Here is a 115,343-nt window from a genome sequence, read left to right on the forward strand (position 1 = left end):
ATTCAGGCTGATATCCAAGCCAATATGAATGATATCCAGTCAGCTGTTTATTCTGCATCTTTGGCTGAAAAGAACATTCTTGGTAACGATGGCCAGTCAGTCCGTATTGCCGGTTCCTATCGTCGTGAAGGTTCGGCTGTTTATGTCGATATGATCGACGTTGGCGGTGCTGATCTTAACTTTGCAACCAAGGGCGCTGATGGCACATTTGATTTAACCAAAGGCGTCTTGAAAGACGTTTTTGGTAAAGCAGCAACTGCACCGGATTTTGCGGATTTGGACGATAAACTTCAAAAAGCTCAGGCTGATCTTGCAGCAAAAGGTGATACTGCCACTCAAGATGACAAGGACAAAGTAACAAAGGCTCAAAAGGACATTACTGAAGCTGCTGCGACAATGACAGTTCAGGATTTTGTTGATACCGATTTCAGTAAAGTTTCCTCGTCGACAATGGAACAGGTCTTAAAGGCTGTTCAGGGCAAAGTCACGACTGCAACGTCTAATGTTGTTACGGCTGGTGCAACACTTGGTGCTGCGAAAGCTCAGGTTACAGGCCAGATCGACTATGTCAGCAAGTTGATGGATGCCGTTGATAAAGGTGTCGGTTCACTGGTTGATGCCGATATGAATGCAGAATCTGCTCGCCTTGCTTCTTTGCAGGTTCAACAGCAATTGGGCATTCAGGCTTTGTCGATTGCTAACCAGAACAGCCAGAACATCTTGTCGCTGTTCCGTCAATAATAGCAATAGTGCTCTTCCGGTTGCAAATGCAACCGGAGTTGCTTTATCAATTAAAAAGGCCGCGTAAAACGCGGCCTTTTTCTTTATCTCTATTCTTTGCCTATTCGAAATGTTTTTTGTTCCATGTGTGTTTCAAGCATTTATCTTCATAGGCTTATTCAGGCTCCACCAGATTTTCTGGCAGATTATTCCTTGTGCCGGATTTTTCACGCAAATGGTGAAAAGTTGAAGGGATTGCCCGAAAAATCGCGCAACACTTATTGTGCAACCCTGATTTCGGTAATCATCGCATCAACATCTTTGAAGCTGAAAGGCATTGGAACAGTTTTTTCCAAAGGCTTCGGGTAGCGTTCGTTTGTTTTCGGGTCGACGTAGTGGGTCAATTTCATAGCTACGGAACAACGCATAAAATCACCGCTTGGACCAATTGTCCGAGGGTCGGTCAAAGTAATTTTTGCCTTTTGGCCGTCGTAATAGCCATCAACTCCAGCTTGGTAGTTCATCCCGATAACGAGCTTGTCATGAAGAGCATCCAGCACCTCTCGCGAGCTACAGGTTTTTTTCGACCCGCCACAGGCAACAAGCGGCAAACACAAAATAGCTGTGAAAAATAAACGGTACATCGATTATCCTTTTAATTTATCCCAATTGGCACCCCCGCAATAAAACAACATGAAAACATGTTGCGCCGCAGCTCACCCCGATTGTCGAGTGGTTGATTTTCCAACAGAGGCTAGGCGGTTTTGGGTACCACGTCCATTCGAGAGTGACAATAGTTTCCATTGCCTATTAACCATAAGGTGAAGAGCACCAGATGTCGCACCATGCCCAACCGGTTGTTCACCTTCGCGCAAGCTTCGGCAACTATGGTGCAAAGTAAAGTTAGGGATATGTCAGCTTTTAAAGCCTATATTTCTGACAAGAAACAACGGGTTTCTGCCCAATTAATACGGTAAAGATAGATGGATAGAATACTGGCTCTGTTTTCTTCGATTGGCTCGGCACTTGGCAAATTGGGCGCCAAACGCCTGATTGCTCTGGGTCTGGTCGGAGTTGCATTATTCGGAACGATTCTGTTTTCAAGCTTTTATCTCACCCGACCGACTTACGAGACGCTTTATGTCGGCCTTACCCGCGATGATGTCAATCGCATGGGCATGGCACTGGGTGAAGCAGGCATTGCTTTTGACGTTTCTTCCGATGGTACTTCTGTTCAAGTTCCCGTTGGACAGGCTGAAAAAGCACGTATGTTTCTTGCCGAAAAAGGCCTGCCGACATCAAACAATGCCGGCTATGAGCTTTTTGACAATATGGGGTCTCTGGGGCTTACTTCCTTTATGCAGGAAATTACACGTCAGCGCGCTCTGGAAGGTGAAATTGCCCGTACAATTCAGGCTGTGCAGGGGGTTAAAGCTGCACGTGTTCACATTGTTTTGCCGGATAAAGGCTCTTTCCGTCGTGCAAATCAGAAACCGTCTGCTTCCGTTGTCATCCGCACGGACGGCAATTTTGCCACCGAATCGGCACAATCCATTCGCCAGTTGGTAGCAGCCGCCATTCCATCTCTCGAAGCAAGTTCGGTTACAGTGCTTGATACAAGCGGCAAGTTGTTGGCTTCAGGAACAGATGCCATGAATGGCGCACCTGTCATGATGGCATCTCTTGAACGGCAGGTTGCTGCGCAGATTGATGAAAACATCCGCAAACAATTGGCTCCATATCTCGGCATGGATCATTTCCAGACCAGCGTTCAGGTTGCATTGGATACCGACCGCCGCCAGACAAATGAAACCATTTATAATCCGGATTCACAGGTTGCGCGTTCGGTTCGCACGGTCCGTGATCAGGGCGACGCCCAGAATAACCGTAATAACGGCGCTGTCGGTGTTGAACAAAACATTCCGCAAGAAGAAATTGCAGGCGGTGCGGGCGAAAACTCTTCTGATAAAAAGGACCGCCGTGAAGAAACGACTAATTACGAAATCAACTCGAAAACAATTTCCACAGTCAGCGACGGTTTCAATGTCAAGAAACTTGCTGTTGCCGTTGTTATCGACCGGTCACGCTTGAAACCCAGTGATAAGGAAGCACCGGCACCGGCCAACTATGTTGATGATCAGGTCAACCGCATCCGTCAAATGGTCGCAACAGCGTCCGGACTTGATCCCGACCGTGGTGATATTATCAACGTAACGGCTGTCGATTTTGTCTCTAACGACGATGAAAATATGCAGCCTGTCTCGACACCGATCTGGCAGTCTCTGTCAAAATATACGTCAGGTCTTGTAAATGGTGCAGCCCTTGTCATTGCAGTATTGCTCATCATGTTCTTAGGTGTACGTCCGCTGATGCGCGAAATGCATGGTAACCAGCTTGCACTGTCGGGAGCCAATGAAAGTGCCTTGGCAGGACCGGAGAACATGCCGGCTCTACCGAATGAGGCTAGCAAGAATGAAGGGTTTGATGGTAATATGATACCGGATGAGGATGGGCTACAAGATTTGCGTTCTCGTATGCGTGTTCCGCCGCAGAACCGCCTTGATCAGATGATTTCGATGGATGAAGACCGTTTTGCAAATGTCCTGCGCGAGTGGGTACAGGAAGACGACAACAAAGGAACGCCGGCACAAGCGGCTTGACAACAGCCGTAAACCCCGGGGTGAAAGATGATAAGCGCAATGGATAACAGCAACACAGAAATGGAAAACAAGAAAGCCGCTTCGCTTTCCCATTTTTTGAGCGATTTTGCGCCTCGTAAAATCCCCGATACCGAGGTTGAAGTGTTGCCGATGGATGCGGAAATTCCCGTTCACGACGAGGAGCCCGTTGTTGAAGCCGACGAAATGGTCGACTTCAACCATAAAGAAGATAAACCTGAAGACAGCTTTGACGAAGCTTCTCTCGTAATGGAGACGAAAGCCAATGCTGAAGAGCTGAGAAAACAGGCTGTTGATGAAGCTGTTGCTCAAACAAAAGCTGAAATGGAGGCAAAGTTTGCACAAGAAAAGCAAACTCTCATAGCCGAACATGAGAAAGCTTTGAGCGAGTTGAAGACAAAAACCATTGCGGAAGTCGCCGGAAATTTGGATGAAAGTCTGAAAGTAGGCTTTGACAAAATGCTCGAAGACATCAGCACCGATGTTGCAAAAATACTTGGCGCGTTTATTGGCGACAAAATGCACGACGATGCTTTAAACGATTTTGCAAAACGCATTGCCCAAGAAGCAGTTTCTGCCAAGCAACCGTTGGTTGTCGAAGGCAATGAAGAACTGTTGAAAGCTTTGGAACAGCGGCCGGATTTTGACAAAGACAAGTTTGTTTTGCGGCCAACCGATTCAGCCGACATAAGGCTGGAACTCGGCAACGAGGTCATCGCAACGCGACTTGAACCGATTATGAAAGAATTGAAGGGGCTGGTAGAATGAGTTCAGACGAGCCCGAAAAACCTCATGATGAAATAATCATCGTCCGTCGTGGAGGCCAGGATGAAGGTGAACATCACGGCGGCGCATGGGAAGTTGCTTATGCGGATTTTATGACGTCCATGATGGCCTTCTTCCTTGTTATGTGGCTCATCAATGCTGCAAACGAAGAAACCAAAGCCGCTGTTGCAAGCTATTTCAATCCTATCAAATTGGTTGACCGGCGTACCAATCCGAAAGGTATTCAGGAAAATGATGCTGTTGGTGACAACGACAAAAAGTCCGGTAATGAAGCTCATGGTGAACCGGGTTCGAAAGAAGGTGGCGATAAACAAAGTAGTGCCGAACAGCAAAAAATGATGAGCGAGCCTTACGAAGAGCTTGATAAAATTGCCCAAAAATCTGCTGTCGATCAAGAAAGTGAAAGCGGTGCAGGTGGCAATGCCGAAGGCGGTTCACAAAAAGGGGCAAGCGAAGGAACAGCGTATCGGGATCCTTTTTCACCCGATTACTGGACAAAAAATGCTTCCCACGAAATAGCCGAAACAGATGGCGGACCAAGCCAGAATTCCGGCGGGCGTGATGCCAAATTGCCAAGTCAGCCGGGGGTTGCAATTCCCGAACATGCAAGCGAGACGGCAACTCCTGGAAATGAGGGCAAGCCGGTGCAGGCTGCCGAACAGTCCGCTCAACAGCAAAATGCGACGGCTGGCGAAGAGAAAAAGGCTGAAAACGCTTTAAATAACGAAGCAGAGAAAGCAGGCGAGCAGACGCCGCAAAGTGAAAAAGAAAAACAAACAGGCGCGGCAGCCGGAACTTCGGCGCAAACAATCGAGCAACAGATCAGTGTGACCAAAGCAGAAACACCACAAGAAGCAGCAAAAGACAAATCTTTGCCAGCCGTAGTCCGCGAAATCTCGAGCGAGCTCAGCAAACTTATCAAAGATGCGAAAAGTACCCAACAACCGATGGTTCGGGTTGTATCGGTCAAAGATGGTGTGGCGATAGAGCTGATGGACCAGGCTCATTATGGCATGTTTTCTGTCGGTTCGGCCAAGCCGGATAAAAAAGTGGTTGATCTGTTAGCCGGTGTCGCAAAAATTCTGCAAAACAAAAAGGGTGATGTTGTCATTGCCGGTCACACCGATTCACGCCCCTATAAAAGTGCAACTTACGATAACTGGCAATTATCAAGCTCTCGCGCACAAATGGCTTATTACATGCTGGTTCGTGGGGGGCTTGACGAAAAACGGATTCTCCGCGTTGAAGGCTATGCCGATCATCAGTTAAAAAACAAAGCTGATCCTTATGCAGCCGAAAACCGCCGGATCGAAATCTTCATGCGGTTGCCACAGAGTGAAACGGAAGAAAAAAGCAGTAACGGCAATAAAGAAAATGCGGCTGATAAAGCCAAGGCTGGCGGCGAGACAAAAGTGGAGAAGAAACAATGATAAATCGTTTTTTCAAAATGATATGTTTTGCCGGTGTCGCTCTGCCACTTATCGTTTCAACACCGCTTGAAGCACAGATGACTGAATCCGCATTGGGGCCGGTTCAGCTTGTCCGCTCGCTGGAAAGCTTGCAGGATGATATTGCTAGCGGCCAGCCCGGTGCATTGCAGATGCAGCCACGCGTGCTTGCCGATATCGGCCAGAAGTTTTTGACGGAAGATCCATCGACTTGGGAAAATGCGCAAAATCTTTTTGCAGCACTCACTTATCTGTTCAATGGTGGAAATCCCAGTGTTGTTGAGACTATTCTCAAAAACGCACCGGATGGAATTATTCCTAAAAACTACATTGATGGTGCGCTGGCATATAGCCACCACAAAAAGGATAGGTTTTTAAGGGCTTTTGATAATTTGCCCGAAGATGACTCCGAAATTCCCGCAGCATTATTGCTTTCCATCACTTTGAGCACGGTAGCCGATTTGACGGAAGCCAGTCCGGAAAAAGCTTCAGCTCGTTTGAATTGGGTAAGGCTTGCAGCACCGGGCTCGCTTTTCGAGGAAGCGGCTATTCGCCGTCAGGTGAGAGTTGCTACCATGATGGGCGATGTCAAGCTTTTGCGTTTGCTTACAAGAAATTATGTAACACGTTTTTCCAAATCACCCTATGCAAACGAATTCTGGCGGGATTTTGCGACTTCACTGCCAATGATGGATAGCCGTTTCAATGATCAGGAATTAAGCGAATTTGTTGGTTATGCACCAAAACAGATACAGCTCGTCATCTATTTGAAAATCAGTCGGGCAGCATTGATTGAAGCGCGTATGCCGCGCGCCCACTTTGGTGCGGAAAAAGCTCTCGGTCTTACACAGGCTCTCAATGTAGATGACTCGTCGGCGCGTCTTTATTATGCGGCAAGTTCGGTGGGGTCAACGGCAGCGGAAGATGCTGGCGAGATGCTGAAGACAATTTCTGTCGACAATCTGCCAGAAAAAGACCGGCCGTTGCTAATGGCGGCCAAAGCGGTCGCCAAGGGGGTTGTTCTTGATACAAATATTTTGCCGAAACAACAGAATGAAGATGAAGACCCGGACGAGGAACAGCCTGCGTTGAAAGAAGCTGTCGGAGTGCCGCTTGATCAGGTCGGGAAAAAGACGACCGAACCGTTACCAATGCCGACAGAAAATGCTTCGGGCAAGGTTGATGTGAAAAAAACATCTAGTGAAATTGATCAATTCATGCAGCAGACACAAAAGAAAATCAGTGACGTAGACAAACTACTGGAGAAAAAATGATGGTAATTTCGGGGGATTTTACGAACATTATTGCAAGCAATACCCAACCAAAAGCCGAGAATAAAAGAGCGGCACAATCCAATCAATCTTCTGACACAAGTTTTGATGATATCTTGCATAAAGATCAGGGTGATAGATCTGCAACGTTGAAAGAAAGCGACAGGCAATCGGCAAAGGTTGCATCTGATAAATCCTATTCGGACAAAGCATACTCCGACAAAGCATATTCGGATAAATTCTATGCCGATAAAGTTGCAAATGATAAAGCTTCGGCCGACAAGATTGCTAATGATAAAGGTGCAACTGACAAAGCAACCAATGATAAGGTTCGTTTAAACGAAGTTACCAAACAAAACGCTTCACAAACGAAAGACAGCGTATCCGGTCAACCGCAAAAACAACAAGAAAATACGAAAACTTCTGTACACCATGATCAGGATAGCGCGGACGATCAATCGTCTTCGACTATTCACGATATTCTTAAACATCTTGATGAACAAAAAGCCGGTTCATCAATAGAAAAAGACACTGCCGGCTCTAATTCTAAAAGCGATGAAAAGTCCGATCGGTCCGGCTTGAACGGAACTGTTTCCAAAGATAAATTGCATTTGTCCAAGGATAAAAACGGCAAATCGGCCGACGGCGACGGTAGCCAATCCGAAAACACCGGAAATTCTTCAAACTTGGATGTTAACCAATTGGCGACTGTCAACCACCTAACTGTCAATCAAAACAATTATACGAAAGTTGCCCATTCGCTCGGCGGAGATAAATCCAAAGGTGATATGCAACAACCGGAAGCAATCGATGCGGCTGTAGCATCTTCTGACGGCGCTGTAGAACAAGCAGCAAAAAACGCAACAGATGCTCAGCTTGCAGCAGTACAGACAAATAGTAACGAAACCCAAGTTCAAGCTGGAACGGCGCGAATTTCTGGAGCAGAAAAAGACGCCAAAAAAGCATTTGGTAAAATTGCGAACGATGACAAAACAGTAAACGAGCCTGCTTCTAAAGCTGCCGGTGAAGACGATCGTGGACAATCGGGCCTTGCCCTTGAAGATGACACTACTCTTTCAGTTAGAAGCGAAGATGGTGACGCGAAAGTTGCAACTGGTCGAGCAGATCACACAGTATCCGGCCGCAAGCAAAATGGTGATAGACGTACACAAAACAATATCTTTCAGGCATCTAACAATTCTTCACAGCAGGCAAATTTTGATAATGCTGCCGAAAAAGCTCAGGCTGGCTCGACATTGAATATCGGTGACAGAGTAGCAACGTCCGAAACGAGAGGGGGCGATCAGACACAAGCCGGCCGCATTGTCGGCGTCGAGGTAACAGAAAATCGGCAAGTTGGTGATATGCGTCTTTTGCGTATCAAACTCAATCCGGAAAACCTTGGCATGGTCGAGGCGCGGCTGCGCAAAACAAGCGATGGACTGCATATCGAAATTCATGCCGAACGTCAGGAAACGGCCCGTCTCCTTGCTGCTGACCACCATGCCTTACATAAGGCACTGGAAAAGTCCGGTTTCAATGATGATGGACATTTGACGATTATGATTGTCGATAGAAGTTCACAAACAGTCCAACAGGGACAATCGAGCAATTCGGGCCAATCACCGTCCCAGCAAGATAATAGTGGCCAGAATTTTAACGGCCAGCGGCAATTTTCCGGACAACAGGGACAAGGTGGGCACAATGGATCAAGGCAAACGTTTACCGAATTTCCAATCACCGGTACGCCCATGCAGGAAGAAGGTGGACGTGAAGAAACTAGTGTTCGCGATCCTCGCCATCTGGTTGTCTAGTCTTACGTCTGTCACAACTGCTTTCGCAGGCAATGCTTGCGAGGGCGAGATGATCGAAGCATCGAAACGTTATGATATTCCATTGGGAATTCTCTATGCTGTAGGCCTTACTGAAACCGGTAACAAAGACTCACTTCAACCATATGCGCTTAATATTGATGGAAAAGCGTATTTTGCGCAAAACGAGTCGCAAGCATTGCGTATCTTTTATGAGGCGAAACGTCGCGGTGCAAAACTGATTGATGTCGGCTGTATGCAGATCAACCACTATTATCATGGGGAGCGATTTCCGTCGGTAGCAGCAATGTTCCAGCCCCATCTCAACGTCGACTATGCTGCGCGATTCCTTAAGGAATTGAGGCAGAGGGAAGGGAGTTGGACAATGGCAGTCGCCCGCTATCATGCAGGGCCGAATAATAACCCCGCACAAAAACGATATGTCTGTCAGGTCATGGCAAACATGATTGCTTCCGGCTTCGGAAAATGGACGCAAGCTTCGCGCCAGTTTTGTCGTGGAGAACTATAACTGATGTTTTAATAAGCATGGTTAAATTCTATAGTTAACGCGTTTAGGAATAGCTAACTGTTTGAAAATAAACGCATTTTATACGAAAAATAGTTTTTTAAAACGTCAAAATGTTAAAAAAATAGTCTAAATTCGGGAAAGTATGGCAGATTCTTGACGGGAAAAGTTAAAAACGACTTGTAATTTTCGTGGTGAAAGATATCTTAAAGAAAGGTCCTCATTAAGGATAAGTTCTTGAGTTTCAGAATTTGGTGAGGGCGTTTAATAGGAATAGGGACATGATAATAGTTGTAGACGAACGCAAGCTGGTAACGGATGGTTATTCTGCCTTGTTCGCACGGGAAGGCATCTCGGCAACAGGTTTATCATCTGCCGATTTTGATGACTGGGTAGAAACTGCACCAAAATCGGAAATGTCAGCAGTCGAAGCGATTCTTCTTGGTGATTGCAAGGATCGTATCGAATTACCGAAGAAAATTCGCGCTCATTGTGATGCTCCTGTATTGGCTGTCACGGAAAACAATTCACTTGAACAGACATTGGCTTTGTTCCAGGCCGGAATTGATGACGTGCTTCGTAAACCCATTCATGTCCGTGAAATTTTGGCTCGGGTAGCAGCAATCCGCCGCCGTATGGGTGGAGAGATCCGTAAATCCGATGCAGCAGTTGTTTTAGGACCGATCAGTGTATTTAACGATGGACGTGATCCCCAGATCAACGGTGTTGACTTTGTTCTACCTCGTCGTGAACGCCGTATTCTTGAATATCTGGTTGCCAATCATGGCCGGCGTGTTAACAAGACGCAGATTTTCAACGCCATATATGGTGTGTTTGATTCAGATGTGGAAGAAAACGTTGTTGAAAGCCACATCAGCAAACTTCGCAAGAAATTGAAAGCCAAGCTTGGAAGCGATGTTATCGATTCAAAACGTTTTCTTGGCTATAGCTTGAATATTGATTAATTTATCGTAACTCCATACGATTTCTTTAAGCCTGCGGTTCCGCAGGCTTTTTTTTGATCAATTCAAAAGTGAATTTTAAACAACCTTCATAAAGCTTTTTACCTTGAAATTCCGCTCACTCGTATCATTTTCTTGATTGTTCAATCCTTTATTCGGACTGGAGACAAATGAACCATTCTGTTTGTTCGATTTTTACTCTCGAGTTGTAAGGTTAAATTTGAAACCGGCCCGAGGTTTGAAACAGCATTTTGAAAATGAAACGCGGCGCCAATGAACAGTTAATTTTCTTTGAAACCGAAATAACGCCAGCTTCGCACAAGGATGCGCTTCTATGTTGCAACTATGGTTCTCAACTCAAGGAGATAACAATGGGTATTTACGGTATGATGCGTACCGGCGTTGCAGGAATGAACGCACAGGCAAACAGACTTACAGGCGTTGCAGATAACGTCGCTAACGTTAGTACGGCTGGTTATAAGCGGACGGATACCCAGTTTTCCGATCTGGTTATGCCATCAACGCGTAATGCTTATCAATCCGGTGGTGTCACAACAACGGTTCGCCATGATATTTCAATGCAGGGTGCAGGACGAGGAACAGGGAAGCCTGGCGATATCATGCTTGAAGGCAACGGTTTTTTCCGTGTTCAAGATGAATCTGGAACCGAATACCTAACCCGTGCCGGTTCTTTCCAGAGAAACGGCGAAGGCTATTTACAAAATGCTGCAGGATTTTATCTGCTGGATGAAACCGGAAAACGCGTCGTGATTAAAGGCGGCGCCGGTGAGCTGCTCCAAGGCCAAGTGACCACAAATATCAATTTAACAGCAAACCTTCAGTCAGATAAAACCGCTATCAAGAGAACCGGCGAAGATGCTGTCACTTTTGATGCAAAAAACGAGAAAACTTATCATCTTAAGAAATCTGCCACAGTTTATGATGATCAGGGCACCGCAGTGAGTGTCGACTTTTATTATACAAAGACCGACGATAACACTTGGGAAATGCACGCCTGCACGAATACAACAGACGCTGACGGTAATCCCGCAGTAGAAGAATTGTTGGATCCTCCGCAGACGTTAACATTCGGCAAAGACGGCAACATTACCTCCCCATTAACGCCGCTCACGATCAACGTTCCGAACGTCAACAAAACTTCTGGAGCCGTTACTACGTTCCCGGTTACCATCAACATGGCAGCCAAAGATAATAACGGTAAAACCAGTATGACACAGATTGGTGCCAACTTTACATTTGATGCGGAAGCTGACGGTTATGCACCAGGGACCTATAAAGGCTTTAGTTTTGGTACTAACGGCGAAATACAAGTTAGCTATAGTAACAGTCAGGTAAGAACGATCGGTACCGTTGGCCTTTCGACAGTGACTGCGCCGGATTCACTTATTCCGATTACAGGAACAGTGTTTCAGGCAGTACCGGAAGCCGGTGGTCAAACATTCGGACATCCGGGTGAAGGTACATTCGGCGTTCTAAGAAGTGGTATGTTGGAAGAGTCAAACGCCGATATCGGTGATGAATTGACAGACATGATCGAAGCGCAGCGCAATTATACTGCGAACTCGAAAGTGTTCCAGACGGGTTCGGAAGTAATGGACGTTATTGTCAATTTGAAACGTTAGGACTAACCTTACTTGAAACCGGCTAAACGGCCGATTACATGAAATAAAAGAAGGCTAAAATGACACTAGGTACAGCACTTTCTACAGCAAGAAATTCACTCAAAACATCGTCTGGTCAGATGAGTGTTGTATCACAAAATATTGGTGGTGCGCGGGACACAAATTATACCCATCGCACCACCCATGTCCAATCCGGCGCCAACGGAATGGTCAGTTCCAAGGTTATCCGTGATGATAATCCGGAACTTCTTACAAACTATTTGGTCAAATCCAGTCAATCGGCTGCTGCTTCAGCTATAAACAACGGTGCAAATCAACTTTCGAACATTTATAGTACGAACGATTTTGAAAATTCTCCGTCGCGTTTACTTGACGATTTCAAAAAAGCTTTGCAGTTTTATGCAAATAATCCGAGCCAAAGAACAGCAGGGGATGCTGCGATTGACAAGGCAAAAGATCTTGCCAATACGTTAAATGCCGGCTCCAAAGCAATTGAAAAAATACGCACTGACACAGATAGCGAGATCAAGGATTCTGTTGATCATATCAACGATCTGTTAAAACAATTTCAGCAAGTTGAAAAAGAAATCGTTAATGAAAAAGGGTCGGGGCGTGATGGCTATGCCTATATGGATCAACGCGATGCAATTCTTAAAGAATTGTCTCAGGAAATTGGTATAACAACAGTTACTCATCCTGACGGGACAATGTCGATCTACGGGATGGATGACAGTACACTTTATGACAAGGTTCCGCGTCAGGTTTCATTTTCTCCAAGCGGGCCATTGCCAGCTGGAAAAGCGGGTAGCCCTGTCCTTGTTGACGGTGTTCCGCTCTCGCATGATGCTTTCAATTCGCCTAACGGGTCGGGCAAACTCGGCGGTTTATTGAAAGTTCGCGATGAAACTGCTCCGCAATACCAGAAACAACTTGATGAAATAGCCAATGCGCTGACCGATATTTTTAAAGGTCCTCCCGCTCTATTCGAGGGAGGTGACGAAACTAACGTTACCGGTACGGCTGGTAGAATTAGCGTTAATCCGGAATTTGATAGCAATACCGTTGATGGTGGTCCGGAAAAGCTCGGTAAAGATATTCAAAAACTGATCGACAATTTGGATAAGCCCCGTAATTTCGGTAACGATACAGGGCTTGATAACACGCAAAGTATCACGTCTTACAGTAAGCAATCCCTTTCGTGGATAGAGGGTGTGCGCCAGTCTGCCACCTCCGACAATGAGTATAAGAGCACAATGTTCAGTCGTGCCGGAGAAGCTCTTTCCAATGAAACGGGGGTCAATACAGACGATGAAATGGCGCTCATGCTTCAACTGGAGCAAACCTATTCGGCAACTGCACGTATCATAACGACAGTAGGCAAAATGCTGGATGACCTGATGAGTGCGGTAAGGTAGGTGTGAAATGAATATCAACGCAATTTCTACTTATGTCTTGAACAATTCGCAGCGCTCGATTGTGTCGCAAGCTCAATCCGAGATCAATGAAGCAAGTTATGAATCAACAACACAGAGGGTTAGAGATCCGGGCTTGAAACTTGGCCGGCAGACAGGTCGCTTTGTTGATAACGAGAACCAGATTTCGACACTTCAGGGCTTGAAAGATAGCAATAATTTGGCCGCTCAGCGTATGGCTTCGGCGCAAACTGCTTTGCAAAGTCTGGTGGGTGCGAGCACAAAAGATAAACCGGGTGGCAGCCTTGTCCAGTTTAACAAGGCTTTGGTGGGCGACAATGTTTCAGCTACGCCCGAGACAATGCAGTCTGCTGCTCAAACAGCTCTCGACTCTTTCGTTTCGGCAATGAACACCAGCTACAATAACGAGTATGTTTTTGGTGGATCAAATACAAGCGAGCCGCCTTTCGATTACTACAAAGCAGGCAGCAATACTGGCGGTAGCAAAATTGTTCAGGATGCATTCAGAGATTACTTCGGCTTCAATCTTGATGATCCGCAGGTTGCCAATATAACAGATGAACAAATGAAGTCCTTTATTGATGGACCATTTGACAAGTTGTTTGAAGAACCAAGTTGGTCAACAAATTTCTCTCGCGCTAAAGATGGCGCGGTCATGAACCGCATATCTGCAAGCGGCGAAACTGTTGATATTTCAGCAAGTGCCAATGATGCCGGTTTTCGTCATGCGATGAAAAATATGGTTCTCGTTGCCGAATTCGGTAACATCGGGCTCTCTTCAGCTGCCCAGCAAGTTGTAGGCGATCGTGCAAGAGCTTCTTCCGATAATAAGTCGACCGGAAGCGCGATTAACGAGATTATAACGTCGGCGTCCAATTTAGGTAACTCCCAAAATCGGGTTACCAATGCCAATGACCATATCAATGCACAGTTAAGTATATTGAACCAGACACGTAATGATATGATCGGGGCAGATGCTACTGAAGCATCTGCAAAATTGGTGCAGCTCCAAACTGTATTGCAAATTTCTTACAATATGACAGCTCGGATCGCCAAAATGACTTTGGCAAATTATATTTAATTTAATCCTTTTGGCGTAAATTAAATAACACGGATGTAAAATCTGGGGAATTTTTGATGTATCAGATGCGGTACGAAGATATAATGGAAGACGATCAAATGGGCGCTCGCGAGCGCGAAAGTATTCTATTTGATCGCTGTATTAAAATGCTACGTGCTGCCCAGAAGGCAGGTCCAAGCACCCGTGAGGCGTATGAAGCCGTAGCCTTCACGCGCAAATTGTGGATTATTTTGATTGAAGATTTGGGGCTGGCGGAAAATGCACTCCCGACAGACCTGAAAGCCTCTCTGATTTCCATTGGTTTTTTTATTCTGAAGGAAATCCAGAGATTGGAGAATGGGGAAACAGCAGATTTTGATACTTTGGTGGAAATCTCTGAATCCATCAGAGACGGTCTTGCTACAAATCCGGAGAAAAGTAAAAATGACTGATAAAACGATGCATATTACATTGCGGCCTAATGAAAAAATCTATCTGAACGGCGCGGTGCTGCGGCCGGATCGCAAGGTCACATTGGAGCTTCTGAATGATGCAACCTTTCTTCTTGAAGCCCATGTCATGCAGGCAGAGGATACAAATACTCCTTTGAAGCAACTTTATTTCGCTGCACAGGTCATGTTGATAGACCCAGATACTGCCGACAAGACTGTAATGATCTTCGTTGAAATGCTGGGGAAGATGCTGCGCACATTTAACGACCCGATCATTCTGGAAGGTTTACGCAAGTGCATTGATTTGACTGAACAGGATAAGATTTTCGAAGTCTTGAAGGTCATTCGTGGATTGTTCGATCGGGAAGCCACAATTATGGGTAAAAAGCCCGCCCCTGCAAAGGAAAAGAAAACAGCCTAATTTTAGGAGAAAATTCATGACCATAAGTGCTGTCGATAATAACACATCAAGCCTTATGAAATACACTCCGGCAACGAATACCGCTGCCGGAAAGACTTCACCATCTTTATCGAGTTTTGCCTCGCAGGCTGAACCAAAAACAGACGATGATAAGAGTGCAACCACAGGTACGAATTCTGCTCCTGCAACAACAGCTGCACCAACGACCGGAACGCAAACACCTTCAACGTCGAATACAGGTACGACTACCGGTTCTACGACTGCTACATCAAGCACGGACGGAAAAGCCCCAACGGCCGATTATAATACATTTATCAAATTGTTGATTGCGCAAATGAAGAATCAGGATCCTACAAAGCCGATGGATTCAACCGAATTTGTTTCGCAATTGGCAAGCTTCTCGGCAGTCGAACAACAAACCCAGACAAACACCAAACTTGATACAATGGCTAAGTCACTGAACAATATTATGGTTGATGGCCCGATTTCCCGTGCCGAAGGGTATGTGGGAAAATATCTTTCATTTACAGATGAAAAAGGCGTTGTGACTGCAGGAACGGCACAATCTGTTACGATTTACAGCGACGGTTTGATTGCTAAACTGGACAATGGCAAAGACCTTCTTATCGGGCCTGGTGTGACTGTGATGAATAGCAAGCCACAGGCTTGATCTGATCGGGGTTAGAAAAAAATGAATGAAGCCGATGCCGTAGATATGATGACGGCGGCAGTGTGGACCGTTCTGGTTGCAAGCGGTCCTGCTGTTGGTGCTGCTATGGCCATCGGCATTGTTATCGCGCTGTTTCAGGCTTTGACACAAATACAGGAAATGACGCTGACTTTTATACCTAAAATTGTCGTCATTTTCGTTGTTCTTGCACTGACCGCTTCGTTTGTAGGCAGTCAAATTTATTCGTTTACCCAGTTAGTCTATGGCCGCATTGAATCGGGATTTTAATCCCATGATTCTTTATAGTATAAAGAAAATATAAAACACAATTTATCGATATTTGTATTATTCAGCGTTCGTATTTGTAATTGATCTGACGTCTGTTTTTCTGAGATCTATAACACAAATATATACGTCGAGCTACGATCCATGCTCTCTAATATCGTTCGGTTAAAACACTGAATGGGTATTTAAACGACACAAAAAATGGAAACAGCCATTTAATGGCTATTTCCACTTGGAATTGTTAAAATCCACCGTTTCGAAAAGTTAGATATTTTCTTTAGTAGTTTCGGGATTTATTCCGTTCACACTAACTTGTGTATCAATTTTGAAGCTTCCGGGATTAGCAGTTGAAAGATCTGTATCACTATCCGCTTGAACCGTTGAGGTTGGATTCTGGGATCCATCCGCTTTCAAACCGGTAGCCTTTTTATCTGCACTTTTATCATCAAAGGATATATGCGGCAGATGGGTTTTACCTTTCGAGCCAACCTTTCCACCACTTAGCGAAAAATCATCTTTTGCCTGAATGCCGCTAGACCCCTGATCGCTTGTTCCGTCAGCATTGCCATCATTAGCTGATTTAACTTCCGGCGTAACTTTATTATCGCCAGCTTCAGGAACCTTGGCTTTCTGATCATCAACCTTCGCCACAACATCAACATCCAAGCGTGTTGTACTGCCATCCGTTTTCTTGCCATCCAAGCCATTACCGGATTGGCCTTGAACAGCTTCAAAAAGCTTCTCCATTTCGGCGCGAGCTTCATCAAGATTTTTCTGATGTAAAGCTTCTTGAGACGCTGTTTGTTGTTCCTTTATAAGCTCTGTAATGTGAGCCATTATCTCAGCGACACTCGCAGAAATCGGATAATGCGGCCGCGGTTCAACAATAGGAATTTGTTCCACAACCGAGTCGGTCCGAGCCGTCTGCGTTGATGGCACCGCTACTTGCACGGTCGTCAACGAACGGGTGCCTGATGTAGCATCAACCGGTTGCATAATTACTCTCCAAAAACTATCAACAAGCTCCAATCTTCATGATTTTTCTTGTTCTGTTTCAAGCTCCTCATAAGCCTAGTTGGCATAATATTCTTTTTTTTAGAAAAAAGCAAGAATTCTTGATGATTTTCAAATATCAACAGGAAATAAAAGAATCCAACGCCCTTGGTATAACGAGAATCCTATTTTAACTTTGAAATAACTAAGACGTTCATCAAAAGCGTAATCTAATCGGAACAACAATATATCAATTGCCAGGTTGAAGTTCAACTGGACTTTCAATTGTTTATATGCCACCAATGTCAAGGTTTCTTAGCCTTTTGGCTTCTAATAAGCAATAAAGCAGCAACTTTAAGCTGTCGTTCATATAAAATTGGCGTTGTTGAAAACAACTATTTACATGATGTTGTGCTAAATTGATTATCCCATCCGTTCCGAAGCGTAGCTCCCGGGTGTTGCGGGGAAGACAACCGTGCGGTTATCGTTAATAAAAACGCGATGATGGATATGAGCGTGAATGGCGCGTGCTAAAACTTGCGCCTCGACATCCCGCCCCAGTGCAACGTAATCATCTGCGTTTTGTGCATGAGTTACACGCACAACATCCTGTTCAATAATTGGTCCTTCATCAAGATCGGCTGTCACATAATGGGCGGTGGCACCGATAATTTTGACACCGCGTTGAAAAGCTTGCTTATACGGGTTTGCCCCCTTGAAGCTTGGCAGGAATGAATGATGGATATTGATAATTTTTCCCGACATTTCTTTGCAAAGCCGATCGGACAAAATTTGCATATAGCGGGCAAGAACAACGAGCTCCGTTCCGGTTCCGGAAATGATTTCGAATAAACGGTCTTCGGCTTCGCGTTTGCGGTCTTTATTGACCGGAATATGGTAAAAGGGGAGGTCATTATTGACAACGAGTTTTTGATAATCAAGATGATTGGAGATAACACCCGTTATATCAATTGGCAGCGCACCTATTCTCCAGCGATAAATGAGATCGTTCAAACAATGGCCGAATTTTGATACCATGATCACAACTTTCATGCGGTCTTGTGTATCAAAAAAATTGGCGTTCATAGAGAATTCACGAGCAATCGGCTCAAATGCCTTTTCGAGCTCGTGCATATCTTTCCCGCCTTCACTATCAAAACCGACGCGACAAAAGAATTTTTTCGACAGTGCATCATCAAATTGCGAACTGTTGACAATGTTACATGTATTTTTTGCCAAAAATGTCGATATAGCGGCAACGATGCCCCTTCTTGCGGGACAAACGACAGTTAAAACAAAACGTGACATTGTCATTTGTATCATGTGTCCTATTAGCCAATCAATTGTTATTCATATCGGGTGACTTCCGGTTATTATCTGTTTTTAAATAAGAAATATGAATATAATATTATTGTTAGGTTATCGATGGGGCATCGATAATTTTTGCTCGTTACAAAGCTTGCGTTTTTGCCAAATGACATGGCAATTATTTCTCTACAGTTGTAAAGTAATAGGAGTTCTTTCCATTGAAGGAATTCGGGAGACAAGAGTCTCCTTGATATGGACATTTGGTCTATGATGAAAAATGTTGGTTGGTTCGTTGCAATTGTTGGACCGAGTGGGGCGGGAAAAGACACGGTCATTAATGTTGTTCATGAGGTTCTGGCAAATAACGAGGACTTTTTATTTACCCGACGTATAATCACGCGACAATCCGGTATCTCGCGACAAAATCGACAAGATGAAAATTCGAAAAAATTAGGTAACGAAGACAATATAGAAGTATCAGTGGCACAGTTCCTGAAACTTCTGGATCAGGGCGCATTCTCTATGCACTGGTTTGCGCATGGAATTTATTATGGCCTTCCCGCTGATATTGAGAATGACGTAAAACAAGGGAAAATTGTAATTGCCAATATCTCGCGAAATAGTCTTGGAATGGCAAAAAAACTATTCGACCATGTTCTCGTCGTTGAAATCAATGCTCCGGCGCAAATTCTGAAAGAACGACTCATCAATCGTAAAAGAGAAAGTAAATCAGATATTGCCGAAAGGCTAGAACGTGCAAATGTTCCAATCCAATTGCCCGACGGGGCTGAATATTGCTACATAGATAATTCGGGTGATGTGAAAATTGCTGTCGGCAAATTATTGCTAATTCTGGAAAAATTGGCTGCACAAAATTCCCGCATGACTGCAGACAAGCATTAAAACTATAGATCATAAAACCTGTATTTATTTTTTCCCCGATTTACGGCGAAATCTATTTTTCCAACCAAAGTAAATTATTTTCTTTGCTTTTCGAAAAGTCAAAAATTGTTGTTTTATGATCTCTGTGTTCTGGAACATGGAGAAATCGTCAAGCCGATTTTGAGCAAAGAACAGATAATCGATGTTATTGCGAAAAACATCTTGTTACGTCAGTGCAAGAGCACTTCGGCCTATTCATATATTCAATCGCGTTCAGGGCTGATTTAACAACTCGCGCCCAGACAGACGACATTGAGAGAAGAACAAATCGTTAAACGAGGATAAAAGGAGGTTAAAAGCAACCTCCCGTCCAATAACAAAAATATGCTAACTAAATGTGCAATTTAAAACGGAAGCCGGTCATTCCGGCTCATCTTCGTCCGGCTCGCTGGTAAAAAGATTTTCCCCTACGACATCTCTATCCTCGTCACTCAACGGATTTTCTATATCTTCTGCTTTCTTGTTGCGTGGACGGAATTTGCCCTCATCGTCGCCTGTAACGTCATCAAAAATGTCGACAGTATCGACGGGACCATTCTTATCATCGTCCTGTTCGTCGATTTTTTCGACATCGACTATTTTTACATGTTTATTTTTATCGTCATCGGACATTTTTAAAATTCCTGTATTCGTTCTTCTGATTAAATGTGTGTTTCAACCTGATGGTCTGCAAGACTAGATCATTTTTTTATTACTCCTGTAAATGATGTAGTTTTTAACTGCGACAATTCACCCCGTTAAACAAAAATGATGAGGGGGGGTCGATTGAGAAAAACAGATGGCTAATTTCATGTAACTGTGTTTACTGACATTGTCTTGGAGCTATCTCGCCTTTTAGGGAGAAAAAATCGCTAATCAAGCCTTCATTGCAACGTTCATGCAGCGAATACTGAACGTTGAAAGCCCGCTTATAAAGTTTGAAATACTAAATATCGGATTTTTTAAAATCATAATAAAAAGGTTTAGGCGGGATTGAATCGGGACGCTAGTGCACTGGAATGGAAACAGACTATGCTGGATGTCATTCGGTGCAAAACTGTGGCAATGGCTCAGCACTATTCGAATCGCGCAAACTGATCAAAAAAGGCTGGTAAATTAGATAATTGGCCCGAGAAGTGAGTGATCAGCATAAAAGCTTGTCTACCTGCTGCTGAAAAAGTGTCTAACTTTTTCACCACAAAAAAATCAGAAAGTAAATTATGTAATCTTTTCAAGGAGATAAATTGGCTGGGGAACCTGGATTCGAACCAGGACTGACGGAGTCAGAGTCCGCAGTTCTACCGTTAAACTATTCCCCAGCATTTCTGCTTTTTGCGAGAACAGCATGGCTTTTAGCATATCCATTTCAATATACAAGCCTAAACTTGAGAAAATAATCCTGTCATAGTGCGTTCAATCTGTTGGCTGAATTCCCGATAAAAAATTTCGACTGCCGCATCGCATTTCCGGCTTAACGTTCGATAAGATTTCGTTTTAACTTTTAAGCTTTTTTCAAAAAAATGAAGAAGCTTGGTTCCAGCTATTGGTAAAAACCGTCAACGCTGTTACATTAGAAACAACGATAGGTAATGAAGTGTCCATTGTGAGGAAATGTCCCCATGGCGCTTTTAAGGAAAGATGATGATGACTCCGTTGATCGACAATCCGGAAGGGTCGGAGCGGGGGAAGCCGAGCGGAAATGATGCAAAAGGTGTGCATGAACGCTTGGAAAGGCATGAAAATGGCGGCGGAGAACCGCCTTTAACAGGGTCTTTAGCTGTTCCCCCATTCAGGAAAAAGCGCGCCAAAAGGCGTCAGAACGCGAAGTTGCGCGCGTCTGGCGAACAGACTGCAGCTGCTGGACCTGAAAAATCCCGTTGCAAAAAAAAACGTTCGCGTCAAACGCCGGTTTTGGCAATCTCCGACGATAATAGAACGAGGCCAAAAAGTGTTGAAAAGCAAAGCTCCACGGACGAGTTCAAAAGGCATGGACATCCAATTCATAGCTGTTGGAAAAAAGTGCCACTTTATGCAGCACTTGATTTGGGAACAAATAATTGCCGTTTGTTGATAGCCGCGCCGACTAAACCAGGTCATTTTCACGTTGTCGATGCATTTTCGCGCATTGTGCGTCTGGGAGAAGGATTGGGGCGTACGGGGTGTCTGAACGAAAATGCGATGGAGCGGGCAATCGAGGCTCTCAAGGTTTGTCGTCTAAAACTTGATCAAAGAAAGATCAAACGGTGCCGGCTTATTGCAACAGAAGCTTGCCGGTCTGCAGAAAACGGTCAACGTTTTATTGAACGGGCTGCACGCGAAACCGGTATTGATCTTGAAATTATCGATCGCGAGACAGAAGCACGTCTTGCGGTTGCGGGCTGTGGCACACTGGTTGAAGATGATACCGATGCGATAGTTGTCTTCGATATAGGGGGCGGGTCGTCAGAAATCGTATTGATCGACCGGTCGAAAAAACGCTCTCCACGGCTTGCCGAACATATTATTGCATGGACGTCGTTACCCGTTGGTGTCATTACTTTGGCCGAGCGTTTTGGCGGTGAAAATGTGACGGCCGATGTTTTTGAAAAAATGAAGGATTATGTCCGTCGTTTGTTGATGCATTTCGAGGGGCGCAAGAAACTTGGAGCATTGGCAAAAAGTCCGCATTTCCATTTGCTGGGCACTTCGGGGACGGTCACAACGCTCGCCGGCATTCATTTGGAACTTGCCAAATATGACCGTCGTTTGATTGACGGAATTTGGCTTAATAATGATGATGTCGAACGCATGACCAAACGTTTGCTTTCATGGAATCTTGAAGAACGCATTGCCAACCCGTGTATCGGACAGGATAGGGCTGATCTGGTGCTTGCCGGCTGCGCCATTCTTGATGTCATACGAGAAGAGTGGCCGTCCGAACGGTTGAGGGTGGCTGATCGTGGTTTGCGGGAAGGGATATTGACGGAATTGATGTCACGCGATGGTGCATGGAGAAAACGTCGTCATATGAATGCACGTTTCGGTCTGCCAAGAAATCGTGAAAGTGAGCGTTTATGACAACAAAAAAAACAGGAACACATGCTGGTGGAAGAGGCGGTGCAGGCACACATGAACTCCACACAAGGGTAAAAAAGAAAGCCGGAACGATCAAGGCGTCATCACGCAGATGGCTTGAGCGTCATCTCAACGATCCTTATGTGCATCAATCAAAAATAGACGGATATCGTTCCCGTGCAGCTTACAAGCTTATCGAAATCAATGAACGCTATCATCTCTTAAAAAAAGGACAGAAGATTATTGATCTTGGTGCAGCCCCTGGTGGCTGGTGTCAGGTAGCGGCAAAAATTGTTGGCTCTACAAATGACCATCCTTCTGTCGTTGGCATTGATTATCTTCATATGGATCCCTTGCCGGGTGTTACAATGCTGGAAATGGACTTTCTTGATGATGATGCACCCGAAAAGCTGATGGGCGCTCTTGGAGCCAAGCCCGATCTCGTAATTTCCGATATGGCTGCGCCGACAATCGGTCATAAGCAAACCGATCATATCAGAACGATCCATCTTTGCGAAGTGGCTGCCGATTTTGCCGTATCGGTCTTGAAACCGGGCGGGCATTTTCTTGCCAAAACCTTTCAGGGCGGCGCAGAAAATGAATTGCTGACAATATTGAAGCAGAATTTCAAAAAGATTTACCACGTCAAGCCTCCGGCAAGTCGGGCGGAATCGGTCGAGCTTTATTTGTTGGCCTATGATTTCAAGGGTAAAAACACTTGAACAGGGCTAATGGGGGCTGGTGTCGTTACTTCGCCTAACAAAACCGTATGATTGATAATAGTTTTTATAGTTCGGGCCGAAAATCTGAAAATCGAATGTGCTGAAAAACTTGTGACCGATAAAAGCACATGCCATGACAAGAGAACGTCGCAATTTCGGACTGTTCGTTAAATTCGTGTCCAAGACGGAGGCTGGTTGGAAATCTGTTGAGGAGACGATGAATATTTGCTCTTCCGGATATGTTTGAAGTTCAAAAGCGTATCTATCGGCTGGTTGGATGATTTTCGCGAAAAAGTCGAGCTTTCCAACGAGAGTTTGTGTCATTATCAAAGCTGCTTTTTTAAATATCGGGCTAAAAATCAGTAAAACTATTTCGCTTTCCATCTCTATAGCCTTGTCCGGAACTTTGCGCTATGAGAGAGGCAAAGACCAACGAAGAGTATAAAAAATGAAATTTCTCGATCAGGCGAAAGTCTATATCCGTTCCGGAGATGGCGGGGCAGGTGCAGTTTCCTTCCGGCACGAGAAGTTTCTCGAATTCGGCGGGCCCGATGGCGGTGACGGTGGTCGCGGCGGTGATGTCTGGGCTGTTGCGGTCGACAGTTTGAATACGTTGATTGATTACCGCTATCAGCAACATTTCAAAGCCAAAACCGGTACGCATGGTATGGGGCGCAATATGACGGGTGCCAAAGGGGCGGATGTCGTATTGAGAGTACCGGTTGGTACCCAAATTTTTGAAGAAGACAACGAAACGCTTATCTGTGACTTGACAGAGGCGGGGCAAAAATTTTGTCTGGCAAAGGGCGGAAATGGAGGTTTTGGCAATCTGCATTTTACCACGTCGACCAATCGCGCGCCCCGTCGAGCCAATCCCGGACTTGAAGGGATCGAGCGCACAATCTGGTTGCGTTTGAAGTTGATTGCCGATTGTGGACTTGTCGGCCTTCCGAATGCCGGAAAATCCACTTTTCTTGCGTCTGTTACAGCCGCAAAACCTAAAATTGCCGATTATCCGTTTACCACATTGCATCCCCATCTTGGCGTGGTTCGTATTGACGGGCGTGAATTCGTACTTGCCGACATCCCCGGCCTTATAGAAGGTGCCCATGAAGGCGTTGGCATTGGCGACCGGTTTTTAGGTCATGTCGAACGCTGTCAGGTTCTTTTGCATCTTGTTTCTGCCCAGGAAGAAGATGTAGCGAAAGCTTATCAGATCATCCGTGACGAATTGGAAGCCTATGGTCACGGGCTTTCTGAAAAACCGGAAATCATTGCTTTAAGCCAGATTGATATTCTTGACGAAGAAAAAAAGCAGGAAAAGCAAAAACAACTGGAACAAATATCAGGGAAAAAAGTCCATCTTTTGTCAGCAGTTACGCACGCAGGAATAGAGGCGACTTTGCGTTCGATTGCTCGAAATATTGACGAAAGTCGCAAAGAGAAAGCCGCGAAGGAAGCCGGAGAATAGGCATTCATGGTGCAGGAATTAAAAAAACTTGATCAATATAAACGTATTGTTGTCAAAATCGGCTCGGCTCTCCTTGTTGATCGCAAACACGGTCTTAAAGTTGAATGGCTTGAAAGCCTGATTAATGACGTCGCCGCGTTGGAGAAAAAAGGCGTGGAGGTGCTTCTGGTATCATCCGGTGCTATTGCCTTGGGACGCACGCTCTTGAAACTACCGTCGGGTTCTCTCAAACTTGAGCAAAGTCAGGCTTGCGCGGCAATCGGACAGATCGAACTTGCCAAAGCTTATGGAGCCCAATTGTTAAAACATGGCGTAATGACCGGCCAAATTCTGCTGACACTTGTTGATACAGAAGAGCGCCGCCATTATCTCAATGCAAGGGCAACAATCAATACGTTACTTCATTTTGGTGCAGTTCCTGTCGTTAACGAGAACGACACGGTTGCAACCGGCGAAATCCGTTATGGCGATAATGATCGTCTGGCAGCACGCGTTGCAACAATGATGGGAGCAGATCTCCTTATTCTGTTATCCGATATTGATGGCCTTTATTCTGCACCGCCGCATCTTGACGATCATTCGGTATTCATCCCCTATATCCGGTCGATCAATCCCGCTATTGAAAAAATGGCGGGTCTTGCCGCTTCCGAATTATCGCGTGGGGGAATGAAAACAAAGCTTGAGGCAGGCAAAATTGCCAATCAATCCGGAACAGCAATGATTATAACATCGGGTAAACGCCTCCACCCGTTGGCCGCTATTGATCAAGGTGAAAGGGCAAGCTTTTTTGCAGCGAGCGAAAAGCCTGTAAGTGCTTGGAAAACGTGGATATCCGGTCAGCTTGATCCATCAGGTACATTGACGATAGACGAGGGGGCAGTGCGCGCATTGAAAAGAGGAAAATCTCTTCTTGCAGCCGGTGTTGTTGCCCTTGATGGTGATTTTCACCATGGTGATACTGTGGCGATTGTTGACAAGGATAACATCGAAATCGCAAGGGGATTGGTCAGTTATGATCGGGATGAGGCCGATCGTATTATCGGATTGAAAAATTCCGAGATCGAAGCTGTTCTCGGCTATGAACCAAGATCTGCAATGGTCCATCGCAATGACATGGTTTTGCGGAGTTAGCTATCATTTATTATCAATAATTTTTGTTATGCTTGCGTTATAAATATCGTTCCTTAAGCTTAGCGGTCGGTAGAGTTATAATATATATTGAGTTATCGGATGCGATGTGGCTAACTGCCGGCACGTGGTGGTTTAAAAGGAAAATGTTTCATGGCTGGTTTGCACGACAATCTTTTGAAAATGGGAAAAGATGCCCGTTTGGCTGCCCGGACATTGGCGCTTGCCCCCTCGCTTAAGAAGACACAAGCACTTGAAGCGATCGCCAAAAATATTCGCGAGCGTAAAGATGATATATTGTCGGCCAATGCCAAAGATATAGAAAATGCCAAAAAGAATGGTATGAGTGCTGCTCTTGTTGACCGTCTGCTGCTTGATGAAAAACGAATTTCATCGATAGCCGATGCCGTTCATACAATTGCTGGTCTTCCTGACCCCGTAGGCGAAATTATGAGTGAATGGAAACGCCCGAACGGATTACAAATCCAGCGCGTTCGCACGCCGCTTGGCGTTATAGGTGTCATTTATGAAAGCCGGCCCAATGTGACTGCCGATGCAGGCGCCTTATGTCTGAAAGCTGGCAATGCTGTTATTCTTCGCGGTGGCTCCGATAGTTTTCTGTCGTCAAAAGCAATTCATGAAGCAATGGTTGAAGGCTTGAAGTTTGCCGGTTTACCGGAACAGTCTATCCAGTTTGTCGACACAGTCGATCGTGATGCGGTGGGTGAATTGCTCACCGGCCTTGATGGCAATATCGACGTTATTGTTCCAAGAGGCGGCAAAAGTTTAGTCGCGCGTGTGCAAAAGGAAGCGCGTGTTCCCGTTTTCTCCCACCTTGAAGGTTTGTGCCATATCTATGTTGATAAATCCGCTGATCTCGACATGGCAAAAAAGATAATTATCAATGCCAAATTGCGACGCACGGGGATATGCGGTGCGGTGGAAACTATTCTTGTTGACCAAGCAATTACCGATAAGATCATTCCGGTTCTTATTGCACTTCAACAGGCGGGTTGTGAAATTCGTGCCAGTGAAGATCTTGTTGATAAAATTCCGGGTGCCAAGCTTGCCACCGAAGCCGACTGGTCGACCGAATATCTTGACGCCATTGTATCGATAAAGACAGTCAATGGTGTAGAGGGCGCAATCGATCACATCAATCACTATTCTTCCCATCACACAGAATCGATTATTGCCGAAGATAAAAAGGCGGTCGACCTCTTTTTCAGAAGTCTCGATTCAGCAATTCTTATGCACAATGCGTCGACACAATTTGCGGATGGTGGAGAATTCGGTTTCGGAGGTGAAATCGGCATTGCTACGGGCAAAATGCATGCTCGTGGCCCGATCGGTGTCGAACAATTGACGACATTTCAATATCGTGTCAACGGTAACGGGCAGATACGTCCTTGAATGACGTTTTCCGATATGAAAACAAAATGCCGCATTGCGAAAACGGCAATCGGATAGGCCTTTTTGGCGGGTCGTTCAATCCGCCTCATGAAGGGCATCTGCTGGTTGCCAAAATTGCTCTTCGTCGATTAAAACTTGATGAATTATGGTGGATGGTAACCCCGGGCAACCTTCTGAAAGACAGAAGCGGACTTTTGCCGCTTCATGAAAGAATGCGTTTAAGTGCCGAACTCGTTGACGATCCGCGAATAAAAATTACCGGCTTTGAACAAACAATCAAATCCTATACGTCAATTACAACGCTTTCCTATTTACTCGCTCACCATCGAAATATCCGCTTCGTTTGGGTCATGGGGGCCGATAGTCTTGCGACATTTCATCAATGGCAGGAATGGAAAAAAATCGTCAATACCATCCCGATCGCTATTATTGACCGCCCGTCAGCTTCAATGTCGGCACTTTTTTCACCAATGGCGGAAACATTCCGGAAATTTCGTGTTAAAGAATATAATGTTGCTGCATTGCCTTATAAAAAACCTCCTGCTTGGGGATATATCCACGGTCGACGCTCTTACGCGTCTTCCACGGGCTTGAGGCAGAAAAACGCAAAGGAGTGCGTGAACGTGAAAGCAACCGAAAACAGGAAACATGCCGATTTTTCTTGAAAAAAAGCGGTAAGTCTGTAACCATTATAATAAAGAAACGGGTGTTAAAACAAGAATTTATATCGGTTTGAAAGGTGAGTAATCTGAAAAAAACTATAGAAACATCAAAGAAGCATAAAATCGGTGAAGACGCTGCCCTTCAACAAAATTTAGCGGACGATCATGCCGGTTTGATTGTCGAGAATAATTTGCAGCGCGTTCTTTCGAGCCTTGATGATTCAAAGGCGCAGGATGTTATCACGATTGACCTTCGCGGGCGTTCCCCGTTAGCCGACTATATGGTGATTGCTTCGGGCGGTTCGCAGCGCCATGTTTCGGCATTGGCTGACCATCTTCTCTATGCCCTTAAAGATTGTAATAAAGGTCAAACCAGAGTGGAAGGCTTGAGCGAATGTGATTGGGTGCTGATTGATCTCGGCGATATTATTGTTCACTTGTTCCGGCCGGAGACACGGGAATTTTATAATCTCGAAAAGATGTGGGGAACGGCGAACAACAATAACGGTATTGCTCTTAAGGTCGGAGAAAATTGACGTGCAGATTTCGGTATTTGCCGTTGGACGTATGAAAAAAGGCCCCGAGCAGGAACTTGTCAGCCGTTATTTCGACCGATTTTCAAAATTGGCACCTTCCTTGGGGCTGAGCTTTCAAAATGTTCATGAAATTGTCGAAAGTCGGCTACAAAATGCCGACCAGAGGATGGAAGACGAGGGTGAGAAACTTCTCGACACCTTGCAAGAGGGGAGCCGTCTTATTGTTCTCGACGAACGCGGAAAATCGGTAACATCGGTTCATTTCGCGCGGATGTTACAGAAATTTCGCGACGAGAGCAGCAAACATCTGACTATTGCTTTGGGTGGTCCCGACGGACATTGTGAAAAGGTCCGTAAACGGGCTGATTTGTTACTGTCATTCGGTGCAATGACATGGCCTCACCAGATTGCACGAATTTTGCTTAGCGAACAACTTTATCGCGCAGCAACGATTTTGAGTGGTCATCCCTATCATCGCGTGTGACGGCGTTCTGAAAATATTAAAAACGCGTTTGTTAACTCCATCTTAGGGGGAAACTGTTTAAAACTGTGTTTTAAACGTCAAACGGCTTCAACAGGAAAAATGGTAAGTTTTGTCATCAGACATGATGCAAGGTTTATCTCGCATATATTTGCGGGAGCTGTGACGATTTGTGCTTTGATCTATTCGGCTTTTCCCGCTTTCGGCGATGAAAACGGAAATAGACAGGTGGCAGCCAAAGCACTCGAAGATATTCGCCAGACAATGACGATATCACGACAGAAAATGGCTGAATTGGCAGGTCAGGTTGATAATTTGAAAAAAGATCAACGAACATTGACAGCCGAAATTGTTAAAGCCGCAAAGAACGAACGGGAAGCTTCCGAAAAAATTGCTGCAAGCGAGAACAAGTTAAAAGACCTTCTTGATGAAAAGTCGAAAGTAAAGCAGAATCTCGATAGCCGAAAGAACGAATTTGCTGAAGTCCTTGCAGCTCTTGAACGAATGGGACTTAATCCGCCTCCGGCTATTCTTGTCGAGCCGGATGACGCGTTAAAATCTGTCCGCAGTGCAGCACTTTTAGGAACGCTTGTGCCGGAAATGCGCGAGAAAACATTGGCACTTTCGGCAAGCTTGAAAGACCTCACCGCTGTTGAAAATTCAATTAAAACCGAACATGAAGAAATGAAAAATCAGGTTCAGTCGCAGGCCGAACAACAAAAACGATTGAGCCTGTTGCTTGAAGAAAAAGCAAAATTGCAAAAAACTTCCGAAAGCGAACTGACCAAACAAAGAAAAAATATCGCGGAACTATCGGAAAAAGCAAAATCTCTTGAAGATCTGATTGCCGAACTCGAGCGGCAATCGCGCCAGCAAACTGCGAGCACCGGCATTACAAGCCAAAATGCGGGGCTTCTTCAAAATCTTGATTTCGAGGCGAAAAAAGGTAGCCTTGTTTTACCGGCAGCGGGCAAGGTCGTTCAGAAATTCGGGGCCAATAACGGTGCAGCCCTTGGTGATACAGTTGAAACACTACCGGGAGCAATTGTAACAGCTCCCGCTGATGGAGTGGTTGCCTATGCCGGACCATTTCGTTCATATGGCGAGTTGGTAATCCTTGATACAGGACAGAATTATCATATATTGCTTGCCGGAATGGACAAGATCAATGTAACCCAGGGCCAATTTTTGCTTTCAGGTGAGCCGGTTGGTACAATGGGTATTCAACAAGTTGCTAGTGCGGCTTCTTTGGATATAGGCAAAAGCACTCCGATGCTTTACATTGAGTTCAGAAAACAAGGTAAACCTGTAAGTCCGGCACCGTGGTGGGTAGCTGGTAAGTCGGGAAGGAACCAGAATGATTCGTAAATTGACTGTTTTGGCTGCCGGAGCATTATTGGGCGCAAGTTCAATGATCATGATGCAATCTTTTGCAGCAAATAGTGATGGTGACACTTATAAGCAGCTTGCCATTTTTGGTGATGTTTTTGAACGCGTGCGGGCACAATATGTGACAGTGCCTGACGATAAAAAACTGATTGAAAATGCTATCAACGGTATGTTGACTTCGCTTGATCCGCATTCATCCTATATGAATGCCGAAGAGGCAAAGGATATGCGGGTTTCCACCAAAGGCGAGTTTGGCGGATTGGGTATTGAAGTGACAATGGAAAATGACCTTATCAAGGTTGTTTCGCCAATGGAGGATACGCCTGCTTCCAAAGCTGGCGTTCTCGCTGGTGACCTGATATCCAAAATTGATGGCGAACAGGTGCGCGGTCAGACCTTGAATGATGCTGTCAGCAAAATGCGTGGCGAAGTCGGCAAGCCGATCAAACTGACAATTATCCGTAACGGTGTTGATAAACCACTCGAAATCACTGTTATTCGCGATATTATCAAGGTCAAGGCCGTCAAATATCGGGTCGAGGGTGATATCGGTTATTTACGTCTCATCCAGTTTACTGAACAAACTTATGATGACTTGCAGGCAGCTATTAAAGACATCCAGTCGAAGATTCCGGCAGATAAGCTTAAGGGATATGTCCTTGATCTGCGTTTGAATCCGGGTGGATTGCTGGATCAGGCTGTCAGTGTATCGGATGCATTCCTAGATAAGGGTGAAATTGTTTCAACTCGTGGACGTGATCAGGCAGAAGTCATGCGCTTTGACGCAAAACCGGGCGACATATCCAATGGCAAGCCGTTGATTGTTCTCATCAATGGCGGGTCGGCCAGTGCTTCCGAAATCGTCGCTGGCGCCTTGCAGGATCACCGCCGTGCAACGATTCTTGGCACGCAATCTTTTGGCAAAGGCTCGGTACAAACAATTATTCCGCTTGGAGATAACGGTGCTCTTCGTCTGACGACAGCGCTTTATTACACGCCTTCGGGTTCTTCAATTCAGGGCAAGGGGATTACGCCCGATATCAAAGTAGATCAGCCATTACCGGACGAATACAAGGGCTATGACGTCAATTTGGGCGAATCCGAGTTAAAAGGTCATATCAAGGGCAATCAGGAAGATGATAAGGGATCCGGCTCTGCCGCCTTTGTTCCGAAAGACCCGAAAGACGATATCCAGCTTAATGAAGCCTATAAATTGTTGCGTGGTGAAATGGCAAATGCTGCCTTTCCTCCGAATCCGCAAAAAGGCGTCCCGAATTGAACAAAATAAAAAGCGCGTTCAACGCGCTTTTTATTTGTCAAAATCGGACTTTGGAAGCTTGCCTCCGAAGGAGAGATCTGAAACGGAAGGTTCCGATTTTGACAAATATAACTTAAGGGTGGCAGGCCTGATCAAAGCGATATAGAATCTTGATATGATTTCGGATGGCAATACATTTGGTAATAAAAGATGACAAAAAACGATATAGATAAACAAAAAAACAAGACAGATTTGCCTTACCGTAAGTGCGTTGGAATTGCCTTGTTTAATAAAGACAATCAAGTATGGGCCGGACGGCGAATTACAAACCGTTTAAGCGAGCTCAAAGGTGCTTCCAAAATATGGCAAATGCCGCAAGGGGGAATTGACAAGGGTGAACACCCTATCGAAGCGGCAAAACGAGAACTTTATGAAGAAACCGGTGTCCGTTCGATAGAATTGATTGCGCAAACCGGGGGGTGGCTTACATACGATTTGCCTGAGGAACTTGTCGGCATTGCGTTGAAGGGCAAGTACCGCGGGCAAACACAAAAATGGTTTGCATTCCGCTTTACAGGTGATGACAAAGAAATTGCGATCAATCCGCCTCCGGCAAACAATACTGCAGAATTCGATCAGTGGAAGTGGGTGGATCTGGAAGCACTTCCGATGATGGTGGTGCCGTTTAAACAAGCTGTTTACGAAAAGGTTGTTGCCGAGTTCCGGCATATTATTGCGTGATACAGTCAAACGGATGAAATTTTTCTGGTTTCAACGCATCAGTTCCTTTATACGTTGTGTTTGAATTTCAAATATCGGGGAAATACTTCCAGAAAGAATTTTAATATGAAACGTTTGCTCAGTTCTTTTTTTGTGGCTGGATTACTTTGTTCTACTTTATCAGCCGTCGCCGCTAATGATAAGGGCGGCAGACCCAATGCCGCAACGTTGCCGAATGGTGCTTCGTCGCTTACTGAAACCTATGGGCTATGGACTGTCAATTGTGCCATACAGAATGGTGAAAAAGCTTGTGCTCTGCTTCGTCAGGAAGTGAACAACCAGAACCAGCCGGTCATCAGCATGAATGTTTCGACAAATAATAACGGGGATGTTTCCGGTGTTATTGTTGTGCCTTTCGGCATTCTGGTTTCCAAACCGGTAAAGCTTCAGGTTGATGATACCAAGGCGGTTATTGAAACAGGCGTTCGTACCTGTATGCCTGTCGGTTGCATTGTTCCTGTTGCCTTTGACAAAACGTCAACTCAAGCCTTACGCGCTGGTAAACAACTCAATGTCAAAGCAACTTCGGCCGGAAATAATGAACAGCCGCTGGATAATCTCTTTGTGCAACTTGATGGCTTCGGTTCGGCTCTTGATCGCTTGAATGCACTTAAAAAATAATCCGTCGACTGCATAATCGTTTGATTAGTTTGATTTGGAAAAATGGCTCGAAAGAGCCATTTTATTTTTTGAATAATAAAAGCCTTAATGCATTGAGTGTGACGAGAACAGTTGCTCCGGTATCGGCCATAACAGCAAGCCAAAGTCCTGTAATGCCGAAAATTGTTGTCAAAAGAAAAATCAATTTCAAGCCGAGCGCTATGGCGACATTTTCCTTGATATTCAACATTGTTGTTCGGGCAAGCGAAATAAGTGTCGGTATATCGCTCACACGGTTGCGCAATATGGCAGCATCGGCTGTTTCCAAGGCTACATCGGTTCCCGAGCCCATGGCAATGCCGGCATTTGCAGCGGCAAGTGCCGGTGCATCATTGATACCATCCCCCACCATAGCAACAATATGATTTTTGCCAAGTTCATTGATGGCTTCCACTTTCATGCCCGGCATCAATTCGGCTTTGACCGCAATACCCAGTTTTCTTGCAATGGCTTCTCCGGTCTGTTTATTGTCACCGGTCAGCATAACGGCTTCAATGTTTAACCGGCGGAGTTCTTCTAAAGCCTCGGAAGCATCGTCCCTTGGCTCGTCGCGCATTGCAATAACGCCGATTGCCTTACCATCATGATGAACAACGACGACCGTCTTTCCTTCGCTTTCGAATTTTTCAGCACTTTTTTGTAATGTTTGGCCGATAATTCCGTAATCGCTTGAAAATCTTGGGGCTCCGATGAAAACCGGTTTACCTTTCCACTCGGCAATAATACCTTTACCGGCAACGGCTTTGACATCTTTTACCGAAACGGCTTCTATTTTACGTTTTCCGCTTTCAGTGATGATCGCAACAGCAAGCGGGTGGCTAGATTCCCGTTCCAGAGCAACGGCAAGTTGCAATACCTCGTTTTCCGAATATTCGGTTGCAACAACATCTGTGACAACAGGTGTGCCTTTGGTCAAAGTACCGGTTTTATCGAATGTTATACAATCGACCTTCGATAAAGTCTCGACCACGTTCCCGCCCTTGACAAGAAGACCATGACGGGTGCCGGTCGAAAGTCCGGATGCAATTGCAGCCGGAACAGAAATAACAAGCGCACAAGGGCAACCGATCAATAATAGAGCCAAGCCGCGATAGGTCCATTCTCTCCATTGCCCGTCAAAGAGTGGAGGGATAACGGCGATGAGGATAGCTATACCGACGATAATCGGCATATAGACTTTAGAAAAAGCATCGATAAACCGTTCTGTCGGGGCTTTCGCATCCTGTGCTTCTTCGACAAGCGATATGATGCGTGCAATGGTATTATCGGAGGGTTTTGTTTCCACACGAATACGCAATGTTGATTCATTGTTGATGGAGCCGGCGAAAACCTTGCTGTTGATTGTCTTTGTTACCGGGATCGATTCGCCTGTAATCGGCGATTCATCGACACCCGAGGTTCCCTCGATAACAACGCCGTCAGCTGGCAAACGATCGCCCGGTCTTGCAAGGACAATATCTGAAATCCGAAGGCTGTCGGCAGGGACTTCTTCAAGTTTGCCGTCTACTTCTTTCCAAGCGGTTTTAGGAGCAAGCTTGCTTAGTGATTTGATGCCTGCACGTGCATGACCCGTTGCAACCCCCTCAAGCACTTCGCCAACACAAAAGAGAAAAACCACTACGGCTGCTTCCTGAGTTGCGTTAATGAAAATGGCACCGATTGCCGCAATGGTCATCAGCATTTCAATCGTAAAGGGGCTGCCATTTTTCAATGCTGCAAACGCCCGTTTTGCAACCGGAAGAAGTGCAGCGAGAGCGGCAATTGTAAAAAACCAGAATGACAAATGTGGTAAAAAAGTCGACGCAATATATGCAAGAGCAAGGAGAACACCGGACAAGATCGCCGCTTGGCCTTTTTGTGTTTGATACCAGTATTTTTCTTCTTGTTGTTCACGCGGCTGGTCATTGTCGATTTTATGCAGGCGATAGCCAAGCGATGCGACTGTCTTTTCTATCTCTTCCGGGCTCACACGGCTTTTATCCGCTTTTAAAGACAGTCTTTCTCTGGTAAGCGAAACATGGACATTTTCCACGCCCGACATGCGCTCCAAAGCGGTGGTAATCGTTCTTGCACAGGCTGCGCAATCCATGCCTTCAACGCGCCATAAAGAATCGTTTCCCGCTTCTAACCGCGGGTCGTCATCGACGATTTCTTCATCTTCATCATCATCTTCATGGGAATGATCGTGGCAATGACCGCCACAGCAATGATCATGAGTATGTTCATGGTGGTCGTCATGATGATGTCCGGCATGCGAGTGATGTTCATGACGATGTTCTTTTTCATCTTCGGACACCGATTCGACCTTATTGCTACTTTGTGCGGTCTCCATTGGAGAATGGGAAACAATGTCTTGGCTCTGTTCAACAGGTTTTGCGGCATTATCGTTATTTATTTGATGATTATGAGCATGTGGAACGGTTTTCTTTTCGACTTCAGCCATGGCTCGTTTCTCCTCTTCCGGGCTTCCAGTCACGTAACGGAAACTTCAACACCAAAATTGCAGAATTTCGAATTTCATTTTTGAAGATCTGACTCTCGAAATCCGCGAACTGAAATTCCCGAAAATGACATTTCCGACGGTGGAATTCATTGTCGAATAACTATATAATTCCTGTAGTAACTACAGGTTCAAGAGAAAAAATGCAGAAAATCTATTTTTCAATCGGCGAACTCTCAAAGCATACCGGATGTAACATTGAAACAATCCGTTATTATGGGAAAATCGGCCTGCTGGACGAGGCCGAGCGCACAGAAGGAAATCAGCGCCGTTATGTCGAAGCTGATTACAAGCGTCTGTTGTTTATTTTAAGAGCTAGAAATCTCGGCTTTTCTATCGAAGCCATCCGCCAGCTTATAACGCTTTCCAAACATCCGGATGATCCATGCGGGGAAGCAGATACGATTGCACAAAAGCAACTTGCAGAAACGCGCATGAAAATTTCACGCCTGAAAATTCTGGAAAAAGAGCTGGAGAGAATAACAAAGCCATGCAGCGGCCATAAAATACATGAATGCAAGGTTATTGAAAGCCTCGCAGATACAAGCTCTCTTCAAGCATGACAGCTTGAAGAGAGAATTCTGTTGATTTTTACAAGGCTTGAGGCGTGTAGCCCTCTTCCTTCATAATGTCAGCCAAACTTGCCTTGTCGTCCACACCTTTGACTTTGACGAGATGTTTGTCGAGTTCGATATTGACATCGGCAGACGGATATTTTTCTTTGATAGCGTTGGTGATTGTTTTTACACAATGCCCGCATGTCATATCCTCTACCTTGAACAAGCTTGTGTTTTGATCAGACATTTTTATATTCCTTTGCCTATTGACTATTTACTATAATATGAGGGGTTCCTATAGGGTAAGGTCAAGGGCGGGGAGTAGTTTATTTTCATAAAGCCCGCAAAACAGGAAAAAGATGAAGTCTGCACGTAATTTGAATGGTGATGACATACGCACTTTGGGACTTGCCTCTCTGGGGGGAGCACTCGAGTTCTATGACTTCATTATATTTGTGTTCTTTACAGCCGAAATTTCCCATACGGTTCTCCCGTCGGAAATGTCGCCTTGGCTTGCCACAACGTGGACCTATGGCATATTTGCCGCCGGTTATCTGATGCGCCCTATAGGGGGAGTCGTCATGGCGCATCTTGGTGATAAACTCGGACGCAAGCGTATTTTTACTTTTTCGGTCCTTTTGATGTCGCTTGCAACCTTGGGTATGGCTTTTGTACCGACCTATAACCATTTTGGTATTCTTTCTCCGCTTATTCTTTTGGCCTGCCGGATGATGCAGGGGTTAGCCGTCGGCGGCGAAGTTCCCGGTGCGTGGACATTCGTAGCCGAACATGTTCCCGAGCGTCATGTCGGGCTGTCTACAGGCGTTCTTACCTCCGGTTTATCTCTTGGCATTCTGATCGGTTCTTTTATCGCGTTTGCAATCAATCACATTGTTCATAACAATGTTTTGCCGTGGCCTGAAAATGTTACCGATTTTTGGGGCTGGCGGGTTGCCTTCATCATTGGCGGGATTTTCGGGCTGATTGCTGTCTGGCTCCGGCGGTTTCTGGAGGAAACGCCAATTTTCAAAGAATTGAAAAGGAAAAAAGCTCTATCCAAAGAAATCCCTTTGAAAGTGGTTTTGACGAAATATCTGGGAAGTGTTGTCGTTGCTGTTCTTTTGACATGGACCTTATCCGCAACGATTATGATCAGTACCTTGCTCACGCCGAACTATATGAAAGCTGCGCCTTATTATTATTCAGGTGACGTCACTCTTGCTGCCAATTCGATTACCAGTTTTTTCCTTATTCTTGGAACGCCGGTTGCAGGATTTCTTTGTGACCGTTTTGGCAGTGGCAAGTTTTTTACCTTTTCGGGAATTGTTTTTGCGGTCGTCTCTTACGTTTTTTATCACTGTGCAGGATATTCAACGGGCGTGTTTTTCGTGCTTTCAGCCTTTCTCGGTTTTTTTGCCGGTTATGTCGGTTCGGTTGCTTATGTGATTGTTCGCAGTTTTCCGGCCACAGTCAGGTTTTCGGGATTGTCTTTTTCTTATAATATTGCCTATGCCGTTTTCGGTGGCTTGACGCCATGGGCAATCAATTTGATGCAACCGGTTTTTCCTATGTTTCATATGTGGTATCTGATCATCATTTCTCTTCTTGCAAGCCTTGTCGGGCTTTACCTCATTTTTTTCGGAGAAAAGAAACAAATGCCGATAGGGATAGAGGAGCTCGAAACAAAGGATTTGTGATTGCCGCGATCGGAATATGCCCTGACCAGAATGTGCCCCGATCGGAATATGCATTGTATTCACAAACTTTTGCTGTGCTTGTGATTTTTCATGATAAGTTTTAAGCGCTTGTTAAAAAAGCCTTGCCCATCAAACATTTGAATGGCAATTTCGCTGTTAGTCGACTTTCGAAGGAATAGAGAATGATTTTCGCTTTGCTATCTGTAATAGATCTTGTTTTTAGTGTCTATATTTTCATTCTCATTGCAGGGGCTGTATTTTCCTGGCTTTATGCGTTCAACATTGTAAATCCGCGCAATCCACTCATTGCTGCAATTGGCAATTTTCTTTATCGGGCGACCGAACCGGTGCTCGCGCCGATCCGGCGTATTCTGCCAAACCTCGGATCAATCGATATTTCGCCGATTGTCGTATTTCTGATTATCTATTTTATCCGTATTTTTATGTGGCGCGCCTATTTTGGCGTCTTTTTTTAAATCCGGACGACGCATTCCGATTTAAAAAAATAGTCAAAGAAAATAGTAAGGAACGCGGTCGGCATCCTTCATTTCTGTGACGGTTTTTATTGCCCTTAGTGGACCTTTTTGTTCCGGCTTAAAAATACTGCCCCTAAACACAAAATATTGGTGAAGATGAGGTAGAAGGCGGGCGAAGCTGGATTTCCTGTGAGCTCCAAAATCCACGTAACAATGATTTGGGCTGTTCCGCCGAAGAGGGAAATTCCCAAAGCATAAGAGATGGAAAATCCGGTAGCCCGCAATCTTTTAGGGAAACATTCGCATAAGAATATGACAATTCCGGCGCCGCTAATGTTCTGCAAGGCCGTAAAAATTGTAATAACGCCGAAGAACACCCAAATATTGTTAAATTGGTTGACGAGATAAAGTCCGGGCCACAGGATAACAAGCAATATGATGCGTGGAACAACGATTGTTATCCGCCGTCCGAACCGGTCTGCACAATAACCGCCGATCAGCGCAAAAATCACAACACCCAATCCGACGACAAAAGTGGCAAGCATCGCAAAATTCTCGCCGTAATGGAGCTCGGTCAGGGCGTAAGTCGTTGTGTAATTTAAAAAATATTGCGTAACGGTACTGCCTGAAAGTACAAATATCCCGATAAAAATCAAAGCGCTGTGATGCTCGAATATCTCTTTCAATAAACCCTTTGTAGAGTGATCTTCGGATTTGTCTTCAAGCTTTAATGTTTCGCCGAGATGACGACGCATCAAAATTGCAATCGGTAAAATGCAAAGTCCAAGACCAAATGCGATCCGCCACCCCCAATCGGTCTGTTGCTGGGGATTGAGACAAAAACTAAGAATATAGCCGATCAAACCGGCGGTTATTGCTGCCCCCCCCTGTGCCACAATCTGCCAGCTTGCATAAAAAGCGCGTTTTCCTTGTGGAGCGGCTTCCATGATGAATGTTGTCGCCGGTCCTGCTTCTCCACCCCAAGCAAGCCCTTGCGCCAATCTCGCAACGACCAGCAATATCGGCGCGGCAATTCCGATTTTCTCATAACCGGGGAGGAGAATAAGCCCTGAAGTACCGACTGCCATCAACAACATTGTGAGGATCATTGCAGGTTTACGCCCGGCTTTGTCGGCATATGTACCGATAAGGATCGCACCTAACGGACGGGCTATAAAACCTATGCCGAATGTTGAAACCGACAAAATGAGGCTGGAAAAGGCGTTGTCAGACGGGAAAAAGGTTTTTCCGATCATGACTGCAAATGTTGTGTAGACGATAAAATCGTAAAATTCGACGGCATTACCGATAGCAACGGCGGCAACATCACCCTTGGTGATATGGTGTTTTTTTTCAGGGGCTTTTATTGCTGCATCCATACGTCAAAAATCCCGTTGCACTATTTTTATCGGAATTGGGGCACGTTTTACACCAACTATTTTCAACCTTTTAATCAAAAAGACCGGTTGCGCACAGACATCGAAAAAGTTTTTTGATGCGCGATGACATTTTGATGAGGTCTCGTCTTCATAAGCAAATAATATTATTTTTTCTGTAATTTCGAGTAATTATCATCGGAAGCTTATAGGAAACTCACGCGAAATCGCAAATCAACAGCTTGTCAACACCATGTTTTTGACGGCATTTTCTCTTATCAGGACAGACCTGAATTTCGTTCAATCGAAAGTGGCGCTACCACGCAAAGTAAATAACAATTCAAATAAAAACTGGCGATGGCAAATAAGCCAGCCAGTCATTGCGATGGTCGAGTAAACACATAAGAGGCGCCCGAGAAAATTGTTTATACAATTGATTAAAAAACAACGCCCGCCAAAGTTTGACGGGCGTTGTTATGAAATGGGTTTAATGCAGATTGATAGATAACTATCAATTATTTCTCATGACTATTTTTTTGCGCGCTTGATAGCCTTGTTGATAAGTTCGCGGGCAAAATCTTCGTCTTCCCAACCGCCGATCTTCACCCATTTGCCGGGTTCGAGATCTTTATAATGCTGGAAAAAATGTTCAACCTGTTTCAAGGTTATTTCCGGCATATCGGCATAATCATGCACGTCAATATAACGTTGTGTCATTTTCGGTGTCGGAACAGCAATGATTTTTTCATCTTTGCCGCCATCATCTTCCATGATCAAAGCACCAATCGGGCGGCAATTGATAACGCAGCCTGGAACAAGCGGACGAGTGTTGAGAACGAGAACATCAATCGGATCGCCATCTTCGGACAATGTGTGCGGAACGAAGCCATAATTGCCCGGATAGGTCATCGGGGTATAGAGGAAGCGATCAACAAACAGCGCACCGGACTTTTTATCCATTTCGTATTTGATTGGTTGCCCGCCGACCGGCACTTCGATGATAACATTAACATCTTCCGGCGGATTTTTGCCGATGGGGATCAAATCGATATTCATAGAGACATCCTTTCCAGAAATAAGAAGAGCCGGACACCGTTACGGCATCCGGCTTGAATGGACAAAAATCAGGCAGCACTGTCCGACGGACGTGGCTTTCCGTTTCTTTTACGATCAATCGGATCGAGGTAAAGCTTGCGCAGACGAATGTTCTTTGGCGTAACCTCGACGAGTTCGTCATCCTGAATCCACGACAACGCACGTTCCAATGTCATTTTGATAGGAGGAGTGAGTTTCACAGCCTCATCCTTTCCGGCAGCACGAACATTGGTGAGTTTTTTACCCTTCAAGACGTTTACGTCCAAATCATTATCACGTGAATGGATGCCAATAATCATTCCTTGATAGACCTTGACACCTGCATCAATAATCATCGGACCGCGGTCCTCGAGATTGAACAGGGCATAGGCTACCGATTCACCATTATCATTGGAAATCATGACACCATTGGTACGTCCGGCGATATCACCCTTATAAGGTTCATAGTCGTGGAACAGGCGGTTCATGACAGCAGTACCACGCGTATCGGTCAATAATTCCGATTGGTAGCCGATAAGGCCTCGTGTAGGTGCGTAAAAGACCATGCGGACACGATTTCCACCTGAAGGCTTAAGCTCGATCATCTCGCCTTTACGTTCCGACATTTTCTGGACGACAATGCCGGAATATTCCTCATCAACGTCAATGACAACTTCTTCGACCGGTTCAAGCTTGTTGCCATTCTCGTCGGTATGCATGACAACGCGCGGACGCGAAACCGAAAGTTCGAAGCCCTCACGGCGCATATTTTCAATCAAAACAGCAAGCTGCAATTCGCCACGGCCTGAAACATAGAAGGAATCCTTGTCTTTCGATTCCTCGATTTTCAATGCAACGTTACCTTCGGCCTCTTTGAGCAAACGGTCACGAATAACACGACTTGTAACTTTGTCACCTTCTGTGCCGGCAAGCGGACTGTCGTTAACAAGGAAACTCATTGTTACTGTCGGCGGATCAATCGGCTGCGCCTTCAAAGGCTCGGTTACTGACGGGTCACAGAATGTGTCGGCAACGGTACCTTTTTGCAGACCGGCAATTGCAACGATATCGCCTGCGTCACCTTCTTCGATAGGTTGACGCTCAAGCCCGCGAAAGGCAAGAATTTTTGAAATTCTGCCGGTTTCAACAAGATTACCCTGCTGGTCGAGAACTTTTACAGCCTGGTTCGGTTTGATTTTACCGGAGTGAATTCTGCCTGTGATGATACGTCCCAAAAATGGATCGGCTTCCAGAATAGTACCGATCATCGTGAAGGGGCCCGGAGCAACAGTCGGAGCCGGTACGTGGCGCACGACCATATCGAACAACGGTGCCAACCCCTGATCTTTCGGGCCATCGGGGCTTTCGGCCATCCAGCCATCGCGACCGGAACCATAAAGGATCGGGAAATCGAGTTGTTCATCTGTTGCGTCAAGGGCGGCAAACAGATCAAAAACTTCATTGATAACTTCTTCAGGACGTGCGTCGGGGCGGTCGATCTTGTTAATGGCAACAATCGGACGCAGGCCAACCTTCAAGGCTTTGCCAACAACAAATTTTGTTTGCGGCATCGGGCCTTCAGCAGCATCTACCAGAACAATGGCACCATCCACCATATTAAGGATACGTTCCACTTCGCCACCGAAATCGGCGTGACCAGGGGTATCAACGATATTGATACGCGTATCTTTCCATACGACAGAAGTAACTTTGGCAAGAATGGTAATTCCACGTTCTTTTTCAATATCGTTGGAATCCATCATACGCTCGCCAGTGCGTTGGTTTTGGCGGAAATTTCCTGATTGCTTTAATAGCCCGTCCACAAGGGTTGTTTTACCGTGGTCAACGTGGGCAATGATTGCAATATTGCGCAATTGCATGTAAATCTTCTTTTCGTTCACTGAAATTTCGAAAATACGGCAACAAAAAGCTGCCGCATGGTGTTGCATGCCTCTTACAAGTTTTTTACGGTTTTTGGAAGAGGGGGAAACCTTTTTTAGCTAAGATAAACGCATTATCATAACTTTGAACCTTCGAAGGCATTCTTCCGATTATATGAGAATAGTCGATTGCCTAATCAATATCTCGCTGTCAAAGGCCTTCTCTCAAGCAAAATAATTGTTAAAAAATTCACGTAATTCATAGACAAAATCGAGAAGCGCGCTGCAACTATTCTATTTTGCCATAGTTTTAAATTGCCACAAAAATCTATGTCGGCACGCGCGAAATTTGCTTGTAAATCCCGATTGTACCTTTGTAGAGTCATGGCCGCTGTTCAATCTTGAAAAGAACAGCGGCCTTAAACAGGGACTCACAAAAGTGTGCCGCTCAAAATAAGTGCAGCGACAGAAAAATAGATAACAATACCGGTCACATCGACCAGTGTTGCGACAAAAGGTGCCGAAGCACTTGCCGGGTCAAATCCCAGACGGTTCAGGAGGAATGGAAGCATCGAGCCCGTGAGACATCCGAACATAACAATGCCGATAAGGGCGGATCCCACGGTTATGGCCACCAGCACCCAATGCTCGCCATAATCGTATATTCCGGTTTTTTGCCAAACGATAATACGTATAACTCCGATCAATCCGAGCATGGCGCCCAAAGACACGCCTGCCGGTATTTCTCTTAAAGCAACTTTCCACCAATCTTTGAGTTCAAGTTCTCTCAATGCAAGTGCACGAATGATAAGTGATGTTGCCTGTGAACCGGAATTACCACCCGAACTCATGATAAGCGGAATAAAGAGGGTAAGAACAATTGCCTTTTCAAGTTCGACTTCAAAATGTTGCATGGCACTGGCAGTCAACATTTCGCCCAGAAACAGAACGGCAAGCCAACCGCCACGTTTCTTCATCATATCGATAAAACCGATATCCATGTAAGGCTTGTCGAGTGCTTCCATACCACCGAATTTATAAGCATCTTCACTCATTTCTTCGGTCATCGCATCAAGCACGTCATCGACTGTCACGATGCCGATCACGTGGTCTGTTTCGTCAACAACCGGAACCGAGAGCAGATCGTGACGCCGGAACAGGCGCGCGACCTCTTCCTGATCGGTCAAAGGACCAATCTTGATCGGTTCGCCATTCGTTGCTGCATCAAGAATCGTATCGTCAGGATTGGCGAGGATAAGATTTCTGAGTGAAACTGCTTTGATAAGAACACTGGTTTCGGGATTAATGACATAACTTGCATAAACTGTCTCGCGCGTACGTTCGACATCACGAATATGGTCAAGTGTTTGACGAACCGTCCAGGTGGAAGGAACAGCAATAAATTCTGTTGTCATCAAAGCGCCGGCGGTGCCATCAGGATAACTTGACAGCTTTTTCATTTCCGCACGGGTTAGTGGCTTCAGGAGAGGATAAAGTTTGGCACGCGTAGTCTCATCCATTTCCTGAAATACATCTACAGCCTGGTCGGCGGACATTCCGTCAAGAATGATGACAGAACGATCTGTAGGCAGCATTTCAAGAATTTGTCCCGGCTCGTCAAGCTCCGGCTTGTCGAACAGCTCGATAGCATATTCGATTGGCAAAAATTTGAACACGTTCACTCGTTCGACAATGTCGAGATCGTTGATGACATCGACAGCGTCGGCAAAATGCAGACGGCTCAAGCGCTCGGCAAGCGCCTCAGCAGACAGCGTTTTGACATCAAATGCTGAAGTCTGGTTTTCAGTCATGATGGAGCTCCTTAAGGACAGTTCGTTACGGACATTCAACCTGTGGGGTAACCTGTCGTGCAGGTTTGACATCCCGACAGATCATGTGGGGGGAGCATTTCCCTACGCAGATGTTTCAATTGTTATGTTTTGACCGAAAGTCAAGCACTGTTTGGCTATCAGTCACTTTTATTCCTGAAAAGCCAAAAAACAGTGGAAATTTCAAGTCCGATCGATTGCTTTTCATGCGGCATGTTTCATTTAAAGAATTGCTTTTTAAAAGGCTTATAGAGCCGAACGGATTGAATGAACTTGTTTTGTAGCGGCGCGATTCCTGAGTACAACAGCCTATCCGTTGAATAATATATTTAATGATAATTATAAATAGATATATTATTATATATAAATTTATTATCATTGAATAATTTATATTGAAAAAATGAAATATTTTTCATCGAAGATATTTTTTGAAAATTAGTTAAATTGTTTTATTGAATTTTTAAATTCAAAATAAGATGTAACAATGAAGACGACTATTTACCTTTGTATCTTTTTGATAATAATTTCTGCTATGGCAATTGGTGACAAAAACGCTATTGTTGATGAGGAACAATCGGTGAATAGAATGAATTGCTTCATTTGCCACCTTCAGGGTGTGAGGCAGAGCATAACCACGAATAGAGATTGATGTGAAACGCTTGAACGATTTTTCTCGATTGACCGGAAAATCGGTCTTATTGCTCAAAACAGCAACAAGATATTTATTAGCGTGCCTTCTATCCGGATGCGGCATTTTTTTACTCTGTGCGCCGGCATTACTCTGTGCACGGGCAATTGCCTCGGAATTAAAAATTGCTCTGCAGGATGATCCGGACAATCTTGATCCTGCTTTAGCCAAAACTTTTTCAGGGCGGCTTGTTTATACTGCTATGTGCGACAAACTTATCGATATTTCGAGAGAAGCGGATTTTGTTCCCGAACTTGCTCAAAGTTGGAGTTTTTCCGACGATGGAAAGACTTTGAAGTTGCACTTACGAAAAGATGTCATCTTTCACGATGGCACGCCGTTTAATGCCGATGCGGCAATTTATTCCTTAAAACGTGCCATGAGTTTTTCGCATTCTGTTCGCGAAAACGAGTTGTCCTCGGTTTCCGGAATTGAAGCGACAGGACCGTTTGAAGTGACAATTAAATTGAAATATCCTGATGCCGCACTTTTATCACATCTGGCCGATCGGGCAGGGGTGATGGTTTCTCCCAAGGCAGCCCGCGAAATGGGAAGTGACTTCGGTCTCAAACCTGTTTGTGCCGGACCTTTTCGTTTTGTAGAGCATGTTCCTCACGACCGGATTGTTCTTGAAAAATTCGATCGTTATTGGAATAGCCAAGAAATCAAACTTGATCGGGTGACTTTTTTGTCGATTGAAGATCCATCCGTGCGTTTTTCGAATTTGCGTGCCGGAATTGTCGATATGACCGATCGACTTTCTTCGGGTGATTTTGACAAAGCAAAAACAGTATCCCGCCTCCAAACTGAAAGAATGGCAAGTGAAGCCTATATTGCATTAACGATCAATATAGCGAACGGAAGCAGGGCAGCAACGCCACTTGGACAACAAAAATTGCTGCGGCAAGCATTTTCTCTTGCCATTGATCGCGCTTCTATTCGCGATAATGTTTATGGTGGTGCGATGGTTGTTGGCAACCAGCCATGGGCACCTGATACAATCTGGTTCAATTCGGGCTATCCAGTTCCTCCGCGCAATCTTGAAAAAGCGCGCGAGCTCATTCAACAAGCCGGTTTTGCAAATCAGAAAATCAACGTTCAGATTTCCCACAGCAATGAACCGACAGTTGTTCAAGCGATGCAGGCTATAAAGGTGATGGCAGATGAAGCCGGTTTCAATGTAAGCCTTCATCCTAAAGAGGAAACCAAACTTGCTGCCGATAATAGCCAAGGCAATTTCGAAGTTTCGGCACAAAAATGGAGCGGACGAATTGATCCGGATGGAAATGTCTATTGGTTCGTAACATGTGAAGGGGGTGACAATATCGGTAAATATTGCAATCCCGACCTTGATAAAAAATTGTCGGCTGCCCGTGAAACACTTGATCCGGCAGAAAGAGCCGATCTTTATCATTATGCTGCATCTGTGCTTCAGGAAGATATGCCGATCATCTATCTGGGGCATCCCGATTATATCTATGCCTACACCAAAAAACTCCATGGATTCCATCCTTATCCCGATGGCATGATAAGATTTTCAAATATGTATAAAGATTGAAGAGCAGGCGACTTTTACCTTAACCTTTAATGGTAGCTGAAAATTCATTAAAATGGACTGTAATTTGGGTTTGCCCTTTGTTATTTGCTAATTTTAACTTTTAAAAATACAGCATCTACAAAAAGATTTTTTAAAATCCTACAATGTGCCTGTCGAATTTTTAAGGCACTATTTGTGATAAAATGTTGTGAGAGAGTCTATGTTGGATAATCGGGAGACGTAACAATATCAGTTTAATGAAATCGATTACCTGTTTAAAATCGTTTTCGTAATTGTCTAAAAGTGTTCCCGGAATGCTGGCATTCATAGTTTTAATCATTACATGAATAACGTATTGACCAATTGCAAATGAATTGCAGCAAAATTATTGGAGAAAAAATATGTCAAAAACGGCGTTGCTGGAGTGGTCCGGCTTTGAAGGTTTGCCCGATTTTTCAAAGATCCGCGATGAAGATTTCAAGCCGGCTTTCGAAGAAGCATTAAAAGATGCCGAAGCCGAAATCGAACAAATTGCTGCCTCTCCGGAACCTGCCACGATCGACGGTTTTTTACAGTCGTTCGAACTGGCAGGTCAGCCTCTTGACCATGTATGTTCTGTTTTCTTTCTCCGTTCGGGTGCCTATAGCAATGATCTCATTCAGCAATTGGAACAGGATTTCGTACCGAAGTTATCTCGTTATTCTTCAAAATTGATGATGGATCCGCGACTTTTTGCAAAAATCAATGCTCTTCATGATGAAGCGAAGAAAAACGCATTCGATGCCGAAACCACGCGTGTGATCGAGCTTACTTGGAAAGGTTTTGTTCGTAACGGTGCGCTTCTTGATGAAAAGGACAAAAAAAGGCTGGCAGAGATAAACGAGAGATTGGCCTTGCTTGGCGCGCAGTTCGGTCAACATGTGTTGAATGATGAAGCCGAGTGGGTTCTTTATCTAGAAAAAAAGGATCTGGCAGGCCTTCCCGATGACCTTATTGCGACGATGAAGGAGACGGCAAACGAAAGGGGAAAAACGGATTCCTATGCATTGACACTTGCTCGTTCTGTTGTGGAACCGTTTCTTACTTTTTCCGACCGTCGGGATTTGCGTCAGATTGCTTTTGAAGCATGGGCAAAGCGCGGCGAAAATGGCAATAAGAATGATAATCGGAAGATTATCAGCGAGATTGTGGCATTGCGTGATGAAAAGGCAAAGCTTCTCGGCTTCAAATCCTTTGCCGATTTCAAACTTGACAACACAATGGCTAAAACGCCCGATAATGTGATGAAACTTTTAATGCCGGTCTGGAAGCGGGCTGTTGCAAAGGCTGAGAAAGAAGCAGAAGAGCTACAAAAACTGGCAGCGCAAACGGGGAGCAATGACGAGTTGGCTGCTTGGGATTGGCGATATTATGCCGAGAAACTGCGCACCAAATTGTTCTCCTTCGACGAAGCTTCGGTCAAAGTCTATTTCGAACTGAATAAAATGATTGAAGCCGCATTCGCCACGGCAAAGAAGCTTTTTGGTGTAACTTTCGAAGAAAAACATGGAGTACCACTGTGGCATCAGGATGCCAGACTTTTCGAAGTAAAAAATCCTGACGGAAGCTTACGCGGGCTTTTCATTGGTGATTATTTTGCGCGCCCGAGCAAACGTTCTGGCGCATGGATGAGTGAATTGCAAACCGAACATCATCTGGGAAAAGGGCGTAAACCGATCATCTACAATATTTGTAACTTTGCCAAACCGCCCAAGGGAAAACCGGCACTTTTGTCATTGGACGATGCGCGAACCTTGTTTCACGAATTTGGACATGCCCTCCATGGTTTGTTATCGGAAGTTAAATGGCCATCGGTTTCGGGAACTTCGGTTGCCAGAGATTTTGTCGAACTGCCTTCGCAATTGTTCGAACATTGGGTCACTGTTCCTGAAACATTGAAAACTTATGCCAGAAACGTCAAAACCGGCGAGCCTATGCCACAGGAGCTGCTTGACAAGGTTCTCGCTGCGCGCACTTTCAATGGCGGTTTCGATGCTGTCGAATTTACTGCCTCCGCACTTGTTGATATGGCTTTCCATGCTGGCGGAAAGGTTGATGACCCGACCGAATTCGAGAAAAATGAGTTGAAAAAATTGGGTATGCCAAAAGCAATTATAATGCGTCACCGTCCGCCGCATTTCACCCATGTTTTTACCGGTGACGGTTATTCGGCAGGCTATTACTCCTATATGTGGGCGGAAGTTCTTGATTCAGATGCCTTCGAGGCCTTTGAAGAAACCGGCAATGCCTTTGACCCGCAAACGGCGGAAAAACTGAAAAAATATATTTATTCAGCCGGCGGAAGCCGTGATCCCGAAGAACTCTACAAGGCATTTCGCGGCCGCTTGCCGAGCCCTGATGCGTTGATGAGAAAACGCGGAATTTGATTGGAAATATTGTTTGGCTTGATTTTATCCAATCGGATGAAGGAAAAAATCCTCTCATTCGGTTTTTTGTATTATCCAAAAACCGCGTATAAAAATTAAAAACCGGAACATTCGATTGGAATAATCGGAAAAGCCAAGAGACTTGAAATGCGAACTGAAAAATTAGGTGGTTAGAGGCAATTTCCAAGCTTTATCTTGGAGACATGGATTAAGAAAAACTTGAATTCCTTCGCTTTTGACAGCTTAATCGTGCAGTAGTAAGAGACATTGGAAAAACTCTAAAATTCGGATTTTGAAAAATGGAAAAGTTCACAACACTGACGGGCGTTGCAGCGCCAATGCCGGTGGTTAATATCGACACCGATATGATCATTCCGAAAAATTATTTGAAAACAATCAAGCGTACCGGCCTTGGAAAAGGGCTTTTCGCAGATATGCGCTATCGCGATGACGGTTCGGAAAATCCTGATTTTGTTTTGAACAAGCCTGCCTATCGTCATGCAAAAATCATTGTTGCGGGCGATAATTTCGGTTGCGGTTCCTCGCGGGAACATGCACCATGGGCGTTAGCCGATTTCGGCATAAGGTGCGTTATATCGACCTCATTTGCCGATATTTTTTATAATAACTGTTTTAAAAACGGAATTTTGCCGATCATCGTCAGCCCCGAAGATTTACAAAAACTGATGGAAGATGCAGAACGTGGTGCCAATGCAACGATGACAATCGACCTTGAAAAAAAGGAAATTCATGGTCCTGATGGTGGCACTTTGAAATTTGATGTTGACGAATTTCGTCGTCATTGCCTGTTGAATGGTCTCGACGATATCGGGCTCACCATGCGCAAAGTATCCGAAATCGATTCTTTCGAGAAGAGGAACGCAAAAGCGCATCCATGGGCTTGAATAAATCAGGTCTTAGATATCGAAATTAATTTGCAGCAATAGAAAATTGCTGCTTTCACACACTGGCGATCTGGTGTGTTTTTATGAGTGAAACGGAGCATGTAATTTATATGGCTAGAACGGATCATAGTCATAACTGGGCTACCCGCTTGTCTCCAAGTCTGAATGAAATTGATTCAATTGCCCGCAACGCGTTTGCAAATTTGCCATCGAGATTTCGCGTTCTCTGCGACAATCTTGTTATTTCGGTCACAGATTTTCCTGATGACCAGATGATGGACGATATGGGACTGGAATCCCCCTTTGAACTTTTGGGGCTGTTTGAAGGACAAGGCCTTAGCGAACGCTTTTCTCTGAATACCGGTAACGAGACCAACAGGATTACATTGTTCAGACGGCCAATCCTTGATTATTGGACAGAAAATGATGAAGCGCTTGGTGATATCATCACCCATGTTCTTATTCAGGAAATCGGACGCAATTTCGGCTTATCCGACGATACATTGGATGAAATCGAAGAAGCTGTCGTATAAAAGAAAAAGCGGACTTTCTGTTTTTCGGTAATTTTTAAGCTCCCATTATAACCGGACACAACTTTTATTTTATTCGATCCCTTTACCAACGAACATATCCGGCTCTACTGGCTGTTTGTGTGCCAATTCGATGTGATAAGTTGGAAAGAATTTACTGAAAGTTTTTAACAAACAACTTGAAAATCGGGTTCAAGTGCTGCTCTGGAATTTAGATGTCATGCACCTTCGATCGGCAATTGTTTTTAACAATTATTCTCTATGCGTGAATTATATTCCAGCAGTTGCCGATCGCTTTTCAGTTGATTTTAATGACCGATTTTACTGGAGAGAAGAAAAGTTATCCGCACGCCCGGGCTCTTTGCCATTTTTAGGCACCCAATGGTCTTCCGCTTTTTCGGGCTTTGGTGTTTCTGTGTCTCCCAACAACCCGTTGTTTTGCCCTGCCATATCATAAAATCCTATAGGCGCAACGCGATCAACATCTCGCGGCAAGATAGAAATGACAGGACCGTTCGGATCAACCTTGACCTTGTCAGAGGCATCGTTGCTATTCAAATTAATGATATTTTCCAACGGTTTTTCAAGATAGAAGGCGAGCTTCTTTTTGCCGGCACTGGTAAAGTTAATACCGTCATTGGCCCGAAGCCGCACAGTTTGCCCATTTACGTCATAACCGGAAAGTGCAAACTTTCCCTGATCATCGACAAATCCTTCCCAGACATCAACAAAATGGCCGCCGGCAGCTTCCATTTGTTGTTTGTAAAGCCTGTTGAGTAAAGAAATGGTCTGACTGAGTTGCGGGTCTTTGAACGAAGGGTTGCCCAGCCACAAAAACGGTTTTCCTGTTTGTTTGAGCGCTGAAGAGAGTGCAACAATTCGTTGGCGATAATTGTCACTCCATTCTTTGTCTCCGGCATTGATCGTCTTGTCACCGGATTTTATCGTTTGATTATCATTGGCGCCCAGTGTCATAACAATAATGTCGGGTTTGTCCTTGGCAACGAGCTTGGCGATATTATCGAGCCAATTATAATGATTGTCATTCACTAAACCTGAAGACAAGTTTGTCGAGGTTAGTATAACGATATTCGGGTTTTCTGCGTAAAGCTGGTTCAATCCGTCGGCAACGGCATTTCCTACAAAGTCACCCAATACGAGAACGCGTTTTGCATTCGGCGCTTTCTGATTGGTTTTCTGAGGCACTGGCGACTTGACAACGCGTTTTTTCTTCACCGGTGGCGGGGGCGGGGGATAGGCCGGTTGCGCCTGTTGTTTGCGTCCGAAAATAATGTCGAAAAGATTACGCGCGTCGGCACTCTGAGGCGCAAATGCCAACATACCAATTGGCAAAAGCAGTACGACGAACCGTAGTATTTTTTTCATCAATAGTTTTCCGGATTTAACGACTACGCAGAATTGTCAATAATTCACGGCTCGGGTTACCATCAGTTGGCAAACCGTTACGGCTTTGAAAAGCCTGAATAGCTTTCTTGGTTATTTCTCCATTTTTGCCGTCGATGTTGCCATGGTAATAACCCATTTTCGTCAATCTCGTTTGCAATTCCTGCCGTTCCTGAATGCTGAGCGGCGAAAATGGACGGTTCCAATCTTTGACCAGTCCCGGACGACCTGCAATACGGTCGGACAGAAGACCTACAGCCAATGCGTAACGATCGGCACTGTTATAACGTTTGATAACGAAGAAATTCTTTGTGACCAGAAATATTGGCCCCTTGCGCCCATCAGGAAGTTTCAAGGTTGCTTTATCCGAAGGATTTGCAAACGGTTTGCCATCGGCACGTTTGACCCCCATTTTTGCCCATTCGGAAAGTGTAAGCGAACCGGGCGGGAATTTGCCGTTTTCAGGTAGAATGACTTCATAGCCCCAGCCGCGGCCTTCCTGCCATCCATTTTTCTTCAAAAGGTTGGCTGCAGTTGCCAGAGCATCAGGTACCGATGTCCAAATATCGCGTTTGCCGTCACCATCCATATCCACAGCATAGATAAGGTAACTTGTTGGAATGAATTGCGTATGCCCCAATGCACCGGCCCAGGAACCCTGCAAGTGAGCCCTGTCAATATCGCCGGATTGTAGAATTTTTAATGCGGCGATCAACTGTGTTTGTGCATATTTTGCTCTTCGTTTATCTCCAAACCCGAGAGTAGCGAGCGAACGAATGGCATCGCGCATCGCCGTATCGCGATCCATAGCCTCTCCGAAATCGGATTCAATCGACCATATTGCCAAAAGAATATTACGATCGACGCCAAAACGTTTTTCGATTGCGCTTAGCCATTTTGCCCATTTTTTGCCATGCGCGCGGCCGAGTGCAATCGCATTATCCTGCACACGGTTGTCAAAATAATTCCAGGTGGGATCGGTAAACTCCGGCTGATATGCAGCTTTTTTCAAAACCTCGGGATCGGGAGAATCAACTCCTTTGAAGGCCAGATTGAAAGTTGCCGGTGTAATACCGGCATTCAATGCAGTCTTTTTGAAATCGGCGATCCAGCGGCGGAAGGCAATGTCGGAATTCAGTGCCAAAGCAGGCATAGAATAAACCAGACTGAAGAAACAGACCCCGCCGAAAACTGCCGAGCGTCTGGTTATCGGTTTTCCGGATTTTCCTTCGATATTATTGCCGTTCATGGTCTTATGTGCTCCGCGCATCTAAAACGTCAGCTTTCTGCAAAAAACGCATTCTTCCATCATAATAATCCGATTTTGATAATTTGATGAATGCTTTATGGTACTTTTTTATGAAAAAAATAAAATAGGAAAAATGGCGTTTTCACAGCCTCATTGATAATTTATTTAGCCTTTGGCTTTTATAAAGTCATCACTTAAGATTGCATCTTGCGAAAAAAGATGATGACAAGAGCCATGAATTTATCATCTTTAACGTTATAGAATGCGACCAAGTCAAATATGAATTCGATTATATCGGGAGAGCAGTTTGAAAAAAATTCGTAAAGCGGTCTTCCCCGTGGCGGGGCTTGGAACACGTTTTTTACCAGCAACAAAGTCGGTTCCGAAGGAAATGCTCACTGTCGTCGACAAGCCGGTCATCCAATATGTGGTGGATGAAGCAAGGGAAGCCGGCATTGAGCACCTTATTTTCGTCACCGGTCGTAACAAAGCGGTTATCGAAGATTATTTCGATGCACAAGTGGAGCTTTACACAACTCTTGCCGAACGTGGCAAGAAAGAGGAACTGGCTCATCTGAAGGATATCCAGCCACAGCCCGGTACAACCTCGTTCACACGCCAGCAACAACCTTTGGGACTAGGGCATGCAGTTTGGTGTGCAAGAGAACTCGTCGGCGATGAACCATTTGCGCTTTTGTTGCCGGATATGGTCATGCAGGCTGAAAAAGGATGTCTGTCGGAAATGGTGCGTCTCTATGAGGCTACCGGTGGCAATATCATTGCTGTTCAGGAATGTGATCCGGAAGAAGCCCATAAATATGGTATCGTCGGCAAAGGCAAAAATGTTGCCCATGGGTTTGAAATAACCCAAATGGTGGAAAAACCGGCAAAGGGCACCGCTCCTTCCAACCTTTATATCAATGGTCGTTATATTTTGCAGCCGGAAATCTTCGACATTCTGGCACGGCAAGAAAAAGGTGCCGGAAACGAAATCCAGTTGACGGATGGCATGCGCACACTCGCGGAACGTCAGAGCTTTTATGGATACCGCTTTGAAGGGGCAACATATGATTGCGGTTCCAAGACCGGATTTATCGAGGCGAATGTCGCCTTTGCACTTTCGCGTTCTGATATGCGGGAAAAGGTTTTTACACCTTTGACAGCACTTCTTGCGAAAGTAAAAAATTAAAACTCCAGTAGACGTCTGACCCGATTTGCTTTATCAAATCGGGTCATGATGACCCATAAAGACGTTCATTTTTCCGCTAATGACGCAGTTTTATCTGCAAATCACACAATTTCTGTCGAAATGGCCGGACTTGAGGCTATCAAAAAGGCGCTCAACGATGGTCTTGCCAAGCCGTTTGCGGAGGCTGTTCATAAAATTCTTCAATCCAAAGGACGTGTTATCGTAACGGGCCTCGGAAAAAGTGGGCATATTGGTACAAAAATCGCGGCAACTCTTGCTTCGACCGGAACGCCGGCATTTTTTGTCCACGCAGCGGAAGCAAACCACGGTGATTTGGGAATGATCGAAGTGGGGGATGTTATTCTTGCCATTTCCTGGTCGGGTGAAACGGTCGAGCTTGGTGGAATATTGAACCATGCTGCCCGTTTTCGTATTCCTCTCATTGCTTTGACATCAGGTGCACAATCGGCTTTGGGGCAAGCCGCCGATATATTGTTGCTTTTGCCGAAAGTTGAAGAAGCCTGCCCGCATGGACTTGCTCCCACAACATCGACCACGATGCAGCTTGCAATGGGGGATGCATTGGCCGTCGCACTTCTTGAAATGCGCGGATTTACAGCAAGTGACTTCAAAATTTTTCATCCAGGCGGTTCACTCGGAGCAAATCTCAAATTCATTCGTGACATCATGCACCGCGGCGACCGTATCCCGATTGTCAAAAGCGGCACGCCGATGAAAGATGCCATGCAAGTGCTCACCGAAAAACATTTCGGCTGCGTCGCAGTTGTTGATAAGGATGGTTATCTTGAGGGTATCGTCACAGATGGCGACCTCGCCCGCAACATCAATCGTGATCTTTCGAAACTGACAGTCAACGATGTTATGACAAAAGACCCCAAAACAGTCACTCCCGATATGATGGTCGGCGCTGCCACGGCTTTAATTAATGATCATAAAATCGGTGCATTGCTTGTTGTCGAAAATAAAAAACCGGTTGGCCTAGTCCATTTTCATGATCTCTTAAGAATTGGTGCGATTTAAAAAATATTACTGGATTTTTTAAAGTTAATTCGTCGGCTAAATGTTTAGTTAATTCACTGTTATACGATGAAAAACTTTTATTTTTATTTGTAAATTTATTTTAATAAAAAATGTTTTTGTTGATGCATGATTTTTAATTAGCCTAATTGAAAACATTTATTTTGGAAAATTGCATAATTTGCAGTTTGAGATTATCCTTCATTATCCATGTTATTGCTTAACATGGATATAGACGTTTGAAATACGTGGAGGATTTTTATGACACCAGAACTTAATTTTATTGACGGGAAACTCGTTGATTGCAAAGGCTGCAAGACGATTCCTGTTACCAATCCTTCTACCGATGAAGTCATTGGTGAAATCTATGATACACCGAAGGGGGAAGTTGACAGGGCTGTTGCAGCGGCTAAAAAAGCACAACCGGCATGGGAGAAATTACCGGCGATAGAACGTGCAAAATTTTTAAAGCAGATTGCCCAGAAAGTGCGCGAACATGCGGACGAGGTCGCAAATATTCTGGTCAGGGAACAAGGCAAAACTCAGGCACTTGCCAAGGTAGAAGCGAATTTTACCGCCGACTATATGGATTATATGGCCGGTTGGGCTCGTCGCATTGAAGGGGAAATTATCCCTTCCGATCGCCCCGGTGAAACGATTTTGTTGATGAGACAGGCGATCGGTGTTGTTGGCGGTATTCTGCCGTGGAATTTTCCTTTCTTCCTGATTGCCCGGAAAATGGCACCGGCACTTCTTGTCGGCAATACGATTGTCATCAAGCCAAGCGTCGAAACTCCGCTTAATGCTTCAATTTTCGCCAAGATCGTTGCCAATACGGATTTGCCGAAGGGTGTATTCAATATGGTTTTCGGGCGTGGCTCGACCACAGGCCAGAATATTTGTGAAAATCCGGATGTCGGACTGCTAAGCTTTACCGGTTCTGTCGATACCGGCGTTCGTATTATGGCTGCTGCAGCAAAGAATATCACCAAAGTCAATCTGGAACTTGGCGGTAAAGCACCGGCAATTGTTGCCAAAGATGCCGATCTTGATCTTGCAGTGCGGGCAATTCTTGCTTCACGCGTTATCAATACCGGTCAGGTTTGTAATTGTGCAGAGCGGGTTTATGTGGATAAATCCATCGAGGCAGACTTTCTTGAACGAATGAGCAAGGCCATGAAGGCTGTCCGTTATGGAGATCCGGAAAAAATGGCCAATGCCGATATGGGTCCGTTGATTAATAAGTCGGCTTTGTCTTCGGTTTCCGGTTTTGTCGAGCGGGCGCTTAAAGAAGGTGCCGAATGTCTTGTTGGCGGTCAGCCCGCCGATATGAAACATGGTAATTTCTATCAGCCGACATTGCTTGCCCATTGCAAACAGAAAATGGAAATTGTCCAGAACGAAGTGTTCGGACCGGTTCTTCCCGTTATTCCATTTAATACAATGGACGAAGCGATAGAAATGGCCAATGACACGATCTATGGCCTGACATCATCCATTTACACCAGAGACCTTTCGACGGCTATGCGCGCCTCGAACGAATTGCGGTTTGGAGAAACCTACATCAACCGTGAGAATTTCGAGGCTATGCAGGGTTTCCACGCCGGTGTTAAAAAATCGGGTATTGGTGGCGCTGATGGAAAACATGGAATTCTCGAATACACCCATACCCATGTTGTCTATATCCAGAATTGATTTGCAATTTAGAGCATAATAGCTGAGCTTTTCAGAGAGCACCCGACCAAGGTGCTTTCTGGATAATTTGAAATAGATAAAATATATTTTTGATATATTTTATGGTAATTTCTTACGTTTTAAATTTTGATTATCTTTTAATAGTATAAATAAATATTACAAAAAACGCTATTTCACTTTTTATTTGTTTCCGGTATAGTCAACTATACTGAAAGTTTCTAGGATAAAAGCTGAAAGGTGGTGCATTATGGCAAAAATGAAAGCTGCAATATTTGTAGAAAAAAACCGGATTGTTCTGGAAGATAAACCCGTTCCCGATATTGGTCCGTTGGATGCTTTGATCCGTATTACAACAACGACGATTTGTGGAACCGATATCCACATTTTGAAAGGCGAATATCCGGTCGAAAAAGGCCTGACGATTGGTCATGAACCGGTCGGAATTATTGAAAAGCTTGGTTCGGAAGTCAAAGGTTTTCGTGAGGGACAACGTGTTATTGCCGGTGCCATTACGCCAAGCGGTGTTTCGAATGCATGTATGTGTGGTTGTGGTTCGCAAGATGGCCCGCATACGAAACATGGTTTCGAGGCTATGGGCGGCTGGAAATTCGGCAATACGATTGACGGTGCGCAAGCCGAATTTTTACGTGTCAATGATGCGGCAGCAAATTTGTGCGCCATTCCCGACAATCTTACCGATGAACAGGTATTGATGTGTCCCGACATTATGTCGACCGGTTTTTCCGGTGCCGAACGTGGCGGAGTTAAAATCGGTGACATCGTTGTTGTCTGGGCATTGGGGCCGATCGGCTTGTGTGCTGTTGCCGGTGCAAAATTATGCGGTGCGACAACAATTATCGGTGTTGATACAGTTCCGGCACGTATGGAAATGGCTAAAAAGCTCGGTGCCACCCATGTTGTCGATTTCAAAGCCTGCAATGCCGTTGAAGAAATCATGCGCCTGACGGATGGGCGTGGCGTTGACGTTGCCATTGAAGCTTTGGGGACACAACCGACGTTCGAGTCTTGTCTGAATGTTCTTCGCCCCGGCGGTACATTGTCCAGTTTGGGCGTTTATTCCAATGACCTGAAAATACCACTGGCAGGTTATCGCGCAGGTCTCGGAGATATTGACATTGTGAGTGGTCTTTGCCCCGGCGGTAAAGAACGTATGCGCCGTTTAATGAATGTTGTTGAAAATGGCAGCGTTGATTTACGTTCGCTCGTTACACATACTTATAAACTGGATGACATCGAAAAGGCTTATGATCTGTTTGCCCATCAGCGCGACGGGGTCATGAAAATCGCTATCAAAACAGGAGCCTGAATAATTTCAGGATAAGTTATAAAAAAGCGGGCTGAAAAGCCCGCTTTTTCAATGCATAGAAATTATTCGCTTTCTTTTTTACGTTTTATGGCAGCACGTACGCCTGCTGCATAATCCGGATGGACTTTTTCAAAGTGTCCAAGTTGACGCTCGATGATGAAATCCGGAACGCCTTCCATTGCATCGGCAATGTTGGAGAAAAGACGGTTTTTCTGATCCTGATCGAACAGATTGAAAAGTGCTGTTACCTGACTGTAATCGTCATTGCCAGCCCGATGATCGTAACGATAAGCATCACCGGAAAGTTTTAACGGCGGTTCCTGTGCCGATTTATCTTCAACCGGGCCATTGAAGGAATTCGGTTCGTAATAAGCGTCGACATTATTGGTTGAATGGCCGCCATAAGTGTTCATTTGCCCGTCACGATGGTAGTTATGAACAGGGCAAACGGGTTTGTTTACCGGAATTTGTTCATAATGCGTGCCCAAACGATAACGGTGCGCATCCGCATAAGAGAAGATACGGGCCTGCAACATTTTATCAGGCGAATAGCCGATGCCTGGAACGATATTGGAAGGCGAGAAAGCAGCCTCTTCGATTTCTGCAAAATAATCGTCAGGATTACGGTTCAATTCCATAATACCGATATCCATTGGCGGATAATCTTTATGAGGCCAAACTTTTGTCAGATCGAAGGGGTTATAAGGTGTCTTGTCTGCGTCTGCTTCAGGCATAATCTGGACTTGGACTTTCCAACGCGGGAAGTTCCCGCTTTCAATGGCATTATAGAGTGCTTCCTGCGAGCTTTCACGCGTCTTTCCTACAAGTTCTTTAGCTTCGGCATTGGTATAGAATTTATGCCCCTGCATTGTCTTGAAATGGAACTTGACCCAGAAACGTTCACCTTTGTCGTTCCACAATGAATAGGTATGCGAACCATAACCGTTCATATGCATGGTATCGATCGGTAATCCGCGATCGGACATCAGAATAGTGACCTGATGCAGACTTTCCGGCGAAAGCGACCAGAAATCCCATTGGGCTGTGTTCGACCGCAAATTGGTTCGCGGATGTCGTTTTTGCGTATGGATAAAATCGGGAAACTTATAGGCATCACGAACAAAAAATACCGGCGTATTATTGCCAACGAGATCCCAGTTGCCTTCAGACGTGTAGAACTTCAATGCAAAACCACGAACGTCGCGTTCGGCATCAGCAGCTCCTCTTTCACCTGCAACAGTGGAAAAACGACCGAGCATAGGTGTTTCTGTGCCGGGTTTGAATACAGCAGCCTTTGTATAGCGTGTAATGTCGCCGGTGATTTTTAATACACCATGTGCGCCAACACCTTTCGCGTGAACTGTGCGTTCCGGTATACGCTCACGGTTTTGATGCGCCAATTTTTCCAATAATTGATAATCTTGCATCAATACAGGACCGCGAGGACCTGCAGTAATGGAGTTCTGATTATCTGGTACGGCAGCGCCGGCCGTTGTTGTCAATGTAATCCGCTCGCTCATTAAAGCCTCCAAGTCTGTTCAATTTCAATTGGTCACACTTGAATAACATAGAGCAAGTTTAAATTAATTCTAATTTTTAATTGTTTAAAATCATATTAGCTTAAATTATAGCTCTGCAACAAAAACCGGAAAACCGCTTCTTTCTTTATCCTCAACAAAACGTTTCGCAGACCAAGATTACGTTTTCACGCACTTTACGGATTTGACACGACGTCTGAGCAATTTGATAAAACGTGGAGTTTTAAAAAATGGATTTCCTCCTTATAGCTCGGGAAAAGCCCGGTTTTTCACCTATATGTTTTTTAATAAAGTAGATTAAAGTTTTACGTTTCGATAAACATCCCGAATTTTTTTAAAAAGAGTTGTGGCGACTGTTACGTTCGCCTTTTTTAAATTTAAATTATAATTTTATAAAATATAAATGACAGGTTGTTTTTGTTTTTTTATAAAAATACATATAGTTATTTTTAATTAGAATAATTCGTTAATATAATGTAATATAATATAATCGTATTTAATCAATATTTATTATCGAAGTCGGGGTGAAGTGAATGAAAGAACCGATATTAGCTTTGGTCGATTCCTCAATTTATTGGAAATCGGTTTGTGACCTTGCTCTTTGGGCTGCCCAACAATTCGACGCCCCGATCAGATTGCTGAATGTCCTTGAAAACATGGCGAACGACGCAGTTATACCACCGGATATAGCGAAGGATATCGATGACAGGTTCTATACCGATTTCATTGGAAAAATACGTGATCATTCAGCTTCCTATGCCCGGTTGATGCAGGAACTTGGGCAAACGTTGTTGGAAGACGCGAAAAGCTATATAGAGGAACGTGGCGGGCGTGATGTTGATACCCGATTGCGGTTTGATAGCCTTTCTGACGCGATAAGGTTTTATGGAAAAACATCACCATTGATTGTTATCGGCAAGCAAGGGCAAAAAACATTAAATGTAACAGGTGTAGCAAAGGTAGGTGAAAATTTCGAAACAATTATACGTGCTTCGCCAGTGCCGGTATTGGCTGCAACAATTGATGTGAAGCCGATAAAGAAAGCACTATTTCTCTATGATAGCGAATTCAAATGGAAGCTGATAACCAATTATTTCAATCACTTTCATCTTTTTTCCGGTAAAACTATAGTGCTTGCCTGTTCAAAATACGCTTCAAGTTCGGTATCAGAAGATATTGAAAAGCTGGTAAGAGAGCTCGAGAGTGCGAAAATACAGGTGTCCCCGTTGCTTCTTGATGATGATCGTGATGGCGAAAATATTAATAAAATTGTCGATGAAAACAATATTGATATGATTATTCTGAGTGCCTTTAACAAAGATAAAATAACGAGCCTGATATATGGTTCAATCCCGGGAAGCCTTATACAAAAGCTGAAAGTTCCGACACTTATCGTCGGAAGCGGATTGGAAAAAGATCGTTGGATAGAGCGGAATTAAGCCTTGAAGTGGAACTTTAGCGCATAGTTCATCTTCACATTTAATTTTTTAGAAATCTTTTGACTGGGATGAGTATCTCAATTTAAATAAGCAAAGAGACCGAAACATAGGGGGAAATGTTTCGGCCTCCAAGTGGTCATCTGAATTAGCATGATGACCGAAGAGAAAAGTAAACTGAAGAAAGCTCCATACAGTTACAGATTGAGCGCTCGCTAAATCTCCTCCCTGAAGCATTTCAGGTTGAAAAATAAACAGCAAGCTCTCAATCTCTGTAATGGGCAGCTAACCCTCCGGCAAGGTGCTGTCCCGTCCTTCTTCAGGACACTTGGTATCGTATTCAATTGATCAAATTAAATCCAATTGCTTTTTGTTTTTTGTTGTATAAGAAAAAGTTATCATGTTTACCGTAAGACAACTTCGTTATTTTCAGATTCTGGCCAGCACGGGCCATTTTGGTGAAGCATCCGAAAAATTGGGCATTTCGCAACCTGCACTCTCCGTACAAATTGCCGAGATGGAGAAAATAGCCGGTTCGCCGCTTTTTGAAAGGACATCGAAACGCATCATATTAACACCGCTCGGATGTAACTTTCTTCCGATTATCAACGATATTCTGGCGCGGCTTACCGTGCTTGGAGACATTGTAGCGGCGCATGAATCGCCGCTCAGCTATCCGATCAAACTTGGTATCATTCCGACCGTCGCACCTTATATATTGCCGTCTGTATTACCAAAGGTCCGCCATTTGTATCCTTCTCTTACGCTGCAAATTCAGGAAGCAAAAACCGATAGACTTGTTGAGCTGCTGCGCAATGGCCATATTGATGCGGTTGTTGCTGCAACACCGCTTGATGAAGATGAATTTGTGTCGGAATTGCTCTTCGACGACGATTTTTATTATGCGCTGCCTCGTGATGACCCGCAATCGGTTTATAAAAACGTTCGTGCAGGCGATGTTGACACCGGCAAGTTGTTGCTTTTGGAAGAAGGTCATTGCCTGAGGGACCAAAGCCTTGAGGCCTGCCAGACAAAAAGATATCGTCACGACATTACGGCATCCTCATTAACAACATTGATGCAACTTGTTGCTAATGGCATCGGCATAACAATCATTCCGCAAATTGCTGTTTCAACGGAAGCCCGTTTGGATAATATCAGCGTTGTTGCTTTTGAAGGTGAAACACCGAAACGGCATATTTGTCTTTTCTGGAGAAGGCGATCACGCCGGAGCAAAGACTTCAAGTTGTTGGCTGATCTTTTAAAATCACTGGCTGTGCCAATTCTTGATCAGGCGCGGAATTTTATAATGTGATTGATTGCAGGAAACCGTTTTGTCATTAGGGATGGTTCTGTTCGCCTTTCGTCAAGCGGGATGGAGGGAGGCGTTACGATAATAGGGCTGTGAATTGCCAAACCGGAAACAATTGTCGAAGATAAAGCGCAACCGCACTGGAATTCTGTGTGAAATATTGTTGAGCCGGTAATACAAATCGTGCCCGGTGCTTTGTTGTTTATCAATTGATATGGATTGCTATTTTTACCACGGTTTCAACAAGAAACGGCATTGCTGAAACTTCAAAGTGTAAAAGCGGAAAACTATTTTGCAGAGTGATTGCCAGTCGGTAGGTGAACCGCGAGACGCAATCCTCATCCAATTCCCGATCTGACTTTCAAGGATGGAAAGTGTGTTCACTGATAAAATTAATAATGTTTTGAGGGACGATGGTAGTACGCTTGCCATGACCGGATGATTATCGTTTTCGCGATCTATAATTTGGTGCCATAATACGCATAAAGTTGGCGACCATTTTGTTATCAAACCGGCTATCAATGACATAGAAATGCCAACAAGTTTTCCGTGGCAAAACTATTTATAAAACCCCTTGCCGGCTTTTGGGGCAGGCAAGGGGGTAAATCCGAAAACCGCAATTACAGGATTGCACTCGGATAATTCGGGCTTTCGCGAGTGATCGACACATTATGGGTGTGGCTTTCACTCAGTCCGGCATTGGTAATGCGTACGAATGTTGCTTTTTTGCGGAATTCTTCAAGGTTCGGTGCACCGAGATAGCCCATTGAAGCACGCAAACCGCCACCGAGTTGATGCAGAACCGAGGCTGCAGGCCCCTTATAGGCAACTTGTCCTTCAATGCCCTCAGGCACGAGTTTCAATTCGTCATGCACATCTGCCTGAAAATAACGATCGGCCGAACCACGTGCCATTGCACTTACCGATCCCATCCCGCGATAGGCTTTGAAAGAGCGACCTTTATAGAGATAAACTTCCCCCGGGCTTTCTTCCGTACCTGCAAGCAGCGAACCGATCATGACTGCGCGGGCACCTGCTGCCAAGGCTTTTGCAAGATCACCTGAATATTTGATACCGCCATCGGCAATAATCGGAATACCTGCTTTGTCAGCAACTTCGACAGCCCCCATGATAGCTGAAAGTTGCGGAACTCCGACACCAGCCACGATACGTGTTGTACAAATCGAACCCGGTCCAATGCCGACTTTAACGGCATCAGCTCCGCAATCGATGAGTGCCTGTGTTGCTTCAGGTGTTGCGACATTTCCGGCCATAATAGCGGTTGAACCGGCAATCTTTTTCACTTCCTTGACAGCGTCAAGAACACGCTGGGAATGACCGTGAGCAGTATCGATCACCAGAATATCAACACCGGCATCAATAAGCCGTTCTGCCCGTTCCATGCCGTCACGACCGACAGTGCTTGCCGCACCGACACGTAAACGCCCTTGGGCGTCTTTGGCAGCATTCGGATTGAGGCGCGATTTTTCGATATCTTTTACAGTTATCAATCCGACGCAACGCCCTTCATTATCGACAACCAGAAGTTTTTCTATTCTATTTTGATGGAGAAGCCTTTTAGCCTCGTCATGTTGGACATTTTCACGAACGGTAACGAGGTTTTCCCGTGTCATCAATTCATAAATTTTCTGTTTCGGATCGGAAGCAAAACGAACATCACGGTTTGTCAGGATGCCGACAAGACGTCCCGGACCTTTTTCGCCATTCTCAACAACCGGAATGCCGGAAATGCCGTGAGCTGCCATAAGCGCCTTTGCTTCTTCCAACGTGGCTTCCGGCCCGATGGTAACGGGGTTGACAACCATGCCGGATTCAAACTTCTTGACCTGACGGACTTCCTCTGCCTGCTCGGTTGGTGTCATGTTACGATGGATAACACCCATTCCGCCTGATTGTGCCATGGCAATTGCCAATCTCGACTCGGTTACTGTATCCATTGCAGCCGACAAGAGCGGCAAGTTTAAAACTATGTCGGTTGCAACAGTCGTTTTAAGATCGACTTGCCCCGGCATAACTTCAGAATGGGCAGGCTGTAAAAGCACATCGTCAAATGTCAGTGCTTCTCTACCTGTAGCTGTTTCAATGATTTTTGCCATGTCCAATATTCCTTTAAAAACGAACAACCGCTGAAACCAAGTACAGCGGTACATTCGTATTGCTTCTTATGGATTGGCGCTGGTTCGTAACACGCGGGAACAAAATTGGAAAGGGGGGTGGCAATCACATTTTGAGTTATCACACTTTAATTTGGATTGTTTTTCTTAAAAATCCGCAATTCATCCTATCCGATAACCAAAAAAGTTGAATTCATTTAATCTATTGTCGGATAACGAAAGGAATTTTTATTTGGTATTTGGAAGCATTTATTTTTCGCAAAATCCGGAACAATTATTCTATTCGATATGCTGATGTTCCGTCTTTGAAAAAATTGAACTGCGGGAGCGATTTCCCGCTTATGCCGGTTGTCGTTTGTTAAAGACCAGGGGTTCTTCAACCAAACATGGATGAGAGTAGAAGAAACGCTCCGGTTATTCGATTTCAGCTACATCCAAATTATCTATAACGCTAGAGGCGACGGGTTTCTTGTCCGGTTGTGTGGAGACGGCACGAGTTCAGACTTTCCTGATGTAATTAAGGGACAGGCAGAATATTTTGCCCTCAAATAGTGTGAAGCGCACCTCATTAAAGCGCAAGATTTCCCGAAATCCTTGGAAGATTGCCATCCGTTCGTAATGCTTTTGTTGCATTCCTTGAGTAGTCAGATTTCAAGCAAGACGAACGTGTCGGTTTTGCGCCAAATTTGATAAATCAAAGACTTTGCGCGCAGATTATTTTTTTACAATTGTGATTGGATAGGCAACCAGCTAATCAGCTTGGCAAAAGCCCTTCGCCATATGCGACTTTCCGGTTCACGTTTTGTGAGGCATGGTTTTGCGCCTTCAACAAAATCCCAGTAAATCCGGTTTCTGCTATCAAGATGAAGATGATAGCTCATTTCCTTTGTTGTTTCTGCAGCAAAAAGCTTGTTCAATCTGTCGGATATGGGGGGACATTCAAACAGAATTCCCATTTCAGTGTTAAGTGAAGCTGAACGGGGGTCAAAATTGAAAGAACCGATAAATGCTGTTTTACCGTCGATCAGGAACGCCTTGGTATGAAGACTCGCACGACCGGAACCAAACAGGCGCAAGCGATGAGGCCCACCATCTGGCTTCAGTTCGTAAAGTTTTGCTCCGCCTTTAAGAAGTGGCTTGCGATAAGGCGCATATCCACCATGGACTGCAGCAACATCGGTTGCTGCCAGAGAATTTGTAAGTATCCGGACGTCGGCACCATTTTTTACGAGCTTGCAAAGCCGTTCGGTTCCCGCTTTTCCGGGAACAAAATAGGGAGATGTAATCTGCAGCTCGGTTTTTGCGCTATCGATTAATGGTGAAAACACTGTCATCAACCAGTTTTCAGGCCTATGCCCAAGAGCTTTTTCGGGGGGATCCGACACAACATCAACCGCAACAACCGGAAAAAGCTTATGTTGCGGTTTGATGAAATGTTCGAAATTCATATGATTGCGGACATAATCAAGATAAGGTTTTGCGTTTTCCGAGTCGTGAAATTGCGTGAGTTTGTTTTTCCAATAATTGATATCACGGGCTTTTTTGGGTACTGCCAAGGCATGGATGGGCAGTGCCACAGCACTGTTCCAGAATGAATCGAAAATTGTTTCCACTTTTTTGACCGAAGGCCCGACAAGCATCAAATCAAGATCGCGAAAATTGGAGGCCTTGCCCGCTCCGAAATAGGCGTCGGCAATATTACGCCCGCCTACAAAAGCAATGCGCCCGTCAATGATAAAAGCTTTGTTGTGCATTCTGCGGGTGACTGTTAATGCACGTAACACCATTTCAAGACCGCGTCTCAAACCACCGTTTCGCGCCCGTCCGGGGTTGAACATCCGTATTTCTATGTTCGGATGTTTATCAAGCGCAACATAGGCCGGATCACGCCCCTGTGCATTAATATCGTCAAGCAACATACGGACGCGAACGCCTCTATCGGCAGCATCCATCACCTCTTTCAAAAGAAGGCGACCCGTGAGGTCATCATCCCAGATATAATACATGAGATCAAGACTGCGTCCGGCAAGTCCGGTTCCGACAGCGCGGCCGGCAAAAGCATCAAGATTACTGATGAAAAGTGACAGCCCGTCTTTTTCAACACCCAACCCGTTTTCACGTTTTGCCAAATCTTCGATTTTCTGGTCTATTTTTGTGCTTTTTCCACCTATTTTCAGCGCAAAAGAACTTTCGCCGCGCGCACTTTTTGCAAAGCGTCCGTAAGCATAGACAGCCAGCATAGAGGCTAACGCAAACACGATAACAATTGCGATGACTAAATGTAGAATGTTCAAAGAAAAGGCTCTCTTGTTCCAGAAAACGATGTAATCTAATATAATCGGCTAATGTCGTCTATTCATTTCCTGAATTGGCTATTTTAAAAAATAATTGATAGTGTCTCGATTCATTATAGGCGACAAACAGTAACAGGTAACAATAACGCTATCCTTTTTTGGGAAAACAGTTTTTTCAGCCTTCCGGTTTTAAGTTTGATGACTTTCCCGGAGGTTTTGCCAATTTTGAAAAATCTTTTTATCAACAAGTGAAAAATCGCAATGTCCTGTTCCTTTCCGGGGCCAGTCTTGAAGACTTGTCGTCCGATGTAAAAAGGCAAACCTCTATTGATCTCAAAAAATAATTTGATTTTGCTGCCTTTGATAAAATAAAGGATCCGGTGAACGGAAGATGAACGATAGAAATAAATGGCGAAGCGGGTTTCACCCTAGGATGGCCATTGTTTTCTGTCTTTTCAACGTTGCAATAGAAGTATCGTCACGACAAAATTGATTGGGCGTTCAAATGGTTGAACAAACTGAAGAATTGTCGCCTCATTGGCGGCGAAATCTCATCATATCGGCTTTCGGTGCCTTTACGACGATTGTCGGGATGACTGTTCTTTTGCCTTTTTTGCCGCTTTTTGTTGAAGAAATCGGAGTGAGTGATCCGAAAGCCATTTCGGAATGGTCAGGAATTGCATATGCAGCGACGTTTTTTTCTGCAACTCTTGTCGCGCCTTTGTGGGGCCGTTTGGGCGACCGTTACGGGCGTAAGCTTATGTTGGTTCGTGCAAGTTTCGGCATGGCAATTTCGATCGGATTGATGGGCTTTGTTACCAGCGTTTCACAATTGGTTTTATTGCGTTTATTGACGGGGCTCGCCGGAGGTTATGCGTCGGGAGCGACTATTCTAGCAGCCACGCAAACGCCGAAAGATAAAACCGGATGGGCACTGGGCGTTATTTCGTCCGGTGTTATGGCTGGCAATTTTATTGGTCCTTTGATTGGCGGTATTTTACCGGATTACATCGGCATAAGAACGTGTTTTGTCGCTATCGGTATTCTGATTTTTATAACTTTTATCATTACAACATTTGCGATCAGTGAAAATCATAAGGTTTTTGTTGAACGGCGTCGCAAAAAAAACAAGGGCATGCTCACGCGAAGTCTCTTTAACCACAATGTTAGCGCAATGTTGCTAACCGGAGCGCTTCTAACCTTTGCCAATCTGTCAATCGAGCCGATTATAACAATTTTTGTAAATACTCTGTCCAAAGGGGGAGCGAGTGTAACTTTCTGGGCAGGTCTTGTTATGTCAATGACAGCATTAGGAAGTGCGCTATCGGCAACCCAACTCGGCCGGCTCGCTGATCGCGTCGGGCATTGGAAAGTGTTAGTCTGGGCAATGATTGCAGCTATTATTCTCGTCGTGCCGCAAGCATTTGTGACATCCGCATGGATGTTGGTTGTATTGCGCTTTCTGCTCGGTCTGGCACTTGGTGGACTGATTCCCTGTGTAACTGCTATTTTGCGTCATATCGTACCGGATGATGCTGTGGGAACTGTCTTGGGGCTTTCTGTTTCGTCGCAATATGTTGGGCAGGTTCTGGGGCCTGTTTGCGGCGGTTTTATTGGTGGGTGGTTCGGCGTTCGTCCGGTCTTTTTTGTAACTGCCTTGGTTATTTTCGTCGCCGTTGTCATAAACTTGAAACTTTATCGACATCACGAAAAGGCGTGAGGCCACACAAATATCGACAATATATCTATTGTCATAGCTTGAAACGTGCCAAGAAAATCGGAGGTGGTGAATTCAAATGCCAATACTGATAGAAAAAGGCGGTCAGAGACCGCCTTTTTTACAAAGCATTATATGCCTTTTCAAATAGTGAACTTTTAATAAAAGTCAGTTGAATCTGAACCAATTTAATGGTCAGAAGCGACTGACGCACCTATGCCGGTTTCAGAACGGATCTGTTGGGCAGGAAAGCCTGCGCGGTCTTCCTGTGCACGGTTGCTGTTGTCGGTAATTGAAAACAACCATACACCGCCAAAGCCCAATATCATCGAGAAGAGGGCAGGTGAGGTATAGGGGAAGAGCACCGTATCCGGTGAGAAACCGAATGTCGAAACCCATACGGCCGGCGAGACAATTGTGAGGCCGACAGAAGATATGAGTCCAAGGAAGCCCCCGATCACTGCTCCCCGTGTGGTACATTTTTTCCACAGGATGGAAAGCAGCAGAACAGGAAAGTTTGCAGATGCTGCAATAGCAAAAGCAAGTGCAACCATAAAGGCCACGTTCTGCTGTTCGAAAACAATGCCAAGTAGAATGGCAATGATGCCGATGACGACCGTAGCAATGCGTGATATCCGCAGTTCGACGTCGCTTGCTGCCGTGCCTTTTTTTAAGACCATATTGAAAATATCATGGGATATTGCTGTTGCACCGGAAAGAGTAAGGCCTGCGACAACAGCCAGAATAGTCGCAAAAGCCACAGCAGAAATAAAACCGTAGAACATATTTCCGCCGACCGCCTTTCCGACCATAACCGCGGCCATATTTGCTGCCCCCGCACCACTTGAAAAGGGCGCTGAAAGTACCGGATCGGAGAGAACAAGTGCAATGGCACCAAAACCGATGATAAAGATAACGATATAGAAATATCCGTTCCAGATCGTTGCCCACAAAACAGATTTTCGGGCTTCTTTTGCATTCGGGACAGTGAAAAAACGCATCAGAATATGTGGCAGTCCGGCGGTTCCGAACATCAATGCCATGCCGAAGGAAATAGCCGAAACCGGATCCTTTATAAAACCACCGGGAGACATGATCGATTGTCCGGCAGCAACCGCTTCAGGCGAAGTGGCGTCAACAGAGTTTTTTTGGGCAAACAATGTCGCTTTGACGTTTACTGCAGCCTGAAAGAAATTTTCAAAGCTGAAGTTGAATTTCAACAAGATCATGAATGCCATAAAAGTGACGCCGATAAGAAGCAATACGGCTTTGATGATCTGCACCCATGTTGTGGCTGTCATGCCACCAAAAAGCACGTAAATCATCATTAAAACACCGACAAGAATTACCGCATAAAGATAATCCAGTCCGAACAGGAGTTTGATAAGCTGGCCGGCACCAACCATTTGTGCGATCAGATAAAAAGCGACAACAGCAAGTGTCCCGCAGGCAGCAAATATCCGTATCGGGGCGGTTGCAAAACGGAACCCTGCGACATCGGCAAAATTGAAGCGACCGAGGTTGCGTAATCTTTCCGCCACAAGAAACATGACAATAGGCCAACCGACAAGAAAGCCGACGGCATAGATCAATCCGTCATAACCGACGCTCATGACCATAGCCGAAATTCCAAGAAAGGAAGCGGCAGACATAAAGTCACCGGCAATAGCCAAACCGTTCTGAAAACCGGTTATACCGCCGCCAGCGGTATAGAAGTCCGCTCGTGACCGGGTTCTGTTTGCAGCCCATTTGGTAATCCACAGGGTCAGAGCAACAAACACGAAAAACATGATAATTGCCGACCAGTTCGTGGCTTGTTTGGGAAGTTCTCCACCAATGGCATCGGCTTTCGCATTGATGTTGTTCGAGAGAAAGATGAGGAAAGTACCTATTCCGAAGACGTGCTGCCTTTTTAAAAAACAAAAGAGGTTCATTGCTTAACCTCCTTTTTAATCTCGTCGATATAATGGTCATAACTGCTGTTTGCGATCAGAATATAGATTGCAGTTAAAAGCACCATGACAACAATCACACCTATGCCAATCGGGATGGCTATCGTTGTGACGCCGGTACCGATGCGTAAACTCAGGAACTGTTTGTCAAAGGCAATGAGTGCAATCCAGCCATAATAAACGATAAGGGCAATAACAGTAAGAATGCCGCCCAACCTGTTGCGCTTTTTTCTCAACGTAACATAGGCGGGGCTCGCCTCTATCCGGGCAATAGTTTCTTTATCCATGACGGCTCCTCCTCCGTGACAGGAATGATTTTCAAATTCAGTCAGATATTGTTACTTGTAATCAGTGTCACTCACGGGGGGGGGGCACAAGGCGCGAAACGGTTGCTCTCCTCTGATACCGTTCCAATTTCAGCCCGATAGCTATCCCTGCCGTTCCAGACGTAGTAAAATACTCAAATTTAACTTGATTTACTCTGAATTAAAGTAACTAAAATGACTATCTTAGGTTTAAAAAACGATTTTTATTTGACACCTCCATAAAATAAATTTCATTCGATTTAAAATAATCATGCAAGTGATATGTTATGTCAATATTGTCAAAATTTAAATTATGTTTTTTGATGATTTTCGTATTCAATTTTTCGTATATATAAAATAAAAACGTTGCTTTGGATGTTTTGTCGCTTTTATGAAAAGTAGTAAGAGATGTGCCGCTGGGGCTAATGTGAGGGAAAATTGCGCAATTCCAATGGCTCTTAATAAGCCGATTCAACTGTGCTGTCGGTCGAGAAAAATCCAGGAAAAATTCTAGTAGGGGAATATCGTTAAGCGTCTTATAATATTTAAAGCTTTTGATCTTTTTGAAGATGCACTATTTTGAATAATGGTATTCAAAACACTACCGGAATAAAACAGAATGAAGATAACTATCAAACGGGTTTATGAACCATATTCGGAAAATGATGGTTGGCGGGTTTTGATTGATCGCCTCTGGCCAAGGGGGCTTTCCAAGGAAAAAGCCCATATTGATGATTGGCAAAAGGAATTGGCACCGAGCAATGAGTTGCGTCATTGGTTCAACCATGATGTTGCCAAATGGGAAGAATTCAAAAACCGATATATTTCCGAACTCGATGGTCAATTGGAAGCGATCGAACTTTTTCTTTCTTCCCTGAAGAAACATCCGCAAGTAACGTTATTGTATGCGGCGCATGATGAAGAGCACAACAATGCTGTCGTGCTAGTCAATTTTCTGGAAAACCATATTTCCCGGGATTGAGAATATTGTCAGGATCGAGAGCCTGTTTAATTGTCCACATGAAGTCGACGGCGTCTCCAAGTTCCATACGCAAATATTTTATCTTGCGTTGTCCTATGCCATGTTCACCTGTGCAAGTGCCTCCCATTGATATGGCCCGTTCCGACAGCCTTTCGGTAAATTCATAGATGCGTTTTTCTTCCCTCTCGTTATCTTTCGGGTACCCCACAAAAACATGAAAATTACCGTCACCGACGTGACCGATGATGGGGCCGATCAGATTATGTTCTTTCAGGTCTTTTTGCGTTTCGGTGACACAATCGGCAAGGCGCGAAATAGGCACACAGGCATCTGTAGAAAATACATCGCATTCGGGCAAGCTTGCCTCGGCAGCCCATAACGCACTATGGCGGGCTTTCCAAAGTTGGGCCCGTTTTTCCGGGTCGGTCGATTGCTGAAAATTGCTCGAACCATGGGCCGAGGCAATTTCGCTAAACGTGGCAGCCTGGCTTGCAACACTTGCCTCGTCGCCATGGAACTCGACGCAAAGCGTCGGGCGTGGCTCCAAAGTTAAACCGGAATAGGCGTTGCACGCCTTGACCATGAACTCGTCCATCAATTCGACACGTGCAAAGGGTATAGCGCACTGGATGGATTCGATGACGGTATTACATGCGTCTCCAATTGTTGCAAAGGTGCAAATGCCACTCGAGACAACTTCAGGTATCGGATGCAACCTTATTGTGAGTTCGGTAAAAAGCCCGAGCGTGCCTTCCGAGCCAACGAGAAGCCGTGTCAGATCATAACCGGCGGCAGATTTTTTTGCGCGACTTGCTGTGCGGATGAGGCGACCATCAGCCATAACTGCTTCAGCACATAAAACAGCCTCTCTCATTGTTCCATAGCGAACAGCGCTGGTACCCGATGCGCGGGTTGATGCCATACCACCGATTGATGCATTCGCGCCGGGATCAATTGGAAAAAACAAACCGCTATCACGCAACCAGCTGTTCAGTGTTTCTCGTGTAATACCCGGTTGTATTGTGACGGTCATATCTTCAGGCGAAAAAGATACAACCTGATCCATTTTTGAAAAATCGATACTGATACCACCTACAGGAGCATTCAATTGTCCTTCAAGAGAACTGCCGACGCCAAAACCGATAATCGGCATTTTATAACGGGCGCAAATTTTGACCGTCTTGACCACATCATCTTTTGACAATGCATAAACAACGCCATCAGGCACTTCGTGCCGCAATTTTGTTTCATTGTGCGAGTGGGTATCGCGAACTGAAAGATTGTTGCTGAAACGATTGCCAAAGGCCGTTTCTAATTCTTTACACACTTGATCTACGGTCTTCTGATCTAGTCTAGCCATTCTCTACACTCCTCTCCCTGTATTGGATAGCTAATGTGATAAGTTCGCACGTTTTAATATCATTTTTCAATCAAAATATTCTTTTACATGATTTATTATTCAAATTTATCATAATATATTTTTATTGTATTTTTGTTTTACATTAAAATACATTATAAAATTTTATAAAACCGTTTAATATCATATATTTAAGTGAAAAATTTTTTGTTCGGAAAATTCGATCAAGTGCTGCTATCGTCATATTTTGCGCGACGTTGGAGTAATGAGATGGTGCGCTTATCGAAACATCGCTTTGTTACTATTCATGAAGAATGAAAAACAGAAACATTTGAGGTAGCTTAAGATGATAACGAGTTTTAATAGCCGGTATTAGATTGCGTTACATAGATTTTGAAATTTCAAAGATCACCAAACCAGAATAAAATTCCGAAAAAATAACCTTAAAAAATAGAGTAAAGCTGCCCATTTAATTAAAAATAGGCAGCCGACAAGAAAGGATTTGTTTTCTAATATACCGGAATGAAGTGACGCTTATGACTGCCGTTTCGAAGTCTTCGTAAAAGTTGCCACTTCACCGTTTAATATCAATAGTCTTCAAATCCATATTTTTCGGGGTTGAAAATATTATCGGGGTCGAGAGCTTTTTTGATAGCTCGCATGTAATCGACAGCATCTCCCAGTTCCAGCCTCAAATATTTTGCTTTTCTCTGCCCGATGCCGTGTTCACCTGTACAAGTTCCGTCCATCGAAATTGCTCGTTCGGACAATCTTTCCGAAAATTCGTAGACCTTCTTTTCTTCTTCTTTGTTTCCCTTGTGATAGGCAAGAAGAACATGGAAGTTTCCATCCCCCACATGACCAACCATTGGCCCGATAAGGTGATGCTCCTGAAGATCTTTTTGTGTTTCGCCCACACAATCTGCAAGCCTAGAAATAGGCACACAGGCATCTGTTGAAAAAACATCGCAATCGGGAAGGCTTGCCTGCGCTGCCCAGAAGGCTTCGTGGCGCGCTTTCCAGAGTTCGGCTCGTTTGTCAGGATCGGTCGAATGTTTGAAATCTTTTGATCCATGACTTGCTGCTATCTCACCGAACAGTGAAACTTGTGCTGCAACACTGGTTTTATCTCCATGAAATTCGACACAAAGTGTGGGAAGAGGATCAAGAGTTAATCCAGAATAGGCATTGCAGGCTTTTGTCATAAATTCATCGAGAAGTTCAACACGGGCTAAAGGAATGGCGCATTGAATTGCCTCAATAACCGCATTGCAGGCATCGGTTACAGTCGGGAAAGTGCAAGCACCGCACGAAACGACTTCCGGAACCGGATGCAGACGCAATGTAATTTCGGTGAAAATGCCGAGTGTCCCTTCAGAGCCGACGAGAAGCCGCGTCAAGTCATAGCCTGCAGCCGATTTTTTTGCGCGGCTTGCTGTGCGGATAATCCTTCCATCTGCCATAACCGCTTCAGCACTTAAAACAGCTTCTCTCATCGTGCCGTAGCGTACGGCATTGGTTCCGGATGCACGTGTCGAAGCCATCCCACCGATAGATGCATCGGCACCGGGATCAATCGGGAAGAACAGACCGCTGTCGCGTAACCAGCTGTTTAATGTTTCACGGGTAATGCCGGGTTGGACAGTAATGGTCATATCTTCAGGTGAAAACGAAACAACTTGATCCATTTTTGAAAAATCGATGCTGATGCCACCCTTGGGGGCATTGAGTTGCCCTTCAATGGAACTTCCGGCTCCGAAGGCAATAATGGGCATTTTGTATTCTGCGCAAATTTTTACGATTTTTACAACATCGTCTTTGTTGGTCGCGTAAACAACGCCATCAGGGGCTTGTTGATAAAGTGCGGTCACATTATGGGAATGAGCCTGACGGACAGAAAGATTGCGGCTGAACCTATCTCCGAAAGCCGCTTTCAATTCTTCACAAACACGATCTATTGTTGCTTCATCGCAGTGTTTTGCCATTCTTTTTACTCTCTCTATGGGTGGGCAATTTTTTTGCCACTTTCGCGCCAAGCGTAATAAATTGCAATGATATTTCAAAATATTATGATTGATTTTTGTATTTTGCGATAATTTTTTTAAAGGATTGAAAATTTATTCCAAAGGAATAAGCACTTCTGTTTATCCACCGTGAAATCGTTTCCGGTAATGCACAGTGGTTTGGTGATACAATTTTTTGTGAGTGTCAACTTCACCCGTCATTCCGGCATGATTATTTTGGCTGTACGAACCGAATGCGAGTGACAGACTTAATTCGCATCTATCCCAGTGCTTCTTGTCAATGCTCTCGTCATCATCCAATTCGCTTGAAAACTTTTCATCCGATATGATGAACGGTCAAGAGCGACCGGATTTTGCAAGAAGATTGGCGAAAACACCGTTAGCCTACAAACGGGGTTTGAAGCGTTTCAAACGCAATGCATTGGAAAGCACAAAGACACTTGAAATTGCCATAGCCGCGGCGGATAGCATTGGCGATAATTGTACGCCCCAGACCGGATAAAAAATTCCGGCAGCAACAGGAATGAGCAAAACGTTATAACCGAATGCCCAGAACAAATTCTGCTTGATGTTGCGAATTGTTGCTTTTGAAATGGCAATCGCATTGACCACGCCTGTCGGATCGCCCGACATTAAAACAACATCGGCACTTTCAATAGCAACATCGGCACCGGTCCCAATGGCAATGCCGGTATCGGCAGCGGCAAGTGCCGGTGCATCATTGATGCCATCACCAACAAAGGCGACCCGTCGCCCGGATTTCCCTATTTTTTTCACAGCATCCACTTTTCCTGCCGGAAGCACTTCAGCGACGATTTCGCTGATACCGAGTTTTGAGCCGATTGTCTTTGCTGTGTTACGGTTATCGCCTGTGACAAGCGCTGTTGCGATGCCCATGTTTTGAAGTTCGGAAACTGTTTTTGCCGAATTTTGTTTGACGGGATCTTCAACGGCAAAAATTGCAGCCGCCTTATTGTCTATCGCGGCATAAAAGGGCGTCATGCCTTCATTGCCGAAAATCGCGGCATCTTTGGCAAAACCGGAGATATCGACATTTATCTCGTTCATATAACGGTCGGCCCCGATAATGACTTCCCGTCCATTAACTTTGCCGGAAATACCAAATCCGGGTTTGGAATTGAATTCTTCAACAGTCGAAAGGATTATTCCGGCCTTTTTCGCAGCTTCATTCAAAGCCTCGCCAATCGGGTGTTCGGAGCGTAGTTCCACCGCAGCAACATCCGCCAATGTTTGTCTTTCATCAAATCCCTTGGCTGCGATTATTTTATGTAATACCGGTTTGCCGACCGTCAGTGTGCCGGTTTTGTCAAAAGCAACAATATCGGTATCACGCAATGCTTGTAACGCATCGCCGCGACGGAACAAAATACCGAGAGTGGCTGCCCGACCTGTGCCCACCATAATGGATGTCGGGGTTGCAAGCCCCATTGCACAAGGGCAAGCGATGATGAGTACCGATACACCGGCAATAAGAGCATGCGGAAATTGCGGGGCAGGGCCGACAAAAAACCAGATAAAAAACGTAACAATTGCCGCTGCAAAAACAGCGGGGACAAACCAGCCGGTTACCTTATCGACCAGAGCCTGAATGGGTAGTTTTGCACTTTGTGCGTCTTCGACCATTTTCTGGATTTGTGCAATAAGTGTATCGCCACCGATCTTTTCAGCACGAAATGTCAAGGAGCCATTACCGTTGACAGTTCCGCCATAAACTTTGTCGCCTTCTTTTTTGGCAACGGGCAAAGGTTCGCCCGTCATCATGGATTCATCAACATTCGAGTTGCCGCTTGTGACAGAACCGTCAACAGGGAATTTTTCTCCCGGCCGCATCACAATAATGTCGCCGACAGCAACATCATTAAGCGCTACATCTGTTTCTTCGTTATCTCTTAAAACGCGTGCTGTTTTCGGTTTCAAACCGGCAAGCATACGGATAGCTTCACTGGTGCGTCCACGTGCGCCCGCTTCAAGATAACGGCCAAGCAGGATCAAGGTAACGATAACGGCCGCTGCCTCGAAATAAACATTGTTAGTACCTTCCGGCATATAAGCACCGGCAAAGGTTGCAACGGTCGAATATGACCATGCGGCAAATGAGCCGACAGCAACAAGCGAGTTCATATCCGGAGTCGCACGAAAGAGATTGGGAATGCCGGATTTGAAAAACCGCCAACCGGGGCCGAACAGAACCAGCGTTGTCAAAATGAATTCGACGAGGCGGGAAGGGAACATGCCGATGGTGGTCATAACAAAATGATGGAAGGGCGGTATGATATGGCCGCCCATTTCGAGAACAAAAACCGGAATGGTCAGAATAAGAGCTATAACCAGAGAGCGGCCAAGTTTATGCGCCTCGACAGCTTGTCTGTCGACTTCTTCACGATTATCGACCGGCTTTGCACCATAACCGGCTTTTGCAACAGCTTTCTCCAGCGCATCAATTGTCGTCACGTTTTTGAGCATCTCGACGTGGGCGCGGTTTGTTGCGAGATTAACAACAGCGCTCTTTACCCCGTCTACAGAAAGAAGTGCCTTTTCAACGCGCCGCACACAAGAAGCGCAACTCATCCCATCAATATCAAGGTCAACCGGTTGGTAACCCACTTCATAGCCGGCTTTTTCGACAGCATGCACAAGCTCGTCAATGCCAAGTTTATTCCGGCTCGTAACGTCAGCCTTTTCTGTTGCCAGATTGACGACAGCATTGTCTACGCCTTCAACTTTTTTTAAAGCCTTTTCGACGTGGCGAACACAAGATGCACACGTCATCCCTTCAATATCAAGCTCTATATGAAATTTGTCTTTTGCCGGAGATTGACTGTTTTCTTCCGTTTGTGAAGTTGTTGTCATGAAACGCACCTTTCACATCAAGAGATAATGGTTACCCTCATGGGAAGGTCAAGAGAAAAAGATGAAAAAGAAAAAGCCTTATCCGGAATAAAACCGGATAAGGCTCATATTGATAAAGTGTGAAATACCGAAGAGGAAAAATCAATATGTGTCGTTGATACGTGCAACAGCATGGAAGTCGATTGCACGACCGCTGAGTTCTGCAACCCGGGAGACTTCCTGCTTTTTCTCAAGACCGGAGACAAAGACCACATTAGGCACTTTACGCAATTCCTCGTCAGGAGCAATAGAACTGGCATCCTTCACAGTAATCGGTGCTTTGTTTTCAGCAATAATATTTTTGAGGTCATCTGTCGCCGGACGATCGACCTTCGGGGCAGTTTTAGGTGTTTCGGCAGCTTTTTCCGTCTCTACTGCTGCAACCGTAGATTTATCGGGTGATTGTGCTTCATCGGCATCGGCATAATCATCATCTTCCTCATAATCATCATCCGGTACAGCTATGATCTCGTTGGCTTCAATGAGCGCTGTCAGATCATCACCGGGGACGTTATCGGTTGGTTTACCCGATCCTGCACCATTATTGGCAATAGCAAGAGCAACCTTGTCGGCTTCATCCTGACGCAAAGGTCTTGCTTCGGGTAAAGGAATATTTGCAACCTTGACAGCGCCTTCCTCTTCCTCACCTTCATCAGGCTTGAACGTCGGTACAGGCACATTGGCATAGGCCATAACCGGTGCTTCGTTTGTCTTTTCTTCCTCGGGCGCCGGTTTCAAACCATTGGCTCGCAATGGTGAAGATTCAGGAAGCGGAGCATCTTTTTTAGGTAACGAAACGACTGTTGTTTGTGGTTCCTCTGCTACAGCCGGAGCCTTAGGTTGTACTCTTGACGGTTGAGAAGGAACTTGTTCGTCGGAGTTTTTACGTCCGAACAGAGAACTGAAAAACCCATGTTTTTGTGTTGAGGTTGTTGCACTGGCATAGACAACCGGTGCACCGCGACGGGCGAGCCATTCGGCCTTTGCCTGGTCGTAGCCGGCAAGCGGTTTGCCATCGCTCGGGATATACATGGTTTTTCCATCGGGGAACAAAGCCATCAATTCGCTGCGGCTCATACGTGGCCAATGGCGAACATTGCCCACATCCATATGGACAAAAGGCGAGCCTGAACGAGGATAATAGCCGACGCCGCCAACTTGCTGTTTTAAACCGATAGCACGCAATTTGGCAAGATTGACATCAGGTAGATAGAAATCCATTGCATGGCCAAGTGTATGCTGGCTGTTTTTGGCAACGCCACTATCGGGCGAGCGAGAACGCAACATATTGTTGGTAGCCGGTGAACGGTATGCTGATACGACATTGATGTATTCGCGCGATCCGCTGGTGCGGTAGACAGACCAGATAAGGTCGAACAGACGTGGATCCATATTTGTTGGCTCGTTACGACGCCAATCGCGCAAGAAAACGTTCAGCCGCTTCAAACCGGCCGGATCATATTTGCCATCACGTTTGAAAACGATTTCGGCTTTTTCACCTGTATGGACGTAATAGAGTTTCAAAGACCTAGTTTCAGCCTTTGCTGCTACCGGTGCCAACATAAAGGACAAAGCTGTACCCATTGCCATAAAGGCCAATGACAAACGACGAAATGTCCAAAATGAATTTTTCAAACCGTCAACCACCATTCGTAAAACCTGCCCTGTTACCCGCGGATGAGACGCGATAATCAAAAACGTGGTGTTTAATTAACTCGCTCCCCGACCATCTGAAATCGGCTTATAGTTAGTAAAGCCTAACCCAGAATGGTTAACAGCAGCTTTATATGTGACCCAGCAAACAATGATGCTGATCAAATACGACTATACCATGGCAAAAATGCCACAGAAGAGAACAAATATCAAAAATTCAGTAACATTTTGTTACGATGGTTAATTTTTTCTTTTTATTGACATATTCCTGCGCAGCATCTTGCCGCTTCAAGTTGAATATTGGGATTGAATAGGCTGAAAACAAGTCTTGCACATGTTGCCAGACTTGTTTTTGACAGGGCGAAGAATTTTCAAAAGAATTCGGATAAAGCTTCATTGTCTTTTATCCGGTTAGCTAATAGCAGGAGAATTTCGTGGTCAAAACGAATTTTTCTTAAAAAAAAGCCAAACACTACGCGCCGTGAGTAAAAGGGGGTTGGAATTTTGCAGATGATAAAAAATGGATGAATGAGAAATTTCAGACCATCCGATTTTATATTTTCCGAATTTCGACTTTTTAAATTCTTCAGGCTTTCTTCATTGTTAAAAAATGATCCGATCAGCTGGATTACCTATGTTTTTTATATTCGCGATAAAAATCGGCATCCAGCAATCAAATGAGAAATTGAGGCCGACTATCAATTAAAAGGCCGTGTAGACTTTCTTCAAAATTTATTTTGCTCGTTGAATGCAGAATGCATTTCTTTTTTTCAGTCAATGAAAGAACTACGGAACTGGCGAACTGCTTCGTTTGTCAGAAAAACAGTTTATTTCTCATGTGGGGGCAAAAGCCTGCAACTTTCTCTACTTAATACTTAGTTTGAACCGGATAGAGATATCTATTGGCTTTTCATTCCGACAACTGGACAGAAAAAATATGGCGACAGTCGATCAACTGCCGCCATACAGATAGATTATAAGTGAAGTCGTAGGATCTAGAGATCAGCTCGACTTTCGTGCCCCGTTCAGCTGGCGCGACGCAGTGCTTCCGACTCCTTCTGGTTCTCGGCGTGGTATTCGTCGAGTTTCCGATAAAGAGTTGAACGACCAATGCCGAGACGCCGGGCTGCCTCACTCATCCGACCACGATAATGGTGAACTGTGCGTTCTATAATCTCGCGTTCGAGTTCGTTATAAGCACGGATTTGCCCGTTATCATCAATAAGCTGAATACTATAACGGCTATTTTTTTCGGCTGTATCAATTGGCACATTACTTCTGAAATCCGTAACCTGATTTCCCGTAAGTTGCGGAAAATCACGGATTGTCAATAACGGCCCCTGACTTAACAGGACCGCGCGAAAGAGCACATTCTCCAGCTCACCAACATTTCCCGGCCAGTCATGTTGCAGCAAAAGTGACAATGCCGAACCTGCCACGCCATGCACATGCGGTTGACCACTTTCAACAACAATATGTTCGATAGCGCGCTGGGCAATATCGGAAAAATCATCACGCCGCTCACGAAGGGGGGGCACGATAACGTGACACTCTCGCAAGAGATCATAAAACTCCTTCAAAAACAGACCGTCTTCCACCAACCCTTGCAGACGGGACGTCGAAATAACCGTCAGACGGAACTTGGGTTCGCTGTCTTTTTCCGCTTCCTTGCGTTTTTTCAGGAAATCGATCCACCGTTTCTGCTGATTGATTTCCAGACGGTCAATTTCGCAAAGACAAATTGTCCCGTGATCAATCGAATGGATGTGTGGCAGAATTTTTGTCTCCCACTTTTTACTATCTTGCGCAGGGTCGGAAATCGGCACGCATTGGATGCGAACAAATTTGCCCGTTGCATAAGGACTTTCATGGTGAATAACGCGGGCAAGTGTTTCTCTTCCGGTTCCCTTTTCACCTTCAATCAGAAGATTTTTGGTTGACAAAGCAGCTTGCTTTGCCTGCTCGAAAGGCTCTTTCATCGCTTCACTGTTTGCGTAAAGATCGGAAAAACGCAAATGGTTTTCCTGCTGGCGACGAATGTAATGCACTTCGCGTTCATAGGTATTGTTGATCGACAGATTGCCCAGTGTCACGCTGAGTCTGAGCGATGTAATCGGATAAACGAGATAATCGACAGCGCCAGCTTTCAGACTTTTCTGAAGAAGCTCTTCATTCTCGACATCCGACATAACAACGAGTGGTGCGGCAAATCCGGTAACCCGAATTGTAGAAATGAGATCGGTTCCGCCAAGGTCACTCATCATCAAATCGACCAATGCAAATGAAATGTTACGGCGTCTGCGCAACAGATCAAGTGTGCGCAGTCCGTTTTCCGCTTCAATTACACGATAACCGAGAGCGCGAAGTATGGAAGAAGTGTTGGCTCGTTTACCATAGTCTTCGGCTGCTACTAGTATAGGACCCATCATTGCTTTCATCATCTCCTTTGTGATGACGAAAACGCATGGATAGGAGTTTGGTTGCAAAACATAGGTATACCTCGTTTGCCCCGCAAGCGGAAAACTACTATCAATCTGGTGATTACATGCAACAGAAAAGAGAATTTTTTTCAAAAAAAATGGTTTTCCGTTGATTTCCATCAAAACCGACATATTGATAGAACCATAACATGTTGTTACAGCTTTTTTCAGTTGTTGTTTTTCCGCTTGGTCGCGGTTTATTGGAGCAAACCAGATGAAACGTATTGCGCCCACTCTTTGTCTCACTGCAATGGCATTTGCCCTTTCAGCTTGCAATCTTTCACAAAATTACGGTCAGCGCCCTTCGGTGCAGAACATTCCTACCGGAATAGATGGCCAATGGGTTGATAAAAACGGTATCGTATCATCGTTCAGAAACGGTATTTTCGAGACTCGTTCTTCCGATACAAAAGAAAAGCTTTCTGAAGGAAATTACCGCTTCCGCAATCCGCAACTTGTAGAAATCGAAATGCGCTCGATTGTCCGCGGCACAGTTTCCCGCGTAAACTGCGCGGTTTCGAACAGCACGATGCAACTCTTGTGTACATCAAGCAACGGTTCGCAATTCTCGCTTAATAGAAAAATTTAGACTAGTAATACAGAACTCACAGATTGAGATTTAATGGAAAATAAAAAAAGTAAAGTTGGCGTCCTCCTGATTAATCTTGGGACGCCGGAAGGTACCGATTCGACAAATGTACGCAAATATTTGCGTGAATTTTTGTCTGATCGACGGGTAATAGAATGGCCACGCATTTTATGGTACCCGATTCTTTATGGAATAGTTCTCAACGTACGTCCGAAAAAGTCTGGTGCACTTTATAAGCGTATCTGGAATTATGAATTGAATGAATCGCCTTTGCGCACTTATACGCGTGCTCAGGCTGAAAAGCTCGGTCCACTTCTTAATGAACCGAATGTCGACGTCTATTGGGCTATGCGCTATGGCAAGCCTTCGATTGATGAAGTGCTCGGCTCAATGATCGAGAAGGGGTGCGAAAAAGTTCTGTTTTTCCCGCTTTACCCCCAATATTCTGCCACAACAACGGCAACCGTGCTCGACGCGGTTTTTGCAAGCCTTGAAAAACGTCGTTATCAACCGGCTATACGCTCTGTTCCGCCCTATAGCGATGATCCGGTTTATATTGATGCGCTTGCCCATTCTGTCGAAACGCACTTGAAGACACTTGAATTTATTCCGGAAAAGATCATTGCATCCTATCACGGCATCCCGCAATCCTACGCAAAACGCGGCGATCCCTATCCGGAAGAGTGTGTGCGCACAACGGAAGCTTTGCGTAAACGGCTTGGGATGGACGAAAACAAGCTCATTATGTCATTCCAATCACGCTTCGGACCTGAGGAATGGTTGCAGCCTTATACAGCCGCGACCGTTGAAAAACTGGCAAAAGAAGGTGTCAAGTCGATAGCGGTTTTCAATCCGGGATTTGTCGTTGATTGTCTGGAAACCGTCGATGAAATGGGCCATGAAGCGCAAAAGACATTCAAAGAAAATGGCGGAGTGAATTTTGTCCATATTCCCTGTCTTAACGACAGTGAAGACGGCATGAAAGTCATTGCCCATCTTATACGAAGAGAACTTCAGGGATGGATTTGAAGTATTGCTGACATTTTGAAACACTTGCATTGATCATTAAACGGGGGAAAGCTGGCTAGCACTGCTGTTTGCAGCTTTCCTTGATCAGGTAAAACTGCAACGATACCGCCACTGTTCTTAAGATTTACCCAAGGAGAGGAATGTGGTCGGTTTTAATATCGCTTTACTGTTGTTGGTCTTGTTGGTTGTTGCAACATTGTTTGCCGGAATTAAACAGGTTCCCCAAGGCTATCAATATACAATCGAACGTTTCGGCCGTTATACAAAAACCTTGATGCCGGGACTTAATCTGATCGTTCCGTTTTTTGACCGCGTTGGTGCACGTGTCAATATGAAAGAGCAAGTGCTTGATATTCCCACTCAGGAAGTGATTACGCGCGATAATGCAACTGTTTCGGTTGATGCAGTAGCATTTTTTCAGGTGCTGAATGCTGCCCAATCTGCCTATCAGGTATCGGATTTGAATTATGCGGTGCTAAACCTCAACATGACGAATATTCGTACTGTTGTCGGTTCAATGGATCTTGATGAGCTTTTATCGAACCGCAATACGATCAATGAAAAGCTTTTGCATGTGGTTGATGAAGCAGCCCATCCATGGGGCTTGAAGATGACCCGAATTGAAATAAAAGATATCCAGCCGCCGCGTGATCTGGTCGACGCTATGGGCCGGCAGATGAAGGCTGAACGCGACAAGCGTGCGCAAGTTCTCGAAGCCGAAGGCGATCGCAATGCCAATATTTTGCGGGCGGAAGGTTTCAAACAGGCACAGATTCTGGAAGCAGAGGGAAAGCGGGAAGCCGCCTATCGGCAGGCAGAAGCGCGTGAGCGTCTGGCAGAAGCAGAGGCAAAAGCAACATTGGTTTTGTCCGAAGCCATTGCGAAGGGAAATGTTCAGGCAATCAATTATTTTGTTGCGCAAAAATATACCGATGCCCTTGCCTCTATTGGTACAGCCAATAACCAGAAGGTGGTTTTGATGCCAATGGAAGCTTCATCGCTTATCGGCTCTCTTGGTGGCATCGGTGCCATTGCAAAAGAAGTTTTCGGTTCCTCACAACAGAAAAAATAAAGTTGCAAGCAGAACCGGAGACGATGTTTCTCTCGTGGTTGTTATATGCAGCTTTAACAAGCGGTTATGAGCAGTCGGAATATGGTAAATCCCTCAGGAGCTTGACCGTTTGTAAACGGTTGAATTTTTAAACAAGCTGGAAGGCTCTAGATAATCAGAGGTAAAAGCTAACGTTCAGAAAGAACAGGGATGTTTGATTTATTGATGACCTTGGGAGCATGGAACTGGGTTGTGTTAGGATTTATCCTGCTCCTTCTTGAACTCGTTTTTCCGGGCGTATTTTTCGTTTGGTTCGGTCTCGGGGCTCTTTTAACGGCACTTGTTTCTTTGCTTTTTTATAACTTGCCATGGATCGCTTTCTGGGAAGTTGAAGTCATTTTTTTCCTGATATTTTCCATCATCATGGTGTTGATCGGTCGTAATTTTTTTCGCCGCGACCGTGAAACGGACGAGCCGTTATTAAATAGGAGAACGGACCAGATTATCGGAAAAATAGTTGTTCTTGAGGAACCTGTTCAGGATGGCAAAGGGCGCATACGCATAGATGACACGATATGGCGTATCAAAGGGCCTGATCTTCCTGAAAGCACTGAAGTCAAAGTCGTTGCCTTCGAAAACGGTGTTTTCACTATTGAAAAGGCCTGAATTCAAGGCACCCTATGATCGCGCAATTTTTCAACGTATTCCGTTGGAAAAATCCTTATCAATGTTGGACATTTTTTGTGTGCTTAAGTCTCGACTGTTCAAGCCCTGCTATTTTTCTATTTCACAAAACTGCCGGATTCCATTTTTCTAACGTGTGATATAAATAAAGCTATCAACATCATCTTTTTTTTCATGAACGGTTTTCCTTTTCAATAAATTCGTTTATTCCCTGTGCTGGAACATCAAGCAGGAATTGAAAAAACTATGCGACTGGGTGGGCGCCTTCAGGCGGCAATTGAAGTATTGCAGGATATCAAATCGCGTCGGCGTCCGGCTGCGGAAGCACTTAAAGATTGGGGGCTTTCACATAGATTTGCCGGCGCTGGTGATAGGGCTGCAATCGGCAATATTGTTTATGACGCCTTGCGGGAACGCTATTTGCTTGAATGGCGTATGGATAGCGATGATCCTCATGACACGGCATTCGGTGCACTGTTGGAAGATGGCGGACTTTCGCTGGAAGAACTTGATCATGCTCTGGAAGGTGACCGTTTTGCACCGGAACCATTGAGTGAACACCACCACAATGCGTGGTTCACAAAAAATATTAACGAAGCACCCGATTATATTCGGGGAAACCTGCCGCAATGGTGTGTTCCTTTATTTCAGGATATTTTCGGCTCCCATTGGCTTGACGAAGCTGTCGCATTGGCAAAACGCCCACCACTTGATTTACGAGTGAACCGCTTGAAGGCAAAACCCGAAAAGATTGTGCGTGAACTGGCGGGAACAGGTGCCAAACCGGTCTCATGGTTCGACAGTGCTTTACGCATTCCATCGATCGAGAAATTGAAACGGCACCCCAATGTACAGGCAGAGCCGCCCTTCCAAAAAGGCTATTTTGAAGTGCAGGATATGGGATCGCAAATCGTGGCAAGACTTGCCGGAGCAAAAGCCGGCATGCAAGTGCTTGATTATTGTGCCGGCGCTGGTGGAAAAACATTGGCTATGGCGGCGGATATGGAAAACCGTGGTCAAATTCACTGTTATGACGCGGAAAAAGCCCGCCTTGCTCCAATTTTTGAACGTCTTCGCCGCTCCGGTGTGCGCAATGTTCAACCGCACGTCAATATAAGTGAACTTGACGCATTAAAAGGGCAAATGGATATTGTGCTGCTTGATGCACCTTGCACGGGTACGGGAACATGGCGCCGCCGTCCGGATGCCAAATGGCGCTTGACAGACGGCCAGCTTGAACGCCGTATTGCAGAACAGAAAACCGTTTTGAATGCAACTTTGCCTTATCTTAAAGTTGGCGGTCACCTCGTTTACATTACATGCTCGCTTCTTTCTTCCGAAAATGACAAACAGATAACGGCTTTTCTTGCCGAGAATTCGCAATTTAAAGAAATCGACATGAAAAATTTGTGGAAGCAACATTTTGGGAAAGATGCACCAAAACCGGTTTTTCCTGCACATGGGCTGGTTTTATCTCCGGCAAGTACAGATACAGACGGCTTTTTTATATCGGTTCTTGAAAAACGTTAAATATAATGACGAGGTCAAGCATGTGGGGTGAAAAATCGGTTCTTTTTTTGATGGCAACCGAACTCGAATATGGCGAGCACCTCAAAAAGCTCATTAAACCGCACATTATCGGCGTGGGGCCAATTGAGGCTGCCATCCATACAACAAAAATTTTAAGTTCTATGAAAAACGGGAACCGCTTGCCCGATCTTGTTGTCTCTCTCGGTTCAAGTGGCTCACAAAAGCTTAAACAAACAGAAGTTTATCAGGTGTCGTCTGTGAGCTGGCGCGATATGGATGCGACAGTACTGGGTGTTGAAAAGGGGGTCACCCCTTTTCTTGATCTGCCCGCGACTCTAGACATGCCCACACTCATACCCGATTTCCCGTCTGCAAGCTTATCGACCGGCGGCAACGTAGTCTCGGGTGATGGCTATAAAAATATAAAAACCGATATGGTAGATATGGAAACCTATGCCGTGTTGCGAAGCTGCCAGACATTCGATGTTCCTTTGTTCGGATTGCGCGGTATATCCGATGGTCAAAAGGAGCTGGAGCATGCAATGGATTGGCGCCAATATTTGCATATTGTTGATGAAAAACTGGCAAATGCGCTGAAGCTGCTCAATAAGGTGCTGGAAAAACCGTAAAAATGAAATTGACGGGCTATCAAAATAACAAGCCATTATTTCGCAAGCTTTACGGTTTAAAAACCTGTTTTCTTGTGTGACACCCGATTGCATTTCTTTAAAAGACTCTTTAAAGGCTTTTTATGAGCACAACACATCCCGACACAATTCTGATTATAGATTTCGGTTCGCAAGTAACCCAGCTTATTGCACGCCGTGTGCGTGAAGCCGGTGTCTATTCCGAAATCGTTCCGTTCCAGTCTGCGGCAGAAGCTTTCAAGCGTATCCAGCCGAAAGCGGTTATTCTTTCCGGTTCGCCCCATTCGACCGTTGATATAGGCTCGCCCAGAGCACCCCAAGAAATATTCGATGCGGGAATTCCTGTTCTTGGTATCTGTTATGGCGAACAGACAATGTGCGCGCAACTTGGCGGCAAAGTCGAAGCAGGGCATGAACGCGAGTTCGGGCGTGCAGATCTTACCGTTGAAGCAGATAGCGCTCTCTTTCAAGGCATATGGAAAAAAGGAACCCATCATCAGGTCTGGATGAGCCATGGTGACAGGGTCACCGCCTTGCCGGAAGGCTTCAAGGTTATCGGCACCTCTAAAGGTGCGCCTTTTGCTGCGATTTCTGATGAAAAACGCCATTTTTATGCCGTGCAATTCCATCCGGAAGTTGTTCATACCTTGGATGGCGCCCGTCTTTTGCAAAATTTTGTCCACAATATCGCCGGTATCAAAGGCGATTGGTCGATGAAAACCTATCGCGAACAGGCCATATCTGCCATTCGCCGGCAGGTAGGGAAGGGGCGCGTTATCTGCGGCCTTTCAGGCGGCGTTGATTCGTCCGTTGCGGCGGTGCTTATTCATGAAGCCATCGGCAATCAGTTGACATGCATTTTTGTCGATCATGGTTTGATGCGCAAAAATGAAGCTGAAGAGGTCGTCTCGATGTTTCGCGAGACCTATAATATTCCGCTTGTTCATGTTGACGCATCCGATCTTTTTATCAATGCGCTTGAAGGGGTGAGCGACCCCGAAAAGAAGCGCAAGATTATCGGCCGCCTGTTTATCGAAGTTTTTGAAAAAGAAGCCAAAAAGCTTGGTGGTGCAGAATTTTTAGCACAGGGTACACTTTATCCGGATGTAATCGAGAGCGTGTCATTTTCAGGTGGTCCCTCGGTTACCATCAAAAGTCACCACAATGTTGGCGGTTTGCCGGAACGCATGAATATGAAACTGGTTGAACCGTTACGCGAACTTTTCAAAGATGAAGTTCGCGCGTTAGGACGTGAGCTTGGCTTGCCGGAAAAATTTATCGGGCGTCATCCTTTCCCTGGTCCCGGCCTTGCTATTCGTTGCCCCGGTGGAGTGACCAGAGAAAAACTCGATATTTTGCGTGAGGCGGATGCCGTTTATCTTGATGAAATTCGCAAAGCCGGCCTTTATGATAAAATCTGGCAAGCTTTTGCTGTTCTCCTTCCGGTACAAACGGTGGGTGTCATGGGTGACGGGCGAACATATGAATATGTTTGCGCACTAAGAGCTGTGACCTCGGTCGACGGAATGACAGCCGATTTTTATCATTACGATATGGATTTTCTGGCACAAGCTGCAAACCGCATTATTAACGAGGTGCGCGGCATCAATCGCGTCGTCTATGATATTACGTCCAAACCACCGGGAACCATCGAGTGGGAATAAAATAAACCGAATATTCGAGAATATTGTAAATGCCATTGAAGAACAGGTTTCCTCAATGGCATGTTAAATCAACGACATTAAAAATGTTATATGTTTGGGAATAAAGAAAAAATATTTGCAATTTATTTTTTCGGTTCATATAAATATTCACCTGATGGAATGCCGAATACAATCATCCTTTTAAATTTTGACGCGTTTATTAAATATCGTTCTATTTTGTAATGATACTGAGTAAGATTTTCGCTCATAAAATCGTCTAATTGAGTAAATATGTTTTTTTCTGTGCAAAAACTAAAAGACTTCACCCAACCGTAATATTTTTTTCCTATTTTATCTACGACATAAGATTTAGTATAGAATTTATTTAAGTCAGTATCCTTTTGTAGATATTCACGTATGTGTTTTAACGATATATAAAATATTTCTCTTACTTCTTTTTTTAAGTTTTTGATAGATTGAGCGCTAGGAACACATCGGTTTTTTTGCAATGTACAACCGAGAAAGTTAATGCCGTTAGAACATTTTCCAGTTTCGGCTTTATTATTATTTTTGTCAGGTTCGTATAAATCGAATCCAAGATTAACAAGTTGTGATTTGGCATATGAAAATGCTTTGAGTAGGTCAGATTCATTTTTGGAAACCATTAATATATCGTCAATGTATCTCACACAAGTAACATTCATTTTATTTATTTCATGATCAAAATCATATAATAAAACATTTCCTGCAAACGCGGATAAAGAAGAACCCTGCGCTACACCAATCCCATTGTGAGGAAAAAGGGAAGTGTAAGAATTTAATTCTTTTTCGTTGCTTAGTTCAACACTGAGTGCTTTTTTGAATAATTCAGATAGTTCGATATCGTTTGTTTCTGTTCTTACGATATTAACAACTGTATCGACAGGAATTTTTGTGAAAAATGCTTTTATATCTGATTTATAGAAATACTCACATCCGTTTTTAATCGCATCATTTATTAAATTAATTGCAGGGCGGACACCACCATACGGGGAGAGTAGACCACCAACACCATAAAGAGAATTATTTATTTTGTTTATCTTGCCTAATCGGACATCTTGTATCGCTGTAGAACTATTTTTAGTCAACGCCGAGTTGCGTGGTTGGAGAACTTGTAAAATTGCGCGAGCAACCACCCTATTTTTGATACTTCCAATAGCTATCGGGCGCGGATCTTTTCCTTCTCTTTGTCTTTTACGTTTGTCTTTCAAAACGCCTTTAACAGGGTCGAATTTAAATTTTTTTTGTCTCAGTTGGGTGATAATGGTCTTTAAATATCTCTGGTGGTCAGTTTCAAAATTGATCGCTTCTGCCTGAATATCATGATTGCTTGAGCGAAGCGCACTCTCTTTAACATGTCGCCATGCAGAAAACATATTACTTTCAGAACGAACTTCGTTATAAAGTGAGGTTTTCATTCTCAAATCGAGCTCTCCCTTACATACTCACCCGATCATTGAAGCAACACATCGTCTAATGAGCACGGAAATACCGAGCAGCAAGACACCGAGGCAGCACAAGCAACCTTGGCGTGTTCAACATGAAGTGTAACCTGAAAGTTTATATTCATGGTCACAACGTGAATCATGCCAAACGATATGGCATGAGTATATATTTAATTAAGATAATTTTCAAGTTAAATAAAAATATTTTAAGAATTATGCTGAAACATACCGCATCAATAAAGCATAATTCAATTGAACATCTTCAGGGATGGGAATGTAGACAATATGTCCGTCACCGGGTGCTACAGTAATGTCTTCGTTCTTTTTATTTTTCAGTGATTTTATTGTAAAATTGATATCGCCATCCGGTGTCATCATTTCCACTTTGTCATTCAATTCAAAGCGGTTTTTGACAGCGACTTCCGCAAGCCCGTTTACGCGTTTTCCGGTAAATTCGCCAACAAATTGCTGGCGGCCGGGAAGCGAGGAGCCGGTTGCATAATTCTGGTATTCTTTATGTTTATGGCGTTGCAAAAAGCCTTCGGTATAACCACGGTGGGCAAGCGATTCCAGAACCACCATCAAATTGTCGTCAAAGGGGCGGCCGGCCAGAGCATCATCTATTGCCTTGCGATAAACCTGTGCGGTTCGGGCAACATAATAATGCGATTTCGTGCGCCCTTCGATTTTTAACGAATTGACACCGATATTGATCAGTTTTTCGACATATTGGACAGCGCGAAGGTCTTTCGAATTCATGATATATGTACCATGCTCGTCTTCAAACGCAGTCATTTCGGCTTCCGGTCGATTTGCGTCATGAAGCACAAATACCTTGTCGGTGGTTGGCCCTTCACCAAGATCGGGTTGAATTTCCCCGCTTACCGTCTCTTCAACTTTGACAATCTCGCCAAGTTCATTTTCGACGCCTTCCTCAACACCATATTTCCAGCGGCAGGCATTCGTACACGTTCCCTGATTGGCGTCGCGGTGGTTGATATAGCCCGAAAGAAGGCAACGCCCTGAATAGGCCATGCATAACGCACCATGAACAAAGACTTCCAATTCGATGTCGGGAACATTTTCACGGATTTCTTCAATTTCCTTCAGTGACAATTCCCTTGAGAGAATGACACGCGTCAACCCCATGCTTTTCCAGAATTTGACGGTTGCCCAATTGACTGCATTCGATTGCACCGAAAGGTGAATATCCACATCGGGAAAATTTTCCCGCACCATCATAATCAATCCCGGATCGGACATGATGAGAGCATCGGGATTCATGTCGATAACAGGTTTTAATTCGCTCACAAAGCTTTTAAGCTTGCTGTTGTGGGGAGCGATATTGACGACAACATAGAATTTTTTTCCCTGAGAATGCGCTTCATCAATGCCTATCTTCAAATTTTCTTCATGATTGAATTCATTATTGCGCACCCGCAAGCTGTAACGGGGTTGGCCTGCATAAACCGCATCCGCACCATAGGCGAAAGCGTAGCGCATAGATTTCAATGTGCCCGCAGGACTTAACAATTCGGTTTTATGAAGTTTTGACATTGATTGAAAGAGCCTTGAAAATTGAGCTGTTGTTTAGCAGAACTGGCCTATCCGTTCAACCTGTCAGGAAACATAATTTCTCGAGATTAATCTTCATGGCAATATGCGGTTTTACCGGAATTGAAGGATGAAGGGAGAGTTAACGACCGACAGAATTTCAAAAAATATAATTTAAAATAGTAGGTTAAAACTGCTTGAATTAAAATGCGCGGGTAAAAATGCGCGGGCAAAGAAAATATGCGCTATAACGATCGAATTTTTTATTCAGGCAGAAATCATCATTATACGCCATAGACGGCCACGGCTTAGGTGGCCAAGTTGGTGGACACGGCTTAGACGGCCGATTTGATTGAAGCAGGATGAAAGTAAACCTCAATCACAAAAATAAGCCCATTGGAGAAGTGCCTGACGCTGGCGCGGACGACAGAAAAAATCATCGGGTTCACAGTTTTTTCTGAGCTGTGCGACATGGCGGTGCATCTGCTTCCAACGTTTGATCTGCCGCTCATCTTCGCCTTCGATACGGCGGCCCGAATAATAACGGCAATACCACTGGAACCAGCCGCGAGGGTCATTGTCATAAATCCAGCCTTTAGCCTTCCAATAGGAAAGCGGTTTTCCGGCCAATACACCATAATAATTCATGTCCGCCCGTTTGCCTTCGGGTGATAATTTTGCGTTTTCAAACCAGTTGGAAGGAAACTCGTTTCTGCAATCGGTCATATATTTACCGCCGAAAACGCCCATTTCCAACATTTGCTTAGGGGTTAACTGCGGTTCAAAATCGGCTGAAAAGTTTTTTCCCTCTTCACACACGCGTTCATAGCGATAGCCGTGTTGCATCTTATCGTTAACCTCTACCCATAAAGACATGGAATATTGCCCCATTGTTTGAACGAATAAATGAATAGTTATGTCGGAAGATAAAAAGTCCAGTGTTTGGATAAAAAGAGAATGAACGCGGAATTGTCATTCAGGGTAATTGAGGTTTTCGGTTTTTCAACCGGAACGGACTTCAAGGATTATTCCCCATCGCATGGATGAAGAACGATCCCTCTTCAAACTCAGAATTTAATTCTCAAACCTACTGTGCCGCCAAAACTGTAATTATCGCTGACGTTTTTGAACGCACCGCGTATATTTGTTTCGCCATAGAGTGACCAATTATCATTATTCCAATTATAACTGCCACCCAATCCAAGTCCGGCTTGAAAATCTTCATTTTCATTCCGGAACGAAGTGCCGGAAACATTCACTTTCGTTCCATCGAGAAATTCGTAATAAAGATTACCTATGCCATATAGAAGTGTGCGACGCCGGTCTCCGCTATCGGATATCCACGTTTTATCTCTGCTGAAAGCGATACCGGCACGGCCTTCCAGACTGTCACCATCTTTCAGAGACACTTTTGTATTCAAGCCATCACGAAAACTGTCAAAATCTATCGACGAATAAGAAAGTTGGATTTGCGGTGTTATATCCCATGTTTCTGTCAATTTTAACCGATGACCGGCCTCTGCCGAAAGAGCATAGCCGAAACCGTTTTGGTTTTCAGTATCCGAACGGGTAAAATTCTTGGAATTGAAATCGGTTTCATACCAGGTGGATTGCGATTGTAAATCGACATAGCTGCCATTGAACCCATACCAAGTCGCTGCAGCCCCTATACCATATCCGTTCGCCTCGACTTTGCCATGCCCGTCATCGGAGCGGACAGATGCTTCCGCACGACCGAAATGACCGCTCAAAGATCCAATCATGATCCCGTTGGCATTTTCTACGAGTGCACCATCAATCCCGCTTTGCATGCGCCATAGATCAAGACCGTAATTTTCATCGGTCAGCGAGCGTGAGGGGGTTACTTTGCCTGTGCTCCCTTCCATGCGGCCCCAAAAGCCGTTGTGTTCAATAAGCGTCGAGGCTTGATCGGAAAGATGAACTTCATTCACCGTATTATCGGTTCCATCCGCCCAAAAGCGGTTACCAACTCGTTGCTGCAACGTCGACAAACGATTGAGACTCGTCAGAACTTGTGGATATGCTTCATAAAGCGGGACTGACGGGCCATAATAAGGTTTCGCCTGTTCCGGTCGGTCTGTACCTGTACCACCTTGATTGCTTCCCCCGCCATGCGAGCCGTTGCTGTTGTTACCGCCGTCGCCACTGTTACCACCGGTATTGTTGTTATCGTCGTCGGAATTATTTGAATTATCTTGTCCGCTTCTAAGATACCAATCGTATGCGTATTCGTTGTCGTTATAGGCGTCGTGATCGCGCGCTTTCTTTAGCGGACCACGGGCAAGTGTATAGGCATAGGCAGTATGGGATCCGGCAACAGCCATCACACCGTCGTCGCGCCGGTAGCCACGTCCCCATCCTGAGCCGATGACGAAACTATCGTTGTTTGTAAGAGCGCCATTTCTGGCGTCGACGACTTTTATTCCTTCATATTTTGTAATTGCACTTTTCGTGTTATTGGAGAGATCGTCGATGAACAGGGTCGTCGTACCGGAAACAGTTCCCCCATCAATAACAACCATATCGGAGGGAGCTCCATCGTTTCCAAGACTGCTATTTAGCCGGATAGAGCCATTATCACTATGGTAATTGCCTTTGATGACCAGTTTATCGGTAATGCCGTCGGGTGTTTTGTTCCCCATATCAATGAGACCGTTATTTGTCAGTGCCAAAGTTCCGGCTTTTCGAGTGATATCTGCCTCGCTATAAAGCGTTGGCGCTTCGTCCGTACCGCGATACTTGGTGTGGTCGACGATCAATGTACTTTGCTTGCCGATTTCAAAATCAAGATCGCCGTTTGTAAAAACATTATCTGTCAAAGTTAAACGGGTGCCGTCGGTAAGAGCAATTTTATTCCAATCCGCGCCAAAATTTACGCCGTTGGTTAAATCATCCTGATTGAATGAACCACCGGTTATGGTTGTGGTTTGAAGTGTCAGTTGCTTGTTATTGCCTTGACCGGCCAGTGCATGGCTGAAGTTGCTTGTGTCGACAGGGCCGGAAATCGTTGCATTGTCATTGTCTCCTTCTCCCATATCGAAACCGCCTTCCCAACGTCCACCCGACCAGGTGAGGCTATCCGATCCTTTGCCAGCTTTAAGAAGTCCACGTATGTTTGACGTGCTGTTTGTAAAAACGAAGGTGTCGCCAAGTTCACTTCCCCGTACTGCAACAGAAGTGGCTGATTGGGCAGTTAATTGCCTCGTATTAATGAATGTTGTTCCGGAAGAAGCGTTGGTCGGCCTATTTGCGAGATCAACCAAAAGACCGTTGGCACTCTTCGAGTCAAGGACGCCGTCATTTTGTACTTTGGAAGCTGTACCGGCAAGCCAAGCAGTGCCGCTAGCACCTTCTTTTAACAAAACAGTTGACTGGTTGCTGACTTCGCCGCTGGTATTGGTACGCAAACCAATCGCATGATCGGATGCATTGATTGTATAAGCCTGCCCGATTACGGCATTCGACCGAAGAACCGGATCGGATAGACTTGCATTTCTTAAATCATAACCGACACCGTTGGCGCCAACATTGATTGTGACGTTAGACACTTGCGACACATTATTCTCATCCAGATAATGCGTAACAAGACCAACGGCAGTACGAATACCGGAACCGCTACCCTCGACATTGATTGTAGCCTGTTTAAAAGCGATTTCGGCAGCGAATTCAGGGTCATTTGAAACGATGTTATTTTCTACACCATTACCATTTCCGCCAGCCGAAACAGTTATTTCATCAACGCCGAGAACTATTCCTTTTGCATCCGAATTCAGCAAAACGCCATGGGCACTTCCCGAAACTTTGATCTTACCCTGACTTCCGGTCGCATTTAAAAAAGCATTCTTTTCCAGATAAATACCGGCTTTTCCATCATTTACTGTTATAGTGCTGGCATTTGCAACATTCGCGCGCGTGTCGGTGCCCGAAAGGCCCTCTATATGCAGTCCGACACCGTTCGAGACAGTAATATCACCATGATTTTCCAAACGTCCACCCTCAATGACATGGATGCCGGTGGCATTCTCAGTGTTTGTCATGGTGATAACGCCATAATTGACAAGAAGACCACTATTGCGCGCAATGAATCCTGTTACATTTGGTGAATCGGTGTTGATTTTGGCGTAATTAACCAACTTTGTGTTCAGGTCTACTTCTTCGGTATAGGTCGCATCAATCCGGTGATAACGACCATCAACAATCCCTCCGATGGCACCTTCTCCTGAAAGATAAATCTGGCGTTCTGTGTTACCTTTTTCGCTAATTTCTCCATAAGCTCCGCCATTGATTAATACAGCCGCCGCACCTTTTCCGGTAACTGTGAGCTTCGCGTCCTTGGTAATTATTTGACTTGCCGTATCGGACGCTCTTCCTGCCCCCTCGAGAATGACGCTATTTTCACCGGAAGCTGTTAACTCTTCTCCTTGTCCCAAAAAGCTTGCACCACCGTCAATACGGAAAAGATTTGATGCAGTTGTCGTTACATTCATCGCTTTTGTGCTGTTTACAATTTTACTTTGCGCACCGTAGACATAAAAACCGATCTGTTGTTTGCCGCTTACAAATTGCGGATTGGCATGTTCCGTAACATCCGCTTGGCCGCCATCCTTGACATAGACACCGACCGCGCCGTCGCCTGCCAGTTCTATCGTTCCATCAATTTTGGCGCGAGCATAATACATGTCGTTGGGGCGGCCTTCCACCCAGACGCCGTAATTTCGTATCAATGGGCCGTTCTGGGGCGGGCTGGAAATTTTTATGACGCTGTTATTGGTAAGCGTGGCCAAGGCATCATTGGCGTTAATTGAATTACCGGATGTCGCGAGAACATAGACGCCAACACCGTTATATCCATTAAGTTCGATAAGGCCATTATTGGTAACTTCGTTATCCAAGCCGTTATTAATCGTTTTCATACCGAAGTTACGGGCACTATTTAACTGGGAACCGTTGTTGACAGCACCATTGATGATGATGGTTCCGTTATTTATCAGTTTTAAATTAATCGCTTGTTTGCCGGGATCTGTCGGAACATCGGCAGCCATAGCTGAAGCATTTTGCATTTTTGAACCGATGATGATTTTTCCGTTATTTATAGCTTCAGCTTTGTCATATGCCCTGATACCATAAAATTCGGCATTATTACTATTGCTTGTATCAGCCGTTTCTTCCGGCGTTGTTGTATCATATTCTGCAGCCCGTCCGATATAAATAACTCCGGTTTCGCTGTTCGTAAATTTTGAATAGTTGCTTTCGATGGCGACGCCGACATATCGACCGTTCAGGGGATCATTGTTGACGCCGATGTTTATAATACCATTGTTTGTTCCAGTGCCGACTTTATACAGATAAAAACCGTTACTATAAGCAAAGGGGGTTTCTTCTCCGCGATTGCCTGCTACATTAATGATGCCGTTATTCTCAATAGTTCCACCATAAAACGCTTCGACAGCAGTGCCATAAGAAAATTCCTGACTGTCTTTTGTGGTGTCATGTATACGGGATTCTCTGAAGCCCGAATTGACCACACCGTTATTGGTACCGAAAGTGTGAGCTTTGGAAACTTCATTATCCTTACCGAGGATAATTGTGGAATTTCGTCGTGACGAGACAATGGCACCAGACTCGACCTCCACAATGCTCCCGCCTTCTGCGACGAGTGTACCTGCCATTTCCCCTTGGTCAAACTCGGTATCGATCTGGCCACCCGATTTGACAATTATCTTACCGCCATTACTGGCATACATTGCGCGCGTATTACCTGTGGGCTTAAATATTTCATCACTTTTAGGATAATCGCTTCCCGGACCTTGTATGGCTTTTTCTATGGATTTCGGATTGGCTTTGTTAAAAGCATCGTTATAAGCCTGTTGGGTTTTAAAATCGGGATAATCCTTGCTTTGAAGTGCAGCTATAAGTTCTCTGTTGTAAGCTTTCAAATCATCGATAGAATTAATGGTCCGCATTTCCCCTTTGTAATCGGTAAAACTGTGCGGAAATTCCGGGACATTAATCCGGTTGATAATGTCATCATCCGGGAGGTAATAGGCTCGTGATTCAAACGAATTCTTTGAATGCCATTCTACGACACTGCCGGAACCGTCTGCCCATGTCAAATTCGAGTCTTTCAGAGCAAGATATACGGTCTTATCGTCACCGTACTTGTTGTTTCCCTTGAAATCATCAAAATTTATATCAATGTGACCGCCGTTTTCAGCTTTTCCAAATCCTGAACTTACATATTGCTGGTCTCCGACCGATTCCGTTACCAGAACTTTTTCGTTACCCCAATCGGAAACAGTAAAAGAACTGTCTTGGTACACATTGATCGTATAAGATTGACCGGCGTTATCAGTCAGACGAACAGCTTGCGTTCCACCTAAAACGAATTTGGTCTGGCCTTTAGTGGCGGGATCGTAATTTCCCAGATCGTCAAGTTGACTAATACCGGATTTTCCGTTGTTGATATCCGAAAAATTACCATTGATTTTCAGTGCTTCACCTGATCCGGAAGCAAGAGCAGCGCCCCAATAATTGTCGCTATCTACCGGATTGAAGTTTTCATTCGTTACCGTACAACTATTGTTGGTTGCAATCGTACCGGAAGTCCAGCCGCCTTGCGTTTTACAATAATTTTCAGCATAGACATTGCTTATCAAGCTTCCTGCAAAGATGGCAGAAGAGGCAGCAAGTGTGGAAAGTTTGCGTTTTAATCCCGATTTTGTGGCAAGAAAAATTCGATATCCTAGACCCTGATCGCAAAATTTTTTGTATTGTTTTTTTAACTTCGACATTACCGTCGGCCCCTTTGAATCTTGTGATTTTGCGTTCAAAATCATGGAATTACGGGTTGATCTTTGCAGTAAAACGAAAAATTCCTTCCCCCTATTTTACAAGGTAATTACGGCATAAAGAAGTATTACATTATATATATGTAAACTATTATTAAACAACATACGGTTTAATATCAAAAAACATTTAAATACACATAAATCGTGTGTCATGTTACTTGATAAATATCAATAGGTATTTAAAATCGGCGCGTGATGTCTTTTTGATATCCGGCATAACCGGTTCATCGGGATGATTTATTATTGTACCGGATCGGAAAATTATGATCCGGATTGCCTATTTTGTAGGGTAAAAATATAACTCGAAAAACGCGTAGCAATTTTGAAATTGAACGATGAAATTGTCAGGCATTTATGTGAAATTTCTTAAACGGATAACAACGTCTGCCGAACTGTACTTTTAAAAGAAAAATCAATAAATCCTAAGATTGTAGTTTCAGTTTCCATAATAGCTGTTTGATAAGAATGCTGTTTAACGAGCCGACAGACGGCCTCCTTCAAGAATGATCCATTATAACTTTATTGTTCGAATCATTTCCGGCACACCACAATTAATGCAATTAATAGGTTATTTTCATCGTCAGGATTTTTGTGAACAATGATGTGCTCAAAAATTATAAATAATTATCGAGTTTCCGGCGACTTAAGACTAAATCTTTTTTGTCAAAGAAGAGTATGACCTATCCGCTTTGTGCCGGCGCGGTTTAACATTTTTTGCTGTAAATAATCTCTTACTCGTCGGATTTTTCATTTTTATCTTCAGAATTATATTCCGGCATAGATATTCTTGAAAGGCAACGGAAAATATAGTTATCAGTCACAGCTTGATTGTTACTTCGAAGCCTCGGGAACTTCCTTCGCGTGGAGATGAATATGAGATTTCGATAGGCATCGTCTTAGCTAAAGCCTCGACTATGGATAGTCCCAATCCGGATCCTTCCTTGTGGTTCTCTCCGCGATAAAAACGTTGACTTAGCAATTCGATTTTTGATGGGGAAACAACGGGGCAATCATTGGCTATAACGATTTTATCTTTATTGATCGAAATATCGACAATTGAACCTTCAAAACTATAGTTCAATGCATTTTCTAACAGATTGCGTATGATGACGCCGAATGCATCACCATTAAGGTGTTTTTCGAGAACTGTTACATAATAGGTCGTAACAAGCCGGCCTTTCGTAATATTGGCGCGATTGAAATCCTCTATAACAGCGTCGATAAACGGAATAAGATCAACAGGTTTTTCACTTGTACCAAGTTGGGCGTCCGCGCGGGCAAGTTGCAGAAGCTTTTCGCTTAAACGACGCAAACGCTGCAAAGCATTTTCAACTTCTTTGGCTCGCGGATGATAAAGTGTCGGCGTTTCTTCAATCAAAACTTGCGTATGAGCTAATGCCGCTGCGATAGGCGTTCGTATTTCGTGTGCACTGTTGGAAGTAAACGATCGCTCCGCTTCCAATGCCGCTTTCAGCTTTGCAAGCAGGCTATTGACCGAACCGATAATAGGTTGGAATTCATCCGGCATAGATCGCGATTCAATGGCTTGCATATTGCCGGTGTCTTTTGTTCCTATTGTTTCACTTAATTTTTTGATTGGGCGCAATTGGTTGCGAACAATAAAGCCGATTGCAAGCATGCTGAGCGGAATAATCAGTAAGGCAGGAATAAGCATTGCTGTCATTGCCTCGCGAGCCGCTTCACGCCGCTCTGAAAGCCTGTCGGCAACTTGAATGAGATAATCACCATCCTGACTGACGAGCGAATAAACACGCCATTTTTTTGTTTTGAAAAATCCTGTTGTCAAAGGAACGCCATAAGGATTGGAAGGCGCATCTTCCGAACGCATCACCATTTTTCCGTTGCGGTCAAGTACCTGATAGGTTGTGTATTCTGCCGGTGTGGAGTGATTATCGGTTTTAACCAGAAGGTCGGTATCCTTGTCATTATCGCGAACATCTTGAAGGGCTAATGGAAGAAGCCGTTCTGCGGTCACCTGCAATGTGCCGTCAAAGGATTCGCCATATTCTTCATACATGACAAAAGCGGCCATGAGGCAGGCGATCACCCAAAAAACCAGATTGGCGCATGTGGCTGAAACGATGACACGCCTTGTCAGGCTTTTTTTCTTATGTCTGAAATTCAACATAAGCTATACCCGCGTCCATGATGTGTCTTGATGCGGTCCTTGCCGATTTTTTTGCGTAGACGGCTGATATAAACTTCAACTGTATTGCTTTCGACTTCCGAACCGAACGCATAGATTGTATCTTCAATTTGAGCTTTGGTGACGAGCATATTGGGATGGGTTGCCATATGTTCTATAATGGCCCATTCGCGTGAACTCAATTCGACTTCCTTGTTGTCGATGAAAAGTCTTTTGTTTTCCATGTCCAAAGTCATCGAACCAATTCTTATCTCGGATTTCGAAAGGCCGTTTGTCCGGCGTGCAACAGCGCCAATTCGGGCGGTTAGCTCATAAAGGTCGAACGGTTTTACAATATAATCGTCCGCACCGCTGTTTAATCCTTCAATCCGCTCGCTAATCTGATCATGTGCAGTGAGAATAACAACCGGTGAGCCAAGGTTTTTTGCACGGATATTTTTGAGAAAGTCCAGTCCGCTTCCATCTGGAAGACGCAAGTCCAACAAGATAAAATCATAATGCGTAGTTGCAACGGCGGAATAGGCATCTTCGAGGGTCTCAGCCCAATCGACAGCATTATTCTGGTTGATCAAATGGTCGCGCACAGCACGACCAAGTGATTTGTCATCTTCAATCAGCAATACACGCATTGTTTATTTTTCCATTGCTACCTGACTGGCTTGACAAGATTTGAAAATATCAAGTCGATCATCTTTAAGCGTTGTTTTTACATTCATCATAGTCAGGACGGAAGGAAAAAGATTGTCGTGGGACATTTGTCTAATGTCGGAGTCTCTTTTCACACAGCCGAGATCCAGTTTCATCGTATTGGCAAAGGCTGGTGATATCCACAAAATAAAAGGGATATGCGTTTGTTCTTTAGGCGCTATGGAATAGGGCATTCCATGAAGATATAGGCCGTTTTCGCCTAACGATTCACCGTGATCCGACATGTAAAACATGGCGGAATCGAATTTTCCTGCTTTCTCGTTAAGTGCGTCGATAATCGCACTTAAGAAATAGTCTGTGTAGAGAATGGTATTGTCATAAGCATTGCGGATTTCTTCGGGCTTGCATTCACTGAAAACGGTTTTCCGGCAATCGGGGCGAAAATGCCTGAACGTTTCCGGATAACGCTCGAAATAGGCAGGCCCATGACTGCCCAGTTGGTGGATGAACAATACACTGTCGTGATCGATGTGATCGAGCCATTCTCCCAATTGCTTGAGCATGATGCCATCTTGACATTCGCCGTCAATGCAGAATGACGGGTTTTTCGAACCGTAAAAAGAAACAGTCTTTACGCGGTCGGCAACGCCTTTGCTCCCCGTATTGTTTTCCCACCACTCTACATTTACGCCGGCATTTTGCAAAATATCGGGAAGACTATTTGTTGAAATAGCACGCGCGATCGTAAACTCTTTTCTTGGATAGGGAGAAAACATGCAAGGAAGTGACTGGGCAGTTGCCGTGCCGCATGATGTCGTATGCGAAAAATAGATGATATCCCGTTTTTTTAGTTCCGGATTGGTTTCTTTATCATATCCTTGAAGTGAAAAATCTTCCGCTCGTGCTGTTTCACCGGCGACAACAACCATTACACGCGGGCGATGATTCTGTGGTTCTAAGGGCACGACCTTGGCATCAAGCCCCACCTGTTTAAAAACGTGGGTTTTTTCGTGCTCTCTGCGGACGACATATTTGACTGCATTACCGATCGGTAGAATGGGGTTGACGATACGAACAATTTCATTGTGTTCGCGCAAAGTCGAGATCAGCTGGCGCGATGTGATCAGTGTACAGAAAACGGCAATTAACAGGCAGGGAACAATGACAGAAAGGTTGAAAAGCACTTTTTTCAGAATTGGAAAATGTTTGACCTTAACCCATAATATCAGTAGGCACGGGAGAACACCGGTCAGGAAAAGATGGGAAAAGAACATTGGCGAAAGCAGGTTGGAAGCTTCGGCCGGGGTGGTTTCTATAGCATTGGCAATCATATCGCGGTCGATTATTGTTCCGAATTCATCGGTGAACCAGCTTGCGACACTTCCCGCAAGAATAAAGATTATGAATACCGGCTTGATAAGATATTTAACCGAAACTGTGACTGTCAAAGCAATGAAGAGACAGGCGACACCAACAGCAATTGCTGTGATCGGTGCAAAATCATAGTTAAAGGCCTGAAAAACATGTTGCCAGAAGGTCCGGTTGAACACCACAAGCATATAAAGTGCAACGATGATTGACAATGTCACGCTACTGATTGCGGGGCGATATTTCATAATCGGGCGAAACATAGTTTACCTCACAACATTAGCGGAGTAGTGACGGGATAACGACATTCTGATAGAAAATGGTTTGACGTATTCGGCAGGAAATTTTTCGCATTTCGCGTTGACATCGGGCCATTTTTCCAATTTTCCCATTTCACTTCTTGCGTTTGATAGATCATCTTGGAAAGCCGGAAGCTTTTTCAAGCGATTGATGAGTTTTTCGGAATAATCTTCATCGACTTCGACAGCGCTGACGCTGTGAACGCCGCAAATCACCCGGCTTTCAGCAAAACTTCGTGCATGTGCAAAGATTGCCGCGCGACGTTCGGGAAAAAATTCAACAAGTAAACGTGCCAAGGTCCAACCTTCCATGGCATGACCGGACGGATAATCATATCCCGCCGACGTCTTACAAGAAGCACCACCATAAGCGATATAAGGACGAGGGATTTTGAATTCTTTCTTGGATTTTCGTGTTAATCTCTCTGCGTCATCATTAATTTTTGTAAAGAGCTTAACGAAATTCGGCATATTTTTCGGCTCTAACCGATATCCCGTTGCACACCCGAAACTTTGAATAAGCTCCGTTTGTGTCGCGTTAGCGTCGTTTATAGCCTGTTTCCAACGCGCACTGTCTTTATACGTACGGGTCTTTAAAAAAACTTTTTCGTCACGTTGTTGTTCAGCGCTACCAACTGGGGGCGGGGTAATGTTGAGCACCATGCGTTGTTCGCCATAACGGTTAAGGTAACCGCCGCCACCCATATAATAACCGCTACAAAACAATGTTGCACAACCAAGAACAGCAATAGTGAGTTTTTTAGTTTTGCGCATTCGTGGAATCCTCGTTTGATCCCTCATCTAAATGCCAAAACTGACAGTATCCTGAACGGAAGAAATAAACTTTGAATTGATATCTAACGAAATCGGTAGCGGATTTTTGAAGCAATGCTTGGTGGTTATGCTAAAAATGCCCGCGTTTACGGCGAAAACGGCTTGAAAAGAAGCAATTTCTTTTTTGTGACCTGTTTTTTAAATTTGACAATACAAAGAGAAAGTTGCGTGTAATTTTTCACCAAAATTGCTTGTTCCTAATTCATGAAGCACCCGGTAAGAAGCCTTTTTCTTTAGAAATGGATTTCATAAATCCCGAAAACTTCATAGAGAACAATTGCCAAAAAGGACATCATTTATGAGTTAAGCCACATTAACTTGTTAGCATTAAATAATTATCGGCTTTCTTTCTTGAATATTTATAGTGATTTCACTAACACATTCGGGTTGTTGCGGCGGAGAGATAGATAATGCAGAACAGTTCGTTAAAACAAGGTCTGAACAAGCGGCACGTTTTTTTTATAGCCCTCGGTTCTGCAATCGGTACGGGATTATTTTATGGCTCGGCCGGAGCTATCAAAGTTGCCGGTCCCAGTGTTCTTCTCGCTTACTGCATTTCAGGCGTTATGGCGTTTATGGTCATGCGTGCATTGGGCGAAATGGTGCTTCATAATCCCCTTCCCGGTTCGTTCGGCCGCTATGCCTCCAATTATATGAGTCCATTTTCCGGTTTTCTTACCGGCTGGACCTATGTTTTTGAAATGGTGCTCGTTTGTCTTGCCGACATTACCGCTTTTGCAACTTATATGGCGTTCTGGTTTCCTGAAGTTTCGCCATGGTTATGGACGCTTGGCATTACGCTCGTCATAACAGGACTGAATCTCACTGCTGTAAAAATTTATGGCGAAATGGAATTCTGGCTTTCGGTGGTAAAAATTTCGGCGATCATTGCCATGATTATCGCCGGTTTCGGCATCATGTTATTCGGCTTCGGAACAGCAACACATGAAGCAACCGGCATTCATAACCTTTGGAGCAATGGCGGTTTCATGCCGAATGGCTGGGGAGGCTTCATTGCTTCTTTCAGTGTGGTTGTTTTCGCTTTTGGAGGAATTGAAATTATCGGCCTTATGGCGGTCGAGGTTAAAGACGCCGATCGTAATATTCCAAAGGCAATCAATGCCATTCCGTTCCGGATATTGTTTTTCTATGTCGCAACTCTTGCTATTTTGATGTCGCTTTATCCTTGGAATAAAATCGGCCTTGAGGGGAGCCCGTTTGTTACAATTTTTGAAAGTCTCGGCATTAAATATGCAGCCAATATTCTCAATATTGTTGTGATCACGGCGGCAATTTCTGCAATCAACAGTGACTTATATGGGGCAGGCCGCATGTTGCATGGCCTTGCCGAAGATGGTCATGCTCCTAAAAAACTTAATTTTGTTTCCAAAAACGGAATTCCGGTTTTGTCTGTTCTGGCAATGTTTTGCGTTCTCGTCATCGGTGTGGCGCTTAATTATTTTATCCATGACAAGCTGTTTTTCCTGATTGCAGCTATGGCAACATTTGCTACCGTCTTTGTCTGGCTGATGATTTTGCTTTCACAAGTTTGCATGCGCCTTAGAATGTCAAAAGCCGAACAGAAGAACTTGCGTTATCAAATTCCGTTCTGGCCGGTTGGTCCGCTTGTTGCGATCCTTTTCATGATTTTTATCATTGTACTTCTGGGATTTTTTGAAGACACAGCGCCTGCACTCGTCGTCGGTATCATATGGATCGTTTTAATGTTTGTCTGCTATTTCATTATGAAGCGGACAGGCAATGAAGCAGGGCATGCCAAATTAAAATAACCCTTGAAATGGAAGCAAGCGATTATCAGACATGAAGCGGCCTTGCACTTTGCGACGAGGCAAATCCAAAAATTTGACGATATGAAAATATAGGCTGTTCACGCACTGTTTATCATATTTTCATTTTTTTAAGATTTACCGCAAAACTCTAAATTGGCTGAAGCCTTGTCGATGGAATGATTAAATCCTTCTCGTAAATCATCGCAAGGCTCGCTTTTATTCTGTTTTGGAAGTGTTCCATTGCAAAACAATATGTTGGTGACTTGCAATGTGATGAAAAAACGCACTTTGAAATAGGGCAGGTATAGAAAAGGGCAGGGTCTGAGCACTTATCCGAAGATAAGAATTACTCGAAAGTACAAAAACAGACATAAGCACTATAGCAAAAGGTTTTAGATCAAAACCGCTAGTAGATGTCCGGTACTCTAACGGGTGCTACAATGCGATATTATTCGTTTCAGCATATTTCATGAGCCAGTGCCGCAACGTTACGGTTGTGGTTTTATCAAGTTCGGCAAGCATCGCTTTTTGCAAATCACCGATATCAAGTCTGAGCAACATGGCCTTGATGGGCCCGATAGCTGAGGGTGTCATGGAAATGCGGGTAAAGCCAAGGCCCAAAAGTGCCAATGCCAGTAATGGTTTACCGGCCATTTCGCCACACAAGGTCACCGGTGTGTTATTGCGTTCACCGGCTTCGATGATTTTGCGTAATGCACGCAGGAACGGTGTCGAGAGCTGGTCAAACCGATAAGCAATTTCAGAATTGCCACGGTCGATCGCCATCATGAACTGAAACAGATCATTAGAGCCAACAGAAACGAAGTCTACAACTTGCATAAGTTCGTCAAGCTGGAACAAGAGAGCCGGTACTTCGACCATTGCTCCCAATTTCAACCGCGTTGGCATAACGTAACCGAAACGCGTAAGATAGGCCACCTCGCGGTCGATAAGCTTGCGCGTGTGGTGTATTTCACCGACCTCTGTCACCATTGGCAGCATGACGCGCAATTCCCGCCCGCCGGATGCTTTGAGGAGCGCGCGCAATTGCGTTCTCATCAATGCCGGTTTGTCGAGCGTAAGGCGGATGGCGCGCCAGCCAAGGGCAGGGTTTTCCTCTTTGCCCTTGCTGCGGAAATAGGGCAATACCTTGTCACCACCGATATCCAACGTCCGGAAAGTGACAGGCTTGTCACCGATTTCCTTATAGACATTGCGATAAAGTTTTTCCTGTTCATGGGCGCGAGGAAATGTCGAGGCAATCATAAACTGCAATTCAGTGCGAAAAAGGCCGATGCCTTCTGCGCCCGATTCATCAAGTTGCGGTAGATCGACAAGAAGACCCGCATTGATAAGCAAGGTAATGTGGCGGCCATCTTTGGTATTGGCCGGGACATCCCGCAAATCGCGGTAGAGTTTTTGTTTACGAGCGCGAAATCTGGCTTTTTCAACGAAAGCACTTTCAACATCCGGTACAGGGCGCAGATAAACCTTGCCGTCATCGCCATCAATGATCAGCGGATCCCCGTTTTCGGATAAGGATACCGCACCTTTCACCTGTCCCACAACAGGTATAGACATAGCGCGCGCCACAATAGCAACATGGCTTGTCGATGCCCCATCTTCCAAGACGAGACCGCGGACCCGTTCGCGCGGATAGTCCAACAATTCGGCTGCTCCCATAGAGCGAGCCACAATAATTGAATCGGTGGGCAAATCGGCATTGATGGTTTCGCGCGTGCGCCCCATTAGCTGGTAAAGCAAGCGATTGGCAAGATCGTCAAAATCCGAAAGCCGCTCGCGTAAGTAGGGATCCGTCAAGTGGACCATACGTGCGCGCGTATCACTTTGTACTTTTTCAACAGCAGCCTCGGCCGTCAAACCATTTTTGATAGCCTCTTCAAGCCTTCTTATCCAACCGCGATCATTGGCGAACATACGATAGGTTTCAAGAATTTCACGGTGTTCGCCTTCGCTTGCAACATCGCTTCTCGAAAGCATGTCGTCGATTGAAAGACGTAACGAGTTGATTGCTCTCGTGAGCTTCTCTATCTCGGCACCGCTATTTTCATTGAAAAGATTGGTCACAACAAGGCGCGGTTCATGAAGAACAATATGGCCAAGGCCGATGCCTTCGTTGAGTGATTGGCCAACAAGTGTAAACGGGCGACGCATATCAACATCAACATTGGGGCGGGTAAGTCGCGGCAGATCACCTGCTGCAACCATTTCCGCAAGAACCATGGCAACCGTCTCGAGTGCTTCGACTTCCTCGTCGCTATAACCCCGTTTGTTGCGGTTCTGGACAACAAGAACACCCAGAGTGCGACCGGCGCGTAAGATTGGAACACCAAGGAATGAAGAATATATCTCTTCACCTGTTTCGGGAAGATAGGTGAAGGCAGGATGTTTTCTGGCATCAGTCAGATTGAGCGGGCGGGCCGTGGCAGCGATCGTTCCGACCAGACCTTGCCCCAACCGTAACTCGGACAAGTGCACAGCTTCCGGATTAAGACCTTCAGTGGCATAAAGTTCCAACATATTGTCGGAACGCAAAACATAAAAGGAGCAGACTTCCGCATCCATATTGCGAGCAATCTCGCGGACGATGAGGTCAAGTCGTTCTTGTGAGTCCATGGCGCGCGCCATAAACTCGCGTAGTCGCTTCAGAATAACTTTGGGGCCTACATGGGTCTCCCGCATAATTTATCATATCTCCCATTATGATAGTTAAGTCTCATGCTCATGCTTTTAAAAGGTCAACCCGCTTTTCATTATTCCCGAGATAAAACCGGATGTTTATACCTTAACCTTTATCCAAGCCGTAGACGGTATGTAGTGTTCTTACAGCCAATTCGGTATAGGCATTATCGATCAAAATTGAAATCTTGATTTCAGAAGTTGTGATCGCACGGATATTAATGCCTTTTTCTGCAAGCGCTTTGAAAGCAGTGGCTGCAACGCCTGCATGGCTACGCATCCCTATGCCGATGATCGAAACTTTCGCGAGGTCTGTTTCCGACTGGATAACATCAAAGCCGATTTCTTTTTTATTGGCTTCAAGCGTTGCTACGGCTTTTTCTATATCGGTCGCCGGAACAGTGAATGTCATGTCGGTTTTGGAACCATCTTCCGAAATATTCTGCACGATCATATCGACATTGACATGCTCTTCCGCGAGCGGGCCGAATATTGCTGCAGAAATTCCCGGTCGGTCGGCCAAACGGCGTAAAGAAATTTGTGCCTCTTCTTTGGCAAAAGCAATGCCTGTGACAACTTGTTGTTCCACGATTTCATCCTCGTCGCAAATGAGTGTTCCGGGTGGATTGATAGGGTCGCCCATGCCCGGAGCATCGGGATCCTCGAAACTTGAACGCACAAATGTGCGTACCTTGTGAACCATAGCAAGTTCTACAGAACGCACCTGCAAAACTTTTGCACCAAGGGAAGCCATCTCCAGCATTTCCTCGAATGCCACTTTCGGCAGACGACGTGCCTTGGGGTCAATTCGCGGGTCTGTTGTGTAAACGCCGTCAACATCGGTATAAATATCGCACCTGTCAGCTTTGACTGCTGCAGCAACGGCAACGGCACTGGTATCGGAACCGCCGCGGCCAAGTGTCGTAATACGTTTATCCGGTCCAATGCCTTGAAAACCCGCAATAACGGCAACCTGCCCGTCCTTAAAACGCTGGATTAATTGAGAACCGTCGATTTTTGTAATGCGCGCAGCACCGTGCGCATTGTCTGTCTCGATCGGAATTTGCCAACCGAGCCACGAGCGCGCATTGATTCCCATGGATTGCAGGGTGATGGCTAAAAGTCCGGCTGTTACCTGTTCACCCGAAGCAACGACCACATCATATTCCCGTGCATCATGCATTGGCGAAGCTTCACGTGTCCAGCCTACGAGCTCGTTTGTTTTACCGGCCATTGCCGAAACCACGACAGCAACTTCATTGCCGGCATCAACTTCACGTTTGACATGGCGCGCAACATTTTTGATACGCTCGATATTGGCGACTGAAGTCCCACCGAATTTCATTACTATGCGCGCCATTTAAACAACTCTCGCCTCTAAATTTTGAAATTGTTCTGAAGCCAAGCATTGCGCGCTTGGCGGCTATGCTGACATAGCCAATATTGAGAATTTAAGCAAGACTGACATATTTACTTGTTTGTCTCTTGACTTTGCCCCATTTAAGACAGAACTGATAAACGTAATCTTTTAGGAGAGACCCCATGGCAGAAGCCCACCGTACTACGATAGATCAGGCCGAAGTTGACCATTTCTCGCGTATTGCAGCTGAATGGTGGAATCCACGGGGAAAATTCCGTCCGCTTCATAAATTCAATCCGGCGCGTCTTTCCTATATCAAGGAAAAGGTTTGTGAAGCTTTTGACCGTGATCCCAACGATGCAGAACCGTTCAAGGGAATACGTTTTCTTGATATCGGCTGCGGGGGCGGGCTGTTATGCGAGCCGATGGCGCGTTTGGGGGCTGAGGTTGTGGGGGCCGATGCATCGACGACGAATATCGAAGTTGCAAAAATCCATGCGACTCAGTCCGGTTTGACTATCGATTACCGTGCAACGACTGCCGAAGAGCTCGCAAAAGCCGGTGAAAAATTCGATGTCGTTTTGAATATGGAAGTGGTTGAACATGTGTCTGATGTCGACCTTTTCATGTCGGAAAGTGCAAAAATGGTCAAACCGCAAGGATTGATGTTTGTTGCAACACTCAACCGCACTTTGAAGTGTTGGGGGCTTGCGATTATCGGAGCCGAGTATGTGTTGCGGTGGTTACCTAAAGGAACACACGATTATAACAAGTTTCTGACCCCTGATGAAATTACAGAAAAATTGAATACAGCCGGTCTCACAGTGATAGACAAACTGGGCATCACCTATAATCCGCTTAAAGATAGCTGGAACAGATCCAAAAACATGGATGTCAACTATATGCTGCTTGCCCGCCGCTTAAAATAAAGGGCTGTTTTTAAAAAGTTAACAGTGTTAGATAATATATTTCCGGAAGATCAATTTTCATCTTCCGGCAATGTTGCAAGCGGCATGACAGGAATACCGTCATCAACGAGTGAAGAGACCTCTTCTGAACTGGCCTCGCCATAGATGGGGCGTTCTTTCACTTCCTTGAAATGAATGCGTCTTGCTTCTTCGGCAAAACGGTCACCGACATATTCCGCATTCTTGCGGACTTTTCGGGTGATTTTGCGCATTTCCTCAAGCATCTTTTTCTGCTCGCCCGTCATTCCCGTTGCTACTTTTTCCTGCTCTCTTGAAGTCGCAACAGCCGGCGCCATCAATGTTTTTTCAATCAATGTTGAATCGCAGACAGGACAGCGGATAAGTTTGGATTTTTTTTGTTCCAAAAAATCATCATTATTTCGGAACCAGCCGTCGAACTCATGAGCCTTGTCACAATGAAGCGAAAAACGGATCATTGGTTGTTCCCGAAAAGCAGTGTGTCGAGCCTACCGCTGTGATCAAGCTCGTAAAGATCATCGCAACCGCCGATATGGTTTTCACCAATAAAAATTTGCGGAAATGTATTGCGACCATGTGCACGTTTCACCATTTCTGCGCGTCTTTCACCAGATCCATCAATTTCTTCAAACTGAACGCCTTTCGATTGCAACAATTCCATGGCACTTTCGCAATAAGGGCAGTGAGGACGGGTGTAAATCGTTACATGCGGCATTTCTTTCTCCATTCTCGCTATATAAGTGTCTTTCATTTTTTCCTCAAGAGGATGGATCTTCATACAACTCCGGCAACACGCGTGAAAAAGTCAGCACATCAACGCTTTTTGCTCCCCCTCTCAGGAGCGCCTTAGTTGCCGATCGGACGGTTGAACCGGTTGTAAAAACATCATCGACAAGCAGAATATGCTTGTCTTTAATTTTTAACTTTTCCCTCTCGGGGACGATAAAAGCCCCTATCATATTTCGCTGTCGGGCTTTTTTTAGTAGTCCCACTTGCTGGCGGGTATTTTTTTGTCGCTTGAGAACAAAAGGCTGCAAAGGTTTTCCTGTCCTTTTGGCAATATTGCGGGAAAGTTCGGTTGCCTGATTGTAAGTGCGTTTTAAAAACCTGCGGTAATGGAGGGGGATCGGCACAATCATGTCGGCACTCTCGATCAGCTCTTTTCCGGCAATGGTCATCCATTCGGCCATGAATGGCGCAAGTTCGGTGCGGTCGCCATATTTAAGTCGTGTTACGAGACTTCGGGCAAGGCCAAAGTGAGCGACAACCGAACGCGCCCGGGCAAACGGAGGTGGAAATTGTATAGCTTCCCCGCTTAGAAAACCGTCTCCTGGATCATAAGTGAAAGGCGTTCCCATAACAGGGCAATAGGGCTTGGTTATGAAATGTAATTGTTTCCAGCATTCAGGACATATCGTGCCGGTTTTTTCAACAAAAACACCACATCCGGGACATGTCGGTGGAAACAGCAGATTCATGACATGTTCGCCGATTTTTAGAAAAGTTCTCTTGTCAGGATAATGTGACTTCGACAATCTTTTCACCCCTACCGATACAACTGATGGGAAAACAGAATTTTCACAGATATTGTTAAAGTCAACGGAATAGATTTAATCTTTCAATGGCAAAGAATATGCTGTAGCTTTTTAAGCTTAAACGGTTACGGTTAAAATACAATATGTTGATTGGTGACAATTTATAGCGAATGATGACAGATTCCCGGATTTTTGATCAGAATAGAATTGAGAAATTTCGAAGCCGTGCTTTTACCCGTTATGGTAAAAAGGGTGATTTTTTACTTAATCGTTTGTGTGAAGAATTGCAGGAACGGTTGCTCACGGTCGACCGGAAATTTTCTCATGCGGTTGACCTTTTCGGTCATACCGGAGCGGGAACGGAAGCGCTTGTCAACACCGGAAAAGTTGCCGTTGTCGATAGTGTCGAGAGTGACAGGCGCTATACAAGCGGTAATCATGCGTTTTTGCAGCGTGGACGCGAATTGATGGATTTACCGACCGGCTCTTATGACCTTGCTATTTCACTCATGTCCTTAAGCGTTACCAATGATGTCCCCGGAGTGCTAAACCAGATTCGCAAAAGTTTGAAACCTGATGGTCTTTTTCTCGGCGTCATGGCTGGAACGGGCACTCTTGGAGAGTTGCGGGAAAGTTTGATTGAAGCAGAAACCGAACTTTATGGCGGAGTGAGCCCCAGAGTCTACCCGTTCACTGATATTCGTGATGCCGGTAGTTTGCTGCAAAGAGCGGGGTTTGCTATGCCGGTAAGCGATGTCGAGAACTTGACTGTTCGCTATGACACGATTTTCCAACTCATTGATGACCTGCGCGCTATGGGAATGCAAAACGGGCTTACCGGAAGGTCTCGTCGCCCTGTAAGCAGAAGGTTTTTTGAGCGTGCTGCGGAAATTTATGCAAAACGGTTTAGCGATCCGGACGGGCGCATCCGCGCGAGTTTCTCTTTCATCTGGCTCTCCGGTTGGGCACCGGATAAAAGCCAGCAAAAACCGGCCCGCCCGGGAACTGCAACAATATCTCTCGCTGATGTTTTAGGCGATAAATCGACCCATTAGTGCAAAATGCTGTATTGATAAACCGGGTTCATGAAGAGGGAGTTGGTATTCTTCCAAGCCTCTCCGGACGAGGTCAATGTGTCAATAAGGCACTATCAATCAAAACCGTCATTTAATTATGAAAAGATTTTATGAGTAGGTTGTTTGTAATGGATATCGGAACAGTCATATTCGACCAAAAATATTTTTGAAAACCTACGACATTTGTGCACAGGCACACAATGTTTTTTGGCGTTTTTGATGAGAATGATTAAATCTGAAAAATAGTCGAGCTTTATAGAGCTGCAACAATTGGTTTTAGTCAGTTTTTTAGAAAATGACAAATGGCCAACAACGTCGGATAAGCGCGAAATGGGATGAAAAGTTTTTTATGAGAATTTATATCTTTGAGCCAGTGTGTATTCATTATCGAAAGACATGCATTTTCTATTTTTCGGATTTTTTAAATAATGCGCTTAGTCGTCGATGATCGAGTGAGTTTTATTGAGCAATTGCAAGCTGATAAAAACACTATTTTTTAATACCCAAAAACGCGAGTTTCCGCGTGGAAAGGCCGATGCGGTTGTTCAACCGACCGTGTTGTTATTCACCAACGAAAGAGGCTGGAAACACCAAAATATGGTGTTCAATTTCATTCGTGTTATGCCTTTCTCGTGTTCAAGTATTGGTCAATTCCTTATCATTATCCGAGTCAAAAATCGATTTATCGGTTTCGCGTAAAATTTGGCTTGTAATCGTTGCGGCAGTCATTGCGCCGTTCACATTCAAAGCTGTGCGCCCCATGTCGATTAACGGTTCAATTGATATCAGCAATGCAACAAGTGTGACAGGCAGTCCCATTGTGGGGAGAACAATCAAGGCAGCAAATGTTGCACCGCCACCGACACCTGCAACACCGATCGAGCTTAATGTTACAATGCCGACGAGTGTCGCGATCCAGACCGGATCTAGCGGATTGATGCCAACGGTGGGGGCTACCATGGTGGCAAGCATTGCCGGATAAAGGCCGGCGCAACCATTTTGACCGATTGTCGCGCCGAAGGAGGCGGCAAATCCTGCAATCGACTGCGGAACGCCGATGCGTTCGGTCAAAGCTTCGATATTCAAAGGAATACTGGCAGCACTTGAGCGGCTGGTAAAAGCAAA

Annotated in this window: 88 protein-coding genes, 1 tRNA gene and 1 pseudogene (1 of these 90 only partly in view); 53 read left to right on the forward strand and 37 right to left on the reverse strand. The window is 44.9% G+C overall.

What is annotated here, in order from left to right; translation table 11 throughout:
- Window positions 1-741, forward strand: a 741-nt coding sequence (locus tag H3V14_RS05980) for a flagellin (RefSeq protein ID WP_255520378.1), incomplete at its 5' end; no start/stop codon positions are given.
- Window positions 742-998: 257 nt separating this feature from the next.
- Here H3V14_RS05980 and H3V14_RS05985 read toward each other — a convergent pair.
- Window positions 999-1,364 (reverse strand): hypothetical protein, encoded by a 366-nt coding sequence (locus tag H3V14_RS05985; RefSeq protein ID WP_075870283.1) that lies wholly within the window; start codon window positions 1,362-1,364, stop codon window positions 999-1,001.
- 339 nt (window positions 1,365-1,703) lie between these two features.
- Between H3V14_RS05985 and fliF the strand changes: the two genes are divergently transcribed.
- From fliF to fliQ, 14 genes are all read left to right on the forward strand, one after another.
- A complete protein-coding gene (gene fliF / locus H3V14_RS05990) occupies window positions 1,704-3,380 on the forward strand; it encodes a flagellar basal-body MS-ring/collar protein FliF (protein ID WP_198213508.1) in 1,677 nt (558 codons plus the stop codon).
- 39 nt (window positions 3,381-3,419) lie between these two features.
- Window positions 3,420-4,166 carry a hypothetical protein gene (locus H3V14_RS05995; protein ID WP_198227317.1) on the forward strand — a complete coding sequence of 249 codons (747 nt, stop codon included), beginning with the start codon at window positions 3,420-3,422 and terminating at the stop codon, window positions 4,164-4,166.
- Window positions 4,163-5,614 (forward strand): MotB family protein, encoded by a 1,452-nt coding sequence (locus H3V14_RS06000; RefSeq protein WP_198227319.1) that lies wholly within the window; start codon window positions 4,163-4,165, stop codon window positions 5,612-5,614. The genes H3V14_RS05995 and H3V14_RS06000 overlap by 4 nt, the downstream gene beginning before the upstream one ends.
- A complete protein-coding gene (locus H3V14_RS06005; protein ID WP_198227321.1) occupies window positions 5,611-6,906 on the forward strand; it encodes a chemotaxis protein in 1,296 nt (431 codons plus the stop codon). Before H3V14_RS06000 ends, H3V14_RS06005 begins: the two co-directional genes overlap by 4 nt.
- A complete protein-coding gene (locus H3V14_RS06010; protein ID WP_198227323.1) occupies window positions 6,903-8,717 on the forward strand; it encodes a flagellar hook-length control protein FliK in 1,815 nt (604 codons plus the stop codon). Before H3V14_RS06005 ends, H3V14_RS06010 begins: the two co-directional genes overlap by 4 nt.
- A complete protein-coding gene (locus H3V14_RS06015; RefSeq protein ID WP_369522679.1) occupies window positions 8,674-9,243 on the forward strand; it encodes a transglycosylase SLT domain-containing protein in 570 nt (189 codons plus the stop codon). The genes H3V14_RS06010 and H3V14_RS06015 overlap by 44 nt, the downstream gene beginning before the upstream one ends.
- A gap of 278 nt (window positions 9,244-9,521) precedes the next feature.
- A complete protein-coding gene (locus tag H3V14_RS06020) occupies window positions 9,522-10,205 on the forward strand; it encodes a response regulator transcription factor (protein ID WP_075870277.1) in 684 nt (227 codons plus the stop codon).
- Between the two features lie 368 nt (window positions 10,206-10,573).
- Window positions 10,574-11,845: a flagellar hook protein FlgE gene (locus H3V14_RS06025; protein WP_198227328.1), complete on the forward strand. Its 1,272-nt coding sequence runs from the start codon at window positions 10,574-10,576 to the stop codon at window positions 11,843-11,845.
- Between the two features lie 59 nt (window positions 11,846-11,904).
- Window positions 11,905-13,260, forward strand: a complete 1,356-nt coding sequence (gene flgK / locus H3V14_RS06030; protein WP_198227330.1) for a flagellar hook-associated protein FlgK — start codon at window positions 11,905-11,907, stop codon at window positions 13,258-13,260.
- Between the two features lie 7 nt (window positions 13,261-13,267).
- On the forward strand, window positions 13,268-14,359 hold the full coding sequence (locus H3V14_RS06035) for a flagellar hook-associated family protein (protein ID WP_198227332.1): 1,092 nt from the start codon (window positions 13,268-13,270) through the stop codon (window positions 14,357-14,359).
- 56 nt (window positions 14,360-14,415) lie between these two features.
- A complete protein-coding gene (flaF, locus tag H3V14_RS06040; RefSeq protein ID WP_075870274.1) occupies window positions 14,416-14,790 on the forward strand; it encodes a flagellar biosynthesis regulator FlaF in 375 nt (124 codons plus the stop codon).
- Complete coding sequence (gene flbT, locus H3V14_RS06045; RefSeq protein ID WP_246785062.1) at window positions 14,783-15,211, forward strand: flagellar biosynthesis repressor FlbT; 429 nt, start codon at window positions 14,783-14,785, stop codon at window positions 15,209-15,211. Before flaF ends, flbT begins: the two co-directional genes overlap by 8 nt.
- Window positions 15,212-15,227: 16 nt before the next feature.
- Window positions 15,228-15,881, forward strand: coding sequence for a flagellar hook assembly protein FlgD (gene flgD, locus H3V14_RS06050; protein WP_246785064.1), 654 nt, complete (start codon window positions 15,228-15,230; stop codon window positions 15,879-15,881).
- A gap of 21 nt (window positions 15,882-15,902) precedes the next feature.
- On the forward strand, window positions 15,903-16,169 hold the full coding sequence (gene fliQ, locus H3V14_RS06055; RefSeq protein WP_075870273.1) for a flagellar biosynthesis protein FliQ: 267 nt from the start codon (window positions 15,903-15,905) through the stop codon (window positions 16,167-16,169).
- A gap of 261 nt (window positions 16,170-16,430) precedes the next feature.
- On the opposite strand, the gene H3V14_RS06060 is transcribed toward fliQ, so the two are convergent.
- Window positions 16,431-17,162, reverse strand: coding sequence for a hypothetical protein (locus H3V14_RS06060; protein ID WP_198227334.1), 732 nt, complete (start codon window positions 17,160-17,162; stop codon window positions 16,431-16,433).
- A 420-nt stretch (window positions 17,163-17,582) separates the two neighbouring features.
- Window positions 17,583-18,467, reverse strand: a complete 885-nt coding sequence (purU, locus tag H3V14_RS06065) for a formyltetrahydrofolate deformylase (RefSeq protein ID WP_198213872.1) — start codon at window positions 18,465-18,467, stop codon at window positions 17,583-17,585.
- A 267-nt stretch (window positions 18,468-18,734) separates the two neighbouring features.
- On the opposite strand from purU, the gene phnN reads away from it, so the two are divergent.
- Window positions 18,735-19,370 carry a phosphonate metabolism protein/1,5-bisphosphokinase (PRPP-forming) PhnN gene (phnN, locus tag H3V14_RS06070; protein WP_198213493.1) on the forward strand — a complete coding sequence of 212 codons (636 nt, stop codon included), beginning with the start codon at window positions 18,735-18,737 and terminating at the stop codon, window positions 19,368-19,370.
- A 399-nt stretch (window positions 19,371-19,769) separates the two neighbouring features.
- Here phnN and H3V14_RS06075 read toward each other — a convergent pair whose 3' ends face one another.
- Window positions 19,770-20,021 (reverse strand): hypothetical protein, encoded by a 252-nt coding sequence (locus H3V14_RS06075; RefSeq protein ID WP_198227336.1) that lies wholly within the window; start codon window positions 20,019-20,021, stop codon window positions 19,770-19,772.
- A 612-nt stretch (window positions 20,022-20,633) separates the two neighbouring features.
- Window positions 20,634-20,707, reverse strand: a tRNA-Gln gene (locus tag H3V14_RS06080).
- Between the two features lie 319 nt (window positions 20,708-21,026).
- Here H3V14_RS06080 and H3V14_RS06085 point away from each other — a divergent pair.
- The 12 genes from H3V14_RS06085 to H3V14_RS06140 all read left to right on the forward strand — a co-directional run bounded on the left by H3V14_RS06085 (window position 21,027) and on the right by H3V14_RS06140 (window position 32,903).
- Window positions 21,027-22,445, forward strand: coding sequence for a Ppx/GppA phosphatase family protein (locus H3V14_RS06085; protein ID WP_198227338.1), 1,419 nt, complete (start codon window positions 21,027-21,029; stop codon window positions 22,443-22,445).
- A complete protein-coding gene (locus tag H3V14_RS06090; RefSeq protein ID WP_198227340.1) occupies window positions 22,442-23,164 on the forward strand; it encodes an RlmE family RNA methyltransferase in 723 nt (240 codons plus the stop codon). Before H3V14_RS06085 ends, H3V14_RS06090 begins: the two co-directional genes overlap by 4 nt.
- A 448-nt stretch (window positions 23,165-23,612) precedes the next feature.
- Window positions 23,613-24,635, forward strand: a complete 1,023-nt coding sequence (gene obgE, locus H3V14_RS06095) for a GTPase ObgE (RefSeq protein ID WP_075916147.1) — start codon at window positions 23,613-23,615, stop codon at window positions 24,633-24,635.
- Between the two features lie 6 nt (window positions 24,636-24,641).
- A complete protein-coding gene (proB, locus tag H3V14_RS06100) occupies window positions 24,642-25,766 on the forward strand; it encodes a glutamate 5-kinase (RefSeq protein ID WP_198227342.1) in 1,125 nt (374 codons plus the stop codon).
- 150 nt (window positions 25,767-25,916) lie between these two features.
- Window positions 25,917-27,176: a glutamate-5-semialdehyde dehydrogenase gene (locus tag H3V14_RS06105; protein WP_198227344.1), complete on the forward strand. Its 1,260-nt coding sequence runs from the start codon at window positions 25,917-25,919 to the stop codon at window positions 27,174-27,176.
- A gap of 26 nt (window positions 27,177-27,202) precedes the next feature.
- The gene (locus tag H3V14_RS06110) at window positions 27,203-27,841 is read left to right on the forward strand and encodes a nicotinate-nucleotide adenylyltransferase (RefSeq protein WP_075870449.1); all 639 of its coding nucleotides are present in this window, start codon (window positions 27,203-27,205) and stop codon (window positions 27,839-27,841) included.
- 119 nt (window positions 27,842-27,960) lie between these two features.
- Entirely contained in the window at window positions 27,961-28,374 is a 414-nt protein-coding gene (gene rsfS, locus H3V14_RS06115; protein ID WP_371809454.1) for a ribosome silencing factor, read from the forward strand.
- A 1-nt stretch (window position 28,375) separates the two neighbouring features.
- Entirely contained in the window at window positions 28,376-28,858 is a 483-nt protein-coding gene (gene rlmH / locus H3V14_RS06120) for a 23S rRNA (pseudouridine(1915)-N(3))-methyltransferase RlmH (RefSeq protein WP_075870263.1), read from the forward strand.
- Window positions 28,859-28,957: 99 nt separating this feature from the next.
- On the forward strand, window positions 28,958-30,223 hold the full coding sequence (locus H3V14_RS06125) for a murein hydrolase activator EnvC (protein WP_198227346.1): 1,266 nt from the start codon (window positions 28,958-28,960) through the stop codon (window positions 30,221-30,223).
- Window positions 30,213-31,523: a S41 family peptidase gene (locus H3V14_RS06130; protein WP_198213477.1), complete on the forward strand. Its 1,311-nt coding sequence runs from the start codon at window positions 30,213-30,215 to the stop codon at window positions 31,521-31,523. Before H3V14_RS06125 ends, H3V14_RS06130 begins: the two co-directional genes overlap by 11 nt.
- Window positions 31,524-31,712: 189 nt before the next feature.
- Window positions 31,713-32,243: an RNA pyrophosphohydrolase gene (locus tag H3V14_RS06135; RefSeq protein ID WP_198220942.1), complete on the forward strand. Its 531-nt coding sequence runs from the start codon at window positions 31,713-31,715 to the stop codon at window positions 32,241-32,243.
- 105 nt (window positions 32,244-32,348) lie between these two features.
- Window positions 32,349-32,903, forward strand: a complete 555-nt coding sequence (locus tag H3V14_RS06140; RefSeq protein ID WP_075870260.1) for an invasion associated locus B family protein — start codon at window positions 32,349-32,351, stop codon at window positions 32,901-32,903.
- A 61-nt stretch (window positions 32,904-32,964) separates the two neighbouring features.
- Here H3V14_RS06140 and H3V14_RS06145 read toward each other — a convergent pair whose 3' ends face one another.
- Complete coding sequence (locus H3V14_RS06145) at window positions 32,965-35,385, reverse strand: heavy metal translocating P-type ATPase (protein ID WP_246785066.1); 2,421 nt, start codon at window positions 35,383-35,385, stop codon at window positions 32,965-32,967.
- A 200-nt stretch (window positions 35,386-35,585) separates the two neighbouring features.
- Here H3V14_RS06145 and H3V14_RS06150 point away from each other — a divergent pair, with 200 nt between their 5' ends.
- Window positions 35,586-36,005 carry a helix-turn-helix domain-containing protein gene (locus H3V14_RS06150; protein WP_075914915.1) on the forward strand — a complete coding sequence of 140 codons (420 nt, stop codon included), beginning with the start codon at window positions 35,586-35,588 and terminating at the stop codon, window positions 36,003-36,005.
- Window positions 36,006-36,033: 28 nt separating this feature from the next.
- Here the strand turns inward: H3V14_RS06150 and H3V14_RS06155 are convergent, their stop codons facing one another.
- A complete protein-coding gene (locus H3V14_RS06155; RefSeq protein ID WP_198227348.1) occupies window positions 36,034-36,246 on the reverse strand; it encodes a heavy-metal-associated domain-containing protein in 213 nt (70 codons plus the stop codon).
- Window positions 36,247-36,358: 112 nt separating this feature from the next.
- On the opposite strand from H3V14_RS06155, the gene H3V14_RS06160 reads away from it, so the two are divergent.
- On the forward strand, window positions 36,359-37,696 hold the full coding sequence (locus H3V14_RS06160) for an MFS transporter (RefSeq protein ID WP_198227350.1): 1,338 nt from the start codon (window positions 36,359-36,361) through the stop codon (window positions 37,694-37,696).
- Window positions 37,697-37,878: 182 nt separating this feature from the next.
- The gene (locus tag H3V14_RS06165; RefSeq protein ID WP_075870256.1) at window positions 37,879-38,172 is read left to right on the forward strand and encodes a YggT family protein; all 294 of its coding nucleotides are present in this window, start codon (window positions 37,879-37,881) and stop codon (window positions 38,170-38,172) included.
- A 95-nt stretch (window positions 38,173-38,267) separates the two neighbouring features.
- Here H3V14_RS06165 and H3V14_RS06170 read toward each other — a convergent pair whose 3' ends face one another.
- From H3V14_RS06170 to mgtE, 4 genes are all read right to left on the reverse strand, one after another.
- Window positions 38,268-39,551, reverse strand: coding sequence for an MFS transporter (locus tag H3V14_RS06170; protein ID WP_198227352.1), 1,284 nt, complete (start codon window positions 39,549-39,551; stop codon window positions 38,268-38,270).
- Between the two features lie 525 nt (window positions 39,552-40,076).
- Complete coding sequence (ppa, locus tag H3V14_RS06175) at window positions 40,077-40,604, reverse strand: inorganic diphosphatase (protein WP_075870254.1); 528 nt, start codon at window positions 40,602-40,604, stop codon at window positions 40,077-40,079.
- Window positions 40,605-40,672: 68 nt separating this feature from the next.
- A complete protein-coding gene (typA, locus tag H3V14_RS06180; RefSeq protein WP_075870445.1) occupies window positions 40,673-42,502 on the reverse strand; it encodes a translational GTPase TypA in 1,830 nt (609 codons plus the stop codon).
- A 431-nt stretch (window positions 42,503-42,933) separates the two neighbouring features.
- Entirely contained in the window at window positions 42,934-44,313 is a 1,380-nt protein-coding gene (mgtE, locus tag H3V14_RS06185; RefSeq protein WP_198227354.1) for a magnesium transporter, read from the reverse strand.
- 668 nt (window positions 44,314-44,981) lie between these two features.
- On the opposite strand from mgtE, the gene H3V14_RS06190 reads away from it, so the two are divergent.
- The 4 genes from H3V14_RS06190 (at window position 44,982) to H3V14_RS06205 (ending at window position 50,420) form a co-directional block, all read left to right on the forward strand.
- Complete coding sequence (locus H3V14_RS06190) at window positions 44,982-46,577, forward strand: ABC transporter substrate-binding protein (protein WP_369522678.1); 1,596 nt, start codon at window positions 44,982-44,984, stop codon at window positions 46,575-46,577.
- A gap of 380 nt (window positions 46,578-46,957) precedes the next feature.
- Window positions 46,958-48,982, forward strand: a complete 2,025-nt coding sequence (locus tag H3V14_RS06195; RefSeq protein WP_075916137.1) for a M3 family metallopeptidase — start codon at window positions 46,958-46,960, stop codon at window positions 48,980-48,982.
- 299 nt (window positions 48,983-49,281) lie between these two features.
- Window positions 49,282-49,887, forward strand: coding sequence for a 3-isopropylmalate dehydratase small subunit (gene leuD, locus H3V14_RS06200; protein ID WP_075870250.1), 606 nt, complete (start codon window positions 49,282-49,284; stop codon window positions 49,885-49,887).
- Window positions 49,888-49,997: 110 nt separating this feature from the next.
- Window positions 49,998-50,420 (forward strand): metallopeptidase family protein, encoded by a 423-nt coding sequence (locus tag H3V14_RS06205; protein WP_198213465.1) that lies wholly within the window; start codon window positions 49,998-50,000, stop codon window positions 50,418-50,420.
- A gap of 318 nt (window positions 50,421-50,738) precedes the next feature.
- On the opposite strand, the gene H3V14_RS06210 is transcribed toward H3V14_RS06205, so the two are convergent.
- Both H3V14_RS06210 and H3V14_RS06215 read right to left on the reverse strand, forming a co-directional pair.
- Complete coding sequence (locus tag H3V14_RS06210) at window positions 50,739-51,803, reverse strand: SGNH family hydrolase (RefSeq protein WP_198227356.1); 1,065 nt, start codon at window positions 51,801-51,803, stop codon at window positions 50,739-50,741.
- Window positions 51,804-51,819: 16 nt separating this feature from the next.
- Window positions 51,820-52,974: a lytic murein transglycosylase gene (locus tag H3V14_RS06215; protein ID WP_371809455.1), complete on the reverse strand. Its 1,155-nt coding sequence runs from the start codon at window positions 52,972-52,974 to the stop codon at window positions 51,820-51,822.
- Window positions 52,975-53,377: 403 nt separating this feature from the next.
- Between H3V14_RS06215 and galU the strand changes: the two genes are divergently transcribed.
- From galU to H3V14_RS06235, 4 genes are all read left to right on the forward strand, one after another.
- Window positions 53,378-54,259 carry a UTP--glucose-1-phosphate uridylyltransferase GalU gene (gene galU, locus H3V14_RS06220; protein WP_198227360.1) on the forward strand — a complete coding sequence of 294 codons (882 nt, stop codon included), beginning with the start codon at window positions 53,378-53,380 and terminating at the stop codon, window positions 54,257-54,259.
- Window positions 54,260-54,307: 48 nt separating this feature from the next.
- A complete protein-coding gene (locus H3V14_RS06225; RefSeq protein WP_198227832.1) occupies window positions 54,308-55,300 on the forward strand; it encodes an SIS domain-containing protein in 993 nt (330 codons plus the stop codon).
- Window positions 55,301-55,558: 258 nt separating this feature from the next.
- Window positions 55,559-56,992: an aldehyde dehydrogenase gene (aldA, locus tag H3V14_RS06230; RefSeq protein ID WP_198213457.1), complete on the forward strand. Its 1,434-nt coding sequence runs from the start codon at window positions 55,559-55,561 to the stop codon at window positions 56,990-56,992.
- Between the two features lie 247 nt (window positions 56,993-57,239).
- Window positions 57,240-58,319 carry an NAD(P)-dependent alcohol dehydrogenase gene (locus H3V14_RS06235; protein WP_198227362.1) on the forward strand — a complete coding sequence of 360 codons (1,080 nt, stop codon included), beginning with the start codon at window positions 57,240-57,242 and terminating at the stop codon, window positions 58,317-58,319.
- Between the two features lie 62 nt (window positions 58,320-58,381).
- Here the strand turns inward: H3V14_RS06235 and H3V14_RS06240 are convergent, their stop codons facing one another.
- On the reverse strand, window positions 58,382-59,839 hold the full coding sequence (locus tag H3V14_RS06240; protein ID WP_198227364.1) for a catalase: 1,458 nt from the start codon (window positions 59,837-59,839) through the stop codon (window positions 58,382-58,384).
- Between the two features lie 551 nt (window positions 59,840-60,390).
- On the opposite strand from H3V14_RS06240, the gene H3V14_RS06245 reads away from it, so the two are divergent.
- The gene (locus tag H3V14_RS06245) at window positions 60,391-61,296 is read left to right on the forward strand and encodes a universal stress protein (RefSeq protein WP_198227366.1); all 906 of its coding nucleotides are present in this window, start codon (window positions 60,391-60,393) and stop codon (window positions 61,294-61,296) included.
- 397 nt (window positions 61,297-61,693) lie between these two features.
- Window positions 61,694-62,608, forward strand: coding sequence for a hydrogen peroxide-inducible genes activator (locus H3V14_RS06250; RefSeq protein WP_075916123.1), 915 nt, complete (start codon window positions 61,694-61,696; stop codon window positions 62,606-62,608).
- Between the two features lie 617 nt (window positions 62,609-63,225).
- Here the strand turns inward: H3V14_RS06250 and guaB are convergent.
- On the reverse strand, window positions 63,226-64,722 hold the full coding sequence (guaB, locus tag H3V14_RS06255) for an IMP dehydrogenase (protein ID WP_198213449.1): 1,497 nt from the start codon (window positions 64,720-64,722) through the stop codon (window positions 63,226-63,228).
- A gap of 740 nt (window positions 64,723-65,462) precedes the next feature.
- Window positions 65,463-67,034, reverse strand: a complete 1,572-nt coding sequence (locus H3V14_RS06260) for a phospholipase D family protein (RefSeq protein ID WP_198213447.1) — start codon at window positions 67,032-67,034, stop codon at window positions 65,463-65,465.
- A gap of 505 nt (window positions 67,035-67,539) precedes the next feature.
- Here H3V14_RS06260 and H3V14_RS06265 point away from each other — a divergent pair.
- Complete coding sequence (locus tag H3V14_RS06265) at window positions 67,540-68,754, forward strand: MFS transporter (RefSeq protein WP_198227368.1); 1,215 nt, start codon at window positions 67,540-67,542, stop codon at window positions 68,752-68,754.
- A 185-nt stretch (window positions 68,755-68,939) separates the two neighbouring features.
- Here H3V14_RS06265 and H3V14_RS06270 read toward each other — a convergent pair whose 3' ends face one another.
- Window positions 68,940-70,685, reverse strand: a complete 1,746-nt coding sequence (locus H3V14_RS06270) for a cation acetate symporter (RefSeq protein WP_198227370.1) — start codon at window positions 70,683-70,685, stop codon at window positions 68,940-68,942.
- Window positions 70,682-70,990, reverse strand: coding sequence for a DUF485 domain-containing protein (locus tag H3V14_RS06275; protein ID WP_075914897.1), 309 nt, complete (start codon window positions 70,988-70,990; stop codon window positions 70,682-70,684). Before H3V14_RS06275 ends, H3V14_RS06270 begins: the two co-directional genes overlap by 4 nt.
- Before the next feature lie 637 nt (window positions 70,991-71,627).
- Here H3V14_RS06275 and H3V14_RS06280 point away from each other — a divergent pair.
- On the forward strand, window positions 71,628-71,990 hold the full coding sequence (locus tag H3V14_RS06280) for a DUF488 domain-containing protein (protein ID WP_198227372.1): 363 nt from the start codon (window positions 71,628-71,630) through the stop codon (window positions 71,988-71,990).
- On the opposite strand, the gene H3V14_RS06285 is transcribed toward H3V14_RS06280, so the two are convergent.
- The 5 genes from H3V14_RS06285 to H3V14_RS06305 all read right to left on the reverse strand — a co-directional run bounded on the left by H3V14_RS06285 (window position 71,956) and on the right by H3V14_RS06305 (window position 82,363).
- A complete protein-coding gene (locus H3V14_RS06285) occupies window positions 71,956-73,350 on the reverse strand; it encodes an FAD-binding oxidoreductase (protein ID WP_075870237.1) in 1,395 nt (464 codons plus the stop codon). The genes H3V14_RS06280 and H3V14_RS06285 overlap by 35 nt on opposite strands.
- A 584-nt stretch (window positions 73,351-73,934) precedes the next feature.
- The gene (locus tag H3V14_RS06290) at window positions 73,935-75,332 is read right to left on the reverse strand and encodes an FAD-binding oxidoreductase (RefSeq protein WP_198227374.1); all 1,398 of its coding nucleotides are present in this window, start codon (window positions 75,330-75,332) and stop codon (window positions 73,935-73,937) included.
- 423 nt (window positions 75,333-75,755) lie between these two features.
- A complete protein-coding gene (locus H3V14_RS06295; RefSeq protein ID WP_198227376.1) occupies window positions 75,756-78,242 on the reverse strand; it encodes a heavy metal translocating P-type ATPase in 2,487 nt (828 codons plus the stop codon).
- A 141-nt stretch (window positions 78,243-78,383) separates the two neighbouring features.
- Window positions 78,384-79,931, reverse strand: coding sequence for a DUF882 domain-containing protein (locus H3V14_RS06300; protein WP_198227378.1), 1,548 nt, complete (start codon window positions 79,929-79,931; stop codon window positions 78,384-78,386).
- 1,028 nt (window positions 79,932-80,959) lie between these two features.
- Window positions 80,960-82,363, reverse strand: a complete 1,404-nt coding sequence (locus H3V14_RS06305) for a sigma-54 dependent transcriptional regulator (protein WP_075870438.1) — start codon at window positions 82,361-82,363, stop codon at window positions 80,960-80,962.
- Between the two features lie 265 nt (window positions 82,364-82,628).
- Between H3V14_RS06305 and omp10 the strand changes: the two genes are divergently transcribed.
- The 7 genes and pseudogenes from omp10 (at window position 82,629) to guaA (ending at window position 89,608) form a co-directional block, all read left to right on the forward strand.
- Window positions 82,629-83,003, forward strand: a complete 375-nt coding sequence (gene omp10, locus H3V14_RS06310) for an outer membrane lipoprotein Omp10 (protein ID WP_075870232.1) — start codon at window positions 82,629-82,631, stop codon at window positions 83,001-83,003.
- A gap of 33 nt (window positions 83,004-83,036) precedes the next feature.
- Complete coding sequence (hemH, locus tag H3V14_RS06315) at window positions 83,037-84,032, forward strand: ferrochelatase (RefSeq protein ID WP_198227380.1); 996 nt, start codon at window positions 83,037-83,039, stop codon at window positions 84,030-84,032.
- 142 nt (window positions 84,033-84,174) lie between these two features.
- A pseudogene (locus H3V14_RS06320) lies at window positions 84,175-85,095 on the forward strand (SPFH domain-containing protein); the annotation flags it as partial.
- Window positions 85,096-85,293: 198 nt separating this feature from the next.
- Window positions 85,294-85,749, forward strand: coding sequence for an NfeD family protein (locus H3V14_RS06325; protein ID WP_198227382.1), 456 nt, complete (start codon window positions 85,294-85,296; stop codon window positions 85,747-85,749).
- 264 nt (window positions 85,750-86,013) lie between these two features.
- On the forward strand, window positions 86,014-87,297 hold the full coding sequence (locus H3V14_RS06330; protein WP_198227384.1) for an RsmB/NOP family class I SAM-dependent RNA methyltransferase: 1,284 nt from the start codon (window positions 86,014-86,016) through the stop codon (window positions 87,295-87,297).
- 5 nt (window positions 87,298-87,302) lie between these two features.
- A complete protein-coding gene (locus H3V14_RS06335) occupies window positions 87,303-87,926 on the forward strand; it encodes a 5'-methylthioadenosine/S-adenosylhomocysteine nucleosidase (protein WP_198227386.1) in 624 nt (207 codons plus the stop codon).
- Window positions 87,927-88,048: 122 nt separating this feature from the next.
- Window positions 88,049-89,608: a glutamine-hydrolyzing GMP synthase gene (guaA, locus tag H3V14_RS06340; protein WP_198227388.1), complete on the forward strand. Its 1,560-nt coding sequence runs from the start codon at window positions 88,049-88,051 to the stop codon at window positions 89,606-89,608.
- 122 nt (window positions 89,609-89,730) lie between these two features.
- Here the strand turns inward: guaA and H3V14_RS06345 are convergent, their stop codons facing one another.
- From H3V14_RS06345 to H3V14_RS06380, 8 genes are all read right to left on the reverse strand, one after another.
- A complete protein-coding gene (locus H3V14_RS06345) occupies window positions 89,731-91,044 on the reverse strand; it encodes a reverse transcriptase domain-containing protein (protein WP_198227390.1) in 1,314 nt (437 codons plus the stop codon).
- A gap of 240 nt (window positions 91,045-91,284) precedes the next feature.
- Window positions 91,285-92,628, reverse strand: a complete 1,344-nt coding sequence (gene yegQ / locus H3V14_RS06350) for a tRNA 5-hydroxyuridine modification protein YegQ (RefSeq protein WP_198227392.1) — start codon at window positions 92,626-92,628, stop codon at window positions 91,285-91,287.
- A gap of 372 nt (window positions 92,629-93,000) precedes the next feature.
- A complete protein-coding gene (locus H3V14_RS06355; protein ID WP_198213418.1) occupies window positions 93,001-93,501 on the reverse strand; it encodes a hypothetical protein in 501 nt (166 codons plus the stop codon).
- 191 nt (window positions 93,502-93,692) lie between these two features.
- Window positions 93,693-99,437, reverse strand: coding sequence for an autotransporter outer membrane beta-barrel domain-containing protein (locus H3V14_RS06360; RefSeq protein ID WP_198227394.1), 5,745 nt, complete (start codon window positions 99,435-99,437; stop codon window positions 93,693-93,695).
- A gap of 874 nt (window positions 99,438-100,311) precedes the next feature.
- Complete coding sequence (locus H3V14_RS06365; RefSeq protein WP_198227396.1) at window positions 100,312-101,643, reverse strand: ATP-binding protein; 1,332 nt, start codon at window positions 101,641-101,643, stop codon at window positions 100,312-100,314.
- A complete protein-coding gene (locus tag H3V14_RS06370; RefSeq protein ID WP_075870221.1) occupies window positions 101,637-102,290 on the reverse strand; it encodes a response regulator transcription factor in 654 nt (217 codons plus the stop codon). The genes H3V14_RS06365 and H3V14_RS06370 overlap by 7 nt, the downstream gene beginning before the upstream one ends.
- A 3-nt stretch (window positions 102,291-102,293) precedes the next feature.
- Window positions 102,294-103,940 carry a phosphoethanolamine transferase gene (locus tag H3V14_RS06375; protein ID WP_198227398.1) on the reverse strand — a complete coding sequence of 549 codons (1,647 nt, stop codon included), beginning with the start codon at window positions 103,938-103,940 and terminating at the stop codon, window positions 102,294-102,296.
- A gap of 3 nt (window positions 103,941-103,943) precedes the next feature.
- A complete protein-coding gene (locus H3V14_RS06380) occupies window positions 103,944-104,750 on the reverse strand; it encodes a phosphatase PAP2 family protein (protein ID WP_198227400.1) in 807 nt (268 codons plus the stop codon).
- A 470-nt stretch (window positions 104,751-105,220) separates the two neighbouring features.
- On the opposite strand from H3V14_RS06380, the gene H3V14_RS06385 reads away from it, so the two are divergent.
- Complete coding sequence (locus H3V14_RS06385; protein ID WP_198227402.1) at window positions 105,221-106,600, forward strand: amino acid permease; 1,380 nt, start codon at window positions 105,221-105,223, stop codon at window positions 106,598-106,600.
- 435 nt (window positions 106,601-107,035) lie between these two features.
- On the opposite strand, the gene ptsP is transcribed toward H3V14_RS06385, so the two are convergent.
- Both ptsP and H3V14_RS06395 read right to left on the reverse strand, forming a co-directional pair.
- Window positions 107,036-109,303: a phosphoenolpyruvate--protein phosphotransferase gene (gene ptsP, locus H3V14_RS06390; protein WP_198227404.1), complete on the reverse strand. Its 2,268-nt coding sequence runs from the start codon at window positions 109,301-109,303 to the stop codon at window positions 107,036-107,038.
- Between the two features lie 103 nt (window positions 109,304-109,406).
- A complete protein-coding gene (locus tag H3V14_RS06395; RefSeq protein ID WP_075916079.1) occupies window positions 109,407-110,660 on the reverse strand; it encodes an aspartate kinase in 1,254 nt (417 codons plus the stop codon).
- A 182-nt stretch (window positions 110,661-110,842) separates the two neighbouring features.
- Between H3V14_RS06395 and ubiG the strand changes: the two genes are divergently transcribed.
- Window positions 110,843-111,589: a bifunctional 2-polyprenyl-6-hydroxyphenol methylase/3-demethylubiquinol 3-O-methyltransferase UbiG gene (gene ubiG, locus H3V14_RS06400; RefSeq protein WP_198227406.1), complete on the forward strand. Its 747-nt coding sequence runs from the start codon at window positions 110,843-110,845 to the stop codon at window positions 111,587-111,589.
- 50 nt (window positions 111,590-111,639) lie between these two features.
- On the opposite strand, the gene H3V14_RS06405 is transcribed toward ubiG, so the two are convergent.
- From H3V14_RS06405 to H3V14_RS06415, 3 genes are read right to left on the reverse strand one after another with little or no spacing between them, the layout of a single operon-like run.
- Entirely contained in the window at window positions 111,640-112,065 is a 426-nt protein-coding gene (locus H3V14_RS06405) for a DUF1178 family protein (RefSeq protein ID WP_198227408.1), read from the reverse strand.
- Entirely contained in the window at window positions 112,062-112,322 is a 261-nt protein-coding gene (gene grxC, locus H3V14_RS06410) for a glutaredoxin 3 (RefSeq protein WP_198227834.1), read from the reverse strand. Before grxC ends, H3V14_RS06405 begins: the two co-directional genes overlap by 4 nt.
- Before the next feature lie 43 nt (window positions 112,323-112,365).
- Entirely contained in the window at window positions 112,366-113,085 is a 720-nt protein-coding gene (locus H3V14_RS06415; RefSeq protein ID WP_198227836.1) for a ComF family protein, read from the reverse strand.
- 230 nt (window positions 113,086-113,315) lie between these two features.
- On the opposite strand from H3V14_RS06415, the gene H3V14_RS06420 reads away from it, so the two are divergent.
- Complete coding sequence (locus H3V14_RS06420) at window positions 113,316-114,197, forward strand: methyltransferase domain-containing protein (protein WP_198227838.1); 882 nt, start codon at window positions 113,316-113,318, stop codon at window positions 114,195-114,197.
- Between the two features lie 657 nt (window positions 114,198-114,854).
- On the opposite strand, the gene H3V14_RS06425 is transcribed toward H3V14_RS06420, so the two are convergent.
- Window positions 114,855-115,343 carry the 3' end of an L-cystine transporter gene (locus H3V14_RS06425; RefSeq protein ID WP_198227410.1) on the reverse strand. The gene runs 903 nt beyond the window's last position, so only the last 489 of its 1,392 coding nucleotides appear in the window; its start codon lies off the right edge, out of view; the stop codon is at window positions 114,855-114,857.

It is taken from the genome of Bartonella sp. W8151, from assembly GCF_016100385.1.
Taxonomy (GTDB): Bacteria; Pseudomonadota; Alphaproteobacteria; order Rhizobiales; family Rhizobiaceae; genus Bartonella; species Bartonella apis.

What these genes read in the sequence shown, in the direction of transcription:
- H3V14_RS06360 (WP_198227394.1), bottom strand. Translation starts at nt 99,437, where the DNA reads ATGTCGAAGTTAAAAAAACAATACAAAAAATTTTGCGATCAGGGTCTA.
- guaB (WP_198213449.1), bottom strand. Translation starts at nt 64,722, where the DNA reads ATGGCAAAAATCATTGAAACAGCTACAGGTAGAGAAGCACTGACATTT.
- H3V14_RS06010 (WP_198227323.1), top strand. Translation starts at nt 6,903, where the DNA reads ATGATGGTAATTTCGGGGGATTTTACGAACATTATTGCAAGCAATACC.
- flaF (WP_075870274.1), top strand. Translation starts at nt 14,416, where the DNA reads ATGTATCAGATGCGGTACGAAGATATAATGGAAGACGATCAAATGGGC.
- H3V14_RS06250 (WP_075916123.1), top strand. Translation starts at nt 61,694, where the DNA reads ATGTTTACCGTAAGACAACTTCGTTATTTTCAGATTCTGGCCAGCACG.
- leuD (WP_075870250.1), top strand. Translation starts at nt 49,282, where the DNA reads ATGGAAAAGTTCACAACACTGACGGGCGTTGCAGCGCCAATGCCGGTG.
- H3V14_RS06075 (WP_198227336.1), bottom strand. Translation starts at nt 20,021, where the DNA reads ATGTCCGATGACGATAAAAATAAACATGTAAAAATAGTCGATGTCGAA.
- aldA (WP_198213457.1), top strand. Translation starts at nt 55,559, where the DNA reads ATGACACCAGAACTTAATTTTATTGACGGGAAACTCGTTGATTGCAAA.
- H3V14_RS06420 (WP_198227838.1), top strand. Translation starts at nt 113,316, where the DNA reads ATGACAGATTCCCGGATTTTTGATCAGAATAGAATTGAGAAATTTCGA.
- H3V14_RS06085 (WP_198227338.1), top strand. Translation starts at nt 21,027, where the DNA reads ATGATGATGACTCCGTTGATCGACAATCCGGAAGGGTCGGAGCGGGGG.
- H3V14_RS06215 (WP_371809455.1), bottom strand. Translation starts at nt 52,974, where the DNA reads ATGCCTGCTTTGGCACTGAATTCCGACATTGCCTTCCGCCGCTGGATC.
- H3V14_RS06285 (WP_075870237.1), bottom strand. Translation starts at nt 73,350, where the DNA reads ATGGCTAGACTAGATCAGAAGACCGTAGATCAAGTGTGTAAAGAATTA.
- H3V14_RS06005 (WP_198227321.1), top strand. Translation starts at nt 5,611, where the DNA reads ATGATAAATCGTTTTTTCAAAATGATATGTTTTGCCGGTGTCGCTCTG.
- H3V14_RS06110 (WP_075870449.1), top strand. Translation starts at nt 27,203, where the DNA reads ATGCCGCATTGCGAAAACGGCAATCGGATAGGCCTTTTTGGCGGGTCG.
- H3V14_RS06225 (WP_198227832.1), top strand. Translation starts at nt 54,308, where the DNA reads ATGACCCATAAAGACGTTCATTTTTCCGCTAATGACGCAGTTTTATCT.
- yegQ (WP_198227392.1), bottom strand. Translation starts at nt 92,628, where the DNA reads ATGTCAAAACTTCATAAAACCGAATTGTTAAGTCCTGCGGGCACATTG.
- H3V14_RS06335 (WP_198227386.1), top strand. Translation starts at nt 87,303, where the DNA reads ATGACGAGGTCAAGCATGTGGGGTGAAAAATCGGTTCTTTTTTTGATG.
- H3V14_RS06020 (WP_075870277.1), top strand. Translation starts at nt 9,522, where the DNA reads ATGATAATAGTTGTAGACGAACGCAAGCTGGTAACGGATGGTTATTCT.
- H3V14_RS06330 (WP_198227384.1), top strand. Translation starts at nt 86,014, where the DNA reads ATGCGACTGGGTGGGCGCCTTCAGGCGGCAATTGAAGTATTGCAGGAT.
- H3V14_RS06155 (WP_198227348.1), bottom strand. Translation starts at nt 36,246, where the DNA reads ATGTCTGATCAAAACACAAGCTTGTTCAAGGTAGAGGATATGACATGC.
- H3V14_RS06380 (WP_198227400.1), bottom strand. Translation starts at nt 104,750, where the DNA reads ATGCGCAAAACTAAAAAACTCACTATTGCTGTTCTTGGTTGTGCAACA.
- H3V14_RS06345 (WP_198227390.1), bottom strand. Translation starts at nt 91,044, where the DNA reads ATGAAAACCTCACTTTATAACGAAGTTCGTTCTGAAAGTAATATGTTT.
- H3V14_RS06270 (WP_198227370.1), bottom strand. Translation starts at nt 70,685, where the DNA reads ATGAACCTCTTTTGTTTTTTAAAAAGGCAGCACGTCTTCGGAATAGGT.
- ppa (WP_075870254.1), bottom strand. Translation starts at nt 40,604, where the DNA reads ATGAATATCGATTTGATCCCCATCGGCAAAAATCCGCCGGAAGATGTT.
- H3V14_RS06275 (WP_075914897.1), bottom strand. Translation starts at nt 70,990, where the DNA reads ATGGATAAAGAAACTATTGCCCGGATAGAGGCGAGCCCCGCCTATGTT.
- ubiG (WP_198227406.1), top strand. Translation starts at nt 110,843, where the DNA reads ATGGCAGAAGCCCACCGTACTACGATAGATCAGGCCGAAGTTGACCAT.
- H3V14_RS06135 (WP_198220942.1), top strand. Translation starts at nt 31,713, where the DNA reads ATGACAAAAAACGATATAGATAAACAAAAAAACAAGACAGATTTGCCT.
- fliQ (WP_075870273.1), top strand. Translation starts at nt 15,903, where the DNA reads ATGAATGAAGCCGATGCCGTAGATATGATGACGGCGGCAGTGTGGACC.
- proB (WP_198227342.1), top strand. Translation starts at nt 24,642, where the DNA reads ATGGTGCAGGAATTAAAAAAACTTGATCAATATAAACGTATTGTTGTC.
- H3V14_RS06240 (WP_198227364.1), bottom strand. Translation starts at nt 59,839, where the DNA reads ATGAGCGAGCGGATTACATTGACAACAACGGCCGGCGCTGCCGTACCA.
- grxC (WP_198227834.1), bottom strand. Translation starts at nt 112,322, where the DNA reads ATGCCGCATGTAACGATTTACACCCGTCCTCACTGCCCTTATTGCGAA.
- H3V14_RS06145 (WP_246785066.1), bottom strand. Translation starts at nt 35,385, where the DNA reads ATGGCTGAAGTCGAAAAGAAAACCGTTCCACATGCTCATAATCATCAA.
- H3V14_RS06125 (WP_198227346.1), top strand. Translation starts at nt 28,958, where the DNA reads ATGGTAAGTTTTGTCATCAGACATGATGCAAGGTTTATCTCGCATATA.
- H3V14_RS06405 (WP_198227408.1), bottom strand. Translation starts at nt 112,065, where the DNA reads ATGATCCGTTTTTCGCTTCATTGTGACAAGGCTCATGAGTTCGACGGC.
- purU (WP_198213872.1), bottom strand. Translation starts at nt 18,467, where the DNA reads ATGTCACGTTTTGTTTTAACTGTCGTTTGTCCCGCAAGAAGGGGCATC.
- H3V14_RS06105 (WP_198227344.1), top strand. Translation starts at nt 25,917, where the DNA reads ATGGCTGGTTTGCACGACAATCTTTTGAAAATGGGAAAAGATGCCCGT.
- guaA (WP_198227388.1), top strand. Translation starts at nt 88,049, where the DNA reads ATGAGCACAACACATCCCGACACAATTCTGATTATAGATTTCGGTTCG.
- H3V14_RS06090 (WP_198227340.1), top strand. Translation starts at nt 22,442, where the DNA reads ATGACAACAAAAAAAACAGGAACACATGCTGGTGGAAGAGGCGGTGCA.
- mgtE (WP_198227354.1), bottom strand. Translation starts at nt 44,313, where the DNA reads ATGACTGAAAACCAGACTTCAGCATTTGATGTCAAAACGCTGTCTGCT.
- H3V14_RS06305 (WP_075870438.1), bottom strand. Translation starts at nt 82,363, where the DNA reads ATGATGGGTCCTATACTAGTAGCAGCCGAAGACTATGGTAAACGAGCC.
- hemH (WP_198227380.1), top strand. Translation starts at nt 83,037, where the DNA reads ATGGAAAATAAAAAAAGTAAAGTTGGCGTCCTCCTGATTAATCTTGGG.
- H3V14_RS06195 (WP_075916137.1), top strand. Translation starts at nt 46,958, where the DNA reads ATGTCAAAAACGGCGTTGCTGGAGTGGTCCGGCTTTGAAGGTTTGCCC.
- omp10 (WP_075870232.1), top strand. Translation starts at nt 82,629, where the DNA reads ATGAAACGTATTGCGCCCACTCTTTGTCTCACTGCAATGGCATTTGCC.
- typA (WP_075870445.1), bottom strand. Translation starts at nt 42,502, where the DNA reads ATGCAATTGCGCAATATTGCAATCATTGCCCACGTTGACCACGGTAAA.
- H3V14_RS06265 (WP_198227368.1), top strand. Translation starts at nt 67,540, where the DNA reads ATGGTTGAACAAACTGAAGAATTGTCGCCTCATTGGCGGCGAAATCTC.
- H3V14_RS06325 (WP_198227382.1), top strand. Translation starts at nt 85,294, where the DNA reads ATGTTTGATTTATTGATGACCTTGGGAGCATGGAACTGGGTTGTGTTA.
- H3V14_RS06395 (WP_075916079.1), bottom strand. Translation starts at nt 110,660, where the DNA reads ATGGCGCGCATAGTAATGAAATTCGGTGGGACTTCAGTCGCCAATATC.
- H3V14_RS06060 (WP_198227334.1), bottom strand. Translation starts at nt 17,162, where the DNA reads ATGCAACCGGTTGATGCTACATCAGGCACCCGTTCGTTGACGACCGTG.
- H3V14_RS05985 (WP_075870283.1), bottom strand. Translation starts at nt 1,364, where the DNA reads ATGTACCGTTTATTTTTCACAGCTATTTTGTGTTTGCCGCTTGTTGCC.
- H3V14_RS06235 (WP_198227362.1), top strand. Translation starts at nt 57,240, where the DNA reads ATGGCAAAAATGAAAGCTGCAATATTTGTAGAAAAAAACCGGATTGTT.
- H3V14_RS06300 (WP_198227378.1), bottom strand. Translation starts at nt 79,931, where the DNA reads ATGGTGGTTGACGGTTTGAAAAATTCATTTTGGACATTTCGTCGTTTG.
- H3V14_RS06375 (WP_198227398.1), bottom strand. Translation starts at nt 103,940, where the DNA reads ATGTTTCGCCCGATTATGAAATATCGCCCCGCAATCAGTAGCGTGACA.
- H3V14_RS06160 (WP_198227350.1), top strand. Translation starts at nt 36,359, where the DNA reads ATGAAGTCTGCACGTAATTTGAATGGTGATGACATACGCACTTTGGGA.
- flgK (WP_198227330.1), top strand. Translation starts at nt 11,905, where the DNA reads ATGACACTAGGTACAGCACTTTCTACAGCAAGAAATTCACTCAAAACA.
- H3V14_RS06150 (WP_075914915.1), top strand. Translation starts at nt 35,586, where the DNA reads ATGCAGAAAATCTATTTTTCAATCGGCGAACTCTCAAAGCATACCGGA.
- H3V14_RS06295 (WP_198227376.1), bottom strand. Translation starts at nt 78,242, where the DNA reads ATGACAACAACTTCACAAACGGAAGAAAACAGTCAATCTCCGGCAAAA.
- H3V14_RS06140 (WP_075870260.1), top strand. Translation starts at nt 32,349, where the DNA reads ATGAAACGTTTGCTCAGTTCTTTTTTTGTGGCTGGATTACTTTGTTCT.
- H3V14_RS06000 (WP_198227319.1), top strand. Translation starts at nt 4,163, where the DNA reads ATGAGTTCAGACGAGCCCGAAAAACCTCATGATGAAATAATCATCGTC.
- H3V14_RS06130 (WP_198213477.1), top strand. Translation starts at nt 30,213, where the DNA reads ATGATTCGTAAATTGACTGTTTTGGCTGCCGGAGCATTATTGGGCGCA.
- flgD (WP_246785064.1), top strand. Translation starts at nt 15,228, where the DNA reads ATGACCATAAGTGCTGTCGATAATAACACATCAAGCCTTATGAAATAC.
- obgE (WP_075916147.1), top strand. Translation starts at nt 23,613, where the DNA reads ATGAAATTTCTCGATCAGGCGAAAGTCTATATCCGTTCCGGAGATGGC.
- H3V14_RS06280 (WP_198227372.1), top strand. Translation starts at nt 71,628, where the DNA reads ATGAAGATAACTATCAAACGGGTTTATGAACCATATTCGGAAAATGAT.
- H3V14_RS06290 (WP_198227374.1), bottom strand. Translation starts at nt 75,332, where the DNA reads ATGGCAAAACACTGCGATGAAGCAACAATAGATCGTGTTTGTGAAGAA.
- ptsP (WP_198227404.1), bottom strand. Translation starts at nt 109,303, where the DNA reads ATGCGGGAGACCCATGTAGGCCCCAAAGTTATTCTGAAGCGACTACGC.
- H3V14_RS06370 (WP_075870221.1), bottom strand. Translation starts at nt 102,290, where the DNA reads ATGCGTGTATTGCTGATTGAAGATGACAAATCACTTGGTCGTGCTGTG.
- H3V14_RS06170 (WP_198227352.1), bottom strand. Translation starts at nt 39,551, where the DNA reads ATGGATGCAGCAATAAAAGCCCCTGAAAAAAAACACCATATCACCAAG.
- flbT (WP_246785062.1), top strand. Translation starts at nt 14,783, where the DNA reads ATGACTGATAAAACGATGCATATTACATTGCGGCCTAATGAAAAAATC.
- H3V14_RS06205 (WP_198213465.1), top strand. Translation starts at nt 49,998, where the DNA reads ATGGCTAGAACGGATCATAGTCATAACTGGGCTACCCGCTTGTCTCCA.
- fliF (WP_198213508.1), top strand. Translation starts at nt 1,704, where the DNA reads ATGGATAGAATACTGGCTCTGTTTTCTTCGATTGGCTCGGCACTTGGC.
- H3V14_RS06165 (WP_075870256.1), top strand. Translation starts at nt 37,879, where the DNA reads ATGATTTTCGCTTTGCTATCTGTAATAGATCTTGTTTTTAGTGTCTAT.
- H3V14_RS06365 (WP_198227396.1), bottom strand. Translation starts at nt 101,643, where the DNA reads ATGTTGAATTTCAGACATAAGAAAAAAAGCCTGACAAGGCGTGTCATC.
- H3V14_RS06035 (WP_198227332.1), top strand. Translation starts at nt 13,268, where the DNA reads ATGAATATCAACGCAATTTCTACTTATGTCTTGAACAATTCGCAGCGC.
- H3V14_RS06210 (WP_198227356.1), bottom strand. Translation starts at nt 51,803, where the DNA reads ATGAAAAAAATACTACGGTTCGTCGTACTGCTTTTGCCAATTGGTATG.
- H3V14_RS06025 (WP_198227328.1), top strand. Translation starts at nt 10,574, where the DNA reads ATGGGTATTTACGGTATGATGCGTACCGGCGTTGCAGGAATGAACGCA.
- H3V14_RS06355 (WP_198213418.1), bottom strand. Translation starts at nt 93,501, where the DNA reads ATGTCTTTATGGGTAGAGGTTAACGATAAGATGCAACACGGCTATCGC.
- H3V14_RS06385 (WP_198227402.1), top strand. Translation starts at nt 105,221, where the DNA reads ATGCAGAACAGTTCGTTAAAACAAGGTCTGAACAAGCGGCACGTTTTT.
- H3V14_RS06415 (WP_198227836.1), bottom strand. Translation starts at nt 113,085, where the DNA reads ATGAATCTGCTGTTTCCACCGACATGTCCCGGATGTGGTGTTTTTGTT.
- phnN (WP_198213493.1), top strand. Translation starts at nt 18,735, where the DNA reads ATGATGAAAAATGTTGGTTGGTTCGTTGCAATTGTTGGACCGAGTGGG.
- H3V14_RS05995 (WP_198227317.1), top strand. Translation starts at nt 3,420, where the DNA reads ATGGATAACAGCAACACAGAAATGGAAAACAAGAAAGCCGCTTCGCTT.
- H3V14_RS06245 (WP_198227366.1), top strand. Translation starts at nt 60,391, where the DNA reads ATGAAAGAACCGATATTAGCTTTGGTCGATTCCTCAATTTATTGGAAA.